The 109,598-nt window shown below is 64.7% G+C and carries 120 protein-coding genes, 1 tRNA gene and 1 pseudogene (2 of these 122 only partly in view); 42 read left to right on the top strand and 80 right to left on the bottom strand.

Going from position 1 to position 109,598, the window contains the following annotated elements:
* On the bottom strand, positions 1-561 hold the beginning of the coding sequence (locus QFZ54_RS00890) for an AmpG family muropeptide MFS transporter (RefSeq protein ID WP_307083523.1). It extends 771 nt beyond the left edge of the window; 561 of the gene's 1,332 nt are visible here — the first part of the coding sequence; the start codon lies at positions 559-561; its stop codon lies beyond the left edge, outside the window.
* A gap of 85 nt (positions 562-646) precedes the next feature.
* The gene (locus QFZ54_RS00885; protein ID WP_307089201.1) at positions 647-1,078 is read right to left on the bottom strand and encodes a response regulator; all 432 of its coding nucleotides are present in this window, start codon (positions 1,076-1,078) and stop codon (positions 647-649) included.
* Between the two features lie 120 nt (positions 1,079-1,198).
* Here QFZ54_RS00885 and QFZ54_RS00880 point away from each other — a divergent pair, with 120 nt between their 5' ends.
* Both QFZ54_RS00880 and rsmD read left to right on the top strand, forming a co-directional pair.
* Entirely contained in the window at positions 1,199-2,779 is a 1,581-nt protein-coding gene (locus tag QFZ54_RS00880) for a pseudouridine synthase (protein ID WP_307083521.1), read from the top strand.
* Entirely contained in the window at positions 2,779-3,315 is a 537-nt protein-coding gene (gene rsmD, locus QFZ54_RS00875; RefSeq protein ID WP_307083518.1) for a 16S rRNA (guanine(966)-N(2))-methyltransferase RsmD, read from the top strand. Before QFZ54_RS00880 ends, rsmD begins: the two co-directional genes overlap by 1 nt.
* Before the next feature lie 30 nt (positions 3,316-3,345).
* Here rsmD and QFZ54_RS00870 read toward each other — a convergent pair whose 3' ends face one another.
* The 26 genes from QFZ54_RS00870 to rpsJ all read right to left on the bottom strand — a co-directional run bounded on the left by QFZ54_RS00870 (position 3,346) and on the right by rpsJ (position 19,993).
* Positions 3,346-4,611, bottom strand: a complete 1,266-nt coding sequence (locus tag QFZ54_RS00870) for an MFS transporter (protein WP_307083516.1) — start codon at positions 4,609-4,611, stop codon at positions 3,346-3,348.
* A gap of 73 nt (positions 4,612-4,684) precedes the next feature.
* Positions 4,685-6,034: a sensor histidine kinase gene (locus QFZ54_RS00865; RefSeq protein WP_307083513.1), complete on the bottom strand. Its 1,350-nt coding sequence runs from the start codon at positions 6,032-6,034 to the stop codon at positions 4,685-4,687.
* Positions 6,035-6,039: 5 nt separating this feature from the next.
* Positions 6,040-6,732 (bottom strand): winged helix-turn-helix domain-containing protein, encoded by a 693-nt coding sequence (locus QFZ54_RS00860; protein WP_128454363.1) that lies wholly within the window; start codon positions 6,730-6,732, stop codon positions 6,040-6,042.
* 546 nt (positions 6,733-7,278) lie between these two features.
* Positions 7,279-7,929, bottom strand: a complete 651-nt coding sequence (locus QFZ54_RS00855) for an adenylate kinase (protein WP_307083508.1) — start codon at positions 7,927-7,929, stop codon at positions 7,279-7,281.
* Between the two features lie 51 nt (positions 7,930-7,980).
* The gene (secY, locus tag QFZ54_RS00850; RefSeq protein ID WP_307083505.1) at positions 7,981-9,345 is read right to left on the bottom strand and encodes a preprotein translocase subunit SecY; all 1,365 of its coding nucleotides are present in this window, start codon (positions 9,343-9,345) and stop codon (positions 7,981-7,983) included.
* A gap of 303 nt (positions 9,346-9,648) precedes the next feature.
* Positions 9,649-10,191: a 50S ribosomal protein L15 gene (gene rplO / locus QFZ54_RS00845; RefSeq protein ID WP_056047631.1), complete on the bottom strand. Its 543-nt coding sequence runs from the start codon at positions 10,189-10,191 to the stop codon at positions 9,649-9,651.
* Positions 10,192-10,311: 120 nt separating this feature from the next.
* Positions 10,312-10,488, bottom strand: coding sequence for a 50S ribosomal protein L30 (gene rpmD, locus QFZ54_RS00840; protein WP_307083501.1), 177 nt, complete (start codon positions 10,486-10,488; stop codon positions 10,312-10,314).
* A gap of 6 nt (positions 10,489-10,494) precedes the next feature.
* Positions 10,495-11,286, bottom strand: coding sequence for a 30S ribosomal protein S5 (rpsE, locus tag QFZ54_RS00835; protein ID WP_307083499.1), 792 nt, complete (start codon positions 11,284-11,286; stop codon positions 10,495-10,497).
* 3 nt (positions 11,287-11,289) lie between these two features.
* On the bottom strand, positions 11,290-11,646 hold the full coding sequence (rplR, locus tag QFZ54_RS00830; protein ID WP_031393749.1) for a 50S ribosomal protein L18: 357 nt from the start codon (positions 11,644-11,646) through the stop codon (positions 11,290-11,292).
* Complete coding sequence (rplF, locus tag QFZ54_RS00825; RefSeq protein ID WP_056047628.1) at positions 11,646-12,179, bottom strand: 50S ribosomal protein L6; 534 nt, start codon at positions 12,177-12,179, stop codon at positions 11,646-11,648. The genes rplR and rplF overlap by 1 nt, the downstream gene beginning before the upstream one ends.
* Positions 12,179-12,574 carry a 30S ribosomal protein S8 gene (gene rpsH, locus QFZ54_RS00820; RefSeq protein WP_031393751.1) on the bottom strand — a complete coding sequence of 132 codons (396 nt, stop codon included), beginning with the start codon at positions 12,572-12,574 and terminating at the stop codon, positions 12,179-12,181. Before rpsH ends, rplF begins: the two co-directional genes overlap by 1 nt.
* A gap of 10 nt (positions 12,575-12,584) precedes the next feature.
* The gene (rpsN, locus tag QFZ54_RS00815; protein ID WP_056015537.1) at positions 12,585-12,890 is read right to left on the bottom strand and encodes a 30S ribosomal protein S14; all 306 of its coding nucleotides are present in this window, start codon (positions 12,888-12,890) and stop codon (positions 12,585-12,587) included.
* Between the two features lie 128 nt (positions 12,891-13,018).
* Positions 13,019-13,582: a 50S ribosomal protein L5 gene (rplE, locus tag QFZ54_RS00810; RefSeq protein WP_307089199.1), complete on the bottom strand. Its 564-nt coding sequence runs from the start codon at positions 13,580-13,582 to the stop codon at positions 13,019-13,021.
* Between the two features lie 64 nt (positions 13,583-13,646).
* On the bottom strand, positions 13,647-13,964 hold the full coding sequence (rplX, locus tag QFZ54_RS00805) for a 50S ribosomal protein L24 (RefSeq protein WP_056047623.1): 318 nt from the start codon (positions 13,962-13,964) through the stop codon (positions 13,647-13,649).
* The gene (gene rplN / locus QFZ54_RS00800; RefSeq protein WP_031393755.1) at positions 13,964-14,332 is read right to left on the bottom strand and encodes a 50S ribosomal protein L14; all 369 of its coding nucleotides are present in this window, start codon (positions 14,330-14,332) and stop codon (positions 13,964-13,966) included. The genes rplX and rplN overlap by 1 nt, the downstream gene beginning before the upstream one ends.
* A gap of 232 nt (positions 14,333-14,564) precedes the next feature.
* Positions 14,565-14,837, bottom strand: coding sequence for a 30S ribosomal protein S17 (rpsQ, locus tag QFZ54_RS00795; RefSeq protein ID WP_031393756.1), 273 nt, complete (start codon positions 14,835-14,837; stop codon positions 14,565-14,567).
* Positions 14,838-14,847: 10 nt separating this feature from the next.
* Positions 14,848-15,054, bottom strand: a complete 207-nt coding sequence (gene rpmC, locus QFZ54_RS00790; protein WP_307083488.1) for a 50S ribosomal protein L29 — start codon at positions 15,052-15,054, stop codon at positions 14,848-14,850.
* 4 nt (positions 15,055-15,058) lie between these two features.
* Positions 15,059-15,493: a 50S ribosomal protein L16 gene (gene rplP / locus QFZ54_RS00785; RefSeq protein ID WP_031393758.1), complete on the bottom strand. Its 435-nt coding sequence runs from the start codon at positions 15,491-15,493 to the stop codon at positions 15,059-15,061.
* Positions 15,494-15,508: 15 nt separating this feature from the next.
* Positions 15,509-16,216: a 30S ribosomal protein S3 gene (gene rpsC, locus QFZ54_RS00780; RefSeq protein WP_055872646.1), complete on the bottom strand. Its 708-nt coding sequence runs from the start codon at positions 16,214-16,216 to the stop codon at positions 15,509-15,511.
* Entirely contained in the window at positions 16,216-16,593 is a 378-nt protein-coding gene (gene rplV, locus QFZ54_RS00775) for a 50S ribosomal protein L22 (RefSeq protein WP_056047621.1), read from the bottom strand. Before rplV ends, rpsC begins: the two co-directional genes overlap by 1 nt.
* Positions 16,593-16,868, bottom strand: a complete 276-nt coding sequence (rpsS, locus tag QFZ54_RS00770) for a 30S ribosomal protein S19 (RefSeq protein ID WP_031393761.1) — start codon at positions 16,866-16,868, stop codon at positions 16,593-16,595. The genes rplV and rpsS overlap by 1 nt, the downstream gene beginning before the upstream one ends.
* A gap of 1 nt (position 16,869) precedes the next feature.
* The gene (gene rplB / locus QFZ54_RS00765; RefSeq protein WP_055872649.1) at positions 16,870-17,709 is read right to left on the bottom strand and encodes a 50S ribosomal protein L2; all 840 of its coding nucleotides are present in this window, start codon (positions 17,707-17,709) and stop codon (positions 16,870-16,872) included.
* 4 nt (positions 17,710-17,713) lie between these two features.
* A complete protein-coding gene (locus tag QFZ54_RS00760; protein WP_056047618.1) occupies positions 17,714-18,028 on the bottom strand; it encodes a 50S ribosomal protein L23 in 315 nt (104 codons plus the stop codon).
* Positions 18,021-18,647 (bottom strand): 50S ribosomal protein L4, encoded by a 627-nt coding sequence (gene rplD, locus QFZ54_RS00755; protein WP_056047616.1) that lies wholly within the window; start codon positions 18,645-18,647, stop codon positions 18,021-18,023. The genes QFZ54_RS00760 and rplD overlap by 8 nt, the downstream gene beginning before the upstream one ends.
* Positions 18,648-18,649: 2 nt before the next feature.
* Positions 18,650-19,396 carry a 50S ribosomal protein L3 gene (gene rplC, locus QFZ54_RS00750; RefSeq protein WP_056060507.1) on the bottom strand — a complete coding sequence of 249 codons (747 nt, stop codon included), beginning with the start codon at positions 19,394-19,396 and terminating at the stop codon, positions 18,650-18,652.
* 288 nt (positions 19,397-19,684) lie between these two features.
* Positions 19,685-19,993, bottom strand: a complete 309-nt coding sequence (rpsJ, locus tag QFZ54_RS00745) for a 30S ribosomal protein S10 (RefSeq protein ID WP_007406109.1) — start codon at positions 19,991-19,993, stop codon at positions 19,685-19,687.
* Between the two features lie 269 nt (positions 19,994-20,262).
* Between rpsJ and QFZ54_RS00740 the strand changes: the two genes are divergently transcribed.
* Positions 20,263-20,460 (top strand): endonuclease domain-containing protein, encoded by a 198-nt coding sequence (locus QFZ54_RS00740; protein WP_307083476.1) that lies wholly within the window; start codon positions 20,263-20,265, stop codon positions 20,458-20,460.
* Between the two features lie 857 nt (positions 20,461-21,317).
* On the opposite strand, the gene tuf is transcribed toward QFZ54_RS00740, so the two are convergent.
* The 5 genes from tuf to QFZ54_RS00715 form a co-directional block, all read right to left on the bottom strand.
* The gene (gene tuf, locus QFZ54_RS00735) at positions 21,318-22,511 is read right to left on the bottom strand and encodes an elongation factor Tu (protein WP_031393767.1); all 1,194 of its coding nucleotides are present in this window, start codon (positions 22,509-22,511) and stop codon (positions 21,318-21,320) included.
* 213 nt (positions 22,512-22,724) lie between these two features.
* The gene (gene fusA / locus QFZ54_RS00730; RefSeq protein ID WP_307083473.1) at positions 22,725-24,821 is read right to left on the bottom strand and encodes an elongation factor G; all 2,097 of its coding nucleotides are present in this window, start codon (positions 24,819-24,821) and stop codon (positions 22,725-22,727) included.
* Between the two features lie 123 nt (positions 24,822-24,944).
* The gene (gene rpsG / locus QFZ54_RS00725) at positions 24,945-25,415 is read right to left on the bottom strand and encodes a 30S ribosomal protein S7 (protein ID WP_055872660.1); all 471 of its coding nucleotides are present in this window, start codon (positions 25,413-25,415) and stop codon (positions 24,945-24,947) included.
* A 49-nt stretch (positions 25,416-25,464) separates the two neighbouring features.
* Positions 25,465-25,836 carry a 30S ribosomal protein S12 gene (gene rpsL, locus QFZ54_RS00720; protein WP_010164594.1) on the bottom strand — a complete coding sequence of 124 codons (372 nt, stop codon included), beginning with the start codon at positions 25,834-25,836 and terminating at the stop codon, positions 25,465-25,467.
* A 413-nt stretch (positions 25,837-26,249) separates the two neighbouring features.
* Entirely contained in the window at positions 26,250-27,263 is a 1,014-nt protein-coding gene (locus QFZ54_RS00715; RefSeq protein ID WP_307083469.1) for an alpha/beta fold hydrolase, read from the bottom strand.
* A 157-nt stretch (positions 27,264-27,420) separates the two neighbouring features.
* Between QFZ54_RS00715 and QFZ54_RS00710 the strand changes: the two genes are divergently transcribed.
* The 3 genes from QFZ54_RS00710 to nusG all read left to right on the top strand — a co-directional run bounded on the left by QFZ54_RS00710 (position 27,421) and on the right by nusG (position 28,803).
* Positions 27,421-27,497: transfer RNA gene (locus QFZ54_RS00710), tRNA-Trp, on the top strand.
* A 558-nt stretch (positions 27,498-28,055) separates the two neighbouring features.
* Entirely contained in the window at positions 28,056-28,253 is a 198-nt protein-coding gene (gene secE, locus QFZ54_RS00705) for a preprotein translocase subunit SecE (protein ID WP_056047594.1), read from the top strand.
* A 13-nt stretch (positions 28,254-28,266) separates the two neighbouring features.
* Positions 28,267-28,803 (top strand): transcription termination/antitermination protein NusG, encoded by a 537-nt coding sequence (gene nusG / locus QFZ54_RS00700; protein ID WP_055872668.1) that lies wholly within the window; start codon positions 28,267-28,269, stop codon positions 28,801-28,803.
* Between the two features lie 290 nt (positions 28,804-29,093).
* Here nusG and QFZ54_RS00695 read toward each other — a convergent pair whose 3' ends face one another.
* From QFZ54_RS00695 to QFZ54_RS00685, 3 genes are read right to left on the bottom strand one after another with little or no spacing between them, the layout of a single operon-like run.
* The gene (locus QFZ54_RS00695) at positions 29,094-29,687 is read right to left on the bottom strand and encodes a hypothetical protein (protein ID WP_307083466.1); all 594 of its coding nucleotides are present in this window, start codon (positions 29,685-29,687) and stop codon (positions 29,094-29,096) included.
* 27 nt (positions 29,688-29,714) lie between these two features.
* Positions 29,715-30,872: a M48 family metallopeptidase gene (locus tag QFZ54_RS00690; protein WP_307083463.1), complete on the bottom strand. Its 1,158-nt coding sequence runs from the start codon at positions 30,870-30,872 to the stop codon at positions 29,715-29,717.
* Position 30,873: 1 nt separating this feature from the next.
* Positions 30,874-31,653, bottom strand: a complete 780-nt coding sequence (locus QFZ54_RS00685) for a hypothetical protein (protein WP_307083461.1) — start codon at positions 31,651-31,653, stop codon at positions 30,874-30,876.
* A gap of 554 nt (positions 31,654-32,207) precedes the next feature.
* Here QFZ54_RS00685 and QFZ54_RS00680 point away from each other — a divergent pair.
* From QFZ54_RS00680 to rplL, 6 genes are all read left to right on the top strand, one after another.
* Positions 32,208-33,449, top strand: coding sequence for an EAL domain-containing protein (locus tag QFZ54_RS00680; protein WP_307083459.1), 1,242 nt, complete (start codon positions 32,208-32,210; stop codon positions 33,447-33,449).
* Positions 33,439-33,723, top strand: coding sequence for a hypothetical protein (locus tag QFZ54_RS00675; protein WP_307083457.1), 285 nt, complete (start codon positions 33,439-33,441; stop codon positions 33,721-33,723). The genes QFZ54_RS00680 and QFZ54_RS00675 overlap by 11 nt, the downstream gene beginning before the upstream one ends.
* A 198-nt stretch (positions 33,724-33,921) precedes the next feature.
* Positions 33,922-34,353 carry a 50S ribosomal protein L11 gene (rplK, locus tag QFZ54_RS00670; RefSeq protein WP_031392847.1) on the top strand — a complete coding sequence of 144 codons (432 nt, stop codon included), beginning with the start codon at positions 33,922-33,924 and terminating at the stop codon, positions 34,351-34,353.
* A gap of 4 nt (positions 34,354-34,357) precedes the next feature.
* Complete coding sequence (gene rplA, locus QFZ54_RS00665; RefSeq protein WP_307083453.1) at positions 34,358-35,050, top strand: 50S ribosomal protein L1; 693 nt, start codon at positions 34,358-34,360, stop codon at positions 35,048-35,050.
* A gap of 674 nt (positions 35,051-35,724) precedes the next feature.
* Complete coding sequence (gene rplJ / locus QFZ54_RS00660; RefSeq protein ID WP_055879768.1) at positions 35,725-36,240, top strand: 50S ribosomal protein L10; 516 nt, start codon at positions 35,725-35,727, stop codon at positions 36,238-36,240.
* A gap of 64 nt (positions 36,241-36,304) precedes the next feature.
* Positions 36,305-36,679, top strand: a complete 375-nt coding sequence (gene rplL, locus QFZ54_RS00655) for a 50S ribosomal protein L7/L12 (protein WP_056047577.1) — start codon at positions 36,305-36,307, stop codon at positions 36,677-36,679.
* 343 nt (positions 36,680-37,022) lie between these two features.
* On the opposite strand, the gene QFZ54_RS00650 is transcribed toward rplL, so the two are convergent.
* Complete coding sequence (locus QFZ54_RS00650; protein ID WP_307083442.1) at positions 37,023-38,306, bottom strand: hypothetical protein; 1,284 nt, start codon at positions 38,304-38,306, stop codon at positions 37,023-37,025.
* A 188-nt stretch (positions 38,307-38,494) separates the two neighbouring features.
* Positions 38,495-39,769 carry a Xaa-Pro dipeptidase gene (locus QFZ54_RS00645; protein ID WP_307083440.1) on the bottom strand — a complete coding sequence of 425 codons (1,275 nt, stop codon included), beginning with the start codon at positions 39,767-39,769 and terminating at the stop codon, positions 38,495-38,497.
* Between the two features lie 172 nt (positions 39,770-39,941).
* On the opposite strand from QFZ54_RS00645, the gene QFZ54_RS00640 reads away from it, so the two are divergent.
* On the top strand, positions 39,942-42,326 hold the full coding sequence (locus QFZ54_RS00640; protein ID WP_307083438.1) for a hypothetical protein: 2,385 nt from the start codon (positions 39,942-39,944) through the stop codon (positions 42,324-42,326).
* A 153-nt stretch (positions 42,327-42,479) separates the two neighbouring features.
* Here QFZ54_RS00640 and QFZ54_RS00635 read toward each other — a convergent pair whose 3' ends face one another.
* Complete coding sequence (locus tag QFZ54_RS00635; protein ID WP_307083436.1) at positions 42,480-43,541, bottom strand: SDR family oxidoreductase; 1,062 nt, start codon at positions 43,539-43,541, stop codon at positions 42,480-42,482.
* Positions 43,542-43,662: 121 nt separating this feature from the next.
* Between QFZ54_RS00635 and QFZ54_RS00630 the strand changes: the two genes are divergently transcribed.
* Positions 43,663-43,893 carry a hypothetical protein gene (locus QFZ54_RS00630; RefSeq protein ID WP_056047557.1) on the top strand — a complete coding sequence of 77 codons (231 nt, stop codon included), beginning with the start codon at positions 43,663-43,665 and terminating at the stop codon, positions 43,891-43,893.
* A 27-nt stretch (positions 43,894-43,920) separates the two neighbouring features.
* Positions 43,921-44,208 (top strand): hypothetical protein, encoded by a 288-nt coding sequence (locus QFZ54_RS00625; RefSeq protein ID WP_056047554.1) that lies wholly within the window; start codon positions 43,921-43,923, stop codon positions 44,206-44,208.
* A 119-nt stretch (positions 44,209-44,327) separates the two neighbouring features.
* On the opposite strand, the gene zwf is transcribed toward QFZ54_RS00625, so the two are convergent.
* The 5 genes from zwf to QFZ54_RS00600 all read right to left on the bottom strand — a co-directional run bounded on the left by zwf (position 44,328) and on the right by QFZ54_RS00600 (position 50,573).
* Positions 44,328-45,827: a glucose-6-phosphate dehydrogenase gene (zwf, locus tag QFZ54_RS00620; protein WP_307083428.1), complete on the bottom strand. Its 1,500-nt coding sequence runs from the start codon at positions 45,825-45,827 to the stop codon at positions 44,328-44,330.
* An 83-nt stretch (positions 45,828-45,910) separates the two neighbouring features.
* On the bottom strand, positions 45,911-47,458 hold the full coding sequence (locus QFZ54_RS00615) for a cation:proton antiporter (RefSeq protein ID WP_307083426.1): 1,548 nt from the start codon (positions 47,456-47,458) through the stop codon (positions 45,911-45,913).
* Between the two features lie 246 nt (positions 47,459-47,704).
* The gene (locus QFZ54_RS00610; RefSeq protein ID WP_307083424.1) at positions 47,705-48,265 is read right to left on the bottom strand and encodes a cytochrome b; all 561 of its coding nucleotides are present in this window, start codon (positions 48,263-48,265) and stop codon (positions 47,705-47,707) included.
* A 32-nt stretch (positions 48,266-48,297) separates the two neighbouring features.
* Entirely contained in the window at positions 48,298-49,083 is a 786-nt protein-coding gene (locus QFZ54_RS00605) for a SapC family protein (protein ID WP_307083422.1), read from the bottom strand.
* A 62-nt stretch (positions 49,084-49,145) separates the two neighbouring features.
* Positions 49,146-50,573, bottom strand: a complete 1,428-nt coding sequence (locus QFZ54_RS00600) for an FAD-binding oxidoreductase (protein ID WP_307083420.1) — start codon at positions 50,571-50,573, stop codon at positions 49,146-49,148.
* A gap of 142 nt (positions 50,574-50,715) precedes the next feature.
* Between QFZ54_RS00600 and QFZ54_RS00595 the strand changes: the two genes are divergently transcribed.
* The 3 genes from QFZ54_RS00595 (at position 50,716) to QFZ54_RS00585 (ending at position 53,716) form a co-directional block, all read left to right on the top strand.
* Positions 50,716-51,228, top strand: coding sequence for a hypothetical protein (locus tag QFZ54_RS00595; protein WP_307083418.1), 513 nt, complete (start codon positions 50,716-50,718; stop codon positions 51,226-51,228).
* Positions 51,229-51,527: 299 nt separating this feature from the next.
* Positions 51,528-53,192: a DEAD/DEAH box helicase gene (locus QFZ54_RS00590; RefSeq protein WP_307083416.1), complete on the top strand. Its 1,665-nt coding sequence runs from the start codon at positions 51,528-51,530 to the stop codon at positions 53,190-53,192.
* 5 nt (positions 53,193-53,197) lie between these two features.
* Positions 53,198-53,716: a thioredoxin family protein gene (locus QFZ54_RS00585; RefSeq protein WP_307089197.1), complete on the top strand. Its 519-nt coding sequence runs from the start codon at positions 53,198-53,200 to the stop codon at positions 53,714-53,716.
* Positions 53,717-54,053: 337 nt separating this feature from the next.
* Here QFZ54_RS00585 and QFZ54_RS00580 read toward each other — a convergent pair whose 3' ends face one another.
* The 7 genes from QFZ54_RS00580 to QFZ54_RS00550 all read right to left on the bottom strand — a co-directional run bounded on the left by QFZ54_RS00580 (position 54,054) and on the right by QFZ54_RS00550 (position 61,283).
* A complete protein-coding gene (locus QFZ54_RS00580; protein ID WP_307083414.1) occupies positions 54,054-54,668 on the bottom strand; it encodes a glutathione S-transferase family protein in 615 nt (204 codons plus the stop codon).
* 183 nt (positions 54,669-54,851) lie between these two features.
* Positions 54,852-55,721: a dienelactone hydrolase family protein gene (locus tag QFZ54_RS00575; RefSeq protein ID WP_307083412.1), complete on the bottom strand. Its 870-nt coding sequence runs from the start codon at positions 55,719-55,721 to the stop codon at positions 54,852-54,854.
* A 34-nt stretch (positions 55,722-55,755) separates the two neighbouring features.
* Positions 55,756-56,820 carry an MBL fold metallo-hydrolase gene (locus QFZ54_RS00570; protein WP_307083410.1) on the bottom strand — a complete coding sequence of 355 codons (1,065 nt, stop codon included), beginning with the start codon at positions 56,818-56,820 and terminating at the stop codon, positions 55,756-55,758.
* Between the two features lie 271 nt (positions 56,821-57,091).
* The gene (locus tag QFZ54_RS00565) at positions 57,092-57,769 is read right to left on the bottom strand and encodes a DUF1013 domain-containing protein (protein ID WP_056484483.1); all 678 of its coding nucleotides are present in this window, start codon (positions 57,767-57,769) and stop codon (positions 57,092-57,094) included.
* A gap of 114 nt (positions 57,770-57,883) precedes the next feature.
* The gene (locus tag QFZ54_RS00560) at positions 57,884-58,906 is read right to left on the bottom strand and encodes a glycosyltransferase family 4 protein (RefSeq protein WP_307083407.1); all 1,023 of its coding nucleotides are present in this window, start codon (positions 58,904-58,906) and stop codon (positions 57,884-57,886) included.
* A gap of 160 nt (positions 58,907-59,066) precedes the next feature.
* Positions 59,067-59,951: a UDP-2,3-diacylglucosamine diphosphatase gene (locus tag QFZ54_RS00555; RefSeq protein WP_307083405.1), complete on the bottom strand. Its 885-nt coding sequence runs from the start codon at positions 59,949-59,951 to the stop codon at positions 59,067-59,069.
* Positions 59,952-60,275: 324 nt separating this feature from the next.
* Positions 60,276-61,283 carry an NAD(P)H-quinone oxidoreductase gene (locus QFZ54_RS00550; protein ID WP_307083403.1) on the bottom strand — a complete coding sequence of 336 codons (1,008 nt, stop codon included), beginning with the start codon at positions 61,281-61,283 and terminating at the stop codon, positions 60,276-60,278.
* Between the two features lie 72 nt (positions 61,284-61,355).
* On the opposite strand from QFZ54_RS00550, the gene QFZ54_RS00545 reads away from it, so the two are divergent.
* The 13 genes and pseudogenes from QFZ54_RS00545 (at position 61,356) to QFZ54_RS00485 (ending at position 75,155) form a co-directional block, all read left to right on the top strand.
* Positions 61,356-61,550 carry a DUF1192 domain-containing protein gene (locus QFZ54_RS00545; RefSeq protein ID WP_307083401.1) on the top strand — a complete coding sequence of 65 codons (195 nt, stop codon included), beginning with the start codon at positions 61,356-61,358 and terminating at the stop codon, positions 61,548-61,550.
* Between the two features lie 323 nt (positions 61,551-61,873).
* Positions 61,874-64,190: pseudogene (clpA, locus tag QFZ54_RS00540) on the top strand (ATP-dependent Clp protease ATP-binding subunit ClpA).
* 662 nt (positions 64,191-64,852) lie between these two features.
* Complete coding sequence (locus QFZ54_RS00535; protein WP_307083399.1) at positions 64,853-66,538, top strand: GGDEF domain-containing protein; 1,686 nt, start codon at positions 64,853-64,855, stop codon at positions 66,536-66,538.
* A 70-nt stretch (positions 66,539-66,608) separates the two neighbouring features.
* Positions 66,609-66,806: a hypothetical protein gene (locus QFZ54_RS00530; RefSeq protein ID WP_307083396.1), complete on the top strand. Its 198-nt coding sequence runs from the start codon at positions 66,609-66,611 to the stop codon at positions 66,804-66,806.
* 65 nt (positions 66,807-66,871) lie between these two features.
* Positions 66,872-67,111 (top strand): exodeoxyribonuclease VII small subunit, encoded by a 240-nt coding sequence (locus QFZ54_RS00525; RefSeq protein ID WP_056060585.1) that lies wholly within the window; start codon positions 66,872-66,874, stop codon positions 67,109-67,111.
* Between the two features lie 4 nt (positions 67,112-67,115).
* Positions 67,116-68,009, top strand: a complete 894-nt coding sequence (locus QFZ54_RS00520; protein ID WP_373458404.1) for a polyprenyl synthetase family protein — start codon at positions 67,116-67,118, stop codon at positions 68,007-68,009.
* Between the two features lie 9 nt (positions 68,010-68,018).
* Complete coding sequence (gene coaD, locus QFZ54_RS00515) at positions 68,019-68,525, top strand: pantetheine-phosphate adenylyltransferase (protein WP_307083389.1); 507 nt, start codon at positions 68,019-68,021, stop codon at positions 68,523-68,525.
* 220 nt (positions 68,526-68,745) lie between these two features.
* On the top strand, positions 68,746-69,471 hold the full coding sequence (locus tag QFZ54_RS00510) for a peptidylprolyl isomerase (protein ID WP_307083388.1): 726 nt from the start codon (positions 68,746-68,748) through the stop codon (positions 69,469-69,471).
* Positions 69,472-69,478: 7 nt separating this feature from the next.
* Positions 69,479-70,504, top strand: coding sequence for a tRNA preQ1(34) S-adenosylmethionine ribosyltransferase-isomerase QueA (gene queA / locus QFZ54_RS00505; RefSeq protein ID WP_307083386.1), 1,026 nt, complete (start codon positions 69,479-69,481; stop codon positions 70,502-70,504).
* An 8-nt stretch (positions 70,505-70,512) separates the two neighbouring features.
* Entirely contained in the window at positions 70,513-70,968 is a 456-nt protein-coding gene (locus QFZ54_RS00500) for an EF-hand domain-containing protein (protein ID WP_307083385.1), read from the top strand.
* A 1-nt stretch (position 70,969) separates the two neighbouring features.
* Positions 70,970-72,121, top strand: coding sequence for a tRNA guanosine(34) transglycosylase Tgt (gene tgt / locus QFZ54_RS00495; protein WP_307083383.1), 1,152 nt, complete (start codon positions 70,970-70,972; stop codon positions 72,119-72,121).
* On the top strand, positions 72,118-72,315 hold the full coding sequence (locus QFZ54_RS00490) for a hypothetical protein (protein ID WP_307083381.1): 198 nt from the start codon (positions 72,118-72,120) through the stop codon (positions 72,313-72,315). The genes tgt and QFZ54_RS00490 overlap by 4 nt, the downstream gene beginning before the upstream one ends.
* An 8-nt stretch (positions 72,316-72,323) precedes the next feature.
* The gene (locus tag QFZ54_RS00485; protein ID WP_307083379.1) at positions 72,324-75,155 is read left to right on the top strand and encodes a M16 family metallopeptidase; all 2,832 of its coding nucleotides are present in this window, start codon (positions 72,324-72,326) and stop codon (positions 75,153-75,155) included.
* 509 nt (positions 75,156-75,664) lie between these two features.
* Here QFZ54_RS00485 and QFZ54_RS00480 read toward each other — a convergent pair.
* The 7 genes from QFZ54_RS00480 to QFZ54_RS00450 form a co-directional block, all read right to left on the bottom strand.
* The gene (locus QFZ54_RS00480) at positions 75,665-75,895 is read right to left on the bottom strand and encodes a hypothetical protein (protein ID WP_307083377.1); all 231 of its coding nucleotides are present in this window, start codon (positions 75,893-75,895) and stop codon (positions 75,665-75,667) included.
* Between the two features lie 105 nt (positions 75,896-76,000).
* Positions 76,001-76,213, bottom strand: coding sequence for a cold-shock protein (locus QFZ54_RS00475; protein WP_031394996.1), 213 nt, complete (start codon positions 76,211-76,213; stop codon positions 76,001-76,003).
* Between the two features lie 277 nt (positions 76,214-76,490).
* Positions 76,491-76,904, bottom strand: a complete 414-nt coding sequence (locus tag QFZ54_RS00470; RefSeq protein ID WP_307083360.1) for a hypothetical protein — start codon at positions 76,902-76,904, stop codon at positions 76,491-76,493.
* Between the two features lie 75 nt (positions 76,905-76,979).
* Entirely contained in the window at positions 76,980-77,420 is a 441-nt protein-coding gene (locus QFZ54_RS00465) for a DUF3597 domain-containing protein (RefSeq protein ID WP_307083358.1), read from the bottom strand.
* Positions 77,380-78,849 (bottom strand): hypothetical protein, encoded by a 1,470-nt coding sequence (locus QFZ54_RS00460; protein ID WP_307083356.1) that lies wholly within the window; start codon positions 78,847-78,849, stop codon positions 77,380-77,382. The genes QFZ54_RS00465 and QFZ54_RS00460 overlap by 41 nt, the downstream gene beginning before the upstream one ends.
* A 20-nt stretch (positions 78,850-78,869) precedes the next feature.
* On the bottom strand, positions 78,870-79,109 hold the full coding sequence (locus QFZ54_RS00455) for a hypothetical protein (protein WP_307083354.1): 240 nt from the start codon (positions 79,107-79,109) through the stop codon (positions 78,870-78,872).
* A gap of 365 nt (positions 79,110-79,474) precedes the next feature.
* Positions 79,475-79,789: a hypothetical protein gene (locus QFZ54_RS00450; protein ID WP_307083353.1), complete on the bottom strand. Its 315-nt coding sequence runs from the start codon at positions 79,787-79,789 to the stop codon at positions 79,475-79,477.
* Between the two features lie 104 nt (positions 79,790-79,893).
* On the opposite strand from QFZ54_RS00450, the gene QFZ54_RS00445 reads away from it, so the two are divergent.
* Both QFZ54_RS00445 and QFZ54_RS00440 read left to right on the top strand, forming a co-directional pair.
* Complete coding sequence (locus tag QFZ54_RS00445) at positions 79,894-80,127, top strand: DUF433 domain-containing protein (protein ID WP_307083351.1); 234 nt, start codon at positions 79,894-79,896, stop codon at positions 80,125-80,127.
* Entirely contained in the window at positions 80,124-80,447 is a 324-nt protein-coding gene (locus QFZ54_RS00440) for a DUF5615 family PIN-like protein (RefSeq protein ID WP_307083349.1), read from the top strand. The genes QFZ54_RS00445 and QFZ54_RS00440 overlap by 4 nt, the downstream gene beginning before the upstream one ends.
* A gap of 62 nt (positions 80,448-80,509) precedes the next feature.
* Here QFZ54_RS00440 and relB read toward each other — a convergent pair whose 3' ends face one another.
* From relB to uvrA, 3 genes are all read right to left on the bottom strand, one after another.
* Positions 80,510-80,686 carry a type II toxin-antitoxin system RelB family antitoxin gene (relB, locus tag QFZ54_RS00435; RefSeq protein ID WP_307083348.1) on the bottom strand — a complete coding sequence of 59 codons (177 nt, stop codon included), beginning with the start codon at positions 80,684-80,686 and terminating at the stop codon, positions 80,510-80,512.
* A gap of 70 nt (positions 80,687-80,756) precedes the next feature.
* On the bottom strand, positions 80,757-81,929 hold the full coding sequence (locus tag QFZ54_RS00430) for a DUF3644 domain-containing protein (protein WP_307083347.1): 1,173 nt from the start codon (positions 81,927-81,929) through the stop codon (positions 80,757-80,759).
* A gap of 68 nt (positions 81,930-81,997) precedes the next feature.
* On the bottom strand, positions 81,998-84,895 hold the full coding sequence (gene uvrA / locus QFZ54_RS00425; protein ID WP_307083345.1) for an excinuclease ABC subunit UvrA: 2,898 nt from the start codon (positions 84,893-84,895) through the stop codon (positions 81,998-82,000).
* A 167-nt stretch (positions 84,896-85,062) separates the two neighbouring features.
* On the opposite strand from uvrA, the gene QFZ54_RS00420 reads away from it, so the two are divergent.
* Positions 85,063-85,572, top strand: coding sequence for a hypothetical protein (locus QFZ54_RS00420; RefSeq protein ID WP_307083343.1), 510 nt, complete (start codon positions 85,063-85,065; stop codon positions 85,570-85,572).
* A 1,143-nt stretch (positions 85,573-86,715) separates the two neighbouring features.
* On the opposite strand, the gene lpdA is transcribed toward QFZ54_RS00420, so the two are convergent.
* The 12 genes from lpdA to QFZ54_RS00360 all read right to left on the bottom strand — a co-directional run bounded on the left by lpdA (position 86,716) and on the right by QFZ54_RS00360 (position 98,981).
* A complete protein-coding gene (gene lpdA / locus QFZ54_RS00415; protein ID WP_307083341.1) occupies positions 86,716-88,110 on the bottom strand; it encodes a dihydrolipoyl dehydrogenase in 1,395 nt (464 codons plus the stop codon).
* Positions 88,103-88,465 carry a DUF5615 family PIN-like protein gene (locus QFZ54_RS00410; RefSeq protein WP_307083339.1) on the bottom strand — a complete coding sequence of 121 codons (363 nt, stop codon included), beginning with the start codon at positions 88,463-88,465 and terminating at the stop codon, positions 88,103-88,105. The genes lpdA and QFZ54_RS00410 overlap by 8 nt, the downstream gene beginning before the upstream one ends.
* 5 nt (positions 88,466-88,470) lie before the next feature.
* Positions 88,471-88,713 carry a DUF433 domain-containing protein gene (locus tag QFZ54_RS00405; protein WP_147079310.1) on the bottom strand — a complete coding sequence of 81 codons (243 nt, stop codon included), beginning with the start codon at positions 88,711-88,713 and terminating at the stop codon, positions 88,471-88,473.
* A gap of 7 nt (positions 88,714-88,720) precedes the next feature.
* A complete protein-coding gene (gene odhB / locus QFZ54_RS00400) occupies positions 88,721-89,968 on the bottom strand; it encodes a 2-oxoglutarate dehydrogenase complex dihydrolipoyllysine-residue succinyltransferase (RefSeq protein ID WP_307083336.1) in 1,248 nt (415 codons plus the stop codon).
* A 52-nt stretch (positions 89,969-90,020) separates the two neighbouring features.
* Positions 90,021-92,990, bottom strand: coding sequence for a 2-oxoglutarate dehydrogenase E1 component (locus tag QFZ54_RS00395; RefSeq protein ID WP_307089195.1), 2,970 nt, complete (start codon positions 92,988-92,990; stop codon positions 90,021-90,023).
* Between the two features lie 83 nt (positions 92,991-93,073).
* Entirely contained in the window at positions 93,074-93,958 is an 885-nt protein-coding gene (sucD, locus tag QFZ54_RS00390) for a succinate--CoA ligase subunit alpha (protein WP_132896083.1), read from the bottom strand.
* 56 nt (positions 93,959-94,014) lie between these two features.
* The gene (locus QFZ54_RS00385) at positions 94,015-94,311 is read right to left on the bottom strand and encodes a GIY-YIG nuclease family protein (RefSeq protein ID WP_307083331.1); all 297 of its coding nucleotides are present in this window, start codon (positions 94,309-94,311) and stop codon (positions 94,015-94,017) included.
* A gap of 72 nt (positions 94,312-94,383) precedes the next feature.
* Positions 94,384-95,346, bottom strand: coding sequence for a malate dehydrogenase (mdh, locus tag QFZ54_RS00380; protein WP_307083330.1), 963 nt, complete (start codon positions 95,344-95,346; stop codon positions 94,384-94,386).
* A 230-nt stretch (positions 95,347-95,576) separates the two neighbouring features.
* Positions 95,577-96,668, bottom strand: a complete 1,092-nt coding sequence (zapE, locus tag QFZ54_RS00375; protein WP_307083328.1) for a cell division protein ZapE — start codon at positions 96,666-96,668, stop codon at positions 95,577-95,579.
* Between the two features lie 133 nt (positions 96,669-96,801).
* Entirely contained in the window at positions 96,802-97,266 is a 465-nt protein-coding gene (locus QFZ54_RS00370; RefSeq protein ID WP_307083326.1) for a PaaI family thioesterase, read from the bottom strand.
* A 205-nt stretch (positions 97,267-97,471) separates the two neighbouring features.
* On the bottom strand, positions 97,472-98,266 hold the full coding sequence (locus QFZ54_RS00365) for a succinate dehydrogenase iron-sulfur subunit (protein ID WP_307083324.1): 795 nt from the start codon (positions 98,264-98,266) through the stop codon (positions 97,472-97,474).
* A 133-nt stretch (positions 98,267-98,399) separates the two neighbouring features.
* Complete coding sequence (locus QFZ54_RS00360; protein WP_307083322.1) at positions 98,400-98,981, bottom strand: ClpP family protease; 582 nt, start codon at positions 98,979-98,981, stop codon at positions 98,400-98,402.
* Positions 98,982-99,110: 129 nt separating this feature from the next.
* Here QFZ54_RS00360 and QFZ54_RS00355 point away from each other — a divergent pair, with 129 nt between their 5' ends.
* Both QFZ54_RS00355 and QFZ54_RS00350 read left to right on the top strand, forming a co-directional pair.
* Positions 99,111-99,362, top strand: coding sequence for an AbrB/MazE/SpoVT family DNA-binding domain-containing protein (locus QFZ54_RS00355; protein ID WP_307083320.1), 252 nt, complete (start codon positions 99,111-99,113; stop codon positions 99,360-99,362).
* A 7-nt stretch (positions 99,363-99,369) separates the two neighbouring features.
* On the top strand, positions 99,370-99,687 hold the full coding sequence (locus tag QFZ54_RS00350) for a type II toxin-antitoxin system PemK/MazF family toxin (RefSeq protein WP_307083318.1): 318 nt from the start codon (positions 99,370-99,372) through the stop codon (positions 99,685-99,687).
* Positions 99,688-99,851: 164 nt separating this feature from the next.
* On the opposite strand, the gene QFZ54_RS00345 is transcribed toward QFZ54_RS00350, so the two are convergent.
* The 4 genes from QFZ54_RS00345 to sdhC are packed head-to-tail and all read right to left on the bottom strand — an operon-like array spanning position 99,852 to position 102,739.
* Positions 99,852-100,124, bottom strand: coding sequence for a hypothetical protein (locus QFZ54_RS00345; RefSeq protein ID WP_307083316.1), 273 nt, complete (start codon positions 100,122-100,124; stop codon positions 99,852-99,854).
* 16 nt (positions 100,125-100,140) lie between these two features.
* The gene (sdhA, locus tag QFZ54_RS00340) at positions 100,141-101,943 is read right to left on the bottom strand and encodes a succinate dehydrogenase flavoprotein subunit (protein ID WP_307083314.1); all 1,803 of its coding nucleotides are present in this window, start codon (positions 101,941-101,943) and stop codon (positions 100,141-100,143) included.
* On the bottom strand, positions 101,943-102,329 hold the full coding sequence (gene sdhD / locus QFZ54_RS00335) for a succinate dehydrogenase, hydrophobic membrane anchor protein (RefSeq protein ID WP_307083313.1): 387 nt from the start codon (positions 102,327-102,329) through the stop codon (positions 101,943-101,945). Before sdhD ends, sdhA begins: the two co-directional genes overlap by 1 nt.
* The gene (gene sdhC, locus QFZ54_RS00330) at positions 102,329-102,739 is read right to left on the bottom strand and encodes a succinate dehydrogenase, cytochrome b556 subunit (protein WP_307083312.1); all 411 of its coding nucleotides are present in this window, start codon (positions 102,737-102,739) and stop codon (positions 102,329-102,331) included. The genes sdhD and sdhC overlap by 1 nt, the downstream gene beginning before the upstream one ends.
* A 123-nt stretch (positions 102,740-102,862) precedes the next feature.
* Here sdhC and QFZ54_RS00325 point away from each other — a divergent pair, with 123 nt between their 5' ends.
* The 3 genes from QFZ54_RS00325 (at position 102,863) to QFZ54_RS00315 (ending at position 104,691) form a co-directional block, all read left to right on the top strand.
* Positions 102,863-103,000: a hypothetical protein gene (locus QFZ54_RS00325; protein ID WP_307083311.1), complete on the top strand. Its 138-nt coding sequence runs from the start codon at positions 102,863-102,865 to the stop codon at positions 102,998-103,000.
* 64 nt (positions 103,001-103,064) lie between these two features.
* Positions 103,065-103,754, top strand: coding sequence for an SDR family NAD(P)-dependent oxidoreductase (locus tag QFZ54_RS00320; RefSeq protein WP_307083309.1), 690 nt, complete (start codon positions 103,065-103,067; stop codon positions 103,752-103,754).
* Positions 103,744-104,691, top strand: a complete 948-nt coding sequence (locus tag QFZ54_RS00315; protein ID WP_307083307.1) for a 50S ribosomal protein L11 methyltransferase — start codon at positions 103,744-103,746, stop codon at positions 104,689-104,691. The genes QFZ54_RS00320 and QFZ54_RS00315 overlap by 11 nt, the downstream gene beginning before the upstream one ends.
* 159 nt (positions 104,692-104,850) lie before the next feature.
* On the opposite strand, the gene phhA is transcribed toward QFZ54_RS00315, so the two are convergent.
* Positions 104,851-105,720: a phenylalanine 4-monooxygenase gene (phhA, locus tag QFZ54_RS00310; protein WP_307083305.1), complete on the bottom strand. Its 870-nt coding sequence runs from the start codon at positions 105,718-105,720 to the stop codon at positions 104,851-104,853.
* Positions 105,721-105,742: 22 nt separating this feature from the next.
* On the opposite strand from phhA, the gene QFZ54_RS00305 reads away from it, so the two are divergent.
* The gene (locus tag QFZ54_RS00305) at positions 105,743-106,408 is read left to right on the top strand and encodes a TIGR02117 family protein (RefSeq protein ID WP_307083303.1); all 666 of its coding nucleotides are present in this window, start codon (positions 105,743-105,745) and stop codon (positions 106,406-106,408) included.
* Between the two features lie 235 nt (positions 106,409-106,643).
* Here the strand turns inward: QFZ54_RS00305 and QFZ54_RS00300 are convergent, their stop codons facing one another.
* Both QFZ54_RS00300 and QFZ54_RS00295 read right to left on the bottom strand, forming a co-directional pair.
* Positions 106,644-106,922 carry a hypothetical protein gene (locus QFZ54_RS00300; protein WP_307083301.1) on the bottom strand — a complete coding sequence of 93 codons (279 nt, stop codon included), beginning with the start codon at positions 106,920-106,922 and terminating at the stop codon, positions 106,644-106,646.
* On the bottom strand, positions 106,923-107,939 hold the full coding sequence (locus QFZ54_RS00295) for a glycerophosphodiester phosphodiesterase (protein WP_307089193.1): 1,017 nt from the start codon (positions 107,937-107,939) through the stop codon (positions 106,923-106,925).
* Positions 107,940-108,079: 140 nt separating this feature from the next.
* Here QFZ54_RS00295 and QFZ54_RS00290 point away from each other — a divergent pair, with 140 nt between their 5' ends.
* Both QFZ54_RS00290 and QFZ54_RS00285 read left to right on the top strand, forming a co-directional pair.
* Entirely contained in the window at positions 108,080-108,643 is a 564-nt protein-coding gene (locus QFZ54_RS00290; protein ID WP_307083299.1) for a 2Fe-2S iron-sulfur cluster-binding protein, read from the top strand.
* Positions 108,640-109,598 carry the 5' portion of an FAD binding domain-containing protein gene (locus tag QFZ54_RS00285; protein WP_307083298.1) on the top strand. Its footprint extends 22 nt past the window's final position, so only the first 959 of its 981 coding nucleotides appear in the window; it begins with the start codon at positions 108,640-108,642; the stop codon falls past the right edge of the window. The genes QFZ54_RS00290 and QFZ54_RS00285 overlap by 4 nt, the downstream gene beginning before the upstream one ends.

Here is a 109,598-nt window from a genome sequence, read left to right as displayed (position 1 = left end):
CAGATAGGCGGCGCTCCAGCCCGCACGTTCGGCGACTACCAGCGCCAGTGCGCCAGCACCCGCCGATCCGATCCGCCAGCCATATTGGCTCATACCGGAGCCCACGCCCAACTGGCGCGGTTCGAGCGTCTCGATGCGGAACGCGTCGATCACGACGTCGAAGGTCGCACCCGCCGCACCGACCAGGATCGCCGCGGTCGCCGTCGCCGCAATGCTTGCCGCGGGATCGATCAAGGCGAGATGGATTACCGCCGCGGCGACGAGCGCGGCCGTCACGATCAGCCAGGACACGCGCTGGCCCAGTCTCCCGATGATCGGCAAGCGGACGCCATCGACTACCCATGCCCACAGGAATTTCAGGTTGTAGACGAGGAAGGCGAGGCTGAATGCCGTCACCGTCTTCTTGTCAATCCCGCTGGCCGCCAGCCGCGTCGTCAGCGTCGCGCCAATCATCGCATACGGAAAGCCGGACGATATCCCGAGCGCCAGCGCGGCCAGCGGCGCTTTCTCGACATAAGGTCGGAAGCCGTCGCTCCAGCGCTTGCCTTCGGTTCCGTCCATCGTACTTGCGCTCCCAATTGCTCGGGAGGACCCTAACGGCAAATCGGCGATGCGCTACCCGTCAGGCGATGGAATGGGGGCGGTGTCACGCAGCCTGCGGAAACAGCGTGAAGCCCGACGGGACGCGCTTCGGCTCGCTGCCGCCGAGCATCGCCTCGATCGCCTCGATCGCGGCGATCAGGTCGCGCGGCATGTACGGCTTGGCCATGCAGCCGGCGGCGAGCGTGGTCGCCTCGACGGGGCAACTGCCCGTCACGAACATCACCGGCACGCCGCGGGCATGCGCCGCGCGCGCGACGTCTATGCCCGAGCCGTCCGCAAGGTTGACGTCGACCAGCACCAGGTCGATTTCCGTCTCGCTCGCGAGGATCGACAGCCCGTCCGCAACCCGGTCGATCGTCGCGACGATCGTGAACTTCGCGTCGGTGAGAAAATATTCGGTGTCGAACGCGACGAGCGGTTCATCCTCGACCACGAGGAGCCGGACGATCTGCCGCTTTTTCTTCCCGAACAACATCGCCGAAAGGCCCCCGAGTGCGCTCACATCGTCGTTACGCTTGCGTGTCCTAACGCGCTTACCGGCGAACGGTCGCAAATATTTTCGCGCTGGACGCCGATCCATAGTATCAGCCGCGCCATGACGACTTCAAAAGACGATAACCCGACTGCCAGCCCGTCGAACGACGCGCCTGCAACCTCCCCCGAAGCCAGTGCTTCACCAATCAAGGGCGATCGTATCGCCAAGCTGCTCGCCCGCGCCGGGATCGCTTCGCGCCGCGATATTGAGCGGATGATCACCGAGGGGCGCGTTGCGCTCAACGGCACCATTCTCGATACACCCGCGACGATTCTACGCAATCTCAACGGCGTCACGGTCGATGGCGATCCGGTAGAGGCGCCGAGCGCTGCACGGCTGTTCCTGTACCACAAGCCGACCGGGCTGCTCGTCACAGAGCGCGATCCGGCCGGACGCACGACGATCTACGACCGCCTGCCGCGCGAACTGCCGCGGCTGGTCCCGGTCGGCCGCCTCGATCTCAACACCGAGGGGCTGTTGCTGATGACCACCGACGGTGGGCTCAAGCGCCAGCTAGAACTGCCCGCGACGGGTGTCGAGCGTGCCTATCGCGCGCGCGCCTACGGTAACATCACGCAGCCGCAGCTCGAGGAACTGATCGAGGGGATCGAGATCGAGGGCGTCCGCTACGGGTCGATCAACGCCAATATCGAGCGGCGTACCGGCGCGAACGTGTGGATCGAAATGATCCTGACCGAGGGCAAGAACCGCGAAGTCCGCCGCGTGCTGGAGCATCTCGGGTTGCAGGTCTCGCGACTGATCCGGACGCGCTATGGTCCGTTCGTGCTTGGCGATCTTGCACCGGGGCAGATCGGCGAGGTGCTGCAGCACGACGTCGTCGCGTTCCAGAAGGAGCTGGCGAAGGGCAAGCCGGAGGGTCCGGGCGCGCGTGCGAATATCGGTATCAGCGCAAGTGCGGGTGCCGGGGCCGGGATCGGCGCACGGTCGAGTCAGCGGGGCAGCAATGCGCCGCGACCTACTCCCACGTCGCGTCCGGCGCCGGGTGCGCGTCCGGTTTCAGGTGCGCGGCCTGCTGCCGGTGGTGCGCGCAGTCCGGTTCGCAGCCCGTATGCGGCACCGGCGAGCTCGGGCTTTTCGAATGGTGCGGTACCGACCGATCGGCCTTCGCGGCCGGCTCGCCCGGAACGGATCCGCCCGACGGCCGCCATGCAGCGCGGCGACGTGAACGATCCCTGGGCGCGGCCGGATGCACGCAATGCCGCTCGGCCGACGGGGACGCATCATGCCCGGCCCACGAGTGGCGAGACGTCCAAACCCTATGTGCGGCAGGAGCGTGCGGATCGCGGCGAGGAACTGAGCACGAGCCCGAAGATCAAGCACTTCCGCGCGGCCAAGCCGCCGCGGGAACGCGCTACGCCGTCTCGCGTCGGTGCGGGCGGTACCGTGCAACGCCAGGAACAGCCGCGAGGCTTCCGTCCGCAGGCGGATGATTCGCGGGGACGCGGTTCGCTCGACAAGCGTGCCGCTCGCAGTGCCGCCGGGCGTCCGGGCGCCGAGCCGCGGCCCGTGCGCGAGGCGCCTGCCCGCCCCGAGCGTGGCAGTCGTCCGACCGCACCGGGCAAGGGTCCGTCGGGAGGGCGCGGCCATCCGCCCCGTGCTCCACGTGGAGGGAAGCGCTGATGCGTATCATCGCAGGCCAATGGCGCGGACGCCCGATCGTCGCACCCAAGGGTGACTCCACCCGTCCCACGGCGGACCGGATGCGCGAGACATTGTTCTCGATGCTGACCAGCCGGGTCGGGAGTTTCGAGGGGTTGGCGGTCGCCGATCTGTTCGCAGGCTCCGGGGCGCTCGGGATCGAGGCGCTGTCGCGCGGGGCGGCGACGTGCATGTTCGTCGAATCAGACAAGCTGGCGGTCGATGCGCTGAAGGCCAACCTCGCCAAGCTGGAGATCCGCGGTGATGTCCGCGCGACATCGGTGATGGCGCTCGGACCCGCGCCGGCGCCGCTCGACGTGATCCTCATGGATCCGCCGTACAATACCGGTTCCGGGCTGGTCGCGCTCGACAAGCTGTCGCGGCTGGGTTGGTTCGGGCCGGCGACGTGGATCAGCCTGGAGACGGCGAAGGCCGAGGTCGTCGAGCTGGCGGGCTTCGAGGTCGACGCCACGCGGGTCCACGGCAAGGCGCGGCTGACGCTGCTTCGACCCGCCTAAAATGTTCTCCCGCGCAGGCGGGAGAACATACTATCGTTTGGCGGTGGCGGTGCGGCCTAGGATCAGCAGGCCACCCAAACTCAGCACCCCCGCCGCCATCAGATACCCGCCGACCAGCCACAACCCGCGCGGCGCCAGCGCCTCCGCCACGATCGGTGCCAGCGCACCGCCGAGCACCCCGCCAAGATTGAACGTCATCGATACGCCGGTGTAGCGCACTCCGGCCGGGAACAGGCTCGGCAGCCATCCGCCGAGCGGGCCGTAGGCGAACCCCATCACGAACAGCGCGCCCGACAGCCACAGCCACACCGTGAACAGCGATCCCGAGCCCAGCATCGGCCCCATCAGCGCGCCGACGCCGATGCACCCGGCAAACCCGATCGCGAGCATCCGCGCGGCGGAATGCCGGTCCGCCAGCACGCTGGCCACAATCACGCCGCCTGCAAGAAACCAGATCGCGACGAGTTCGACCGCCAGGAATGCCTCGCGAGAATAGCCTAGGGTCTTGGTGCCGTAGCCGAGCGCAAACGCGGTCGCGAGGTAGAACAGCGCGAAGCATGCGATGACGCCGAACGTGCCTGCCAACGTCGCGCGCAGATGCTTCGTAAGGAGCGTCGCGATCGGTACCTTGGGCAGCGCCTCGGTCGCTTCGGCTTCGAGGAAGGCGGGCGTCTCGGTCAGCTTAAGCCGTACCCATAGACCGAGCCCCACCAGGATCGCGCTCAGCAGGAACGGAATCCGCCAGCCCCAGGCAAGGAACTGCGCATCGTCGAGCACCAGCCCGATGATCAGGAACAGCCCGTTGGCGGCAAGGAAGCCCACTGGCGCCCCGAGCGGCGGGAACATTCCCCAGGTGTTCTTGCGGTGCGGCGGCGCGTTCTCGACCGCGAGCAATGCCGCCCCGCCCCATTCGCCGCCGAGGCCTAGCCCCTGCCCCAGCCGCATCAAGCACAGCAACGCCGGCGCGATCCAGCCGACTTGTGCGTAGGTCGGCAGGAACGCGATCCCGACGGTCGATCCTCCCATCAGCAACAGCGACGCAACCAAGGTGGACTTGCGCCCGACGCGGTCGCCGAAGTGTCCGAACACGACCGCGCCGACTGGCCGCGCGACGAAGGCGAGGCCGAACGTCGCGTAGCTGAGGAGTAATTGCGCCGAGTCGGATTGCCCGGCGAAGAACAGCGGGCCGAACACGAGCGCGGCGGCGGTCGCGTAGATGTAGAAATCGTAGAACTCGACCGCGGTGCCGACCAGACTGGCGGCGAGAATACGGCGGTTGGAGGCGAGTGTCGTCATGTGCACGGCATCGCCGCGGAGGCGGTTGGGGTCAACCGATTGCCTCAGACGATCCTCCCCGCAAGGGAGAGGATCAGAGGGGGAGGACGATGCGGGCGATCAGGCCGGGGGCGTTGTCCGCGAGTTCGAAACGACCGTCGTGAAGGCGCGCGACGGCTTCGATAAGCGCCATGCCAAGGCCTGCACCGGGCGTGGAGCGGGCACTGTCGAGGCGGCCGAAGCGTTTCAGCGCCTGTGCCCGATCGGCGGCGGCGATGCCGGGGCCGCGGTCTTCGACCTGGATCGCGACGCCGTCGGTCTGATGGACGATGCGCAACGTGACCTCGCCCCCGCCGGCACCGTGGCGGAGCGCGTTGTCGATCAAATTCGTGATCGCCTGACTGATGAGTTCGCGGTGAAGCTTCATGGGCGGCGGCCGGTCGTCGATCGCGATCGTGAAGACGAGCCCGGCGTCCTCCGCGACCGGCGCGTAAAGCTCGCCGATCTCTTCGAGGAGGTTCGCGGGCGATACCTCGATGAAGCGGTCGCGTGAGACCGAACCCGAGCGGCTGATCTCGATCACCATCGTCAGCATCCGCATGACGAGATCGGTTTCGACCAGCAAGCCTCCAAGCGCGGCCTCGCGCGCATCGGGGTCGGCGATCAATACCGCCTGTTCTGTCTTGGTGCGGAGACGGGCGAGCGGCGAGCGGAGATCGTGCGCGAGGCTGTCGGTAACGATCCGCAGCTCCGCCATCACACCTTCGAGCTTGCCGAGCATGACGTTGAGGCGGGCCGCCAACCGATCGAACGCATCGCCGCCGCCAGCGATCATGTCGACGCGGCGTGACAGATCGCCCTCTCCGGCTGCTTCGATCGCTTTCGCAATACCGTCGAGCCGGCGGCCGACATACCGCGTCAGGACGAGGCCGCCGAGCACGCCCAACGCCAGCGACAGGAATACCGCAACCGCGAGGGCTCGCTCGATCGCGCGTTCCTCGGCGGCAATCAGGTCGAGGTTGCGGCCGGTGAGAAGCCAGTAGGTGCCGAGCGGGTGCAGCGCGTACCCGGTCTCGCGCGCCGACCAGAGTTCGTCCGCACCGAGTCGTGCGATACGGAACTGCGTGACGCGGAGAGGCACCGCCAGGCGTTCGGGGGCGATGCCGACCACCGCCCTGCCCTTCGGATCGACTACCGCGAGAACGAGCGAGACGTCGCCGGGGACTACCGCGCTGCCGATCGCCTGGCGGATTGCGGGGAGGCCACCGCTGCGCCAGACCGCGCGCAAGGCTTCCGATTGCTCAGTCGTTTCGCGGCGGATCGCATCGATCGCATCGGCGCTGGTGGTCTTCCAGACGAAGCCGACCAGCGCAAGATTCGAGACCAGCGCCAATGCTATCGACAGAAGCGCGATCCGGGCGGTTACCGAAAGGCGGATCGCCACCCCAATCAGCCTTCGACGGCGAGCCGGTATCCTGCCCCCCGCACGGTGTGCAGAATCGGCGTGGGGAAGCCGTCCTCGAGCTTGCGGCGGAGGCGGCCGATGTGCACGTCGACCACGTTCGAGCCCGGGTCGAAATGATAGTTCCAGATCTTCTCGAGCATCATCGTGCGGGTCACGACCTGGCCGGCGTGGCGGGCGAGAAATTCGAGCAGGTTGAATTCGCGCGCGCCGAGCGGGATCGAGCGGCCGGCACGCGAGACGGCGCGGGCGAGAAGGTCAATCTCAAGGTCACCGACGGAAAGCTTGGTCTTTTGCGGTTCGGTGGCAGCGCGATCGGAGCGCCGAACCAGCGCCTCGATTCGCGCTGACAATTCGGCGAACGAGAAGGGTTTGCAGAGATAGTCGTCGGCGCCGGCCTTGAGGCCATCGACGCGGTCGTCGACCGCCGCAAGTGCCGACAGGATCAGCACCGGGGTGGCGATGCCGGCGGCACGGATCGCGCTGACCATCGACAAGCCGTCCAGTCCGGGCAGCATGCGATCGGCTATAATAAGGTCGAAAATGCCTTCGCTCGCCAGGAACAGGCCATCGCGGCCGTCCGCACAGGCTTCGATCGCATGGCCGGCTTCCGCGAGACCCTTGGCAAGATAGGCGGAGGTCGACGCATCGTCCTCGACGATCAAAATCTTGCGGCTCAACGCGGTATCACCTTCCCTGCCACCGAATTCGGTCACTATCGCCGACCCTCATAAACGGAAAGGCCGGCGGAAAGAAGTCTTCCCACCGGCCCCCACGGTACCCCCGGGAGTGACGGGCACCGATCTCTGGAAACTCGTCCGACCGTTGCTGGCCACGTGTTGGTTCTAGGATCGGGAGGGGGTCAGGGCGATGACCGACGGGTGACAATTTCGTCATGTTGGTGGATGTTCTTACGCGGGCAACGGCGAAAGCGAATGCGGTACCAGTGGGGCGTTAACCCATCAGTGCGGCAAGGCCCCCGACGATACGTCCATACCCCCCCGTCATGCCGGCGAACGCCGGGACCCATGGTTGCGGTTCGGTGATGGTTGCACGCTAACGGGTGGTCCGCCGTATCCATGAGTCCCGGCGTTCGCCGGGATGACGGAGTAGGGGGAAAAAGAGTCGCAACGTCGCAGTCCCAATCTTGTTCTCCCGCGAAGGCAGGAGCCCAGACTGTTCTCCCGCCTTCGCGGGAGAACATACTTACCTACGATTATCTAAGCTTACTTACCGTCGAGGATCGAAGCGATCGCCGAGCCCACGTGCGCGATGTCGGCCATGCCGTCGACGCGGTGGACCAGGCCTCGTGCGTCGTAGATCGGCAAGATCGGTGCGGTCTTCGCGCGGTATTCGGCCATGCGATTTTGGACGGTTTCGGCGTTGTCGTCGGGACGGCGCTTGAACTCGGTCGCGCCGCAGACGTCGCAGACGCCCGCAACGACCGGCTTCTTGTAGCGATCGTGATAGCCCGTGCCGCACTTGGCGCAGGTGTAGCGGCCAACGACACGGTCGATCAACGCGGCTTCGTCGACCCCGAGTTCGATGACATAGTCGAGCGTGCGGCCGCGATCCGCCAGCAAACCGTCGAGCGCTTCGGCCTGCGCGGCAGTCCGCGGGTAGCCGTCGAAGATGACGCCGTTCGCGGTATCCGGCTGGTCGAGACGCTCGCCGATGATGCCCGAGACGATCTCGTCCGAAACGAGACCGCCCGATGCCATCACGGACTTCGCCTGGAGGCCGACCGGCGTTCCGGCGGCGACCGCTGCACGCAGCATGTCGCCGGTCGAAAGCTGCACCATGCCGCGCTCGCTGACGAGCGTGGCGGCCTGGGTGCCCTTGCCCGCGCCCGGCGGTCCAAGAAGGATGATATTCACGAAACGCACTCCCCTCGTTCGTGCAGGATTTTACTGGGTTAGACCCGCAGCTTAACGAAGTCGATTGCCCTTGAGCTTCGCCTTCTTGATCAGGTCGCCATACTGGTGTGCCAGCAGATGCGACTGAATCTGCGTCACCGTGTCCATCGTCACGTTGACGACGATCAGCAGGCTGGTGCCACCGAGGTAGAACGGGATCTGCAACGCGGTCACCAGATATTCCGGCAACAGGCAGATGATCGTCAGATACGCGGCGCCGATCACGGTGATGCGGGTCAGCACGTAGTCGAAGTAATTCTCGGTGTTCTTGCCCGGGCGGATGCCGGGGATGAACCCGCCATTGCGCTTCAGATTGTCGGCGGTTTCCTCGGGGTTGAAGACGACCGCGGTGTAAAAGAACGAAAAGAAGATGATGCCGGCGCCGTACAGCAGCATGTACACAGGGCTGCCATGCTGCAGGTACTGGTTGAGGGTGATGATGAAATCGCCCCAGTTCGATTCGCCTGCGACGCGCTGGCCGGCGAACTGCGAGATCGTCAGCGGCATCAGCAGCAGCGACGACGCAAAGATCGGCGGGATCACACCGGCGGTGTTGATCTTCAGCGGCAGATGGCTGCGATCGGCCTGCATGCCGCGCTGCGTCTGGCGCTTGGGATACTGGATCAGGATGCGGCGCTGTGCGCGCTCCATAAAGCAGATGAAGAGGATCAGCACGACCACCGCGACGACGATGCCGATCAGCTTGATCGGATCGAGCGAGCCCGAGCGACCGCCTTCGAGCAGGTTGACGAGCGTGACGGGCAGATGCGCGACGATGCCGGCCATGATGATCAGCGAGACGCCGTTGCCGATGCCGCGGCTGGTGATCTGCTCGCCAAGCCACATCAGGAACATCGTACCGCCAATCAGCGAGATGACCGCGGCGACGCGGAACATCATGCCGGGCTCGATGACCGCCTGAATGCCTTGTGCGGCACCGAGCGTTTCAAGGCCGACGGCGATGAAATAGCCCTGCACCGCGGTCAGGCCGACGGTGCCGTAGCGGGTGTACTGGTTGAGGCGCTTGCGGCCCGATTCGCCGTCCTTCTTGATGGCGGCGAGCGTCGGCGACAGCGAGGTCGCGAGCTGCACCACGATCGAGGCGGTGATGTAGGGCATCACGCCGAGCGCGATCAGCGACATGCGGCTGAGCGAGCCACCCGAGAAGGTGTTGAAGAAGTCGAGCACGCCGCCCTGCGTCTGCTGCGAGAGCAAACCGAGCGCGGTGGGGTCGACACCCGGCAGCGGGACATAGCTGAGCAGGCGGAAAATGATCAGCGCACCGATCGTGAACCACAACCGCTTCTTGAGGTCGGTCGCCTTCGCGAATTTCGAAAGGCTGATGCTTTGCGCCATCTGGTCGGCTGCGGATGCCATGCGTGTGATCGTCCTGGAAACAAAGAAGGCGGGATGCGTTGTGACCGCCCCCGCCGCTCATATAGGCGCAGGAGCGCGCTTGTCTAATGCCAAGGCGAATTCCGGTCGCCCCCTGTCCCGTTCGTTCTGAGCGAAGTCGAAGGACATTGCCCCGAGTGACGTACCCTTCGACTTCGCTCAGGGCGAACGGAGGATGGGAAGTCCCTCAACGGGGGCAGATCAGAAGTGGGCGATCGGAAGATGCTCGGTCAGGCAAACAAAAAGGGGGCGAGCGCATCAGCACCCGCCCCCTTCCGGTTCGGCTTAAGCCTTGAACGACGCCTTGTGCGCCGCACGCTCCTTGTACTTCACGCCCTTCTTGGCGGCAGCCTTCTCGGCTGCGGGGACGAAGTGGATCACTTCGACCTTGCCGCCGATCTTCTCGACCGCTTCGATCGCGCCCTTCGACGCGCCGTCGACGGTGAACGAGAGGACCGTGGTCAGCTCGCCCTTGGCGAGGAGGCGGACGCCGTCCTTGCCGCCGCGTGCCAGGCCAGCGGCCTTCAGCGCGTCGTGGTCGAGCGTGGCGTTCGCCTCGATCTTGCCGGCGTCGACCGCGAGCTGGATCGCGCCGAGGTTGACCTCTGCGAAGTCCTTGCGGAAGATGTTGTTGAAGCCGCGCTTAGGCAGACGCATGTGGAGCGGCATCTGGCCGCCTTCGAAGCCGGCGATGGACACGCCCTCGCGGCTCTTCTGGCCCTTCTGGCCGCGGCCTGCGGTCTTGCCCTTGCCCGAGCCGATGCCGCGTCCGACGCGCATCTTGGACTTACGGGCACCTTCGTTATCGCGGAGTTCGTTGAGCTTCATGGTAATGCACTCGCTTTCGCTTGTTACGCGCTGGTTTGAAATCGCCGGGTTCGAATCCGGAAATAAGGAAGGGGGCCGTTAGCCCCCTTCCCGGTATTTGTCACTAGGTAGCGTGAAGGCTCAGCCTTCGACCGACACCATGTGCTGCACCTTGCGGATCATGCCGCGGACCTCTGGGCTGTCTTCCAGCTCGCGGGTCCTGTGCATCTTGTTCAGGCCGAGACCGATCAGCGTTGCGCGCTGGTCCTTCTCGCGGCGGATCGGCGAACCGGTCTGCGTGATCTTGATGGTTGCCATGATCGCTTACTCCGTGATCGCAGCTGCATCGGCCTCGGCGGTCTTCGAACCACCATGGCCGAGCAGGTCGGCGATCTTCTTGCCGCGACGCTGTGCGACGGCCTTGGGCGAGGTCTGCTCGCCAAGGGCCTCGAACGTGGCGCGGATCATGTTGTAGGGGTTAGACGTGCCGACCGACTTGGTCACAACGTCCGCAACGCCCAGCGATTCGAAGACTGCGCGCATCGGGCCACCGGCGATGATGCCCGTACCCTGAGGTGCCGAACGCAGCGTGACCTTGCCGGCACCGAAGTGACCGTTGCCGTCATGATGCAGCGTGCGACCGTCCTTCAAAGGAACGCGAACCATCTTCTTCTTGGCAGCAGCCGTCGCCTTCGAGATGGCTTCCGGCACTTCGCGTGCCTTGCCATGACCGAAGCCTGCACGACCCTTGCCGTCGCCGACGACGACGAGCGCTGCGAAGCCGAAGCGCTTACCGCCCTTGACGGTCTTCGAGACGCGGTTGATGTGCACCAGCTTCTCGATCAGCTCCTCGCCGCCATCATCCGCACCCGGACGACCGCCACGATTGTCGCGACCGCGACCGCCGTCACGACCACCGCGGTTGCCACCGGGGCCACCGCTGCGGTTGCCGCCGGGGCCACCACGACCACCACCGCCGCCACCGGGACCGCCGCGACCGCGACCGCCACCGGAGTTGCCGCCACCCTGGTAGCCAGTCGGCGCCGGGGTGAGGTTTGCATCCTGTGCCGTCATCTCAACCGGGATGACTGCTGGCGTGTTGTTTTCGTCAGCCATGTCTTAGAACTCCAATCCGGCTTCGCGCGCGGCATCGGCAAGAGCCTTCACGCGACCGTGGTAGAGGAAGCCGCCGCGATCGAACACGACCTGCGTCACGCCCGCTGCCTTGGCAGCCTCGGCGACGCGCTTGCCGACTGAAGTCGCCGCGTCGATGTTGGCGCCGGACGTGCCGCGCACGTCCTTCTCCAGCGTCGAGGCCGATGCGACCGTCGTGCCAGCGGCATCGTCGATCACCTGGGCATAGATGTGCTTGCCCGAGCGATGCACCGACAACCGCGGACGGGTGCCTGCACGTGCGCGGAGCGCGGTACGGTTGCGGCGACGCCGCTTGGCGAAAAGAGAAAGTCCCTTGGTCATTACTTCTTCTTCCCTTCCTTGCGGAAGATGAACTCGCCGTCGTACTTGATACCCTTGCCCTTGTAAGGCTCAGGCTTGCGCCACTGACGAATTTCCGCGGCCAGCTGACCGACCATCTGCTTGTCCGAACCCGAGATCTCGATCGTCGTGTTGTCGGGGGTCTTGACTTCGATCCCCTCCGGCACGTCGATGTTGACGTCGTGGCTGTAGCCGAGCTGCAGCTTGAGGTTGCGACCCTGCGCTGCGGCACGATAGCCGACGCCGGTGATCAGCAGCTTCTTGGTGAAGCCTTCCGACACGCCGGTGACCAGGTTCTGCACCATGGTCCGCTGCATGCCCCAGAACGCGCGCGCACGCTTGGTGTCGTTGGCCGGCTGCACCGAAATGCCGCCGTCTTCGATCGTGTAGCTGATCTCGTCGCGAAGCGGCATCTTGAGGGTACCTTTGGGGCCCTTCATCGTCAGCTGCTTGTTCTCGATGGTCGGCGTGATGCCGGCCGGTACGGTGACCGGCTTCTTACCAATGCGGCTCATCAGAACACCTCCGCGAGGACTTCGCCGCCGACGTTCTGCTCGCGTGCTTCGGAATCCGACAGCACGCCGCGGGGCGTCGAGACGATAGTGATGCCGAGGCCGTTACGGACGCGCGGGAGTTCCTGCGAGCCGGAATAGACGCGACGGCCGGGCTTCGAGACGCGCGCAACATGCTTGATCGCAGGCTGGCCCTCGAAATACTTCAGCTCGATGCGAAGGCCGGCCGCGGGGCCCATCTGCTCTTCGCTATAGCCACGGATGTAGCCTTCGCGCTGCAGAACGTCGAGCACGCGGACGCGCAGCTTCGACGCCGGCGTGAGGACGGAGTCCTTCTTCGCGCGCTGGCCATTACGGATACGGGTGAGCAAATCACCCAGGGGATCGGTCACTGCCATGATTTAGTCCTTACCAGCTCGACTTCGTGACGCCGGGGATGAGGCCCTTGTTGGCCAGATCGCGCAGCTGAATACGGCAGAGCCGGAACTTGCGGTAATAGGCGCGCGGGCGACCGGTCAGCTCGCACCGGTTACGGATGCGGGTCGGGTTCGCGTTGCGCGGCAGTGCCGCCATCTTGAGGCGAGCGATCAGACGCTCACCATCGTCGAGCGTCTTGTCCGCTGCGATCGCCTTCAGTGCCGCGTACTTCGGGGCATACTGCTTGACCATGCGCTTGCGGCGCTCGTTCTTGTTGACTGAACTCAGTTTCGCCATCGACTTAAGTTCTTTCTTTGCTAGCTCCCTTCCCGCTTGCGGGAGGGGTTGGGGGAGGGAAGGACCAGCGCCTGTCAGGCGCGAGGCCCCTCCCCTGACCCCTCCCGCAAGCGGGAGGGGGACTTAGATTAAGCTGCCTTCTTCTCGTCGGCAGCGTCGTCTTCGATCGGGAACGGGAAACCGAACAGACGCAGAAGCTCGCGAGCCTCATCGTCGGTCTTTGCGGTCGTCGTCACGATCACATCCATGCCGCGGATCTTGTCGACCCGGTCATAGCTGATTTCTGGGAACACGATCTGCTCCTTGATACCGCAGGCATAGTTGCCACGGCCATCGAAGCTCTTCGGGTTGAGCCCGCGGAAATCGCGGACGCGGGGAAGAGCGATCGTGATGAAACGGTCGAGGAACTCGTACATGCGCTCGCGGCGAAGGGTGACCTTCACGCCGATCGGCATGCCTTCACGCAGCTTGAACTGCGCGATCGACTTCTTGGCCTTCGTCACGACAGGCTTCTGGCCGGCGATCAGCTCCATTTCGGAAGCAGCCTGGTCGACCTTCTTCTTGTCCTGCGTGGCTTCGCCGACGCCCATGTTCAGCACGATCTTGTCGAGCCGGGGGATCTCCATGACGTTCTTGTAACCGAACTTCTCGGTCATCGCCTTGATGATCGTCTCGTCGTACAGCTTGCGCATGCGCGCGACGTAGACGGCCTCGGTGCCGGTGTTCTCGCCCTGGGTCTCTGCGCCAGTGTTCTGATCAACCATTGATCTTCTCCCCGGTCTTGACGGCGACGCGGACCTTCTTGCCGTCCTGCTCCTCGAAGCGGACGCGGGTCGGCTTGCCGTCGGCGGTCACGTGAGCGACCTTCGAAACGTGCATCGGTGCTTCCTTGCGGATCAGGCCACCCTGCGGGTCACCCTGAGTCGGCTTGGTGTGGCGCACGGCGATGTTGACGCCCGATACGACGACCTTGTCGGTCTTCGGCATAGATACGGTGACTTCACCGGTCTTGCCCTTGTCCTTGCCGGACAGGACGATGACCTTGTCGCCCTTCTTGATACGCTGCGACGCCATTACAGCACCTCCGGCGCGAGGCTGATGATCTTCATGTGCTTCTTGCCGCGCAGCTCGCGAACGACTGGGCCGAAGATACGGGTGCCGATCGGCTCCTCGTTCTTGTTGACCAGCACCGCGGCATTGCCGTCGAAGCGGATGACCGTACCGTCTGCACGGCGGATATCCTTGGCGGTACGCACGATCACCGCGCGGTGAACGTCGCCCTTCTTCACACGGCCACGTGGCTGCGCTTCCTTGATGCTGACGACGATGATGTCGCCAACACCTGCAACACGACGCTTGGAACCCCCAAGCACCTTGATGCACTGCACCCGCTTCGCGCCGCTGTTGTCAGCGACGTCGAGATTGGACTGCATTTGGATCATGGATCCGTATCCCTTCTCTGTCTCTGGGGTCGATACCGACCGAACCCCGCCTAAAAAATCACCCCGCCACGGACGAACCGCAACGGGGAGGAGCGGCCGCTTAGCCGTTCCGTCGATGGAACACAAGGTTCCAATGTAAACCGTCATCCCAGCGAAAGCCGGGATCCAGAGTTATGAAGCGTTACGCTCCTGGCTCTGGATCCTGACTTTCGTCAGGATGACGGGAACCGGTTCAGCCCTCGGCCGAAGCCCGCTCCGGCGTCGCGTGGGTGTTGACCCGCTCGATCACCTTCCAGGTCTTCAGCTTGGAGATCGGTGCGGTCTCTTCGATCCGCACGGTCTCGCCCTGCTTGAACTCGTTGCTCTCGTCATGAGCATGATACTTCTTCGAGCGACGGATGATCTTCCCGTAGAGCGGGTGCTTCACCTTACGCTCGACGTTCACGACCACCGTCTTGTCGCCCTTGTCGGACACGACCAGACCGGTCAGCACGCGCTTCGGCATGATATTTTCCTTACTTCACAGGCGCGGCGGTGGTGCGCTGCGCCTGGAGGGTCTTGATGCGAGCGATGTCGCGGCGGACCTCACGAACGCGGCTCGGCTTTTCGAGCTGGTTCGTGGCGGCCTGGAAGCGCAGGTTGAACTGCTCGCGCTTCAGTTCGCCGAGCGACTCCGACAGCTGGTCGTCGCTCTTGGTCTTCATGTCGTCGATACGAGCCATGATCTTACTCGCCTCCCAGATGCGAGGTGTCGCCCAGGCGGGCAACGACCTTTACCTTGATCGGCAGCTTCATGGCCGCCCGCTCGAACGCCTCGGCGGCGATCTTGCCGTCGACGCCGTCGAGCTCGAACAGGATCCGACCGGGCTTGACGCGAGCGGCCCAGTATTCCGGCGCGCCCTTGCCCTTACCCATGCGGACTTCGGCTGGCTTTCCCGAGACCGGAAGGTCTGGGAAGATGCGGATCCACAAACGCCCCTGGCGCTTCATGTGACGCGTGATCGCGCGGCGGGCCGCCTCGATCTGGCGTGCGGTGATCCGGTCGGGTTCCATCGCCTTGAGGCCGTAGGAGCCGAAATTGAGCGAGAAGCCACTCTTGGCGTCGCCCGAAATCTTGCCCTTGAAGGCCTTCCGGAACTTGGTCTTTTTTGGTTGCAGCATGTCTGTTCCTGCCCCTTAGCGACGATCGTCGCGCTGCGGCCGCACGCCGGAGGTCTGAGCCTCCATCATGATGCGGTCGTACGACGTCGGATCGTTGCCGAGAATCTCGCCCTTGAAGACCCAGACCTTCACGCCGCAAACGCCATAAGACGTGTGCGCCGTAGCCTCGGCATAATCGATGTTCGCGCGCAGCGTATGCAGCGGAACCCGACCCTCACGATAGCTCTCCGACCGTGCGATCTCGGCGCCGCCAAGACGGCCACCGCAGTTCACCCGGATGCCCTCGGCACCGAGACGCATCGCCGACTGAACCGCACGCTTCATGGCGCGACGGAAGGCGATACGACGCTCGAGCTGATCGGCGATGCCCTGCGCGACGAGACGCGCATCGACTTCCGGCTTGCGGATTTCGACGATGTTCAGCGACACGGTCGACGACGTCATCTTGCCGATCGTCGAACGCAGCTTCTCGATGTCCGCACCCTTCTTGCCGATGATCACGCCGGGGCGTGCAGCGAAGATGGAGATGCGGGCCAGCTTGGCCGGACGCTCGATGACCACCTTGGAGATCGCGGCCTGCGGCAGCGTCTTCATGATGAATGCGCGGATCTTGAGATCCTCAAGCAGGAGCCGACCATAGTCGGCGCCTTCGGCGTACCAGCGGCTATCCCAGGTACGGTTGATCTGCAGACGCAGACCGATGGGGTTGCTCTTCTGACCCATTATGCTTCTTCCTGCTCGCGCACGACGATGCGCAGACGGCTGAATGGCTTGAGAATGCGGGTCGACTTGCCGCGGCCGCGGGTGGCGAAGCGCTTCATCGTGATCGACTTGCCGACCGAAGCCTCGGCGACGACGAGTGCGTCGACGTCGAGGTTATGGTTGTTCTCGGCGTTGGCGATGGCCGAGGCCAGCACCTTGCGCGCTTCGATCGCCATGCCCTTGGTCGAGAAGGCGAGGATGTTCATCGCATCGCCGACCTTCTTGCCACGGATCAGCGCAGCCACGAGGCCGAGCTTCTGCGCGGAACCACGGATCTGCGTACCGACCGAAAGCGCCTCGTTGTCCGCGACCTTGCGCGGGCTGACTTGCTTAGACATCAGCGCTTGCCCTTCTTGTCGGCGGAGTGGCCGGGGAAGTAGCGCGTGGGCGCGAACTCACCGAGCTTCATGCCGACCATGTCCTCGTTGACCGAGACGGGCACGAACTTGCGGCCGTTATAGACGTTGAACGTGAGACCCACGAACGACGGCAGGATCGTCGAGCGACGCGACCAGGTCTTGATCGGCGAACGCGCGTTGGTGTCCTGGGCGGTTTCTGCCTTCTTGAGCAGATGAAGGTCCACGAAGGGGCCCTTCCAGACTGAACGAGCCATGTTAGCCCTTCCTCTTCGTCGAATGACGCGACCGGATGATCATCTTGTCGGTCGACTTGTTATGACGCGTGCGCGCACCCTTCGTCGGCTTGCCCCAAGGCGTAACCGGATGACGGCCCCCCGAGGTACGGCCTTCACCACCGCCGTGCGGATGGTCGACCGGGTTCTTGGCGACGCCGCGCGTCAGAGGACGGATACCCATCCAGCGCGAACGGCCTGCCTTGCCCAGGTTCTGGTTCTGGTTGTCGGGGTTCGAGACCGCGCCAACCGTCGCCATGCAATCGCTACGGATGTAGCGCTGCTCGCCCGAGTTCAGGCGGACCATCACCATGCCCTTGTCGCGACCGACGACCTGCACGTACGTGCCGGCCGAACGGGCGATCTGGCCACCCTTCATCGGCTTCATCTCCACGTTGTGGACGATGGTGCCGACCGGCATCTGACCGAGCTCCATGGCATTGCCTGGCTTCACGTCGGTCTTCTTGGCCGCGAGAACCTTGTCGCCGACGGCCAGACGCTGTGGCGCCAGGATATAGGCGAGCTCTTCGTCCGGGTACTTGACCAGGGCGATGAACGCGGTGCGGTTGGGATCATACTCGATCCGCTCGACGGTACCTTCGACGTCCCACTTGCGACGCTTGAAGTCGATGTAGCGGTACTTCTGCTTGTGACCGCCGGCGATGCCGCGCGAGGTCACATGGCCCTTGTTGTTACGACCGCCGGTCTTGTGCTTACCTTCGGTCAGCGCCTTGACGGGGCGGCCCTTCCAGAGCGACGACTTGTCGACCAGGATGAGACCGCGGCGTGCCGGCGATGTCGGATTATAATGCTTGAGTGCCATGGCCTCAGATCCCCGTCGTCACGTCGATGGACTGACCGTCCTTCAACGTCACGATTGCCTTTTTCATGTCCGAGCGCGAGTAGTTCGTGCCCTTCCACTTCTTGGTCTTGCCCTTCTGGACGAGCGTGTTCACGCCGACGACGTTCACGTCGAACAGCGCCTCAACGGCCGCCTTGATCTCGGGCTTCGTGGCGTCGTTGGACACCTTGAACACAACCGCATTGAACTCCGACAGGGTCGTCGTCTTCTCGGTGATGTGCGGGGCGAGGATAACGTCGTAATGACGATTATCGATGCCCGCCTTCTGCTTCTTAGCCATGGAAGCGCGCCTCCAGCTTTTCGACAGCGGCGCGCGTCAGCACCAGCGTGTCATGCTTCAGGATGTCGTAAACGTTCGCGCCGGCAGCCGGCATCACGTTCACTTCGTACAGGTTGCCCGCAGCGAATGCGAAGCTGGTGTCGACCATGTCGCCGTCGATGACGAGCGCACGCTTGCCGAAGCCGAGCTTTGCGAGATCGCCCTGCAGCGTCTTGGTCTTGCCACCCTCGACAGCAAGGCTGTCCATGATGACCAGCGAACCCGCCTTGGCGTGGCTGCTGAGAGCCATCCGCAGGCCGAGCGAGCGAACCTTCTTGTTCAGCGACGGGTTGAAGTCACGGACGCGTGCGCCGTGTGCCTTACCACCACCGATGAACACAGGTGCGCGACGATCGCCGTGACGAGCCGTACCGCCGCCCTTCTGGCGACCGAACTTCTTGCCGGTGCGTGCGACGTCTGCGCGCTCACGGGTACCACGAGCCGTCTCGCGACGCTTCTCGAGCTGCCAGGTGACGACACGGTGCAGGATGTCGGCGCGCGGATCGAGGCCGAAGACCTCGTCGTTGAGCTCGATGTCCGCTGCGTCAGTGCCGGCGAAAGATGAAACCTTGATCTTCACGCTCAGCCCTCCTGGCCGTCGGCTGCAGGTGCGTCGGTCGTTTCGGCCGGCGTGTCTGCTGCGGTGTTGCTGTTTGCGGTCTTGAGACCGGCGGGGAACGGTGCGTCGGCGTGGCGCGCGACCTTCACCGAGTCCTTGACGAAGAGCCAGCCGCCCTTGGAGCCAGGAACCGAACCCTTGACGAACAGGAGGCCACGCTCGACGTCCGTCGATACGATCTCGAGGTTCTGCTGGGTGCGATACTTGTCGCCCATGTGGCCGGCCATCTTCTTGTTCTTGAAGACCTTGCCCGGATCCTGGCGCTGACCGGTCGAACCGAGCGAACGGTGCGAGACCGACACGCCGTGGGTTGCCCGCAGACCGCCGAAGCCCCAACGCTTCATGCCGCCCTGGAAGCCCTTACCCTGGGTCTTGCCCTGGATATCGACGATCTGGCCTGCGACGTAGTGGTCGGCCGAAATCTCGGCGCCGACGTCGAGCAGGCCGTCTGCGTTCACGCGGAACTCATGGACGACAGCCTTGGGCTCCACTTCGGCCTTGCCGAAATGGCCGCGCTGCGGCTTTGCGACATTCTTCGACTTGGCGACACCTGCGCCAAGCTGGACGGCAGTGTAGCCGTCACGATCCATTTCGCGAACGGAAACGACCTGATTGCCTTCGAGTGCCAGAACGGTGACCGGCACGTGCCGACCATCTTCCTGGAACAGGCGGGTCATCCCCATCTTCTTCGCGATCACGCCAGTACGCATGATCTTGTCCCTTCCTAGACAGAGGCCCCGTCGGACTATTCCTCGGGGGCTTGCGGACCATGTCCGGAGCGAGCTCCATGATGCGTCCACCTGACCCCATCCCCGGCAAAAGCCCTGAATGGAGTCGGTTCAACCCGGTAAATACGAAACGTGCCCCCGTCCCGGGCTGGTGCTCCTGCGAATGCGGAAGCGTGACGGGGGACGCTGCCCCGTCGGTTTTCACCGACGGCGGTATCCCAATGTCGAACGGCGCGGGACCGTTACCGGTCGACCGCGCCGCGCCAGCCCTTAGGCGAGCTTGATCTCGACGTCAACGCCAGCGGCGAGGTCCAGCTTCATCAGCGCATCGACCGTCTGCGGCGTCGGCTGGACGATATCCAGCATACGCTTGTACGTGCGCACCTCGAACTGCTCGCGCGACTTCTTGTCGATGTGCGGGCCGCGGTTCACGGTGAATTTTTCGATGCGCGTCGGAAGGGGAATCGGACCGCGGATGAGCGCGCCGGTGCGGCGTGCGGTGTCGGCGATGTCGCCAGTGGCCTGATCGAGCACACGGTGATCGAACGCCTTCAGACGAATGCGGATATTGCTGTCCATAGTCCCTACCGATGCGAAAGAGCGGGCCCGTTTCCGGGCTCTTGCTGGTTGATGTTTAAACCGAAGGCGGGCCATTACGGGAGAGTCGGCGAAAACGCAACTGGGGGGCGAGGATTTTCCACTCAACTCGTCCGCCAGCCGAGAACCATGCTACCCATCCTCCCCCGCCCGGGGGGGGGGTGGCGCGAAGCGTGACGGGGGGGGGTGCAAGCGATGCGGCTCGAAGGATCCCTACAAGGTCACAACAACGCCAAGCGCCTGCGAAACAGATGACCCTGCCAGAGATAGCCCTCTGGCGTGCGCTGCGGACTAACGAAGAAGGCCTACGCTTCCGAAAACAACACGCAGCAGGCCCCTACGTCCTAGGCTTCTACTGCGCCCCAGCCCGACTCGCGATCGAAGTCGACGGCGAAGCTCACAATCAGGGCGACCGGCCGAACGAGACGCGACCCGCGACACCTAGCTAGTCGCCCGAAACATCCAAGTCCTCCGCTACCCAGCCTGCGAAATGCTAGCCAACCTCGACGATGTCGTCAGCCAGATCACGTCCATCGCACTCCAACGTCGAGCCGCCATCGAGAGCTAATCGCCCCCCGACGCTTCCGGCGCCACCTCTCCCTAGCTGGGGGATTTGCGGGCGTTCCACTATCCTCCAAAATTGCACGTCAAATACCGGTTTTACACAGCCAGCTGCCGTCAAGAATTCTGCAAGAGCTGTTCGGTATCCGTGATGGTCAAGCCGTTCAGTTGTACCAGGTATAGAATACCACCCAAATCTTTGTAGCTGAACTGGCCTGGCCAGCTAAGACGTACACTAGCTACTTCACCAGACCTCTCGACCGGGCCCGCGCTCCATGAATGCGGCTGAGATGTAAGTTGCTTCAGCACGTTGGATAACGTCGCCATTGGTCCGGACAACGTGAGCGCTTGCCTGGATTCGGGCAAGGCAGCTTCAGCTAATAGCGCTTCGGGCGGCCAAGACTCAGTCAATCCCACACCCGTTGGGGTCGGTAGAGCAGCTAGCATCGCGAGAGTTATGCTCTTCATTACGAAAGTCTGCACCTAGGTGCGGATGTTTGCAATTGGGCAAGGGCAGATGCCACGAGTAAGCACTTGGCAACCCGCGTTGCCTGATCGCGTACAACGCGACGCTCAAGCGAAGTTGTGGCTGCATCGCTTCGTGCGCCGCGGACTTGCCCCACGCGTTTATCTGCCTACCCACACCGCTCCCACATCCAGCACACTTAAACACGAAAAAGCCCGGCCTCTCTCGCGAGAAGCCGGGCTCTTCGATCATCTCCCGAAGGAGAAGATGCTTAGATGCTTACTTGTCGATCTGGCTAACAACGCCTGCACCGACGGTACGGCCGCCTTCGCGGATGGTGAAGCGCTGGCCCACGTCCATGGCGATCGGTGCGATCAGCTTGATGCCGAGCGACACGTTGTCGCCTGGCATGACCATCTCGGTGCCCTCAGGCAGCTCGACGGTGCCGGTCACGTCCGTCGTACGGAAGTAGAACTGCGGGCGGTAGTTGGCGAAGAACGGCGTGTGACGGCCACCCTCTTCCTTCGACAGCACGTACACTTCCGAGTTGAAGTCGGTGTGCGGCTTGATCGTGCCCGGCTTGCAGAGCACCTGGCCACGCTCAACTTCGTCGCGTGCGACGCCGCGGATCAGTGCGCCGACGTTATCGCCAGCCTGGCCCTGGTCGAGCAGCTTGCGGAACATCTCGACGCCCGTGACCGTGGTCTTGCGGACGGTCGGGTGAATGCCGACGATCTCGACTTCCTCGCCGACCTTGACGATGCCGGTCTCGACGCGGCCGGTGACGACCGTACCACGACCCGAGATCGAGAACACGTCCTCGATCGGCATCATGAACGGCTTGTCGAGCGGACGCTCTGGCTGCGGGATATAATCGTCGACGGCCTGCATCAGCTCGGTGACGGCGTCGGCGCCGAGCTTCTGGTTCGAACCCGACAGTGCGCAGGTAGCCGAACCCTTGATGACGGGGATGTCGTCGCCCGGGAAGTCGTACGAGCTGAGCAGCTCGCGGATTTCCATCTCGACCAGCTCGAGGATTTCCTCGTCGTCGACCAGATCGACCTTGTTCATGAACACGACCATTGCGGGCACGCCGACCTGGCGTGCGAGCAGGATGTGCTCACGGGTCTGTGGCATCGGTCCATCGGTCGCCGAAACGACGAGGATCGCGCCGTCCATCTGGGCTGCGCCGGTGATCATGTTCTTCACATAATCGGCGTGGCCCGGGCAATCGACGTGCGCGTAGTGACGGTTGGCCGTCTCGTACTCGACGTGTGCGGTCGAGATCGTGATGCCGCGCTCGCGCTCCTCGGGAGCTTTGTCGATGTTGGCGAAGTCGACGGCGGTACCGCCGGTCGTCTCTGCCAGAACCTTCGTGATCGCAGCGGTGAGCGACGTCTTGCCATGATCGACGTGACCGATGGTGCCGATGTTGAGATGCGGCTTGTTCCGCTCAAATTTTGCCTTGGCCATTGTTTCCTACCTTCTGATTCGTATTCCGGTGCCACCCCGGGAACCGCGCGAACGCGGCCCAATAGCGGCTGTTAAAGCGTTGCGCCAGCCCCTGCTTAGGGAGAGGCCGACGCGGAAGTGAATTCCGCGTCGTCGAACTTCGGTCGTCGACCGAAGCCGGCTGGCCTTTCGGCGTCTCGGAGCCAGGTTGTCCTGGCTCCGTGCGCCTCAGGCTCAGGCCAACTTTGCCTTCACCTCGTCCGCAACATTCTGCGGCACTTCGTCATAGTGCGAGAACTGCATCGAGTAGTTCGCGCGACCCTGCGTGAACGAGCGAAGCGAGTTCACGTAGCCAAACATGTTGGCCAGTGGCACCATCGCCTCGACCGTCTGTGCGTTGCCGCGGCTGTCGGTGCCCTGGATCTGGCCACGACGGCTGTTCATGTCACCGATGACGTCGCCCAGATAATCCTCCGGGGTAACGACCTCGACCTTCATGACCGGCTCGAGCAGCGTGATGCCCGACTTCTGTGCCACTTCGCGCATTGCGCCACGCGCACAGATTTCGAACGCCAATGCCGACGAGTCGACGTCGTGATACGCGCCGTCATACAGCACGATCTCGAAATCGATGATCGGGAAGCCGACCAGCGAACCCGACGCGGCGGTTTCGCGGAAGCCCTTCTCGATCGCCGGCAGATATTCCTTCGGAATGTTGCCGCCCTTGATCTCGTCCTTGAACGTGATGCCCGAACCGCGCTCGCCCGGCGTGACCTTGACCTTCACGCGACCGAACTGGCCGGTGCCACCCGACTGCTTCTTGTGCGTGTAGTCGACGTCGACCGGCTTCTTCAGATATTCACGATACGCGACCTGAGGAGCACCGACATTCGCCTCGACCTTGAACTCGCGCTTCATGCGATCGACCAGGATCTCGAGATGGAGCTCGCCCATGCCCTTGATGATGGTCTGGCCCGACTCGGGGTCCGACGACACGCGGAACGAAGGATCCTCGCGTGCGAGACGATTGAGCGCGACGCCCATCTTCTCCTGATCGGCCTTGGTCTTCGGCTCGACCGACAGCTCGATCACGGGCTCGGGGAATTCCATCCGCTCGAGGATGATCGGTGCGTTCATCGCGCAGAGCGTGTCACCGGTCGTGGTGTCCTTGAGACCTGCGAGAGCGACGATGTCGCCAGCGAAAGCCTCCTGGATGTCCTCACGGCTGTTCGCATGCATAAGCAGCATGCGACCAACCTTTTCCTTCTTGTCCTTGACCGAGTTGGTGACCTGCGACGCGGTCTCCAGCTTGCCCGAGTAGATGCGGGCGAAGGTCAGCGTACCGACGAACGGATCGTTCATGATCTTGAACGCCAGTGCCGAGAACGGAACCTCGTCCGACGAAGGACGCTCGTCCGGCGTCACGCCGTCGAGCTTCAGACCCTGGATCGCGGGAACGTCGAGCGGCGAAGGCAGATAGTCGACCACGGCGTCGAGCAAGGGCTGAACGCCCTTGTTCTTGAATGCCGAACCGCAAACGACCGGCACGAACGCCATGCTCAGCGTACCCTTGCGGATCAGCGCCTTGAGGTCGGCGACGCTAGGCTCGTTGCCTTCGAGATACGCCTCCATGAGGGCATCGTCCTGCTCGACGGCCATCTCGATCAGCTCGCTGCGATACTTCGCGGCCTTGTCGGCCAGATCCGCGGGGATCTCGGCATATTCGAACTTCGCGCCGAGCGACTCTTCGAGCCAGATGATCGCGCGGTTCTCGACGAGATCGACGAGGCCCTTGAAGCCGCCTTCCATGCCGATCGGAAGATACAGCACGGCCGGACGCGCGCCGAGCCGCTCGATGATCGAGTTGACGCAGAAGTAGAAATCGGCGCCGGTGCGGTCGAGCTTGTTGATGAAGCACATGCGCGGCACGCCGTACTTGTCAGCCTGACGCCACACGGTCTCGGACTGCGGCTCGACGCCGGCAACGCCGTCGAAGCATGCAACCGCACCGTCGAGCACGCGTAGCGAACGCTCGACTTCGATCGTGAAGTCAACGTGGCCGGGGGTGTCGATGATGTTGATAAGGTGCTCTTCGCCCTTACCTTCTTCGGCGCGCCACTTGCAGGTGGTCGCAGCCGACGTGATCGTGATCCCGCGCTCCTGCTCCTGCTCCATCCAATCCATCGTCGCGGTGCCTTCGTGCACTTCGCCGATCTTGTAGGACTTGCCGGTGTAATAGAGGATGCGCTCGGTCGTCGTCGTCTTGCCGGCGTCGATGTGCGCCATGATGCCGATGTTACGGTAACGGTCGAGCGGATGGCTGCGGGCCATGATCGTGCTTCCTTAAGGATATGGGGAGCCGAACGTGCCGGCTCCCCAATATATAGGTGTTTGCGTTACAGGCGAAAGACCGCCCGTGACGCGGTTACCAATGCTAGTCTTCGAAGCCCGCTTTTACCAGCGGTAGTGCGAGAATGCACGGTTGGCTTCCGCCATCCGGTGCGTATCTTCACGCTTCTTCACCGCGTTGCCACGGTTGTTGGCGGCGTCCATCAGCTCACCCGACAGCCGTGCAGCCATCGTGTTCTCGCTGCGCGAACGTGCCGCACCGATCAGCCAGCGGATCGCCAGCGCCTGTGCACGCTCGGGACGCACTTCGACGGGAACCTGGTAGGTTGCACCACCGACGCGGCGCGAACGGACTTCGATGCCCGGCTTCACGTTGTTCAGCGCATCGTGAAAAACGCCGATCGGATCGCGCTTGGCGCGCTGCTCGACGGTTTCGAACGCACCGTACACGATCAGCTCTGCGACGGACTTCTTGCCGTCCAGCATGACGCTGTTCATGAACTTCGACAGAACCTCATCCCCGAACTTGGGATCAGGCAGGATGACCCGCTTTTCGGGACGACGACGACGTGCCATTTTGTATTCCTTTTAAACTTCAGCCTTGATGATCAGATGACTGATCGGCTTACTTCGGACGCTTGGCGCCGTACTTGGAACGCGACTGACGCCGGTCCTTCACACCCTGTGTATCGAGCACGCCGCGCAGGACGTGATAGCGAACACCGGGAAGATCGCGGACACGACCGCCACGGATCAGGACAACCGAATGCTCCTGAAGATTGTGGCCCTCGCCCGGGATGTAGCTGATGACTTCGCGCTGATTGGTCAGGCGAACCTTGGCCACCTTGCGCAGAGCCGAGTTCGGCTTCTTCGGGGTCGTCGTGTAGACGCGCGTGCAAACGCCACGCTTCTGCGGATTTGCTTCCATCGCAGGGACCTTCGACTTGGCCTTCTGCGGATCGCGGCCCTTGCGGACCAGCTGGTTGATCGTCGGCATTGAAGCCTTCACCTTTCAAGTGGTTACTTTGCTGGAGCCATGAGGCGCCTGAGAATACAAAAAGGACCATCGGGAGCGCGAAACGCCCCTCAGGCCCTGGAATGCATCCAGCAATGTTCAAGCATGCCCGGCGGGAAAGACTCCCGAAGAACAGGGCGCGCCTATAGGTCAGGACGGGGTCAGGGTCAACGGGCGGAATCGGATGAGACGGCGGGTAGAGGATTGGTTCCAGGTGGATACGAATGCCCACACGAGGCAATCGACCACCCTCCCTAATCCTCTCTCGCGAAGGGGAGGTGGCGCCGAAGGTGACGGAGGCGGCGGAACACGCAACGACTGTCACCCTTTCCTCCCCCTCCGTCTGGCAAGGGCCAGCCACCTCCCCCTGGCGGGGGAGGATTGGCGCATTGCTTCTACCGCGACCGCGCTCCCAGTACCGCGAGCAACGTCTTCTCGAATCGTGCGGGGTCCTCGACCTGGGGCGAATGGCCCAGCCCTTCGAGCATCACCAGATTAGCATTCGGCATCTGCTTCACCGCGCGGGGCGCGACCGCAGGGATCGCTTCCAGGGACTTGCGTAAGTTCGCAGGCGCCTGCGCGCGACCGAACGCGGTCTTGTCGAGCGTACCAACGATCAGCGTCGTCGACGGCGTTATACGGTAGAGTTCGTGTGCGACCGGCTGCGTCCTGATCATCTCGCTGGTCTTGGCCTGCGCCAGCGCTACCGTATCGCGCCCTGCCCCCTGATACATGCCCGCCTGCATCCAGACCCAGCGATCGTAGGAGGGCTTCCACACGCCGTGATAATAGTTCTCGAGCTGATACGCCTTGATCGACGCGTAGCTCGTCTTCTTCTCGCCCGCCCACAGCGTGTCGACGTCTGTATAGGGCACGCCCTCCTCGCCGCGATCCTTAAGACCGAGCGGATTGACGAGCACCAGCTTCTCGACCAATGCCGGGTACAGAATCGCGTACCGCATCGCGAGCATGCCGCCCATCGAATGCCCGACGATCGTCGCCTGCGTGATCCCGCGCGATTCGAGCAGCCGCTTGGTGAACGTCGCCAGCATCTCGAAGCTGTATTGCGCCGCGCGGGGCTTGGACGATTTGCAGAAGCCGATCTGGTCGGGAACGATCACCCGGTAGCCGACCTCGCTCAGCGCCCGCACGGTGCTGCCCCAGGTCGCACCGCAGAAGTTCTTGCCGTGGAGCAGGACGACCGTGCGGCCATTGGGACGCTGCGGCGCGATATCCATGAAGGCCATCTGCGCAGGTGCGCCGACGATATCGACGTCCATTGTCTGGACGGGCCATGAATAGGTAAAGCGTTCGAGCTGAGGTCCAAGGTCCGGCGCCTGCGGTACCGGGCCCGCCCCCATGAGCAGCGCCGCGACCGGCAGCGCCAGCATCGTCAATCCCGCCTTCATATGATTACGCTTTCCTGCATCCAACGAGATGGCTTCGGGGTTAACGAGCAAATTACGGATCGTCCAACGCGTGATCGTCGCGATCATGGTTCCCGAACGAATTCCACGCGAGACGCTTGCCCTTCCCGAAAACGCTGGGTAAGGGGCCCGTCCGTGTAGGAGTGTAGCTCAGTTGGTTAGAGCGTCGGTCTCCAAAACCGAAGGCCCTCGGTTCGAATCCGAGCACTCCTGCCACCCCCTTTAAATTTTCGGCAAAAATTGCGGCGATCGCGCTCGCCGCTTTCCTGCGTCCATCACGATTGCAGGAATTGCATTCCTTGATGCATATTGCGCACTTGAGAAATCGTCTGCTGCGATGCACAACACTCAGGCCTTTCAGGCATCCTCTCCTAAAAACTTTTACGGCCGGTCTTGTACCGGCCTTTTTTTTCGTCCGCGTTCGGCGTAAAGGCTGTGTGCCGTCGTCAAGCCGAACGATAAATAGAAACCGTGGGAGCGGAGCCGCCGGTCAAACCGGCACCGGCAAGACGATCGTGCGGGGGATCGAGTGACCCAAGCGCTCTCCCCCGCCACTTCTTTGCCCATACGCTACTTCTCCGGCTCTCGCCCTGCCATCTACCGGCATGCTCCGCTCCCCCCTCCTGCCGTGCACTTGCTTTCACCTGTGACGGCAGCTATCTGCCGCGCTTCCGACAGCGAGGACGGACCTGCCGCCGCGGCCCTTCACAGGGAGCGGCTAGTGGGTCTATGCCTCGCATCTCAGTTTCTCAATCAGCGGGTTCGAAGAACATCGTGGCGAAGACGTCCCCCCTCGAATTCATCCAGCAGGTCCGCAACGAGACCGCGAAGGTCACGTGGCCGACGCGTCGCGAGACGGTCATGACCGGCGTGATGGTGGTGATCATGACGACGATCCTCGCGCTGTTCTTCCTGGGCGTCGACTCGATCCTGCAAGCGATCGTCTCCGCCCTCCTCAAACTCGCTCAGTAAGCAAGGTTCCGTCATGGCGCGCTGGTACATCATTCACGCCTATTCGGGCTTCGAGGGCAAGGTCCGCGACTCGATCATGGCCGAGGCGACCCGGATGGGTCTCGAGCAGCTCGTCGAGCAGATCGAAGTCCCGACCGAAACCACCACCGAAGCCCGTCGCGGCAAAAAGATCGCGGTCGAGCGCAAGTTCATGCCGGGCTACGTACTCGCCAAGCTGAACATGAACGACGACGTGTATCACCTCGTGAAGAACACGCCGAAGGTTACAGGCTTTCTCGGCAGCATGGGCAAGCCGCAGGCGATCAGCGAGGCGGAAGCCACGCGGATGCTGAACAGCAAGGAGGAAGCCGCCGCTGCGCCCAAGCAGAAGGTCAAGGTCGACTACGAGATCGGCGATCAGGTCAAGGTCCTCGACGGTCCGTTCGCGACCTTCAACGGGCTGGTCGAAGAACTCGACTTCGACCGCAGCCGCGTCAAGGTTTCGGTGTCGATCTTCGGGCGTGCAACGCCTGTCGAGCTGGAATTCGAACAGGTCGAACGCAGCAAGTAAGGCCAATTCGCACGGGATTAGCGCACGCTAATCCCGTGCCCACGCCAGCCCGGCCGGCGGGCCACCGGCACGGCCGACGACGCGGGATTTACCCCCGGGTCGCGCTTTGGGAATACAAGCCGCTCCTAACGTCCGCTCCGTCATCCTGACGAAAGTCAGGATCCAGGATTACGGAGCGCTGGTCTGCTTGGCTCTGGGTCCTGACTTTCGTCAGGATGACGGAGAAAGGCGAGTGCCCCGCCCCGAGGAGCGCACTTCGGCAAGGCGACGCCCAGCCAGATCCAAGCGCCTCAAAACCGCACGCTATCCGCCACCGCCTGAGCCACCGCAACGCTGCGGTCGTAATAATACAAGCTCGGCGCCTCGTACGTGACCAGATACAGCTTCCCGCCGACCACCGCACCGCGTGCTTCGCCGCGGCGCTGCAGCGTCTCGTTCTGTTTCGAAAACGTGTACGTGAAACGCACGCCCTTGTTACCGGCGAACTGGATGGGCGCGATCGTGTCGATCGCCATCGACGACGCGTCTCGCGCGATCCGGTAGCTGTTCTCCAGCAGTACCGGGATGTCAGTGATCAGCATCGTCGCCGAGACCTTCGGCAACGGCTTGTTCTTCCTGTCGATCTCGCGGAACAGCGGCCTGCCGGGCTCGATGCCGCCATAGAAACTCAGGTCGTTCAGGTCGTCGCCGTCCTGCGTCCAGGTTTCGGCGTTGCGTCCGGGCCGTTCGGACAGCTTATTCCACTCCGCGCTCGGCTGCACGGTCATCGTCGACTTGGCGACGGCAATGCGTTCGCCGGCGGGAATAAGTTTGTTGCCGGCCGCGACGGGGGCCGCGAACAAGAGCGTTGCGACCGCGGCAAGTGCGGCGAGGATCTTGGACATGGTCATCCTTCTTACGAGATCAGCGTGTTACGAGATCAGCTTGGCGATGAGTGCGGCGTCGGTCGCGGCCGGTTTGAGACGGAGATAGTTGGCGAGAGCAGCCTGACCCTTGGCAACGCGCTGGCTGCGGAGCAACGCTAGGCCCAGGCCGCGATATGCCTCGGGTGGCGCGTCGCCCTTGCCGACCGCCTCCTGGTAAAACTGCGCGGCGCTGACGAGATCGCGGGGATTGCCGCGCTCGCGGTACAGGTCGCCGCGGGCGCACAGCAGCGACGTCGTCCAACCGGTACCGTCCGCCAAAGTGGCGAGCAGATACTCGCTGCCGCCGAAGTCGTTGAGCTTGATCTGGTCGTTGAGGAATATCGGCAGCCACTTCGCCATCGCCGCCTGATGCGTGTCGACGGCCGCAGGCTTGACGTCATGCGCCTCGATCGAGGCCGCACGGAGATAGGTGGCGCGCGCCAGATCGGTCGGATGAGTGGCGAAGACACCGGCGACGTATTTGTGTTGCGCCCTGCCCCTGCGGCCGATCGCGGTCGCATCGGCCTCGCCCATGACGTGCTCCCAGACGTCCGCAGCGGCCGACGACGGATATTGCGAGCGCGCGAGATACTGGAAGCCCGTCATGTCAGCCTCGCGTTCCTGGTCGCGGCTGAAAGCATACATCTGGCCGACCATGGCATATCGGATGTCACCGCTGTTGCGAACGAGGATCGACGCCCACGCCATGAGGTCGGTGCCGGCGCGGTGGCTTTTGAAGTCCTTGAGCGAATGCCGGAGTTCGAAATGCCCGAACTCGTGGCCGAGGATCGCGCCGAGTTCCGCTTCGTTGCGGACACGAAGCAGCAGTCCGGTCCACACCACCATTGCGCCGTTGGGCGTCATGAACGCGTTGAACGCCGGCACCTCGTCGATGTAGAGCCGGACCGATCGGCACCGGTCCTCCCCGACGGTCCGGCACAGCACGCCGCGGACATAGGCGTTGAGCGCCGGATCCTTGACCAGCGACCGGGAGTCTCGCTGCGCCCGCTCGCGCTCGTCCGCCTCCATCCATATCCCGCGTTCATCGACCGTCGTCGGGGTATAGGCTTGCGTGTAGGTCGGAAGCGGCGGGCGCTTGTCGGCAGCGAGCGCAGACGTACCGATCGCGGTCGCGAGCAGAAGCCCGACCATCGGGATCCGCATGTCAGTGCGCCGAAGCGATGGGGGGAGCGGCTGCAACGGCAGTGACCGCCACCGGAGCTTCAACCGGCTTACCCGGGAAACCCTCCAGCAACTGCCGCACGCGCTTGTCGGCGCCCTCCGCGTCGCGGACATCGCCGCCCATCTGCATGTCCGCGTTCAGCCAGACCAGTTCTCCCATACGCAGATCGACCAGCCCGGCGAATCCCTTGTGGACGCCTGCGGTTACGCCGACGCGCGCCATCGCCGCAAAGACCTGCAGCACCTTCCGCCCGGTCGAACCGAAATGATCCTCCGTCGTGATGAACAGCGCGTAGTCGGCCGCCTCCAAACCGGGGAGTGTTCGAACGTCGGGGCCGAGCCCCCATTCGAACTGGTCCTTGCGCTTCTTGGTCGGCAGGCGGTTACCCTTGAAGAACTGATACTCGATCACCGACGACGCGACCGCCCCGAACAATTCCTGATACTCCGCGACCTTGGCCGAACTCGCGCCGACCGGCTCGACATACCCGACGACGCTGTTGCCGAGACCAGCCTGCGCCTTGGCAAGCGCCGCGCCGATGTTCTCCTTCGCCTGATCGGTCCAGTCGGCGTTCGGCTCGTACATGCCGCCGGTCGACTGCGCGCCGACACGGATCGAAGGTCGCATCAATACGATCCGCGCAGTTCCCGGCCGCAGTACGAAACCAGGCTTTACTCCCGTTTTCTCCTGCGCATGCGCCGGCGCAGTCGCCGCAATCACGGCCATCAGCGCGACAACAATCGCGCGGCAAAAAGCGATCATACCCACCCCTGTTCTCGGATGCCCCCATCCGGTTCCCGGCAATACTATAAGTCTCGCGCGCCGCCTGCCGAGAGTTATTCGGTTCAAAACGAGTGCTATCGCGCTTCGTCGCCGGCCGCGCGTTCAACGGACGCGTCTGAAACACCATACTTTAATAGCGTTTTCGCCAACGCCGTTATCAAGCGGAAAAACCAGGCCATATATCGGCAAGCAACGCATCAACACGTCTACTTCGATCTCGGACCCACCCGGAAGTAAAAATATATATTTCAAATCGGCCCTACTACGAGCCGGCGTTTCGCGGTCGTAGATCTGTTAATTATCATCGGGTTGTCACAGGCATCCCGATTTTCCCCAAACACCGTGGACTACTTTCACGTCAAATTAACCATCATCGGTCATACTACGCTAACATTTGTAGGACAGTCCGCGTACAAGACGTCGGGCAGCTACCAATACGCGCCCCGAATATGACGTCCCGCGTATCCGGCAAACTCTATCTAGCTTAACGCGCATGCAACCGTATTCAGCGATCCGCCTACAGGAAATGACTGATGCCCTTGACGAACATGGCCCTTAAAACATCGCACATCCACAGCGATCACTTGCGCTCGGGCAATGTAGGGGCTCGCCCTTCCCCGGATGCGATCGAAGTCGGGCATCGCATCTTGTTTCTTGATATCGAGAACGCGGCGGCTAATGGCATTCATCGTCAACTCGAAGAGATGGGCCACAAAACCGCATGGATCGGCCTGCCCAGCGAAGAACGTGCAGGGCTCGCGTTTCAGCCTGACCTGATCGTGATGAACCCGGACGCTTCGATCGGCAATCGTCACGCGTTTATTGCCTTGTTGGACAAAGAACAGTTTTCCGGGACGCTGACGCTGTTGCGCCCAAGCGTGCATTTTCGGGATGCCATCGCCTTGGCGGAACAGTCCGGCATCGATCATGTCGACTGGTTGGACGCGCCCTTTACCGCGCAGGACATTGCCGACCGGCTGCCGCACATTGCCCGGCAACCGCATGACGGCGACATCGGCGACCGCCACTTCCTGTCGTGGCTGATCCAGCAAGGCCGCCTGCTGCCCAATCTCACGCACGAATTCCATGAGAAACGCAGCCTGCACGACGACAGCATCGCGGGCTACGAAACGTTGACGCGGTTGCGCAATCGGCCGTCGCTCAACCCCGAGCACATCTTCGCGCCCTCGACGATCCTCTCCCTGGAGATCGCGGCGACGTTGCTTGCCGTAGAAGCCGCAGCGCGTCTACTTGCGGCGTTGCAAGCCGAAGGCAGACCGGTGCCGGTCGCGGTGAATTGCAGCGCCGCGGTGCTCGCGCATCCGGACTTCATCGCCGCGCTGCCGATCCTGCTACGTCGCCATAACGTCGCTCTCGGCATGCTGGGGATCGAACTTACCGAAATCAGCTATTCGGGGCTCGATGGCCGCTTGCTGGAAAACATGCACGAGCTTGGAACGATGGGCATACCCGTCTCGCTCGACGACTTTGGCAAGGGCGCGACCAACTTCGACCGCATCTCCGACCTGCCCGTTTCCGAGGTCAAGGTCGACAGGAAGATCTTCCAGAAGTGCCTGAAGGGCGAGTTTCCCGCATCGCTGCTGAAGGAGATCATCGATTACTGCCGAAGCCGGATGATCGGAACCGTGATCGAGGGCATCGAGACCGTGGACGATCTGGCCCTGGCAAAATCCCTCGGCGCAGACTGTGGGCAAGGTTTCTACTGGGGAAAGCCCGTGCCGCTTGAAAGGATCGTACCCCGTCATGGCGCCTGACAACAGGTTCGGCCGCTTTATCGGCCAGACGCTCGACGAGGCGGAGCCCGTCGCTGCGAGCCCGGTCGAAGACGAGCGGCCATCGATGCGGCTGGAAATCCGTGAGGTCGACGGGCTCGACCTTGCGCCACCGCTCGTCCTGACGGGTGCGTGGGCCTGGCTGCTGTTCCACGAGGCGGGCGAGCTGATCAGCTATTCCGACGGCTACGCCACGCGGTCCGCGTGTCACGCGGCGGCCAAGCAGATCGCCTGGCCTGTCGACGTCTTCGAATAACGCGGCACGCCGGACCAAATTACTGCCTCCAAGGCACCGCGAACGCTAGTTGCCGCCTCGCGCGTTTTGGGCTATGCGCGCCAGCTTCCACTGTAATTGCTGGAAATCTGCGGGAGGTCGTCGAGAGGTGGCCGTCATCACCGCTAGACTCACCGGGTGGCTCGCTTACGCGTTCGCCGCCCTCATAAAGAGAGTGACATGGCTAAAAAGATTACCGGATACATCAAGCTGCAGGTTCCTGCAGGCGAGGCAAAGCCTGCGCCGCCGATCGGGCCTGCGCTGGGTCAGCGCGGCGTCAACATCATGGAGTTCTGCAAGGCGTTCAACGCCGGCACGAGCGAACTGAAGAAGGGCATGCCGATCCCGACCGTCATCACGGTCTATGCGGATCGCTCGTTCTCGTTCGAGACCAAGACCCCGCCTGCCTCGTACCTGATCAAGGAGGCCGCCGGTCTCAAGTCGGGTTCGAAGGAGCCGGGCAAGGTCGTCGCCGGCAAGATCAAGCGCAGCCAGCTGAGCGAGATCGCCACGACGAAGATGAAGGACCTCAACGCCAACGATATCGACGCTGCGACGAAGATCATCGAAGGCAGCGCCCGCGCAATGGGCCTCGAAGTGGTGGAGGGCTGAGATCATGGCTAAGCTGAGCAAGAAGCAGAAGGCCGTCACGGTCGACCTCGTCAAGCTGCACGGCATCGACGAGGCCATCGGTCTCGCACGGTCGGGCGCCACGTCGAAGTTCGACGAGACGATCGAAGTCGCGCTGAACTTGGGCGTCGATCCGCGTCACGCAGACCAGATGGTCCGCGGCGTCGTCACGCTGCCCAAGGGCACCGGCAAGACCGTCCGCGTCGGCGTGTTCGCCCGCGGCGCGAAGGCTGAAGAGGCTCTCGCAGCCGGCGCGGACGTCGTCGGCGCCGAAGACCTGATGGAAATCATCCAGGGTGGCACGATCGATTTCGATCGCTGCATCGCGACCCCGGACATGATGGGCATCGTCGGTCGCCTCGGTAAGGTGCTGGGTCCCAAGGGCCTGATGCCGAACCCGAAGCTGGGCACGGTGACGATGAACGTCACGGCCGCCGTTCAGGCAGCCAAGGGCGGCCAGATCGAATACCGCGTCGAAAAGGCCGGCATAATCCATTCGGGCATCGGCAAGGCGTCGTTCCCGGCGGAAGACCTGCGCGCGAACTTCGACGCACTGGTCGACGCAGTGGTCAAGGCCAAGCCGACCGGCGCCAAGGGCAAGTACGTCCAGAAGGTCGCGATCTCGTCGACCATGGGTGCGGGCATCAAGGTCGATACAGCCGAGGTGGCTGGCGCCTGAGCCGCACGTGGCTAGCGCAAGCTAGCCACGAGACGGCGAGCGCCCGGCCGGCGCGGGCAACCGCGACCGACGAGGACGGGATTTACTCCCTTCCTGCCGCGAAGACAGAAAAGGGCCGGGAGCGATCCCGGCCCTTTTTGCGTGTGGAGCAGACCGGTCGTTCGACGAACACCCCCTTCCCCACTCCCGTCATCCTGACGAAAGTCAGGATCCAGGGTTACGGACGGTACCCCATGTGGCTCTGGGTCCTGACTTTCGTCAGGATGACGAGCAGTACGTGATCCGCGCGAACGGCACCGAGGCTTGTTTGCCCGCGAAGGCGGGGACCCAGACTGGGCCCCCTCTTCGCGGGAGAACAAGGAAGCGTGGCCCGCCCGCGATCACACGCGTCACCCCCGGCACCTTAACTTGACTCCCACGCCAATTCCGCTAAGGCGCACCTTCGTTCGGCGGGCTTGCTCGTCGAACTCCGTCCGAGACAGTGGGTGCACAGGGTTTGCCGGTGCTTAATCTCCCACCTAGACGGGGAATGAGATTTTGCGGAGCGTTTCGTACGCCTGCCCTCTCCCATGCCCCATCGACGAGACACCCCGGAAGCGCGGGTTTGTCTGCGCCTCCGGTTAGTAACCGGGTCCACTGCGTAAGCGGTGAACTCGTAAAACGTGGAGAATGGCATGGATCGTGATCAAAAGACCGCGGCCGTAGCCGAGCTGAACCGCACCTTTTCCGAGGTCGGCGTCGTCGTTGTCACGCGCAACCTCGGCCTGACCGTCGCACAGTCCACTGTGCTGCGGAACAAGATGCGCGACGCCGGCGCGACCTACAAGGTCTCGAAGAACAAGCTTGCCAAGATCGCAATGGACGGCACCGACTACAGCTCGCTGGGCGACATGCTCACGGGTCCGGTCGGTCTGGCCAGCTCCATCGATCCCGTCGCGGCTGCCAAGGTGGTCGTGGAATTCGCGAAGACGAACGACAAGTTCGAAATCGTGGGTGGGGCGATGGGCGCGACGACCCTCGACGTCGACGGTGTGAAGGCGCTCGCAACGCTGCCCTCGCTGGACGAACTGCGTGCCAAGATCGTTGGCCTCATCGTGGCACCCGCCACGAAGCTGGCAACGATCACGCAGGCTCCGGCAGCGCAGCTCGCGCGCGTGCTTTCCGCCTACGCGGAGAAGGAAGCCGCCTGATCTTGCAGGCCTTTCGTTACCTTTTTGAACTGATGGGGCACGAGCCCCGAGATGGAGATTTATCATGGCAGACCTGAACGCGCTCGTTGAGAGCCTGAGCGAACTGACCGTTCTCGAAGCAGCTGAGCTTTCGAAGCTGCTCGAAGAGAAGTGGGGCGTTTCGGCCGCAGCAGCGGTCGCAGCACCGGCAGCAGGCGGCGGCGCAGCCGCTCCTGCAGCAGAAGAGCAGACCGAATTCGACGTCATCCTGACCGGCGACGGTGGCAAGAAGATCAACGTCATCAAGGAAGTCCGTGCGATCACCGCGCTCGGCCTGACCGAAGCCAAGACGCTGGTCGAGTCGGCTCCCAAGGCCGTCAAGGAAGGCGTGTCGAAGGACGAGGCCGCCAAGATCAAGGCGCAGCTCGAAGCAGCCGGCGCTACGGTTGAAGTTAAGTAAGCCGCAGCGGGAAAGACGATCTAGCCACGGCTAAATCGCATTCCCGCAAGGCCGGCCGGCGGCATTCATGCCGACCGACGAAGCAGTGGGCTCTGCCCCTGCTGGCCGCAGCTAAAAAAAAGGGCGACCCCAGCAATGGGGTCGCCCTTTTTCTGTTTGGTGATGGCCTGTTCCATACCCACACCCACGTCTCTTGGTTCGTCGGTCCGAAGCAGCGCCCGCGCGGAAGACCAAGGCTTCAATACGAGCCTTCGATACGCTTCTACGAAGCTACTCGGTCTCTACTCAGCACGAACGGGGATGGGCACGAACGGGAATGCGTACTGCCCGCGGTGTCACCCCTCTAACGATCGAACGTCACGGCATGGGGACGCGCGGCGACAGTCGTGTACATCCGTGCAGGCGCATCGAGCCAGAACGGCGCCAGCTTGGCCGAGTCCACCCGCTCGATGCCGACCACCCATGCGCGGGCCGTCTGCGCGTCGTCGCCCGCCGTCGCGTACAGGATATTGGTCGCGACGACCGGCACGAACATCGGCCGGTTTGCAGCGGTCATGGTTCGGATCGCGTCGCGCGCAATCGCGGTGACGGTACGGATCGTACGCGTCTCGCCCGGCGCGAGCGCGAATGGAGCACTTGCTGGACGAACGACCGGCGCGGCATTGAAAGCCGCGAGATCGACGTCCTGGTCGGCATGCGCGGTCAGCAACGCGATGCCCGCCCGGATACCCTCAGCGGGCGCAGTCCCGGTGTTGGTGACGACCATCTCGCACTCGACGGTCGCGCTCAGCAGGTTGAGGCCGGCACGCAAGGGACGGAGTTCGCAGGTCAGTCGCGCGCGCGGGGCGGCGGGCGGCGTGGGCGCCGCCTTTGCTCTTGGCTCAAGGAATTTCGGCCCCGCCACCGGCATGGCAGCAGCGGCCGTGGGTGCGACGACAGGCGCAGCGGGAGCGACCGCCGTCGGGGCTAGGACAGGTTCAAGGACGACGGGCTCGGGAGCCGGCTCGACATAAGCCTCTGGTTCGCGACTGCTGCGCGGCTTGCGACGGAGCGCCCATAGCGCGCCGAGAACCACGATTATAGCGGTAAGCGATAGCCATAAAGGCATCGCCCTGCTCGCTTCCGGTGCAGAAAGGGTGGATTCCGGCACGGCTGTTGGCGTCGTAGTCGTCGGCGCGATCGGTGTCGGTGTCGTCTCGGTGACCGCGGTCGGAGCCGACTGGGGAGCGGGCTCGGGCGTCGGCCTCGTGACGGGAGCCTGCTCGACAGGTGTCGGCGCGCGACTCGACTCGGCTTCGGGAACGCGCGATCGGGTTGTCGGCTCCTCGGTTTGGCGCGTGGTTGCCCGCTCGCTCGTCGACCGTTCGGTCGTTGCCCGGCCGGTGGCTGCCCGACCGGCGGTCGCGCGTTCCGTGGCAGGGGTAGTGGTCGGCAGGACGATCGTCGGCGCAGCGGGAACCGGTATCGACGTCGCGTCGGGGGTCTGCTGCGAACCGGGGGCCTGCAGGCGTTCCAAGCCGCGAACGGGGGCCGCTGGCTCGGTTTGCGCAGCCGCCGAAGTCGCGGCGGCACCCACGACGGTCATGGTGGCGAGCAGGGCGGCCAGCGCCCCGCGATCGGTCGTCATCGTCGAAATCCCCTGCGCGCGGGTCGTCGCGGCGTTGTGGGCGGGGGAGGCTGAACGGAGTCCGACGGCAACCCGCGATGCGACGAGTTGCGACTTGGGAGCGGTGAACCGTGGCGAGGCCGTAAGTGACCGACCGCGGCCAAATCGTGATCCTCCCCCTGGCCGGGGGGGGGATCAGCGGATGCGGATTACTTTGGTGCGATGACCATTGCCCCACCCTTCATGACGAAGCTGGGATGTTCGAGCTGGCGAACGTCCGTCAGCGGATCTCCGTCGACCGCGATCAGATCACCGAACCGGCCACGGTCGATCGCACCGACGTCCGCGGTTCTGCCTAGTGCGACCGCGGCGCTGGAGGTGGCGGCCTGGATGGCCTCGATCGGCGTCATGCCCCATTCGACCATCTTGGCAAACTGGAGCGCGTTGTTGCCGTTGGGATAGACGCCACCGTCGGTGCCGAACAACATCCTCACCCCGGCGGCATGCGCGGCGCGGAAGGTCTGGCGCTGCTTGAGGCCGACCTGGCGTTCCTTCTCCAAGCTCTCGGGGAAAACGCCGTTCTTGGCGCCCTCGGCAAGGATATAGTCGTCGTCGTAGATATCCATGTCGAACCACGCGCCACTCGCCTTGGCGAGCTTGAACGATTCGGCGTCGGCAAGGCTCGCGTGTTCGATCGTATCGACACCGGCGCGAAGAGCGTCGTTGATGCCCTCGACACCGTGTGCGTGGACTGCAACCTTCATGCCGAGCATGTGCGCCTCCTGGACGATCGCCTTGATCTCGGCGAGGCTGATTTGCTGCGCACCAACGCTGTCCGTCTTGGAGAGGACGCCGCCGGTCATGCAGACCTTGACCACCTCGGCGCCGTATTTGCGGATCGTCCTAACGGCACCGCGGAACTCGTCGGGCGTGTTGGCGATCTGTGGGTGCGGGACTTGGATTGAGGGCGGATATTCGGTCGCATCGCAGTGACCGCCGGTCGCGCCGAGCGCGTAGGTGGCGGGGACGATCCGCGGGCCGGGGACATAGCCGCGCTCGATCCCCTGATTCAGCGCGACATCGTCGTAGTTGGCCGAGCCGACGTTGCGTACGGTGGTGAAGCCTGCGTCAAGCGTCTTCCGCGCATTCGCCACGCCGACGACGGTCCAGAAATTGTCGGTGAATTCGAGCTGGCGGTAGCCGCTTAGCGTCGGGTCGCTGGTCAAATGAACGTGCATGTCGATCAGGCCCGGGAGCAGCGTCCGCTCACCCAGATCGACGCGGTCGGCACCGGCCGGCACCGCATCGCCCTTGCGACCGACCGTGGTGATGCGGCCATCGACGATCGTCACCTGCGGGTTGTCGACTCGCTTGCCCCCAAGGACGTCGATCATGTGCGCAGCGGTGACGACGACCGTCTTTGCGTCGGCGGCGGCGGCGGTCGTGGCGAGCAGCGTGGCGGCTAGAATTCTGGCGATCTTCATGGAGGTGTCCCCTTCCCCGAGTAGCGCTTCGTGTGCGTCACCGTTGACGATCGGGCAAGAGGCTCCAACTGCCTGTTGCCTCCTCGCTAGGGGGGATGGAAAGCTGCTCTTGCCCTATTCTCGACACCGGTACAGGCCATCGGGGATGCTTCCGACGATGAGATCGCCCGTGATGATGCTTCGATTTCTTCCGTTCTGCGCACTGGCAGCCGCCCTCATGCCCGTGGCTGCGCGGGCCGACCCCGCGCCGTTCGACCTGACCGGGCCGACCCTGCGCGTCGCCGTGACGCATGGGACGACGACGCTGCCGATCGCGCGGGTGCCCAAGCTCGCGACCGGCGACCGCGTGTCGATCGCGGCGGATCTGCCAACCGGCAAGAAGGACGATGGCGCGCGCTATCTGCTGGTCGCGGCGTTCCTGCGGGGTGCGACCGAGCCGCCGCCGAAATCGTGGTTCTTCAAGGCCGAGACGTGGAAAGAGAAGAAGAACGCGCTCGCGTTGAAGGTGCCGGAGGGGGCGCGGCAACTGGTCGTGTTCCTGGTGCCGGAGAGCGGCGGGTTCGATGCGGTCGTGTCCGCAGTGCGCAAGCAACCGGGCGCGTTCGTACGCGCGGTGCAGGATCTCGACCAGGCGTCGCTCGATCGCGCGCGGCTCGATGCGTTTCTCGACGGGATCCATGCGCTGGAGCGGACGCGGCCCGAGCGGATCGAGGCGGTGTCGCCGTTGCTGTCGCGCAGTCTGGCGATCAAGCTGAAGGCGGAATGCCTCGATCTGGCGGCGGACCTGCAAGCCTCCTGCCTCACGCAAAGCCGCGATTCGCTGGTGCTGGCGGATGGTCAGAGCTCGACGCTGGCGGATACGCTGGTCGGTGCGCCGACCGATCTGGCGTTGCAGTTGAGCGCGACGCCGGAGGGCGGGCTTGGGTATTACAGCCCGTATATCGGCGTGGTGCGCGATCTGGCGAAGATCTTCGGCGCGTTTCAGTCGACGCAGTTCCGGTACATTCCGGCGCTGGCGCGGGCGCATGACGATCGGCTGGCGCTGCTGCTGAATGCGGCGCCGTCGTTCGCGAGTCCGAAGTCGGTGATGGTGGTCGCGATGCCGGTGATCGAGACGGGTGCACCGCAGACTCCGACGATGCGGCGGGCGGAGGCGGATCGGCTCGTCTGTGCGGCCCGGCCCGATCTGGTGCTGCCGGTCGAGGGCGCGCCGCTGATCTATGCGACGAAGTTCGCGCACGACATGAGCTTGCGGGTCACGACGCCGCAGGGTGGCGTGGTCGAGCTGCCGGTACAGGCGGATGCCGAGCGTGGCGGCTATGTGCTCGACCAGGTCGGCATGCGGACCGCCGGGCTTGGCAGCGTGACCGATGCGACGTTGCATGGACGCTGGGGGTTCACGCCGTTCGACGGGCCGCGGTTTCGGTTGCAGGTGCCGCGCGCCGGTGGATGGACGATGGTCGATACCGATCCCGAGAGTCTGGTCGTGGGTCGCGACAATGCGGTGGCGTTGGCCGGGCCGACGCCGAGTTGCGTCGAGGCGGTGACGCTGGTGAGCGATGCGGGTCAGGTGCCGCTCGCCTGGACGACGACGGGGGATCGGATCGGGCTGACCCTGCCGCTGGCGAAGACCGCGCCGGGGAAACTGTCGCTGCTGGTGAAGCAATATGGCGTCGAGGCGCCGGACAAGATCGCGCTGACCGCGCTCGCCGAGGCGGGGCGGATCGATGGGCTTACGCTGTATGCCGGCGATGCTGCGGGGACGCTGGCGGGGACCCGGCTGGATCTGGTGGCGTCGATGACCGTCGACGGCGTGGCGTTCAAGCCGGGCGAGGTCATTCGGGCCGACAAGGTGGATCGGCTGGGGTTGGTCGCGGATACGGCGCCGGCGTTTGCGGCGGGTCAGGCGAAGACGGCGCTCGTCACGTTGACGGATGGGCGAAAGCGCTCGGTGAAGTTCGTCGTCGCGGCGGCGCGGCCGAAGGCGACGCTGATCGCCAAGAGCGTAGTGGCGCCGCCCTCGCCCGGGCTTCCCATCGTGCTGGTGGGCGATACGGCGATTTCCCAGGGTGCCCGGCTGACGTTCTCGCTGCGCGCCGAGGGTACGCGGTTTTCCGCTGGCGATAGCGTCGAGATAGCGACGGCGGATGGCAAGATGAACACGAGTGTTTCGTCGGGGCGCGGGTTGACCGTGCAGGACGATCGGATCGCGGTGGCGACGGTCGAGCCGGGCAAGGCGCTTGGCGTTTCGGCGCATGGGCCGCTCAAGTGGCGACTGGTGCAGAATGGGGTCGCGGGCGACTGGGTGCCGTTGACGACCCTGGTGCGGGTGCCGGGTGTTACCGGGGTGACCTGTGCGGAGACTTGCATGCTGGCGGGGACGGATCTGTTCTTGATCGAGTCGGTGGCGGCAAATGCGGGGTTTGCGGAGGCGGCTCTGGTGTCGGAGGGGTTTACCGGGGGGGCGTTTGCGGTGCCGAAACCGGTTGGGGGGATGCTGTATCTGCGGTTGCGGGACGATCCGGGGGTTACGGCTACGGTGGCGGTGAAGGGCTAGCGTCCGACCCTACGATCCTCCCCGGCGAGGGGGAGGTGGCTGGCTCTTGCCAGACGAAGGGGGAGGTAAGCGAAACCGCCGCTCCGTGTCCTCCCCCCTCCGTCGCCTACGGCGCCACCCCCCCCTGGCGGGGGAGGATTTCTCCCCAAAGACTCAGGGGATCAGCCGGTCGGCGCGGAGTTGTTCGAACAGGTCGAAGAACGCGTCGTCCGTGGGCTGGTATTCCTTGAATCCGAGGCGGCGGCTCTTGCCCATGTCCGTCACCACCTCGATCGGGCGGCCGAGATCGGCGTCGGTGTGCCAGGGCGACGCGAGGCGGGACAGATCGGCCTCCGCGAGGCCTTCGCGGGCGGCGATCTCGCGCCAGATGCCGGCGTCGTCCTTCATCTGGTCTTCGAGCGTCAGAACGGTGCCGTCGAACGGTGCGGCCTCGATCCCGAACCATTCTGCGATGCGGCCCCACATCCAGCTCCAGCGGAAGACGTCGCCATTGACGACGTTGAACGCCTCGTTGCGCGCGGCTGGCGTGGTCGCGGCCCACAACAGGTGATCGGCGAGGAGGCTGGCGCTGGTCATGTCGGTGAGGCCGTTCCACTGCGCGGCCGAGCCGGGGAAGCGGAACGGGCGGTCGGTCTCGCGGCACAGCGTCGCATAGACCGCGAGCGTGGTGCCCATGTTCATCGCGTTGCCGACCGCCTTGCCGATGATCGTGTGCGGGCGGTGGACGCTCCAGCCGAAGCCGTCGCGCTCCGCCGCCTCGAACACCGCGTCTTCCTGCGCATAGTAGAAATTCTCGACGTCGAGGCGCCCTTGTTCCTCGCGGAACGGGGTCTGCGGGAGAACGCCCTTCCCGTACGCCTCGAACGGTCCGAGATAATGCTTGAGCCCGGTGACGAGCGCGACGTGGCGCACGCTGCCGCCGGGGCTGAGCGCGCCGAGCAGGTTGCGGACCATGCCGCCGTTGACGCGGATGTTCTCCGCCTCGCTGTCCTGGCGCGACCAGGTTGCGATGAATACCGCATCGGGCCTGATGCCGGTCAGGGCCGCCTCCAGGCTTGTCGGATCCTGCAAGTCGGCGGCGACCGGTTGCACGCCGTCCTGTTCGGTCGGCCGCCGCGCGAGGCCGTATACCGCCCAGCCCGCCCTCACCAACGCCGCCGCGGTCGCGCTGCCAACGATCCCGCTCGTACCCACTACCAATGCCGTTCCGGCCATGTGCAATTCCCGTATCTGGTGATGATCTCGTCGAAGTCCCAAACGCGCCGAATTTTGGAAGGGGTCCACGGCGTCCCGTTTGCGGTGGCGGCAGGCGGGCACTTGTCGCTATGGGGCGCGGATGACCGCATCGGATCTCCAGAGCCTGTTCGTCACCAACCTCGTCCGGTACAATAGCGGCGATCGGCGTCGGTGGCGGCTGATCGTCGGCGACGTGAAGGTCTATAGCCTCGCGACGCACGCGCATTGCAACTGGGCGGTGACGCCGTCGGGCAGCGCGAGCGAGGTCGACGCAGTCGAGCGGCTGGCGGACCGGCTGCGCGAGGATCATCCCATCATCACCGCCGGCTGACGGCTTTCTTTTACGCAGGAGTAGACCATGGCGAAGCAATATTGGGCGCAGATCATCGAACTCGACGAGGAGATGACGGCGGCGACGATCCCGGGTGCGACGGATCACGAGGATGCGGCGGATTCGCTGGTGGCGGATTTCGTCGGCGCAATGGGCGGCGAGATCACCTCGGGCGCGGTCCGCGTCTGGGTGCAGGGCGGCGTCGAGAAGGTCTATGACTGGAAGGCCGACTTCACGATGCCCGACATGGACGAGATGGGCGACGAGGACGAGATGGAGGTCGAGGGTGAGATTGAGCTGACCGAGCGGGTTTGATCGACCTGCGCCCCTCCCTGAAAGGGAGGGGTTGGGGGTGGGTCGGCCGATTGGCGGACGTCTTGCTTCCCAAGCGGCCTACCCACCCCCGGCCCCTCCCTTCCAGGGAGGGGTGAAAGTCAGGGGACGGTTTGACCCGCCGGCGCGAGTTCGTGCCATTCGTGGCCGTCGTGCGAGAGCAGCGCGTCCGCCGCGGCCGGGCCGAGCGTGCCGGCCTCGTACGGCTCCGGAATGCTCTGGTCGGTCGCCCATAGATCGAGGAACGGCTGCACCGCGGCCCAGCCGGCCTCGATCGCATCGGCGCGCTGGAACAGCGTCTGGTCGCCGGCGAACAGGTCGTAGATCAGCGACTCGTAACCGGTCAGGTGGCCGATATTGAACGCGTCGGCATAGCGGAAATCGAGCGCGATCGGCGCGGTCGCGACTTCGAGACCGGGGCGCTTGATGTTGATGTCCATGCTCAGCCCCTCGTCCGGCTGGATCTGGATGATCAGGCGGTTGGGTGGAAGCATGTCCGCCGCGGCACCCGGGAACGAGGCGAACGGCACGGGCTTGAAGGTGATCACGATCTCGGTGTCGCGACAGGTCATCGCCTTGCCGGTGCGCAGGTAGAACGGCACCCCCGCCCAGCGCCAGGTGTCGACCATCAGCTTCAGCGCGACATAGGTCTCGGTATGGCTGTCCGGCGCGACGTCGGCGGTGGCGGTGTAGTCGGGGACGTCGTGGCCCTGCACCTTGCCCGCCGTGTAGGCGCCGCGGACGCCGTTGCGCTTGGCCTGCGCCGGCGAATAGACGCGGACCGCCTTGAGCACCTTGCCCTTTTCGTTGCGGATCGCCTCCGCATCGAAGTTCGCCGGTGGCTCCATCGCGACCATCGCGAGCAGCTGGAACAGATGGTTCGGCACCATGTCGCGCAATGCGCCGGTCGTATCGTAGAATTTGCCGCGGGTGCCGACATCGACGGTTTCTGCCGCGGTGATCTGGACGTGCGAGATGCAGTCAGAATTCCAGACCCGCTCGATCATCATGTTCGCGAAACGCGCGGTCATGATGTTCTGAACGGTTTCCTTGCCGAGGAAATGATCGATCCGGTAGACCTGCGCCTCCGAGACCTTGTCGAGGATTCGGGCGTTGAGATCGCGTGCGGAGGCGAGATCGTGGCCGAACGGCTTCTCGATCGCGATCCGACGGAAGGCGTGCGGGGTTTCGGTCATTAGGTTGTGGTCGGTGAGTTTAACGACAATTTCGCCGAAGAACTTGGCCGGCACCGCGAAGTAGAATGCGACGTTGCCGCTTACCCGCGTCTTGAGCCTTTCGTAGACTTCGTCGTGCGTGAAATCGCCTTTGAGATAGGCCACGCGATCCTTGAGCCTTGCCCAGGCGTCACCCTTCTCGCTGGCCCCCTCGCCGCCCTTCGCGTCGAAATTGCCGAGTGCCTCGCGCAGCGACTGATCGTCTCCTTCGTCGATGCCGACGCCGAGCACGTGGAAATCGTCGCCGACCAGCCCGAGCCGAGTCATGTTGATCAGCGCGGGCATCAGCAGGCGGCGGGTCAGGTCACCGAATGCGCCGAAGATCACGAGCGTCGTCGGCGGGGCGGGCTTGACGGAGTTGCTCACGAAGACGCCTCGGACATGGATCGACCCTTTCTACGGTGGTTCCTTCAAACTGCGTAGCGCGTGCCGATGTTCCCCGCACGCCTTCAGGTCGCGGTGAGGATATTGTCTCCGAACGCGCGCGCGTCGACCTCCGCCCAGTCGAGCTCCTCCTGAAGGCGGCGATAGACGTCCTCGGCCACCTCACCCTTGTCGCGCATTTCGTGGAGCACGACACGCTGGCAGGCGATCATCTCGAGGTGGAGTTCGTCGAATTCGGAGGTAGCCTGCGGATCGTCGGCCTCGGCAGTGACCTTGCCCGCCGCGCCGTAACGGAAGCGCAGGGCGTCCGCCGCCTTGCCTTCTCGCGCCGGCAGGACCGCGAGACCTACGTCGATCAGCCGCTTGCGAGCGGGCGCGATCTCGTCGGCCAGCCCGGTATCCGCGCCGAGATTGAGGCGGCGGATCAGCGGGCCGAGCGTGAGCCCTTGCAGCACGAGCGTACCGATCACGACGCCGAACGCGGCAAGCACGATCAGGTCGCGGCCCGGCACCGAACGCGGCAGCGCGAACGCGGTCGCCAGCGTCAGCAGGCCGCGCATGCCCGACCAGGAGAGGATCATCGACGCGTTCCACGGCGGCGGCTTGGGCAACCAGGACGGCGCGTAGCGATCGGCGATCACGCCCTCCACGAACCGCACGAAGAACACCCACGCGACGCGCGTCACCAGCACGGTTGCAAGGACCGCGCCGGCGAACCCGATCGCCGGCCAGCGCTGTGCGGCGGGCAGGCCGACCAGCACGTCGCGCGATTGCAGCCCCATCAACGCAAACGCGATGATGTTGAGGACAAGCACCGCCGCAGACCAGACTGCCGCGCTCTGCAATCGGTCACGCGCGGGTTGGCCTATCGGGCGACGCTGCGACACGATCATCCCGAACGTGACGACCGCAAGCACCGGCGAGATATGCAGCCGCTCGGCCAGCAGCCAGATCCCGAACGTCACCGCGAAATCGGCCAGACTTGCGCCCAGCGTGCCTGCGAACAGCGGCACAACGCGCAGGTAGAGCCACGACGCCAAGGCTCCGAACACGATCCCGCCGGGCACCGCAGCCGCTAACGCAAGGGGTGTCACCGGCGTGTCGGAATGCGTCGCGAACGCGACCGCAAGCCCGAACAACAAAAGTGCAGTGGCGTCGTTGAGGAGGCTCTCACCCTGAAGCAGCAACAGGCCGCGACGCGGAATGCCGACCTCGCCGAGCACCGCTTCCGATGCGGCGGCGTCTGGGGGCGCGACGATCGCTCCAAGCGCGAACGCAGCGGCGAGCGGTAGTCCGCCCAGCGTCACGCCGACAAACGCAACCGTGCCAGCGGTGACGAGTACGGCGAACACGGCGAGGGACAGTAGCGGGAACCAATGGCGTCGGAGTGCGCGCGGACTGGTGTGATACGCGGCATGCAGCAGTGCCGGGGCGATGAACAGCGCCAGCGCGAGATGCGGCTCCACCGTGATCTTGGGCGCGAACGGCAGGATCGCAAAACCGAGACCGGCCGCCGCCAGCAAGGTCGGATACGGTACGTTCAACTTGCGCGCGAGGACCAGCAGGACCAGCGCGGCGAGCAGGATCGCGTCGAGGCTTTCGAATAATTCCACGGGCACGCAACGGGTGGGAGACGTGGACGGGCCCGCCCCACCGCGCAGGTCAAAAAAAACCACCCCGTGCGTGTCGCACGGAGTGGCCTAGGTTCAGGGAGGAGGTACGCTAGAAGCGTACCGTACGGCGCCGCGAAAGGGGGGGGCACGATGCCGTACAGGATCTAAATGGGTGAGCGCCGTTTTGGTTCAACCCTTGCTGCATCGCACACCAAATATTTTTGCGGGCATGCGGGGTCGATCGTATCACCGACGGTGAAGCACCGGCGCAATCCGGGTCAGAACGGTATCGCGAAGCAGCAGGTGATGGCGCAGCGCGGCGGCGATGTGCAGCACGACCAGTGCAAGCATTACCCAGCCGAGCACGCCGTGCGCGCTGTGACCGAGATGCCCGGTCGCCTTCGACACCGGCAGATACGGAACGTCGAACAGGCCGAAGATGCTCACAGCGCCGGGCTTGCCGCCCGATACCATCATCCAGCCCGTCAACGGCATGGCGAGCATCAGGACGTACAGCATTGTGTGCGAGCCATGCGCGAGCGCGCGCTCCCATACCGGGGTACGCGCGGGAAGCGGCGGCGGCCGGTGTGCCAGCCGCCACGCTATCCGTGCCAGGGTCAGCGCCAGTATCGCGAGGCCTAGCGCCTTGTGCGCGCCCATCCAGCTGCGCAGCGCCGGCACCGAATCGTGCAGCAACCCGACCGCGAGGTTGAGGATGACCAGCAGCGCGATCGTCCAGTGAAACCAGATCGCTACCCTCGAATAGCGATCCGACGAGTAGCGATCCGGACGATCGTGCGCTGCCATGCTTACTTCCTCACATTACAGGCGGACGATGATCAGACGTTGAACTGCGCCGGGGCCGGCATCTGCTGCTGCGGGGTCATGCCGAGCTGCGCCTGACGCGCGAAGATGTCGCGCATCAGCGACAGCGAGAACAGGTGAGCGTAGAGCAGAGGCAGCATGCCCGACTTGCTCATCTTGCGGAGCGCATCGCCGCGCAGATCGATCAGCTTCTCTTCGTTGATCATCTGGAAGCCGCGATAGACGAACGGCTGGTCGGCGCCGTCGGGCTGGATCGTGACTTCGCCGTCCATCAGCAGCTCGAGTTCGCGCAGCTCGTTCATGAAGTTCTGCGTGCGCGCGCCGGCCTGTTCGAACGATTCGTTGAAGCCGAGGATGTTCTTGGTCAGCTCGGTCGGCTGGCCGTTCTCGAACAGCGCATCGCCCTCCTCGAATTCGCCGAGCGCCTGCGACGTGGGGTCGAAGCAAAGCGACAGCTCCTGTGCGTCGGGGTGAAGGCGCGCGAGCATGTACGGGTAACGGCGAACGTAGGCCGGGACGTAGAAGGTGTTCTCGGTCAACCTGCCGTCCTCGCCGACGAACACGTTGACGCCCTCGTTCAGGCCCATCAGCGCGAGCGGGATGGCGTCGTCACCGACCGAGAAAACGATCGGCATGTGGCGCTGGACCAGCGGAAATTCGTCGACGGTGATCGGGATCGCATGCTGGCCGACCAGGAACGGCGCGCTGTCCTGCGGGCGGACCTTGTAGTTCGCGTGCGTGTCGCTCGAAAGCGGCTCGAGGCCATTATAGAAAAGCGGAAGCTGGGCGGTGCTGGCCATTTTACTCTCCGGATCGGTCGGTCGAAATGCCGGTGGCTCATGCCACCGATTGGGGCGAGGCTCTATGGTGCGCCGGGCGGGCGTGCAAGTGTGACGAGCTTTCCGGGGTTGAGGATGCCGAGCGGATCGAGCGCGGACTTGATCGCCCGGAGCGCAGTCATGCGGGCGGGAGACGACAGGCGTTCGAGTTCGTCGCGCTTCATCTGGCCGATGCCGTGCTCCGCCGAGATCGAACCACCGGCCGCCGTGACGAGATCGCCGACGAAGCGGGTGACGACCGGCGCGTCCTCGGCATACCAGCGGGCGGGATCGGTGCCGGGCGCAGCGCGGACGTGGAAATGGACGTTGCCGTCGCCGAGATGGCCAAAACCGCTCGCGTGCGTCCCGGGGAAACGCGCGTCACACGCCGCCGCCGCCTCGATCATGAAGCGCGGCATCGTCTCGACCGGGATCGAGATGTCGTGCTGCGTTGCGGGGCCGAGTGCGCGTTCGGCGGCGGAGAGCGAGTCTCGGAGGAGCCAGAACGCGGTGGACTGGGCTTCGCTGGTGGCGATCGTTGCGTCTTCAATCGCGCCGTCTTCAAGGGCTTTGCCGAGCAGGCGTTCGAGGAGCGCGCTGGGGGATTCACCTTCGGTGGTGGCCGAGGTCGCTTCGATCAGGAGGTGCCAGGGGTGGCGGCCGGCAAGCGGCGCGCGGGCGTTCGGGAGATGCGCGATGGCGGCATCGAGCGATTCGGCGGGGAGTATCTCGAAGCTTTCGATCGCGTCGGTTCGGGCCTGCATCGTGCGCAGGAGTTGCAGCGCGGCCTGGGGAGACACGACCCCGACCCAGGCGGTGCCTCGTGCGGCAATTGCGGGCGCTAGGCGAAGCGTGGCGGCGGTGACGATCGCCAGCGTGCCCTCCGCGCCGATGAAGAGCTGATCGATGTCGTAGCCGCGGTTGTCTTTCTTGAGCGCGGACAGGCCGTCGTGGATGGTGCCGTCTGCGAGCACCGCCTCGACGCCTGCGACGAGGCCGCGCATCGTGCCGAACTTGAGCACCTGCGTGCCGCCGGCGTTGGTCGAGACGAGCCCGCCGATCGTCGCTGTGCCGCGCGCGCCTAGCGTCAGGGGGAAGCGCCACCCCTGCCCTTGCGCGGTGCCGTCGAGGTCGGCGAGGATCACGCCTGCCTCGGCGATCGCGAGCCCGGCTTCGGTGTCGAGGCTGCGGATAGTGTTCATGCGGCGGAGCGACAGGATCAGCGCGCTACCGTCCGCGGGGGCGGTCGCGCCGCCGACCATCGAGGTGTTGCCGCCTTGCGCCACCAGCGGCACGCGGTGCTCGGCGGCGGCCTTGACGATCAGCGCGACTTCCGCGGTCGAGGTCGGCGCGAGCAGCGCGGGCGCGGCGCCGTGGAACCGGCCGCGCCAGTCGTGCAGCCAGGGATCGATATCGGCGAGGTCGGTCACGATCGCCTTGGCATCGAGATGCGGTGCGAGCGCGGCCAACATTAAAGCTTGCGAAGGCGTCAGGGCGACTTGCGAAGGCGTCAGGGTTGCTGTCTGAATTTCGGGCACGAACGAAGCGCTAGACAAAATTCATCGCGCGTTCAACGATTGGCCCTAACGGTTACGTCAGCATGATCCAGCCAGCATGATTCACCCCGCGATCCCCGCCACCCTGCTCGCGCTCGCGGGCCCGTTCGCTGCGGGCGCCTTTGCTGCAGGCCCCTTCGCTGCAGACGCCTTCGCTGCAGGGGGGCGCAACGTGCCGTCGCCGGGGTTCAAGCTCGACGGTCTGCAAGTCGCGCAGGTCTCCATCCACGAACGCATCATCATCCGCGTACCCCGGATGAGCCGGGCTCCCGTCCGCACCTACGCGCCGCCACGCGAATGGAAGGAGCACAAGGGCCCCAAATGCATCGCGGTCGACGAGATCGCCGGCGCGATGCTCAACAAGGACGGCGCGGTCGACCTGGTGATGGACGACACCACGCGACTGCGCGCGCGGCTGGACGGCGATTGCAAGCCGCTCGATTATTATTCGGGTTTCTATCTGCGGCCGGGCGCGGACGGGATGATCTGCAAGGACCGCGATGCGATCCGGATGCGATCGGGTGCGCGCTGCGAGATCGATGGGTTCAAGAGCTTGCGCGTGAAGAAGTAGCGGTTGGAATGCAGGGTGCTGCACGACAACACACCGCACCTATCGTCATCCCCGCGCAGGCGGGGACCCATATCCTCTGAGCTTGGCGATCATGCTGCAACGCCAGCCAATATGGGTTCCCGCGTTCGCGGGAATGACGTGTGATCGTGGTGGCGTGAGCGATCATGGTGGGTGGATTGGCTGAAACACCCCCTTCCCGCACTCGATTCACCGCGTTTCCTTGACATTTGTCGCTAAATCGGCGAGCGCCGGAACGCTTGAGGGCAGTGCATTTCACCCTCTATTTACCGGACATTTGCATGAGTTTTGCCGATCTCGGCCTCTCCGACGAACTGCTCAAGGCAGTCACCGACTCCGGCTATACCGAGCCGACCCCGATCCAGGCCGGCGCGATCCCGTCGGTGCTGATGATGCGCGACATCATCGGTATCGCCCAGACGGGCACCGGCAAGACCGCGTCGTTCGTGCTGCCGATGATCGACATTCTCGCGCATGGCCGTAGCCGCGCGCGGATGCCGCGCTCGCTGATCCTCGAGCCGACGCGCGAACTCGCCGCGCAGGTGGCGGAGAATTTCGAGAAATACGGCGTCAATTCGAACCTCTCGATGGCGCTGCTGATCGGTGGCGTGTCGATGGGCGACCAGCTCGCGGCGCTCGAGAAGGGCGTCGACGTCCTGATCGCAACGCCGGGCCGGCTGATGGACCTGTTCGGGCGCGGCAAGATCATGCTCAACGGCTGTTCGCTGCTGGTGATCGACGAGGCGGACCGGATGCTCGACATGGGCTTCATCCCCGACATCGAGGAAATCTGCACCAAGCTGCCGAAGCAGCGCCAGACGCTGCTGTTCTCGGCGACGATGCCGCCGCCGATCAAGAAGCTGGCGGACAAGTTCCTGACCAATCCCAAGACGATCGAGGTGTCGCGCCCGGCGTCGACCAACCTCAACATCAAGCAGTATCTGGTGCCGGTGCCGAGCCAGACCGCCAAGCGCGACACGCTGCGTCGGATTCTTGCGCAGGACGAGGTGACCAACGCGATCATCTTCTGCAACCGCAAGACGACGGTGCGCGACCTCAACAAGGTGCTGAAGCAGGCGGGCTACAAGTCGGGCGAGATCCACGGCGACATGGAGCAGCCGCAGCGACTGGCCGAGCTGGAACTGTTCAAGACGGGCGCTGTGACGATCCTCGTTGCCTCCGACGTCGCGGCGCGCGGGCTCGACATCAAGGGCGTGTCGACGGTGTTCAACTACGACGCGCCGTGGCATCCGGACGACTATGTTCACCGGATCGGGCGTACGGGTCGCGCCGGGGCGACGGGGACGGCGTACACGTTCGTCGCGCCGGACGATGCCGAGAATATCGTTAATATCGAGAAGCTTACCGGGCAGACGATCGAGCGCTTGAAGGGCGCCGAGCCCAAGGCTGCCGCGGTTCCTGCCGTGACCGAAGACGAAGGCACGGCGCGGCGCGCCCGGCCGCGTCGTGGGGCGCGGTCCGAGACGTTTACGCCGGTGCCGGTTGCGGCGGCGGTTGCCGAGGAGTCGGATCGGCCACGTACGCGGCGGGTGCCGCGGGCGGATACGGTGGCCCCGGCGATCGTCGCCGAAGTGCTGGCTGCGGCGGAGCCCGTTGCGGCGGCCAAGCGTCCGCGCTGGGAGCGTACGCCGATCGACGAGCCCGTGCCCGCGGTGAAACCGCGCGTTGCGGAGCAGGCGCGGGTCGAGCCGGTGCAAGTTGAACCCGCGCATGTGGAACCGGTTCGTGCGGTGCCTGCGGGGTTGGAACCGGTTCGCTCGCAAGCTGTTCGTTCGGAAGCGGCAAAGGTCGAGCCGCCACGGACGGAGCGCATTCCTGCGGATCCAACCGGGGGTCGCCGCCAACCGGTCGCCGATACGCCGGCGGATGGCTGGAACGGACCATTCCCGAGCTTCCTGAATGCCGTGATCGGAGGATATGAATGATGTCGATGCGCCGTATCGCCGCGCTTGCCCTGCTCGCCACCGCGGTGGCGGCCCCTGCCGCTCCCCGTGCGAAGGTGGTGGCGCCGCATGTGAATACGACGAGCTTCGACAAGCTGCCCCAGCCTTTGCCGCTGCCGTATAATGAGTTGGCCAACGCCAACGCGCAGGTTGCCGCCGCGCGGGCACGTGCGCTGAAGACGCACAAGCGGTTGCTGATCGATCTCGGCGGCAACTGGTGCCTCGATTGCCGCCTGCTCGCGGGGACGATCGACTTGCCGGAGATGAAGCGCTTCGTCGACAGCAAGTTCGTAGTGGTGACGGTCGACATCGGCCGGTTCGACAAGAACGGGCAGATCGCGGCGGGTTACGGTATCAAGGGGCGGCTCAAGGGCGTGCCGGCGGTGCTGGTTGTCGATCCACGGAGCAATCGGTTGCTAAACGCTGGGCATGAGACCGAGCTGGCGGATGCTCGGTCGATGGGGCCTCAGGTGTTGGCGAACTGGTTGGCGAAGTGGGCGGCCTGATCCGGGATTTTGAGACACGGTTAGCGCTTTTTTGTTGCTGACTGAGGCGAGTGATGGGGTTCGCCTGCTCCATTACGTCGCCCTGTTTGGCTTGCCCTCACCTATCGCCGCCTTCGGCGTCTCTCCCTCTCCCCGATGGGAGAGGGAATGGGTCCGAGGCATCTGTCGTGCGGCATGAACCGGCTCTCTAGGAAACCGATCCATGCCGCTCGGTTCGTTCCAACCTACGCCGTCATCCTTACGAAAGTCAGGACCCAGAGCCATTGAGGCTAACTTCTGGTATCCTGGGTCCTGACTTTCGTCAGGATGACGGGTTTGGTTGGCGGGTCGCTCGCTCTTACGCAGCGACCGGGATCAGCGCATCGTCCAGTGCGCCGGCGCGCGCATAGGCTGGGCGTGCCTTCAACCTATCGGCATAGTCGGCGAACGCCGGGCGGTCGGGGAGCGAGCCGAATTGCAGGCCCCAGATGACCTGCGATCCAACATAGACGTCGGCGGCGGTGAAGCGATTTCCGGCGATGTGGTCATGCGCGGCGACCGCTTTCTCCAGCACGTCGACGGCGGTGTCGTAGCTGCCATAGCCGATCATGCGCTGCTGGCTGTCGGTGGGCACGACGCCGAGCGAGCGGTTGGTGATTGCGGCCTCGAGCGGGCCGGCGGCGTAGAACAGCCAGCGGTAATAGGCGGCGCGTTCGTCGGAGTTCGGTGCGAGATCGGCGTCGGGGAACGCCTCGGCCAGATAGGCGCAGATCGCGGCGCATTCGGTGACGGTCTGGCCGTTCTGGACGATCGTCGGGACCTTGCCCATCGGGTTGATCGACAGGAACGGCTCGGCCTTCATCGTCGAGGCGTAGTCGAGGAGGATGGTGTCATACTCGGCGTCGACCTCTTCGAGCATCCACCGCGCGATACGGCCTCGCGACATCGGGTTGGTGTATAGCGTCAGCGTCATGCGGGCCCCCTGAGAACGGATCGTGAACGATGGTCTCATGGAGTAGGGTCGCGGTCAAGCGGCTGCTGGCGAAGTAAGCTTGTTCTCCCGCGAAGGCGGGAGCCCAGCCTGGGCTCCCGCCTTCGCGGGAGAACAAGGACGTGGAGGGCTGGGCTCGGTTACGGGCCCCTCACCCTTCCCCCGTTACACGAGCGCCTTGTCGAACAGCGCAAGCATGCGGGCCCAGGCCTTGTCCGCCTGGGCTGCGTTGTAGACCTTCGAGTCGGGCGGGCACCAGCCATGCATCGTGCCGGCATAGACCTCGATCTCGGCGGGCAGTTTGGCCGCGGCGAAGGCGGTGCGGAGCGTGTCCTTTTCGGTGGGCGAGCGAGCATCGTCGTTGGCGGCGATCGCGATCAGGTATCGGCCCTTCATCTGCGGGATCAGGAGATGCGGGCTGTCGGGCTTGTCGGTAACGAAGCCGCCGCCGTGGAAGGTCGCGCCGGCGCGGATCCGGTTGGGGACGGCTGCGGCGGTGCGCAGGACCATCGGGCCGCCCATGCAATAGCCGGTGCTGGCCAGCCCACGCTTGCGGTCGGTCTGCGGCTGCGCGTCGATGAAGGTGGTGAAGGCCTTCGCATCACGCACCGTGCCTTCGGACGTGAGCGCTTCGCGGAAGGGTGCGATGCGGGCGCGGACGGCGGGCTGGTCGTAGGATTCGCCGGGCTTCAGGAACGGCGCCTTGGTCGAGCGGTAGAACTGGTTGACGACGAGCACCGCATAGCCCGATTGCGCGAGGCGGTCGGCCATCTGGCGGAAGGCGGGACGGAGGCCCATGATGTCGGGCCAGATCAGCACGCCGGGATGCTTGCCGGTGGCGGGCGCGACGAAATAGGCGTCGGCCTTGCCGTCGGGCGTGGTGATCGCGACGTCGCGGCCCTTGATGACGGCGGCGTTCGCGGGGGCGGGCAGCAGCATCGTCAGGCCCATCGCGCCGGTCATCACGCCGAACTGGCGGCGCGAAACGCCGGCCAGATACGCTTCGTTATCGTCTGCGGTATGCTCGTCGCACATGGGCCTATCCTCTTGAATTTGGCCGCATGCTAACTCAGGCTCCGCGCCACCACCATACGCCATCGTGCGTTTCGCGGGTCGCTCGGCCTTCGACTTCGAGGCGGCGGAGGTGGGCGAGCGCTTCGCCGGTTGCCATGCCGAGCACGTCGGGGCCGATCGCGCGGCGGAACAGGCGACCGAAACAGTCGATCGCGCGACGGGGTTCGGCGAGGAAGATGGCGAGTTCGTCGAGTCGCTCGCGGTGTTCGCGGTCCATCGCGTCTACTCGCGTGTGGAGGCCGGTGAACGGGTCGCCGTGGCCGGGGAGGACGAGCAGGTCGGCGGGCAGCGTCTTGAGCTTGGCGATCGAGGCGAACCATTCGCCCAGCGGGTCGGCGTTCGGTTCGGTGACGCCTAGCGAGACGTTGGGGCTGATGCGGGGCAAGACCTGATCGCCGGCGATGAGGATGCCGCCGGCTTCGTCGTACAGGCACGCGTGTTCGGGGCAGTGGCCGGAGCCGGTGACGACACGCCAGTCGCGCGCGCCGATGGTGAGGGTGTCGCCGTCTTCGATGCGGGTGTAGCTGAGCGGGAGCGGCGTGATGATCTTGCGGAACCCCGCCCAGCCCTTGGCGGTGGCGTGGTCGATCTGTTCCAGGCTCCAGCCTGCGCCGCGCCAGAAGGCGAGCATTTCGTGCGGGACGGAGTCGCGGGCGTCGGCGGCGAGCATGCGTGCGGTCAGCCACTCGGCTCGGGTCATGATCAGGGGGGCGGCATGGTGGTCGCACATCCAGCCGGCGAGGCCGATATGGTCGGGGTGGAAGTGAGTGCCGATCATCTTGGTGATGCGGGTGTTGGCTTTGGGACCGGTGAAGATGGCTTTCCAGGCGTCGCGGGCCTCCACGGTGTTCATGCCGGTGTCGACCAGCGCGTCGCCGTCGGTGTCGGCGAGTAGCCAGCAGTTTACGTGGCGGAGGGGGCCGGGGATTTTCAGGCGGACCCAGTCTATCCCGGGGGCGACCTCGTAGACGTCACCAGGTTGGGGCTCTGCGCCGCCGAAAGGGTAGGTCAGGCCCTTGTGGCTGGTCGGCGTGAAGTCTGTGTCGGGTGCGGTTGCCATCCGTTGCGGTTAGCAACTGGATGTGGCGGGAGATAGTGCCGGCGGGCGTTGCGTGGTCCCCGTCATCCTGACGAAAGTCAGGATCCAGGATAACGTAGGGCGGCATTTTTGGCTCTGGATCCTGACTTTCGTCAGGATGACGGACGAGGGGTTTGCGCTTCTTCGTCTGCGCGGCGCGTGGGCCTTACCGCGCTCACTCGGCGTATCGTGGGAGGGGAGCGCGTGCCCACCCCCTGCCCCCTCCCGCTTGCGGGAGGGGGATAAGTTCAGGTCAGCGCTTGAAGGGGTCGTCGAAGAGTGGCTTGACGGGGAGGACGCCGCCGTCTGCCACGAACTGCGCGTCCGCGGCCGCCTGGGTGCGCTCGGCGCGGAGCTGCTGGAGGAGCACTTCGCGGTCGCCTTCGAGGCGGGTGTCGGTGGGGGCTTCCATGCCGGCTGCCTTGGCAGCCTTCGCCACTGCTGCGTCCAACTCGCGCTGCGAGGTGAGACCCAGCGTGACCGGGTCCTTCGGGGTGATGTTGGCGATGTTCCAGTGGCTGCGGTCGCGGATTGCGGCGATCGTGGTGCGGGTGGTGCCGATCAGCAGTGAGATCGCACCATCGGTGATCTCGGGGTGATTGCGGATGATCCACGAGATGCCGTCGGGCTTGTCCTGGCGCTTCGAGACCGGCGTGTAGCGCGGGCCCTTGGTGCGGCGGACCTGCTCGGGACCCTTGATCATCTTCAGCTGGTAATCGGGATCGGCGGCGCCCTTGTCGATCTCTTCCTGCGTGACTTCGTGCGCGCGGACGGGATCGCGACCGGTGAGCTTGGTCGAGGTGGTGTCGTCGGCGATCGCCTGGATCTCAAGGATGTGCAGGCCGCAGAAGTCCGCGATCTGCTCGAAACTGAGCGCGGTATTATCGACCATCCAGGCGGCGGTCGCGTGGGGCATGAGCGGCTGGGCCACGGCGGAAACTCCGTAAAAATAGAAAGGGCCGCCCCTTTCGGAGCGGCCTGACATGAGAGAGACTTAGTGCGCGCGGGGCTAACAGGCAAGCAAACAAGATTCGGGCACGCAAGCTCAGGCGGCCAGGAGCTTTCCTTCGAGGGGGACGAGCGCGTGGAGGAACTGGCGCGCGCTGGCCGGCCAGCTGTAGCGGGCGGCGTAGGCGGCGCAGGTGACGCTGTCGCGGGTTAGCGCGGTGGCGATCGCGGTGTCGAGGTCATCGTGCATCGCGCCGACGCGGTCGTCGAGGACGTCGATCGGGCCGGTTACCGGGTAGGCCGCGACGGGGGTTCCGCAGGCTAAGGCTTCGATCATGACGAGGCCGAAGGTGTCCGTGCGGCTGGGGAAGACGAGGACGTCGGCGGTGCGGTACGCTGCGGCGAGGTCTAGGCCGGAGCGCTGGCCGAGGAAGACCGCGTCCGGGAACCGGCGGGCGAGCGCGGCGCGGGCGGGGCCTTCGCCGACCACGACCTTGGTACCGGGATGCGTGGAGGAGAGGAACGCCTCGATATTCTTCTCGACCGCAACACGGCCGACATAGAGCTGGATCGGACCGGGGAGCGCCGCCATCTCGGGGTCGCGGGCGCCGTCGAGGCCGAACTGGGCGAAGTCGACGCCCCTGCCCCATTCGCGGACCTGGTGCAGACCTTGTGCTGCAAGCGTTGCCGCGACTGAGGGCGTGGAGACGAGGATCGACTGGGCGGGGCGGTGGAACCAGCGGATGTAGCGCCAGATCCAGTCGGGGTTCGCACCGGTGCGGGCGGCGATATAGTCGGGGAACTGCGTGTGATAGGCGCTGGTGAACGGGAGCGCGCGGGCGAGGCACCACGAGCGGGCGGCGAGGCAGACCGGCCCTTCGGTGGCGAGGTGGATCGCATCGGCGCCGAAGCTCGCCAGCATGCGGCCGACTGCACCGGAGCGCGCGAAGGCGAGGCGGATCTCGGGATAGGTCGGGCATGGCATCGAGGCGAAGCGTTCGGGGGAGACGACCAGGACCTCGTGGCCGATCGATTTGAGTTCGCGCTGGACCGACTGGAGGGTGCGGACGACGCCGTTGACTTGCGGGCTCCAGGCGTCCGTGACGATCGCGATACGCATCGGTTTCTCTCCGTTTTACCCTCTCCCCGAGGGGAGAGGGAGGGGCCCGCCGCGCTTGCGGTGGGAGGGTGAGGGCACGCTGTTCACAGGCGTTGTGGACTTGCCCTCACCCGCGCCGCTTCGCGTCTTTCCCTCTCCCCGAGGGGGAGAGGGTTTTGGGTCAGGCGGCTAGGGTGACGACTTTATCGCGCTCGCGGGCGGCGATTTCGTCGGCCCAGTGGAGCAACTCCATCCGTCCATCGAAATGCTCGACCAGCGCGGTGCAGCCCTCGACCCAGTCGCCGTCATTGTAATAGGCGATCCCGGCGATCTCGCGCATTTCTGCGGTGTGGATGTGGCCGCAGACGACGCCCTCGACGCCGCGGACGCCGGCGGCGTGGGCGACGACTTCCTCGAAGTGCGAGATGAAGGCGACCGCGTTCTTGACCTTCGCCTTGGCGTGCTTCGACAGCGACCAATAGGGCATGCCCATCCGGCGGCGTGCGCCGTTGACCCAGCGGTTCAGCCCCATCAACATCGTGTACGCGGCGTCACCGATATGCGCGACCCAGCGGTGTGCTAGCGTAATCGCATCGAATTCGTCGCCGTGGAGGACGAGGAGGCGCCGGCCGTCGGCGGTTTCGTGGATCGCCTTGCGCCGGATCGAGATGCCACCGAAGTCGAGCCCGGAATATTGGCGGAATACTTCGTCGTGATTGCCGGGGATGTAGACGACGCGCGTGCCGCGCTTGGCGCGCTTGAGCAGCCGCCACAGAACGTCGTTGTGCGCGGCGGGCCAGTAGAATTTCTTCTTCAGCCGCCAGCCGTCGATCATGTCGCCGACGAGGTACATCGTCTCGCTGTCGACGTGGTCGAGGAAGTCGTTGAGCATCCCGGCGTTGCAGCCGCGCGTGCCGAGATGGACGTCGGAGATCCAGATCGTGCGATATTGGCGGCGCTCGACGATCGGCTCGGGCGCGGCGGGCCGGGAATGGATGAAGTCGGCGATATCGGTGATGTCGGCGCCCAAGACGCTAGATGGCGGAAACGTCGTAACGGCGTTCATGAGCCTGTCCCCCGGCAAGGTATCCCTTACCGCGAGTATTAGCCGAGTATTGTGACAGGGTAGTCGCAGTCCAATGACTGTTAGAAGTCATCACCGAGTATAGCGTGTTTCCCCGCAAAGGCGGGGATCCGGACTGGGCTCCCGCCTTCGCGGGAGAACAAGCTTGGTTCTGGGTTTACCCACATATCCCACCACCCCGGCGGAGGCCGGGGCCCAATTGGAAAGGTTATGGTAACAGAGGGCTGTGGATCTTTACTCGACGTTCCCAATTGGGCCCCGGCCTTCGCCGGGGTGGTGGTGGTGTGTTGTGGGGCGGGCGCCCCCTCACCCCATCGTCAGGACGATCTTGCCGACGTGGTCGCCGGCTTCCATGCGGGTATGGGCGGCCGGGGCGTCGGCGAACGCGAAGACGCGGTCGATGACCGGTTTCAGCTTGCCGGCCTCGACGTGCGGCCAGACGGTGCGCGCCAGTTCGTCCGCCACTAGCGACTTGAACGCGGTGTCGCGGGGGCGGAGCGTCGAGCCGGTCAGCGTCAGGCGGCGGCGCATGATCTCGAACAGCGGGACCGTCGCCGTGATACCGCCCTGGACCGCGATCGAGACGTGACGACCGTCTTCGGCGAGGCATTGCAGGTTGCGGGGGACGTAGTCGCCGCCGACCATGTCGAGCACCGCGGCGACGCCCTTGCCGCCGGTGATCTGCTTCACGCGCTCGACGAAATCCTCGGTCTTGTAGTCGATCGCGTGGGTGGCGCCGAGGCTTAGCGCCGCTTCGCACTTGGCCTTCGAGCCGGCCGTCACGATGATGTCGATGCCGAAGACGTTGCACAGGCCGATCGCCATCGTGCCGATGCCGCTGGTGCCGCCGTGAACCAGGACGGTGTCGCCCTCCATCGCGTAAGCGCGTTCGAAGAGGTTGGTCCAGACGGTGAAGAGCGTCTCGGGCATCGCCGCCGCTTCGGTCATCGTGAGGGCATCGGGCACGGGCAGGCACTGGCCGAACGGCGCGACTGCGTACTCGGCATACGCGCCGCCGGAGATCAGCGCGCAGACGGACTGGCCGATCTGTTCGTCGCCGACGTCGTCGCCGACCGCGACGATCGTGCCGGAAATCTCCATGCCAAGGATCGACGGCGCACCCGGCGGGGGCGGGTATTTGCCTTGGCGCTGCATCACCTCGGGACGATTGACGCCCGCCGCCGCGACCTTGACGAGAACCTCCCCCTGCCCCGGTTTTGGTACGGGGCGCTCGACGAGCACCAGCACCTCGGGTCCCCCCGGCTGTTCGGGGTCGATCGCCTTCATGACGTCGGGTATGGTATCGGTTGTCATCAGCGCGGACGCCCCATTTGATTTCAGCGCCTTATTGACATCACTCTGGTGCGGGTCAACGTTGCAGGCACGATGGACCTGGAAGACGCCCCCTCCCGTCCCGACGATCTGCTTGACGCACTGGTGCGGCAGGACCTCGATCCTTTGTCGGTCGATGAGCTCGATGCGCGGATCACCGTGCTGCAGGGCGAGATCGCGCGCTGCCAGCTGAAGAAGGACCGCGCGGTCAGTCACCGCGCCATCGCCGACGACCTGTTCAGGCGGTGACCGTCGCGGCGGTGCCTGTGTTCGCTGCCACGGCATCGACCTGTACCTTCGTCTCGCCCAATGCCAAACCGCACTACCCGGCCGTCATCCCAGCGAACGCTGGGATCCAGGGTTACAGCGGGCAGCCCTCATGGCTCTGGATCCTGGGTCGAGCCCAGGATGACGGAGCAGATAAGGCATCTTCGTCGGGTTTAGCGGATCATTCGATTTTCGGACAGCGCAGGAACGGATGGGGCCGGGTTCAAGTGCTTGATGCGACCGATATCAGTTCCGACATAGTGGCAAAGGGCTCGCGTTCTCGCGGCCCGACAGGAGTATTGTAAATGCCATCATTTGCACCCGCCCTCGAGACCACGCTGCACAAGGCGCTCGAGGCGGCATCGTCCCGGCGCCACGAATATGCGACGCTGGAGCATCTGCTGCTCGCACTGATCGACGACGAACATGCGTCGAAGGTCATGACCGCATGCAACGTCGAGATCGGCGAACTGAAGAACACCGTCGCGCATTACCTCGACAGCGAACTCGATGCGCTGAAGGTCGATGCGGCGACCGATCCGTCCCCGACCAGCGGGTTCCAGCGTGTCGTCCAGCGCGCGATCCTGCACGTCCAGTCCTCGGGCCGCGACGAAGTAACGGGCGCCAATGTGCTTGTCGCCCTGTTCAGCGAGCGCGAGAGCTATGCCGTCTATTTCCTGCAACAGCAGGACATGAGCCGCCTCGATGCGGTCAGCTTCATCAGTCACGGTGTCGGCAAGGGTGGCCAGCAGGCGACCGAAGCCTCGACGCCCAAGGGTGCCGACGACGAGAAGCCGACTAAGGGACAGGAGAAGAAGACGGAAAGCGCACTCAAGCAATTCACCGTCGACCTCAACGAGAAGGCGAAGGCCGGCAAGGTCGATCCGCTGATCGGGCGCGGCCCGGAGGTGGATCGCACGATCCAGATCCTGTGCCGCCGGTCGAAGAACAACCCGCTCTATGTCGGTGATCCCGGCGTCGGCAAGACCGCGATCGCAGAAGGCCTTGCGCGGAAAATCGTCGAGGGCGACGTACCCGACGTGCTGTTGCCGGCGGTGATCTACTCGCTCGACATGGGCGCGCTGCTGGCGGGAACGCGGTATCGTGGCGACTTCGAGGAGCGCTTGAAGGCGGTCGTCAACGAACTCGAGAAGCTGCCGGATGCAGTGCTGTTCATCGACGAGATCCACACCGTGATCGGTGCGGGCGCGACGAGTGGCGGCGCTATGGATGCGTCGAACCTGCTCAAGCCTGCTTTGTCGGGTGGCACCATTCGTTGCATCGGCTCGACGACGTACAAGGAGTTCCGTAACCACTTCGAAAAGGACCGCGCGTTGCTGCGGCGCTTCCAGAAGATCGACGTGAACGAGCCGACCATCGAGGATACGATCAAGATCCTCGCTGGCTTGCGTTCGGCGTTCGAGGATCACCACAACGTCAAGTACACGCCGGATGCGATCAAGTCGGCGGTTGAGCTGTCGGCGCGGTACATCAACGACCGCAAGCTGCCGGACAAGGCGATCGACGTGATCGACGAGGTAGGCGCGATGCAGATGCTGGTGCCGCCGAACAAGCGCAAGAAAACGATCACCCCCAAGGAGATCGAGCAGGTCATCGCGACGATGGCACGCATCCCGCCGAAGTCGGTCTCGACCGACGATAAGCTGGCACTGGCCACGCTCGAGACGGATCTGAAGCGGGGTGGTGTTCGGGCAGAATGCGGCGATCGAGAAGCTCAGCTCGGCGATCAAGCTGGCTCGGGCGGGTCTGCGCGAGCCGGAGAAGCCGATCGGCAACTATCTGTTCACCGGCCCTACGGGTGTCGGCAAGACCGAAGTCGCCAAGCAGCTTTCGACGATTCTGGGCATTCCGCTCCAGCGGTTCGACATGTCCGAATATATGGAGCGGCATTCGGTCAGTCGTTTGATCGGTGCGCCTCCCGGCTATGTTGGGTTCGACCAGGGTGGTCTGCTGACCGATGCGATCGACCAGAACCCGCATTGCGTCCTGTTGCTCGACGAGATCGAGAAGGCGCATCCGGACCTGTTCAACATCCTGTTGCAGGTGATGGATAACGGGCGGCTGACCGACCAGCACGGCAAGTCGGTCGATTTCCGCAACGTCATCCTGATCATGACGACCAATGCGGGCGCCAGCGACATGGCGCGCGAGACGGTCGGCTTCGGCAACCTGACGCGCGAGGGCGAGGATGAGGTGGCCGTGACGAAGATGTTCACGCCGGAATTCCGCAACCGTCTCGATGCGGTGGTGCCGTTCGGGTATCTGCCGACCGAGGTCGTCGCGCGGGTGGTGGACAAGTTCATCCTTCAGCTCGAACTCCAGCTGGCCGACCGCGGCGTGCATATCGTCCTCGACGACGAGTCGAAGGCGTGGCTCACGACTAAGGGCTATGACAAGCTGTACGGCGCACGGCCGATGGGTCGCCTGATCCAGGAGAAGATCAAGCAGCCGCTCGCCGAGGAACTGCTGTTCGGCAAGCTCGTCCATGGCGGCGAGGTGACGGTGAAGATGAAGGACGGCGCTCTGTCGTTCGCGATCGAGCCTGCAGCACCAAAGAAGCCGAAAAAGAAGGGCAAGACCGAGACGGTCGACGCCGAGTAAGCGACCTTAGACCCGGCCGGGATGGTCCAGGCCGGGTCTTTTGCATGTGGCACCTTCGATGGCGGTGTGGGCCCACTGGCCCGCTGCCGTTCGTGCCGAGTATACGTCGACCATGTTGCGGCGCCGTATAGAAGGGCTGGCCTGCCTTTGCCTTGTACCTCGATACGAGGCCTCGACTGCGCTCGACCTCTACTCGGCACGAACGGGATGGGGGAGGATCGCGCGGGTTGGGTCGCCGGAGCCTCAGCGACCGGTAAAAAGGAGGAGGCGCATCCGGCCCCCTTCCCCATAGAGGTGAAGCCTTGGGCGCCGCACGATCCTTGTACTTTAGGCCTTGTCGGTTGGGAAGGTGAAGTCCCATGCGAGCTTGGCGATCGGTCGTCGTAGACTGTCCTGCGCGCGTGATCGCGACAGTGGCGGCCCTGCACGGACGGCGACGGAGGGCCAAAGATAGCACAGGCATACACCCATTTCGATTATACCCTGATCGTCCGCCATCAATTTAATCGTGACCAGCTGATCGTCATTTGCTCCATAGTTCCGTAGTTTACGGGTCGATGAAACGCGTAGATCGAGCCGATTTGAACTGAATTGCAATGAACGCCGCGCGACGGGCTCAGTCTTTACCTTTAATTGGTGAAGGGGTCTTAACGGTGTTCTGCATGAGGTTCGGGTTTCGTATCATTTGGCTCATCGGCATTATTGCGATGACGCTGACGATGTTCTGGGAGGCGCCCGCCGAAGCCATGACCGGTCGGCCGCTGGCCGTGTGCATCACGCCGTCGACCCCCGGCCTTACCGCTCCCGCGCTGTTCAGGACCCCGTCGCGGTTCGACTGCGCGACACCACAGTGGCATTTCGGATCCGGAGATTACTGGGTACTGTCGCAGATCTTGCCGACGGACCTGACAGGCGCTCCCGAACTGCATGCGAGGACTGCCAGCGTCTGGCAGTATCGCGTGACGTTGTACGTGCTGTATGCGGACGGTGCGATTCGCCGCACCGGCTTCACCAGTCGTACCGCGGGCCGTCATCTGAGGATCGGCGCGTCCTTGTCGTTGACGCTGCCGCCGCACGCCGCGCGTCCGGTAAGATTGCTCTGGCATGTCGAGGGGGCGGCCAACCTGCGCGGCGTCGTGCTCGGGGCGTCGCTCGCGACACCGCTGGAGGCTGCGGAAAGCGAGAAATGGCTGTCGGCGCTCTATGCAAGCTTTGCCGGGATGGCGATCGCTCTGATCGTCTACAATCTGGCGTTGTGGGGTGCGCTGCGGCAGTCGTTCCAGCCGGTCTATTGCCTGCTCGTGCTGTGCCTGCTCGGCTATGCGTTCTCGTCTTCGGCGGCGCTTGGCCAACTGTTCCCGTGGCTCGACAACAATATACGCCTGCGCGTCAACGTCTTCTTGCTCGCCGTCTCTGCGAGCATGGTGATGATCTTCGCGCGCGCGTTCTTCGAGCGCGGCGTGTTCGAGGGGTGGACGCGCCGCGCAAGCAACGTGGCGCTTGCCACGCTTGCGACGACCAGCGTTGCCTTCATGATACTGGCGCCGTGGCAAATCTATTGGCTCGATCGCCTGCTGACGCTCAGCTATCTTCCGTTGATCGCGATGGTGCCGCCGATCCTGTATCGAGCCTGGCGGGTCCGCAGCAATTACCTGTGGATGTTCGCGCTGGCATGGGGCGTCCCGATCGTGTTCGCGGGCCTGCGGATCGCCGGTGCGCTTGGCCTGCTGGCCTGGAGCTTCTGGATCGACAATTCGACGATGATCTCGATGATGCTGGAGGCGCTGCTCTCCAGTCTCGCGATCGCGTACCGGATCCGTTTGCTGAGCGTCGAGCGCGACGAGGCGCGCGAACAGGAGATCGCCGCGCGGTTGCTCGCGGATACCGAGCCGCTGACCGGGCTGCTCAATCGCCGCGCGTTCCTGGACCGGGCGATCGGACGGCCGGGCGACCAGATGCTGCTGATCGCGGACGTCGATCATTTCAAGCACGTCAACGAGACGATCGGACATGACGGCGGCGACGAGGTGCTGAGGGTCGTCGCGCGGGTCCTGCGCAATGCGGTCCCGCTCGATGCGCTGGTGGCACGGATCGGTGGCGAGGAGTTTGCGATCCTGGTGGATGCGGCGACGCCGGTCCTGGCCGAGACGATCCTCGAACGGTTGCGGAGCCAGCGGATGCCGTTCGACATGGCGATAACCGCGAGCATCGGCAGTTGTACCGGGCCATTGTTACGCGAGGCGGACTGGAAGGCGCTGTATCGCAGCGCCGACCGGGCGTTGTTCGCGGCGAAGGGCGCCGGACGCGATCGGTCGCGCGATGCCGGGATGCTGCCGATCGCGGCTTGAGGTCGGCGGGCCGGTCGGCTTGCGATACGCGGGCGACTGCGGCATGATGGAAGCTTGCAGGAGATGGACGATGCGCGATCGTAGAGTTGTGCTGGCGGTTGCGGGGCTCGCGCTGGTTGCGCTCGCCGCGCGCCATCCGACGGCAGACTTCCGGCTGATCACGCATGAGGCGAGCGATCCGGCACCACACAGGATGCAGGCTGCGGTGGATTTCGGGCTGGTCGGTGTGTCGGTGCTCTATACCTGGACGGTGAACCGGCTTCGCTGAAACGGACTACGATCCTCAGCGCACATCCTTGACCCCTGTCGCGTGCCTGCGCCATAGCGGCGGGCATGGACACGCCGATCGAAGACCTCGCGTTCGAGGATGCACTGAAGGAACTCGAGCTTATCGTCGGGAAGTTGGAAAGTGGCGATACGCCGCTCCAGCAGGCGATCGAGCTGTACGAGCGCGGCAACAAGCTGCGCCAGCGCTGCGCCGACCGGCTCGATGCGGCGCAGGCGCGGATCGAGGCCATCCGGCTCGATGGCGACGGCAAGCCTGCCGGCGTCCGCCCGTTTGCGGCGGGCTGACGCGGTGAGTTCCGTCACGCTCGAGACAGCACTCGCCGAGGTCTCGGTCGAGATCGACCGGCAGTTCGACCAGCTGCTGGCGATCCCCGACGATCCGCGTGGCGACCTTTACCGGGCGATGCGGCATGCGGCGATCGGCGGGGGCAAGCGGCTGCGGCCGTTGCTGGTGTTCGCCACCGCCAACCTGTTCGACGTCGCGCGGGAATGCTCGGCACGGGCGGCGACAGCGTTGGAGGCGATCCATGTCTATTCGCTGATCCATGACGACCTGCCGTCGATGGACAATGACGACATGCGCCGCGGCAAGCCGACCGTGCACAAGGTCTTTGACGAGGCGACTGCGATCCTGGCGGGCGATTGCCTGCATGCGCTGGCGTTCGAGATTTTGGCTGATCCGGCGACGCATGCCGACCCGTTCGTGCGGATCGAACTGGTCATGGACCTGGCGCGGGCTGCTGGCCCTAACGGCATGGCCGGTGGGCAGAAAATGGATATCGAGGCTGAGGCGACGCGGTTCGACCTCAACACCGTTACGCGGTTGCAGCAGATGAAGACGGGTGCGTTGATTTCGGCTTCGGTCGAGGCTGGCGCGATTCTGGGGCGGTTGCCGCCGGAAGGTCGCGTAGGGCTGCGTGGCTATGCGCATGACCTGGGGCTCGCGTTCCAGATCGCCGACGATTTGCTCGATGCCGAGGGCGACGAGGCGGTGGTCGGTAAGTCGCTGCGCAAGGACGAGGTTGCGGGCAAGGAAACGTTCCTGTCGCTGCTCGGGCCCGAGCGTGCGCGCGAACAGGCGCGGATGCTGGTCGACCAGGCGATCGCGCATTTGCATAGCTACGGCAAGGAAGCCGATCTGCTGCGGGATATCGCCCGCTTCGTGCTCGAACGCGACCGCTAGGAGATCAGCATGACCGCACGGATTGGCGTTTACCCGGGGACCTTCGATCCCGTCACCCTGGGTCATATGGACATCATCCGGCGCGGCGCGAAGCTGGTCGACCGGCTGGTGATCGGGGTGACGACCAACCCGTCCAAGTCGCCGATGTTCACGATCGAAGAGCGGATGGCGACGGTGCGCCGCGAGGTAGCGGACGTCGATGGCGACATCGACGTGGTCGCGTTCGATTCGCTGCTGATGGACTTTGCCGAGCGGCAGGGCGCGAAGGTGATCGTCCGCGGGCTGCGTGCGGTCGCCGATTTCGAATACGAGTATCAGATGGCGGGGATGAACCAGCAGATCAATCCGCGCGTCGAGACGGTGTTCCTGATGGCCGACGTCGCGTTGCAGCCGATCGCGAGCCGGCTGGTCAAGGAGATCGCGCTGTACGGCGGTGATATCGCCAAATTCGTGCCGGAAGCGGTGCGCGAAGAGGTCGTCGCGCGGGTCGAGAAGATCGGGCGCAAGGGGAGCTGATCTCCTTCCCCCCTCTCTGGAAGGGAGGGGGGGGGTGGGTTGGGTTCTGCGTGCGGCACGGTTTATGGCTCAAGCTGGCCTACCCACCCCCGGCCCCTCCCTTTCAGGGAGGGGAGCAGTAGTAGCTCATCGTCCCCTCACGTTCAGATTGGCGCAAGCGGGGATTTGCTCTAAGTGGCGGCAGCCTGGTTGCGCCGGGCGTATTGCGAGTGGGAATTTGATGCGCTTTTTCGTCGGAATGTTCGCGTTGCTCGGGTGCCTTGTCACGGTGCCGGCGAGTGCGCAGAAGAATGAGGCCGCGGCACCTGCCGTTCGCGCGACCCCGCCCTTGACCACGGATACGCAGAACCTGCTGCTGCTAGACCTGTCGACCGGTGGGCGCGTGACGATCTGGCTGCGTCCCGACGTCGCGCCGTTGATGGTCGAGCGGATCAAGACGCTGACCCGCCAGCATTTCTATGACGGCTTGGCATTCCACCGCGTGATCGATGGCTTCATGGCGCAGGGCGGCGATCCCAAGGGCGACGGCACCGGCGGCTCGACGCTCCCCGACGTGAAGGCCGAGTTCAATTACCTGCCGCACGTCCGCGGCGCGGTGTCGGCTGCCCGGTCGGACAAGGAAGACAGCGCGAACAGCCAGTTCTTCATCGTCTTCCAGCCGCGGCTCAGCCTCGACAAGAAATATACCGTATTCGGTCGCGTGATCGACGGGATGCAGTACGTGGATGCGATCGAGCGCGGCGAGCCGCCGGCGAACCCGTCGCGGATCGTCCATGCGTATATCGCCGCAGACAATCCTCCGGCGTATATCGCTGGTCCTCCGGCCCCTGCACTCGGTGCACCGGTGACGTTGCCTGGTACGGCTACGGGCTCGAACGCGGCCAAGCCAAAGCTCGCGCCGGCTGCTCGCAAGGCGCCGGTAAAGAAGGCTCCTGCAAAGAAGTGATCTCGCGTTGAACGTCGACCTTTTCGACTTCGACCTGCCGACCGACAACATCGCGCTCCGCCCTGCGGCGCCGCGCGATGCTGCGCGGATGCTGGTGCTCGAAGGTGATCGCACCACGGATGCGGGCGTGTCGGACCTGCCTTCGCTCCTGCGGCGTGGCGACATGCTCGTGTTCAACGATACGCGGGTGATCCCGGCGCAGCTCGATGGACGGCGCGGCGATGCCAAGATCGGCGCGACGTTGCACAAGCGCGAGGGGCCGCGGCGGTGGCGGGCGTTCATCCGCAACGCGCGGCGGCTGCGCGACGGCGATGTGATCGACTTCGGCAACGGAGTCAGCGCGGCGGCGGTCGATCGCGAGGATGACGGCAGCTACGCGCTGGTATTCGCGGGCGACGAGCCGGTCGAACTGCTGCTAGAACGCGCGGGGCACATGCCCCTGCCCCCGTATATCGCTGGTAAGCGCCCGACCGACGAACGCGATGCAGACGATTACCAGACGATGTTCGCGTCCGAGCCGGGTGCGGTGGCGGCTCCTACGGCGGCGCTGCACTTTACGCCGAAGCTGATGGCGGCGCTCGATGCGGCGGGCATCGGGCATGCCACGCTGACGCTGCATGTCGGCGCGGGGACGTTCCTTCCCGTGAAGGCGACCGACACGACCGAGCACAAGATGCACGCGGAATGGGGTCGGATCGATGCCGCCACCGCCGATCGGCTCAACGCGGTCCGCGCGAACGGTGGTCGTGTGATCGCGGTCGGGACGACGTCTCTGCGGCTGATCGAGAGCGCGACCGGCGAGGACGACGTGATCCGCCCGTTCGACGGCGACACCGCCATCTTCATCACGCCGGGATATCGCTTTCGCGGCATCGACGGACTGATGACCAACTTCCACCTGCCGCGCTCGACGTTGTTCATGCTGGTCTCGGCGCTGATAGGGCGCGAGCGGATGCAGGCGGCGTATGCGCATGCGATCGCTCAAAAGTATCGCTTCTACAGCTATGGCGACGCCTCGCTTCTGCTGCCATGACGGGCGGCATGCTGCTCACTTTCGCTCTGCTCCAGGCCATTACCGCCGCGCCGCCGCCCGCGGGGACGCCACAGCCGCCTGCAACGATTTTCGCCGAACCAGCCGCCATGTTCATCGCCGCCTGCGATGCGAATGGCGATGGCCGCGTGACGCAGGCCGAACTGACCGCGGGGGTCGCGCGGAGCTACGCCACCGCCGAGGGCGCCGCGACCGGATCGATCGGATACATCGCCTATGCCGATTGGGAGCAGGCGTGGCTGGGGGATCGCAATGCGCTGCCGAGCCCGTTCGAGGTCGATCGCGACGGCGACAACCGGATCACGCTCGCCGAACTCCAGACGCGGTTCGCGCAGTTCTTCGCGCGGTTCGACCGCGACAAGGACGGCGTGCTGACCCGCGCCGAACTCATCACCATCCGCGGCGCGCCGGTCGGCGATCGCTACGGCATCCGCAAGAAAAAGTAATATGACCACCCGTCCCCGCTTCGACTTCACCATATCCGCCACCGACGGCAAGGCGCGCACCGGCGTCATCGCGATGCAGCGCGGCGATATCCGCACGCCCGCCTTCATGCCGGTCGGTACCGCGGCGACCGTCAAGGGGATGAAGCCCGCAGATGTCGTCGATGCGGGCGCCGACATCATCCTCGGCAACACCTATCATCTGATGCTGCGACCGGGCGCGGAGCGGGTCGCGCGGCTCGGCGGGCTTCACGCGTTTTCGGGCTGGTCGAAGCCGATCCTGACCGATTCCGGCGGCTATCAGGTGATGAGCCTCGCCGACCTGACCAAGCGCTCCGAGGAGGGCGTGTCGTTCAAATCGCACCTGGACGGGACGCGGCATCTGCTCAGCCCGGAGCGGTCGATCGAGATCCAGCGGTTGCTCGGCTCGAACATCGTCATGGCGTTCGACGAACTGGTGCCGACGACGTCCACGCGGGAAGTCCAAGCCGCGGCGATGGAGCGATCGATGCGCTGGGCGAAGCGGTCGCGCGCGGCGTTCGATTCCGGAGAGGCTCACGCCGAGAATAACGCGATTTTCGGGATCCAGCAGGGCGCGCTGAACGAGGATTTCCGGAAGTCTTCGGCGGATGCGCTGATCGATATCGGCTTCGACGGCTATGCGGTCGGCGGGCTGGCCGTCGGCGAAGGGCAAGAGGCTATGTTCGGCTGCCTCGACTTCGCGCCGGGGCAGTTGCCGATCGACAAACCGCGCTATCTGATGGGGGTCGGCAAGCCGGACGACATCGTCGGTGCCGTCGAGCGCGGGATCGACATGTTCGACTGCGTGATGCCCACGCGGTCGGGTCGCACCGGCCAGGCGTTCACGCGGACCGGGCCGATCAACATCCGCAACGCGAAGTTCGCCGAGGATATGGGGCCGCTCGACCCCGCCTGCCCCTGCCCGGTCTGCGCAACCTGGGGCCGGGCGTATCTGCATCACCTCGTCCGGTCGGGCGAAATGCTTGGCGCAATGCTCATGACGGAGCATAACATCTGGTTCTACGAAACGCTGATGGCGGATCTGCGGGCGGCGATCGCCTCGGGCACGCTGACGCAGTTCGCGAATGATTTCCGCGCGATGTATGTCCGGAAGAGTGAAGGAGAGCCCAAGTGACCATCAAGATCGACAGCGATACCCCGAACGAGATCCTCGCCGCCGCGAAGGAGGCGAAGCTGCAGGCCGAAGCCGCCGCGCACAACGCCGCGCAGAAGGCGAAGAGCTGGCCGCTCGCGAAGATCGGCCTTGGCGTCGGCATCGGCTCCGCGGCGATCGCGGGCGCGGTGCTGTTCGCGAACCGCAACAAGTAAGGATCTCAATGCGCCTCCTCCGCTCCGCGTTGCTGCTGACCGCAGCATGTCTTCCCGTAGCGGTGGTGGCGCAAACCGCACCGGGCCCGACGCAGGTATCGGTCAAGCCGATCGCCTATACCGAGCGTACGCTGCCCAATGGCCTGCGCGTCTACGCGATCCGCGATACCGGCACGCCGAACGTGTCGGTGCAGGTCTGGTACGACGTCGGCTCCAAGGACGACCCGAAGGGCAAGTCCGGGTTCGCGCACATGTTCGAACATCTCATGTTCAAGTCGACGCGCAACCTCGTGTCGGAGCAGATGGACCGGCTGACCGAGGATGTCGGCGGCTACAACAACGCGTCGACCAACGACGACTACACCAATTATTACGAGGTGATCCCCGCCAACCACCTCCAGCGGCTGCTGTTCGCGGAGGCCGACCGGATGGCGAGCCTCGTCGTCGAGCCCAAGAGCTTCGGGTCCGAGCGCGACGTGGTGAAGGAGGAACTCCGCCAGAGCACGCTCGCAAGGCCGTACGGCAAGCTGTTCTCGCTGTATTATCCGGCGCTCGCCTATGCGGCGCACCCTTATGCGCGCGGGACGATCGGCAACCTGGAGAATCTCGAGGCGGCCGGGATCGACGACGTTCGTGCGTTTCACGCGACCTATTATCGGCCGGACAATGCCATCCTGGTGGTGTCGGGCAATTTCGATCCCGCGCAGTTGAACGGCTGGGTCGATCAGTATTTCGCCAGGATCAAGAAGCCCGCGGCGGCGATCCCGCGCGTTACGGTGGCGGAGCCGGCACGGACCAAGGCGGTGGCGCGCACCGTGTACGAGCCGAACACGCCATTGCCTGCGGTGCTGGTCAGCTATCACGTGCCTGCCGACCGCGATGCGGATAGCGCGGCGCTGACCGTATTGAACGCCGTGCTGGCGACGGGTGAGAGCTCGCGGCTGTACGAGAACGTCGTGTACCGCGATCAGCTCGCGCAATCGGCCGAGGCCTTCCTCGATACCAAGCAGTCGACTGGCAATCTAGTGGTCTATGCGATCATGGCGGGCGGCAAGACGGCCGAGGCGGGCGAGGCCGCATTGAAGCGCGAGATCGCGCGGTTCCGCGATGCGCCGGTGACGGCCGCCGAACTGGCCGAGGCGAAAAACGAGATCCTTACCCAGTCGATCCAGTCGCGCGAGACCGCCGAGGGCAAGGCGAGCACGCTGGCTGCCGCGGTGTTGATCGACGGCGATCCGCAGGCGGCGGACAAGCAGCTCGCGGCGATCGCGCGGGTGACTGCGGCGGATATCCAGCGGGTAGCGCGGAAATATCTGGGCGAGAACCAGTCGGCGACGATCCGGTACATGCCGATCGCCGACAAGCCCGCGACCGGCGTTGCCGATACGATCGCGGTGGCGCCGACCGTCCAGGTTGCCGACCTGAAGGCGCCTGCGGATATCGAGATCGTGACGCCTGCGCCGGACGGCCAGCGCGTGCAGCCGCCGGCACCGAGCGCACCGGTATCGCCGACGATCCCGCAGCCGGTCGAGGTTCGTCTCGCCAACGGCATGCAGCTGGTCACGGTGGAGCGGCACGACCTGCCGATCGTCACCGCCTATCTGGTGACCGCCGGCGGTGCGGCGACCGATCCGGCGAACCGCGCCGGCGTGAGCAGCTTGGCCGCAGAACTGCTAACCAAGGGAACCAGGACGCGCTCGGCAACGGAGATCGCGCGGGCGATCGAGGGGCTCGGCGGCGCGATCGGCAGCGCGGCGGGCAGCGATGGCGCGTCGGTCGACGTAACGGTAAAGTCGGACCAACTCGCGCCCGCAATGGCGATCCTGGCGGACCTTGCGGTGAACCCGACCTTCGCCCCCGAGGAGATCGAGCGGGCGCGGACGCAGCAGATCGATGCGGTTACGCTGGCGCTCAAGAACCCTGCGCAGGTCGCCGGGCTCGTCGCGGACCGTGCGGTGCTCGGCGGATCGCCTTATGGTGCACCGATCGGGGGGACGCCCTTGTCGTTGAAGGCCATCACCCGGCCGGACATCGCCGCGGCGTATGCACGGAGTTTCCAGCCAGGCCAGGCAACGCTGATCATGGTCGGCGACGTCACCGCCGCGCGGGCGAAGGCGTTGGCGGAGGCGCAGTTCGGACGCTGGCAATCGGCTGGCCCGACGCCGGCGAAGACGCCCGAGGTCGTGTATCCCAAGCCTCGCGTGATCGTCGTCGACATGCCGGAGGCGGGTCAGGCGGGCGTGGTCGTCGCGCGGCCCGCGATCGCGCGGAACGATGCGCGCTATTACCCGCTGGCCGTCGGCAATACCGTGCTCGGCGGCGGTTTCTCGTCGCGGCTGAACCAGGAAATCCGGATCAAGCGCGGGCTTGCGTACGGCGCGGGTAGCGGACTCGATGCGGGGAAGACGCAGGGCACGGTCGCGGCGCGGACGCAGACCAAGAACCCGACCGCAGCGGAGGTCGTGACGCTGATCGCAGCGGAGATGGCGCGGCTGGGGGCGGCGCCCGTGCCCGCCGCCGAACTCGACACGCGCAAGGCCGTGCTGGTCGGTAATTTCGGGCGCGGGATCGAGACGACGTCGGGGGTTGCCGGCATCCTCGGCGCGTATGTCCAGAACGGCGTGCCGCTGGGCGAGCTGCAGCGCTACACCGGCGCGGTTGGTGCGGTCGATCCGGCGGCGGTGCAGGCGGCGGCGGTCGCGCTGCTCGATCCGAAGGCGGCGAGCATCGTCGTGGTCGGCGACGCCAAGCAATTCATCGAACCACTGCGCAAAGCCTATCCGAACGTCGAGGTCATTCCCGAGGCCGCGCTTAAGCTCGACACCGCAACTTTACGGTAAGCCCATGTTGCCAGGGTGAGGCTTCGTCCTGTGGTGGGACGGCCGAAATCCGCTGCGTGGTCGGTTCGGCCTGATCAGCTCCGGCGCGCGTTGGTGGCGCTCGTTATGGGCAGGCGGAGTAAGCGATTGCGCGTTCGGGTGCAGACGGTTCGGTTGATGAAGCGTGTCTGGCTGACGTCGGTTGCCACGGTGTTGATCATCGGCGCCGGGATTTCGGCGCACGCTGCACTTCGGGCGTTGTCGGCGCGCAACGTGGCGAACGACTGAGCTGTGGCCGCGTCATCGGGACGCGTCCCCGGCACGACGGAGCTGTCGTCCTCGGAACGAGAGACCGGCGCTCTTGCGACGGGCGTTACCGGCACTATCGAGGATTCGGGTAAGCCGTTGAAATAAATCGCTGCCGGCGATCGCGCGGCACCGAGTCGCTGGCCGTCCCATTACGCCAAGAAACCCAAGCACATCGCTGCACCCGGGCCTCCTTCAAATCACTCAAACCTCGACGGGCAGGCCTATTCGGCGGGGGCCATCGAGGGGGTGCCGATCATCATGCGTTCGCCGCCGGGAGGGGCGGCTTCGCGGGCGGCGCGGAGGATTTGCGTGCGTTCGGCGCGCGATGCCATGTCGTCCCAGGCCTTTTCGGCGCGGCGGCAGCGGTCGCGGACGTTGTCGAGGAGGGCGGCATCACCGTTGCGACGCTCTTCATCAGCGCGGGCCCGGTAAAATTCTGGATTATCGGCCATGCTGGTGCGCTCCTGCGGAAAATTTCAAAGGGGTGATGCGGCGACCATCATGGCCGCCGCATCGCAACCGAGATCAGGTTGGCGGACCGAAATCCGCCAGCGAGATCAATCGGCTGGCTGGAGGTTCACGGCCGACTGCTTGCCACGCTTGTCGGGCTCGAGCTCGTAGGTGACGCGCTGGTTCTGGTTCAGCGTCGGCATGCCGGCGCGCTCAACCGCGGTGATGTGCACGAATGCATCGTTGCCGCCGCCGTCCGGCGCGATGAAGCCATAGCCCTTGTCGGCGTTGAAAAACTTTACGGTTCCGGTGATAGCCATGAGATGGCTCCTTCTTAAGATAGACCGCCCGAGAGCCGGGCGACCGCGTGCCGCGGAGCAGGGAAAGAAGGAGAAAGGTGCCGCAAAGCGCCAAGAACCGTCGATGTGCGACTGTAGCAGATTCTAGATAGGCCAAGACGGCTGGAATTGCAAATCTTGCGACCACATCGGGTCGAGAATTACACCGATTTGCGCCGATAATATTTTGGTCCGCGCCGCCCGGACCAGGGATTATCTAAAACGACCGGCGCCGATATTTCGACGCCGGTCGAGGTATTTAACGGCAGCGGGCATCGTTGCTCGAGCGATCGACGGCACGCCCTGCGAGCGCACCGCCGGCCGCACCGAGGAGGGAGCCGAGCAGACCCGAACCGCCCGGGGCGATGACGTTGCCGAGCACGCCGCCCGCAACTCCGCCGACGATCAGCCCCGTGGTGCCGTCGTTGCGGCGGCAGTAATAGCGACCGTCATTGCCGCGGTAGACGCGGTCGTTACGCGACAGGCGGCGCTCACGGTAGCGGCGGTCGTCGCGGTAATAGCGGCCGGCGTCGTAGCTGCCATAGGCAGGGTCCGGCCGGTTGTAATCGTAGGAGCGATAGCGCGGGTCGACGCCGTAGCGGTTGCCTCCGCCGCCGACGCAGCCGGCGACAAGGGTGGAGGCGGCCATCAGGCCCAGCATCGCAACGCGCATTTCGTGTCCTTTCAGTCGGTTGATACTGAAACGTAATGATCGGCGCCGGTGTTTGGTTGCCGACGCCGGGTCACGTCAGTCCTTGAGACCGGCCGGTACGGTGCCGCCGTTCTTCGCCAGCTCGCGCATCACGGCCTTGTGCAGCCAGATGTTCATCTCCGCACTGCCGTCCTTCGCGCCGGTGTAACCGAGCTCGGTGGCGAGTTCCTTGCGGTTGTCGAGGCTCGAATCGAGGTCGAGCAGCTTCATCAGGTCGACGATCGACGACCGCCAGTTGAGATCGGAATTCTTGCGCGAGGCGATGCCCGACAGGACGGCCTCGACGTCGACCGACTGCGGTGCGGGCGCGGTCACCGGCGTGGCGGCCGGCGCGGCTTGCGGAGTCGGTGTAGCCTGGGGCTGAGCAGCAGTCGTCTGGGGCGCGGGTGCGGCGGGCTTGGGCGTGCCGAAATGGCCGCTGCCCAGCGGGCCCTTCTCACCAAAGATAGCGGACTTGATCTTGCTGAAGATGCTCATGCGGGTTCCCGTCGATTAAAAGTCTGACGGCGGGAGAACGCCCGATGCTGGATTTGGGTGCAGGACACGCGAGCGTCGACGACGGAACGTCCGTGGGCTGCGACTGGACGGGGCCGATCGGGGGTTGGACACACAGGCCGGTTGCGGGCGGACGAGGCGCAGGCCCGGACGTGGATGCGGTTGCCGGCTTGGGTCCGAGCGTGGGCGGACGATGCGGATCGAACCTCCAGGCGAGTGCGACGAGGCGGGCCTTGTCCGTGGCGCCCGCGGCCTCGGCACCGGCCTCGTCGACCAGGCCGCCGTCGACCGCATAGCCGACGAACCACGTGTCGCGGTCCGCGCCTTCGACAGCCGCGCGTTCGGCGATCTCTCGGTCATGGGGCACGTCGAGGATGATCGCCTCGTCGTCCGAGCATTCGCGGTGATACTCCTCATCGCCGAAGTCGCCATATTCGGTACCGAAAAAGGGCTGTGACGGCGGGAAACTGGTGCGCCAGCCTTCGGCGATCGGATCGTACCAGACCGGGCTGTCCCCGACGCGACCGTCGTGGCGAACCGAGTGAAGTATAGGAAGTATAGACGCTGGCGTGGTTTCGGCGGGAGCGGGTTTGGCAGAGGGCGCGGGTGCGCGCACGGGTTCGGGGGCGAGGCGGAGGAGGCCGGCGGCTTCGGCGCGGGACCATTGATCGGCGGTCCAGTCGGCGCGGGCGGCGGGATCGAGATCGGCGACCATGATCCCCGACGCGACGCCCGCGGCGCTGCGCAACCAGCGGTCCGCGCGGGCGAGCGTGAGGATCGGCGCCATCGCCGCCTCCCCTGCCGTGTCTGCTTCGAGACGCTCGCCGAGGAACAGGCCGGCGCGGGCGGGACCGGCGTCCAGCGCGATGATGTCGAGAAAGGCGTCGAATTCGGCGGCGACCATGCGGGTGGCGGCGTTGGCCGTCTCGGAGGCGTCGGCATGGCGATCGAGCCGGTTGAGCAAGGACATGGCGAGGCGGTTGTCGTAGCGGTGGCGCTCGATCACTTCGCCGTCGGGACGCGTGACGCGCTCGGTCTGGCCGGCGATCGCGCGGAGAAACAGGGTTTCGGCGACGATCGGCCGCGCGACCAGCTTGGCGGCGTCCCAGCCGAGCGCGAATGCCGCCCCCGACGCGCGGCGGCGTAGGGAGTAGGCGGCGGCGGGCGAGAGGCCGACGCTGGCGCTTGCCTCGTCGACGGTGGCGCCCTCCGCGATGCGTTCGAGGAAGGCGCGCTGGCGATCCGGGGTCCAGCCGTCGCTGCGCTGCGTGTAGCGGGCGGGGGTTGCGGGGGCGTAGGGCGCGTTTTCGGTGTGGGGCTGGTTGGTGGGATCGGCGGGCTGGGGCGAGACGTGGTCGGTCGTGGCCTCCGGCGCGGATTCCAGCGTGTGCTGGGGTTGGGGGTCGATCATCGATTCCGGCGGGAGGGCGGTCACTTGCGCATGCTCCGGGCGAGCGCGGTCCAGCGGTCGCGGTTGGCGGCGATCTCGGGCGAGACGGGGATGCGGGTGCCGATCCGGCCGGCGTCGACATGCGCTTGCCAGGCCATGACGTGGCGGACCGCGTTGGGGAGATGATCGGGGATCGGGGGTTCGTAGCGCGGCCGGGGCATGGGCGCGGCACGCGTTGCGACGCATGGGTGCGGGGCGGCCGGGGTGGATGCGTTCGCCATGATCGATCCTCGTTACGGAGAGGACCGATCAGGTATGCCGGATCGGGGTGTGTAGGACAGCGGTTTCGGGGGGTGCCCTCGTCCTGACGCCCCACCCTCGTCATCCTGACGCACGTCAGGACCCAGGGTTACGGGGTATGGCGCTTTTGGCTCTGGGTCCTGACTTTCGTCAGGATGACGGAAGGGGAAGGCGTGCGTGGGTGACCCGGGTGTGCCGGGCTCTTCTTGTCCTCGCCCGCCAGGGGGAGGTGGCACCGTGGGCGACGGAGGAGGAGGACACGCAAACAGGGGTGATCGCCCCCTCCCCCTCCGTCTGGCGAGGGCCAGCCACCTCCCCCTTGCGGGGGGAGGATCAGGAAGGCGCCTCAGCGGAGCGTCGAACCGCGATCCGCGGCGAACGACGGGGCCGGGCCGGTGGCGGGGCGGAGCGACTCGCGCTCGGCCTTGGTGGGGACGGCGGTGGGATCGGGGCGGAAGGCCTCCGGCGCGCGATCGTCCGCACCTGGGCGACGCTTGTCGAGCGCGAGATCGGGCGCGGCATGCTCGGCGGGGTTGCTCTTCGAGCGCAGGAACACCGCGAGCAACGCCCCGCCCAGCCCTATCGCCGCGGCGCCGATCGAGAGCGCGTTGCGGCCGAACGTCTTGGGCTTGGCGGGCTTGTGCGGTTGGGGCTTGGTCATGGGGTTTCGTCCGATTGTTGGTTCACCGGGTTCAACGAGCAGCGGCGTTTGCGTGTTCCGCCGGTGGGCTTGACGATGACACCGGTCCGCCGCACCTTCCCGCCATGACGCTAGCTGGCTTTCCCCGCATCTCGATAGACCCCGGCGTTTGTGGTGGTCGCCCGGTTGTCACGGGCACGCGTGTCCGGGTTACCGACGTTCTCGAAATGTTGGCGGGCGGCGCGAGTATTGCGGAGATCGTTGCCGACTTTCCGTATTTAAGCGAAGCCGACGTACAGGCAGCCTTGGGCTATGCGGCCGCGACGACCGATCATCCGGTGGTACTGGCGGCCGAATGAAATTCCTCGTCGATGCGCAGTTACCGCCAGCATTATGCAGGTGGTTGCGCGATCGGGGCGAGGACGCGACGCACGTTGCGGAGATCGAGATGCTCGCCGCGAGTGATCGGGCCATTGCCGCTCGCGCGGAGGCTGATGGGTCGGTGCTGATCAGCAAGGACGATGATTTTGTCTATCTTCGATATCCGGATCGGTTCGCTCTGGTGTGGCTCCGCTGCGGCAACGCGAGCAACCGGGTACTGATCGTTTGGATCGAGGCGAGATGGGATCAGGTCGCGATGCTACTTCGGAACGGCGAACGGCTCGTGGAGGTTCGCTGAAAGGAAAGCTCCACGACAAGGAATTCGCCGTGTCCCTTTATCCGTCCAGACGAGCGGCAGCGTCAACGTGGTTTGTGTTTGTCGATGATAGCCTGCATCATTGCCATCACTTGATCGTGCGGGATGCTGGGTTTGTCCGACGCCATCGCGCGCTCGACCTTGGCGCGGAACCAGGTGTCATACGGCGCGGCGTCCTCGCTAGTCGCGAACTCCGACGCGATGGGGGTCAGGTTTGCCATGCACCAAAATATAACTGATTACGGTCGATGTTCAAAGTGAGCATCACGAAAGCCAATGAAACCGAATACTTTAGAGTTTGAAGGCCTTTAATTTTCCGAACTCAATGTCATCCGTCACTATACCACACAACTTGTCGACCCATTCATCCGAATAGGTGTAGTCATTGTGCGCAACATGATACGTGCAAAATTTCGGTGTCGTAGCGCTTGGAGTTAACGATCCAGGTTTAGGACGGACACCTAATTTCCGCCACGCCTGGGTATGGTTATGTGAGCTAAATTTTTTGCCCGTCTTCTCCATTACCTTCTTGACTACCAAACTTGCCCTGAGCGGCCAATTTTCATCCGCTGCAACCTTCTGAACTAGTACGTTGTGAGGATTTCCGTCTCCCAGCTTATTGGAAAACGTGAAATGAGCATCGCCCTTCGACGCCTTCTCCAATGAGTAGCTAACCTTGAATTTGAAATCTGGGTCAGACATTTCATCATCGGTAAACATTTTACTTAATTGCGCATCAATCGATTGAATTGGTCCTGCAACCTCAGCCTTTTGAAGCATCGCCGCCTGATCTATCGACATTTTAGAAATCTGGATTGCATAGGATAAATCTTTACCCAGCGAAACACGCTCCCCGAACAGTTCGCATAATGACTTTTCGAAATTCAGGCAGTTGGCCTGAAATATTGCGTAAAATGTCTCGCCGATCGCTGAGAGGGTTTTATGCTCAACCGCGTCCCTAATTACCTTCATTGCTTGAAGGTTTTTAACCGATCCAGCGGTGATCGGAACATCCTGCCTTTTTATCATCTGGCCAAGAAGGAATGAGCTTCCATCTTTATGGGTAATGACACGGCCTTGGCGAATATAAAATTCGTGAAGCAAATACGTCCAAGCTATGTTTGATAGGACCGCAAATACCTCAACCTTGAAACGAAGAAGCGGCATATTGAATATCTGAATAGCCAGCATCATCGCTTCCCGAGCCCGAACTAAACGTTCATTCTCGAATGGTGATAAGCCCGTCTGCAGATCGATAAGCGATTTCTCCAATCTGAACCGCTCAATCTGCTCGTCAGTCGCCGGCAATATCTCCAGTTTTTTTACATCGCTAATTCGACCAAAATTTACGGTCGGATCGCGGCCAGTATTGATCAAAGCATGAATGTCTTGGTTGCGCTGCCCCTTCCCCAAAAGCGCCTTAACAATCTGCTTCTCAAGAGCGGTCATTGAAGGCGTAAGCATATCGTCTCCATGCAATTAAGCATGAAGCTGACATACCACCCTGCGACCTTACAAGGAGATTCTTTGAGCTACTCGGCCGTCACAACCCGCTTCTCCAGCAACGGCGCCAGATACTTCCCCGTAAAGCTACCCTTGGCCTTCGCGACCTTCTCCGGCGTGCCTTCGGCGACGATCTCGCCGCCCTTGACGCCGCCTTCCGGGCCTAGATCCAGCACCCAGTCGGCAGTCTTGATGACGTCGAGATTGTGTTCGATCACGACGACCGTGTTGCCTTGCTCGACGAGCGCGTGGAGGACTTCCAACAATTTCCGCACGTCCTCGAAATGGAGGCCGGTGGTGGGTTCGTCGAGGATGTAGAGCGTGTTGCCGGTGGCGCGGCGCGAGAGTTCCTTGGCGAGCTTGACGCGTTGCGCTTCGCCGCCCGAGAGCGTCGTCGCCTGCTGGCCGACCTTGACGTAGCCGAGGCCGACCTCGACCAGCATCGCCATCTTGTCGCGGATCGGGGGGACCGCCTTGAAGAATTCGGCGGCGTCTTCGACCGTCATGTCGAGCACGTCGGCGATCGAATGGCCCTTGAACTTCACCTCGAGCGTCTCGCGATTGTAGCGCGCGCCGTGGCAGACGTCGCAGGTGACGTAGACGTCGGGGAGGAAGTGCATCTCGATCTTGAGCACGCCGTCGCCCTGGCACGCCTCGCAGCGGCCGCCCTTGACGTTGAAGCTGAAGCGGCCGGGCTTGTAGCCGCGCGCCTGCGATTCCGGCAGGCCGGCGAACCAGTCGCGGATCTGCGTGAAGCTGCCTGTGTAGGTGGCGGGGTTGCTGCGCGGGGTGCGGCCGATCGGCGACTGGTCAATGTCGATGACCTTGTCGAGATACTGGAGGCCGGTGATCTTGTCGTGCTTGCCCTGGACGATGCGCGCGCCGTTCAGCTCGCGCGCGGCGGCGGCGTAGAGCGTGTCGATCGTGAAGCTCGACTTGCCCGAGCCGGAGACGCCGGTGATGCAGGTGAAGGTGCCGAGCGGGAGGCTGGCGGTGACGCCGCGCAGATTGTTGGCGACGGCGTTGTGGACGGTGAGCTTCTTGCCGTTGCCCTTGCGCCGCGTGGTCGGGACGGGGACTTCGCGGGTGCCGTTGAGATAGTCGGCGGTGATGCTGCCCTTAGACTTGAGGATCTGCTTCAGCGTGCCCTGCGCGACGACCTGGCCGCCGCGGACGCCGGCGCCGGGGCCCATGTCGATGATGTAGTCGGCGGTGCGGATCGCGTCCTCGTCATGCTCGACGACGAGCACGGTGTTGCCGAGATCGCGCAGACGGCGGAGCGTCTTGAGGAGCATGTCGTTGTCGCGCTGGTGCAGGCCGATCGAGGGCTCGTCGAGGACGTAGAGCACGCCGGACAGGCCGCTGCCGATCTGGCTCGCGAGGCGGATGCGCTGGGACTCGCCGCCGCTGAGCGTGCCGGAGGTGCGGTCGAGGTTGAGGTAATCTAGGCCGACGTTGTTGAGGAAGCCCAGGCGCTCGACGATCTCCTTGAGGATGCGTTCGGCGATCGCGTTCTGCTGGTCGCCGAGATGCTGTGGCATGTCGGTGAAGAACTGGAGCGCGTCGACAACCGAGAGATGCGTGGCATAGGAGATGTCCTTCATCGCGATCTTGACCGCGAGCGCTTCGGGTTTCAGGCGCGCGCCGCCACAGACTTCGCAGGCGGCGGCGGACTGGTACTTGCTCAGCTCCTCGCGCATCCAGGCGGAGTCGGTCTGGAGCATGCGGCGGTTGAGGTTGCCGATGACGCCTTCGAACGGCTTGGAGACGTCGTATTTCTTCTTGCCGTCGATGAAGGTGAGCGTGACGGGCTTGCCCTTGGAGCCGTGCAGGATGGTGCTCTGGACCTCCGGCGGGAGGTCGCCCCACGGGGTTTCGATGTCGAACTTGAACTCGCGCGCGAGGCTGCCGAGGACCTGCATGTAATAGGGCGACGGCGGGTTCGATTTCGCCCAGGGGACGACCGCGCCCTTCTTGATGCTGAGCATGTGGTTGGGGACGACGAGGTCTTCGTCGAACAGCAGCTTCTCGCCGAGGCCGTCGCACGCCGGGCATGCGCCCTGCGGGGCGTTGAACGAGAACAGGCGCGGCTCGATCTCGGAGATGGTGAAGCCGCTGACCGGGCAGGCGAATTTTTCGCTGAAGACGATGCGGCCGTCGGGGGCGTTGTTGCCGAGGATTTCGGATTTCGGCGTGTGCGGCTCGACCGGATCGGCGGGGTCGACATAGGCGAGGCCGTCGGCGAGTTTGAGCGCGGTTTCGAAGCTCTCGGCGAGGCGCGTGGCGATTTCGCCACCGACGACCAGGCGGTCGACGACGACTTCGATGTCGTGCTTGTACTTCTTGTCGAGCGCGGGGGCTTCGTCGATGTCGTGGATCTCGCCGTCGATGCGGACGCGCGCGAAGCCGGCCTTTTGCCACTCGGCGAGTTCCTTGCGGTACTCGCCCTTGCGGCCGCGGACGACGGGGGCGAGCAGATAGAGGCGCGTGCCTTCGGGGAGCGCCATGACGCGGTCGACCATCTGGCTGACAGTCTGCGCGGCAATGGGTTCGCCGGTGGCGGGGGAATACGGGATGCCGACGCGCGCCCATAATAGGCGCATGTAATCGTAGATCTCGGTGACGGTGGCGACGGTCGAGCGCGGGTTGCGGCTGGTGGTCTTTTGTTCGATCGAGATGGCTGGCGAGAGGCCCTCGATGTGGTCGACGTCGGGCTTCTGCATCAGTTCTAGGAACTGGCGAGCGTAGGCGGAAAGGCTCTCGACGTAGCGGCGCTGGCCCTCGGCGTAGATCGTGTCGAACGCGAGGCTCGACTTGCCGGAACCGGACAGGCCGGTGATCACCGTCAGCGTGTCGCGGGGGATGTCGATGTCGACGTCCTTGAGGTTGTGCTCGCGCGCGCCGCGTACGGAAATCTTGGTCAGCATGAGGCGGTGTGTTCCATATTTGTTCGGGTGCGGCAAGCCTTGTGCGGCGCCGTCAGGTCGGTTGCAGAGATGGGTAACGCGGGTGCCGAACGAAAGGGGGCATTGTGGCGCGGGTCGGCGATACTTACATGGTGTATTGGATAGACAATACAGTTCTGGAGCGTGACATGGGCAAGAAGAAGGACGAGCGGAAGCGCCGCGAGCGCGAGGCTGAGCGGGCCGCCAGCGGTGGGTGTGGGCATGAGCATGACGCCAAGCATGATGGCGGCAAGCATGGCCGGAAGCATGATGGCGCGACGCCTTTTGCCGGGATCGCTGCGGCGGTCACCCGGCAGTTGGGGACGCCGGCCGGGCGGCAGGTGGTCGCGGCTGGATTGATGATGGCTGCGGCTGCGATCACGAAGCAGGATGCGAAGACCGCCGGGCGTGCTGGGCACCCTGCCCCGCCTGAACCGCCGGTGACGCCGGAAACGTCGGCAGCTCCTGAGACTGGCGCGAAGCCTTCGTCGGACGAGCCTGCGGCCAATCCCTATGCGGGGGCTGCGCCGAAACCGCCGTTTGGGGAGGCGCCACCCTTGCCGCCTGAAATGGCCAAGGTGATCGGCACGGTCACCGCAGGGCTGGAGACGTTGTTCGCCGGGTTCGGCAAGCCGCGGAATGGTCCGCCTAAGGTTTGATTGTTGGTGTGTCGGGGGCGGGCAGTTTCGCTGGAGCGATGACTGTAGTGCAATGCGCCGTTCGTCGCACGACCTAGACCGATATCCTCCCGGCGATACACATCGTGAGGGCACCACCCCGGCGGAAGCCGGGGCCCAATTGGGAAACGGCGATGATGTAGGGCTACGCGTCGTTACTGCGGCCTCTCCAATTGGGCCCCGGCCTTCGCCGGGGTGGTGCTTTTGGTTCTGGTTGGATGAGTGGCCTTTGAAGATGACGCGAACGAGGGCCTGAACGGTGGTCTTTCTTGGCCTCCCCCCGAGGATCGCTTGGGCTTGGCATGCTGTAGCCGTACGCGGGGCTGGTAAGTCCGCTCTTGCGCAATGGGGTTAAACAGAACGGAAAGCACGAGGCGCGAGGTCGCCCTACACCTTTGACCGCGCGCCCTCATATCGTCCTTCCCCCCGTCATCCCGGCGGACGCCCGGGACCCATGGTTGCGGACCGGGTAATGGTGGCGCGTGATCGCCGGGTCCGCCGTAACCGTGGGTCCCGGCGTTCGCCGGGATGACGGATGGGGGGCGTGGCGGGTGGGGTTTTAGAATGGCGCGAGGCTTGAAGCTGACTGTGGTTACATCTGCTTCCTACCTTCGCCCCGCCCCCCTCACGCCGCACCTCTCACCCCGCACCCCGCACTCCGCACCCTTCACCCTTCACCCTTCACCCTTCACCCTTCACCCTTCACCCTTCACCCTTCACCCTTCACCCTTCACCCTTCACCCTTCACCCTTCACCCCTCGCTCCGCACCCGCGCCGTTCGCCGTTCGCCGTTCGCCGTTCGCCGTTCGCCGTTCGCCGTTCGCCGTGCAAACGCAGAGAGGGCGCCGGTGGATTACCACCGACGCCCTCCAGAAATTCAGCTTAGCGTGGCTTGGCCGGACAGGGGCAAAGCCCCTGTCGTCGGACGCGGCTTTTGGCCGCGCCGGCCGGTCCAACCGCTGGTTGCTCGGCCGTAGCTTGCGCTACGGCTTTTGCGCGGTCGGACCGTGGCTTGGCCGGACAGGGGCAAAGCCCCTGTCGTCGGACGCGGCTTTTGGCCGCGCCGGCCGGTCCGACCGCTGGGTGCTCGGCCGTAGCTTGCGCTACGGCCTTTGCGCGGTCGTACTAGATATGAATCGGCTTGCCCTGTACCGCCATAGCCGCTTCCTTGATCGCCTCGGCATGCGTGGGATGCGCATGACAGGTGTAGGCGATGTCCTCGCTGGTCGCGCCGAATTCCATCGCGATGGCGGCTTCGGCGATCAGCGTGCCCGCGAGGCTCGAGACGATCCAGACGCCGAGGACGCGATCGGTCTTCGCGTCGGCGATGATCTTCACGAAGCCGTCGGTGTCGCGGTTGGTCTTGGCGCGGCTGTTGGCGGCGAATGGGAACTTGCCGACCTTGATCTCGGTCTTTTCCTTGGCGGCCTCTTCGGTGAGGCCGACGCCGGCGATCTCGGGCATCGTGTAGACGACGCTCGGGATGATGTCCTCGTTGACGATGCCGGTCTGGCCGGCGATGTTTTCCGCCACCGCGACGCCCTCGTCCTCGGCCTTGTGCGCGAGCATCAGGCCGGGGATGCAGTCGCCGATCGCCCAGACGCCGTCGACCTTCGTGCGGAACGAGTGGTCGGTTTCGATCTGGCCGCGCTTGTTCAGCTCGAGGCCGATGGCTTCGAGGTTGAGGCCGTCGACGTTCGCTTTCCGCCCGATCGAGACGAGCACCGCGTCGGCGGTCAGCGTCTCGGACGCGCCACCGGCGGCGGGCTCGACGCTGACGGTCGCGACGCCGTCGGCGACGGTCACGCCGGTGACCTTGGTCGAGAGCTTCAGCTTCATGCCCTGCTTCTTGAAGAGCTTGGCAGTCTCGCGGCGGACCTCGCCGTCGAAGCCGGGGAGGATCTGGTCGACGAACTCGACGACCGTGACCTTGGCGCCGAGACGACGCCAGACCGACCCGAGTTCGAGACCGATCACGCCGCCGCCGATGACGACCATGTGCTCGGGGACCTTCGGGATCTCGAGCGCGCCGGTGCTGTCGACGACGGTCTTCTGGTCGACCTCGACGCCGGGGAGCGGCATCACGCTCGAGCCGGTGGCGATGACGATGTTCTTGGCTGTGACCTTCTGGCCGGCGATGTCCACCGTGTGCGCGTCCTGGAAGGCGGCCTTACCCTTAAGCCAGGTTACCTTGTTCTTCTTGAACAGGAATTCGACGCCGCCGGTGAGTTCCTTGACGGCCTTGGCCTTCTCGGCGTGCATCTGGTCGAGGTTGAGAGTGACGCCCTGGAAATCGATGCCGAACTTGGTGAGGTGGCCGCCCTTGGCCTCCTCGTAGATCTCGGACGCGTGGAGCAGTGCCTTGGACGGAATGCAGCCGACGTTGAGGCAGGTGCCGCCGAGCGTGTCGCGGGACTCGGCGCAGGCGGTGCGCAGGCCGAGCTGCGCGGCGCGGATCGCCGCGACGTAACCGCCGGGGCCCGCACCGATCACGAGGACGTCATAGTCGTAGTCAGCCATTGTCTTTGCTCTTCGCTGGGAGGGGAACAGCGCGGTCACGCTTCGTCCCGATGACAGTCATATGGCCATTGCACGCCTCGAATTCGAGGAGCGGCAACAACCGCGGAAGGATGTGTTCGACGTGGTCCGGCTCGAACCGGACATAGATGATGCCGGGTGGCGGGGTCGCTTGCTTCAGGAAAACCAGTTCACCGAAATCACGATCACACGAGATCAGGAAGCGATCGTCGGCGACCGCATACGCGAGAATGATTTCGTCTTTCTCGTCGGGCAAAACAACGGATGCGCGGACGACATCGTGACCAGCTGTACTCAGAACGCGAGCGATGCGGCTACCGATGTTCGCATCGCACATCAACCTCAAGCCGCGCGTGCCCGGCCGATCGCGACATAGCTTTCGTCGTGCATGAGATCTGCGGCAAACAGGGCGGCGGCGCGGAGGTGCTCGGAAAGCACCCCCGGATATTCTTCCGCGATCTGGTCATAAGACCAACCCGCGCCGACCAGCTTTAGGACGCGTTCCACGGTATAGCGCGTACCCCGAAAAACAGGCTTGCCGCCCATGATGCCGGGGTCCGAGTGAATGTGGTCGCGCCAGTCCATTGCTACCTCACAGGTCGATAAGAATCCGCGTCGGATCCTCGATAGCATTTTTCAGCGCCACCAGGAACGTCACGGCTTCGCGGCCGTCAATCAGGCGGTGGTCGTAGCTGAGCGCGAGGTACATCATCGGGCGGATGACGATCTGGCCGTTCACGACGACCGGGCGTTCCTCGATGCGGTGGAGACCGAGGACCGCCGACTGCGGCGGATTGATGATCGGGGTCGACATCAGCGAGCCGAACACGCCGCCGTTCGAGATCGTGAAGGTGCCACCCTTCATCTCGTCCATCTTGAGCGCGCCTTCCTTGGCGCGCTTGCCGAAGTCGCCGATCGTCTTCTCGATCGTCGCGACCGACATCTGGTCGGCATCGCGGATCACCGGGACGACGAGGCCGCCCGGCGACGAGACCGCGACCGAGATGTCGGCATAGTCGTGATAGACGATGTCGTCGCCGTCGATCGACGCGTTGACCGACGGGATGTCGCGCAGCGCCATCGTCGCGGCCTTCACGAAGAAGCCCATGAAGCCGAGGCGGACGCCGTGCTTCTTCTCGAACAGGTCCTTGTACTTGGCGCGTGCCTCGATCACCGCGGTCATGTCGACGTCGTTGAACGTCGTCAGCATGGCGGCGGTGTTCTGCGCTTCCTTGAGGCGCTTGGCGATCGTCTGGCGGAGGCGCGTCATGCGGACGCGCTCTTCGCCGCGGCCGGATGCGGTGGGCGCTGCTGCCGGTGCGGGGGCTGCCGCAGGAGCAGGGGCGGGCTTGCTCGATGCGGCGGCGGTCACGTCTTCCTTCGTGATACGACCGTCGCGGCCGGTGCCCTTGACGGTGCCGGGATCGACGCCGTGCTCGAGCACCGCGCGGCGGACTGACGGCGAGAGCGCGGCGGGCGAGTCGCTGGTGCCGGCACCGGGCTGGTCGCCATAGCCTGCGCCGGACTCGTCCTTGGCAGGAGCAGCGGCTGGCGTAGCTGTCGCGGCGGGTGCGGGCGCAGGGGCCGACGCGGCGGCGCCGTCGCCTGCGTCGATCGTGGCGAGCATCGCGCCGACCTGCACGGTGTCGCCGACGGCGACCGCGTGCTGGCCCATGACGCCGGCGACCGGCGACGGGACCTCGACCGAGACCTTGTCGGTCTCGAGGCTGGCGATGGGCTCGTCGACGGCGACGGGGTCGCCGGGCTGCTTCAGCCACTCGCCGAGGGTGGCTTCGGTGATCGATTCACCCAGGACGGGGACGGTGACTTCGGTTGCCATGTTTGCTTCTACCTCTTCAATCCCCGCACGGGCGGAGATGCAGGAATTGGAGTTATGCGCCAGCCTTGCCGGCAGAGCGTTCGTCTTCGGTCTTGCGCGCGCGGCGGATTTCGTCGCGGACGTTGTGGCCGAGCGCGTCGGCGACGAGCGCGCCCTGCTCGGCCTGGTGACGCTTCATCAGGCCGGTCGCGGGCGACGCCGAGGCGTTGCGCCCGGCGTAGCGCGCGCGCTTCACGGGTGAGTTCACCGTCGCCAGCGCCTCCTCGATCAGCGGCTCGACGAAGAACCAATAGCCGTTGTTCTTCGGCTCTTCCTGCGCCCAGACGATCTCTTCGAGGTTCGGCATCCGCGCGACGCGCTCGGCGATCGGCTCGCCCGGGAAGGGATAGAGCTGCTCGACGCGGACGATCTGCGTGTCCGTGTCGCCGTGGGCATCGCGTGCCTCGATCAGGTCGTAGGCGACCTTGCCGGTGCAGAGCACGAGCCGCTTCGTATCGACGTCCGCCGCACCATTGGTGTCGGACAGGAGACGGCGGAAGTGGCTGTCACCTTGGAAATCCTCGGCGTTCGAGACCGCCAGCTTGTGACGGAGCAACGACTTCGGCGTCATCACGATCAGCGGCTTGCGGAAGTTGCGATGCATCTGTCGGCGAAGCAGGTGGAAATAGTTCGCCGGGCTGGTGCAGTTCGCGACCTGGATATTGTCGTCCGCGCACGATTGCAGGAAGCGCTCGGGACGTGCCGAGCTGTGCTCCGGTCCCTGCCCTTCGTAACCGTGCGGCAGCAGCATCACGAGGCCGTTCGCGCGGAGCCACTTCGACTCGCCGGACGTGATGAACTGATCGATCATGATCTGCGCGCCGTTGACGAAATCGCCGAACTGCGCCTCCCAGAGGACGAGCGTCTTCGGGTCGGCGAGCGCGTAGCCGTATTCGAACCCGAGCACGCCGTATTCGCTGAGCGGGCTGTCGAGCACTTCGAAGCGGCCGTGTTCGATCTCCTGCAACGGCACGTACTTGTGCTCGTCGGTCTGGTCGACCCACACCGCGTGGCGCTGCGAGAAGGTGCCGCGACCCGAATCCTGGCCGGACAGGCGGACGCCATAGCCTTCCGAGAGCAGGCCACCGAATGCGAGTGCTTCGCCGGTTGCCCAGTCGAAGCCCTTGCCCGACTTGAACATCTCACGCTTGGCATCGATCACGCGGTTCAGCGTCTTGTGGATCTTCACGCTATCCGGGATCGTGGTCAGCGTGCGGCCGAGCGAGTCGAACAGCTTCTGGCTGAGGCCGGTCTCGACGTTGCGCCGCGCGGAACCGCCGTCGGTCGGCGCGCTGAGGCCGGTCCAGCGACCGCCGAACCAGTCAGCCTTGTTCGGCTTGTACGACGCACCAGCTTCGAACTCGCCCTCGAGACGGAGCGTGAACTGCTTCACATTCTCGTCGATCCAGGCCTGGTCGATCACGCCTTCCTTGATCAGGCGATCGCCGTACACCGACGAGACGCCGGGATGCTTACGGATGATGTCGTACATCAGCGGCTGCGTGAAGGACGGCTCGTCGCCCTCGTTGTGGCCGAAGCGGCGATAGCACCACATGTCGATGACGATGTCGCGGTGGAACTTCTGGCGGAATTCCATCGCCATCTTGGTCGCGAAGGTGACCGCCTCGGGATCGTCGCCGTTGACGTGGAAGACCGGCGCCTGGACGCCCTTGGCGACGTCCGACGGGTAGGGCGACGAGCGCGCGAACTGCGGCGAGGTCGTGAAGCCGACCTGGTTGTTGATGATGAAGTGGACGCAGCCGCCGGTGTTGTAACCGCGGATACCCGAGAAGCCGAGGCACTCCCAGACGATCCCCTGCCCCGCGAACGCCGCGTCGCCGTGGATCAGCACCGGCAGCGACGCCACGTGGTCCTTGAGATCGTTGTTAAGCGTCTGGATCGCGCGCGTCTTGCCAAGCACGACCGGATCGGCGGCTTCGAGATGCGACGGGTTGGCGACCAGGCTCATGTGAACCTTGTGGCCGTCGAACTCGCGATCGGTGCTGGTGCCGAGGTGATACTTCACGTCGCCCGAACCACCGATGTCGTCCGGGTTGGCCGAGCCGCCGGCGAATTCGTGGAAGATCACACGCAACGGCTTGGCCATCACGTTGGCGAGCACGTTGAGGCGACCGCGATGCGCCATGCCGATGACGAGCTCGCGCACGCCCATCTGGCCGCCGTACTTGATGACGGACTCGAGCGCGGGGATCATCGATTCACCGCCGTCGAGCCCGAAGCGCTTCGTGCCGACGTATTTCTTGCCTAGGAACTTCTCCCACTGCTCGGCTTCGATGACCTTGGTGAGGATCGCCTTCTTGCCGTCGGTGGAGAATTCGATCGCCTTGTCCTGGCCCTCCATGCGCTCCTGGAGGAAGCGGCGCTCCTCGACGTCGGAGATGTGCATGTATTCGAGGCCGACATTGCCGCAGTAGTTCTTGCGCAACGTGTCGACGAGCTCGCGGATCGAGACCCATTCGAAGCCCATCGTGCCGCCGAGATAGACCTTCCGGTCGATGTCGGCATCGGAGAAGCCGTGATATTCGGTCTTCAAATCCTCGGGCATCTCGCGCTTCGACAGGCCGAGCGGATCGAGGTTGGCGGCGAGATGGCCACGGACGCGGTAAGTGCGGACGAGCAGCTGCGCGCGGATCGCGTCGGCAGCGGCCTTGGCGATCTCTTCCTTCGAGACGGGGGCGGGTGCCGCTGCGGCGGGGGCTGGCTTGCCACCCTTCGAAGGCTTGGCCGCGGGCTCCATCTGGGTCGGATCGAGCGCTGCGGTCAGGTCATCCGTGGTGGTGAGCGGCCAGCGGGCACTCTCCCAGCTCGGGCCCTGCGCGGAGCCTTCGAGACCCTCGAAGAACGCGCGCCAACCGGATTCGACCGAGGCCGGGTCCGCGTTGAACTTGGCGTAGAGCGTCTCCACGAACGCCGGGCTGACGCCGGCTGCGATATCGCTGAAATCCTGGCCTTCGTAGCCCATCACAACCGTCCTCTTTGTGTCCCCGCGAAGGCGGGGACCCAGACTGGGCCCCCGCCTTCGCGGGGGAACAATCTTCTTTTAACTTAGCCCTTCAGCACGCTCAGCAGCGTCTCGCCGAGCAGGCTGGGGCTTTCCGAAACGCGGATCCCGGCAGCTTCCATTGCCGCGATCTTGCTCTCCGCGTCGCCCTTGCCGCCCGACACGATCGCGCCGGCGTGGCCCATGCGGCGGCCCGGAGGCGCCGTACGACCAGCGATGAAGCCTGCCATCGGCTTCGACCGACCGCGCTTGGCTTCGTCGCGGAGGAACTGTGCCGCCTGCTCCTCGGCGTCGCCGCCGATTTCACCGATCATGATGATCGACTGAGTTTCGTCGTCGGCGAGGAACAGCTCGAGTACGTCGATGAAGTTCGTGCCGTTGACCGGATCGCCACCGATGCCGACCGCGGTCGTCTGACCAAGGCCTGCGTTCGACGTCTGGAAGACCGCCTCATAGGTGAGCGTGCCTGAACGGCTGACAACGCCGACCGAGCCCTTCTTGAAGATCGAGCCGGGCATGATGCCGATCTTGCACTCGCCGGGGGTCAGCACGCCGGGGCAGTTCGGACCGATCAGGCGCGACTTGGAACCCGACAGCGCGCGCTTGACCTTGACCATGTCGAGGACGGGAATGCCCTCGGTGATCGCGACGATCAGCTCGATCTCGGCGTCGATCGCCTCGAGGATCGAATCGGCGGCGAAGGGGGGCGGCACGTAGATGACCGACGCGGTCGCGCCTGTCATCGCCTTTGCTTCGGCGACAGTGTTGTAGACCGGGAGGTCGAGATGCGTCGTGCCGCCCTTGCCGGGCGTGACGCCGCCAACCATCTGCGTGCCGTATTCCAGCGCCATCTTGGTGTGGAAGCTGCCGGTTTCGCCGGTCATGCCCTGGGTGATGACCTTGGTGTTCTTGTCGACGAGGATGCTCATCTAATTTTCTCTCTCTTGTTCCCCGGCGGAGGCCGGGGCCCAGTTGGGAAGGCGGATCAGTTTGGCGTCAGCGTATCGAACAGATCATCCCAGTTCGGGTTCATCCCTTCGATCTCTTTCACCTTCCAGTCCCGTTTCCATTCCTTCATCCGCAGCTCGCGCTGCCGGGCGGCGTCCAGATCGTCATAAACTTCGTACCAGACGAGCAGATGACAACCGTATTTCTTCGTGAACCCTGCGACAACACCGTTGCGATGCTCCCAAACACGCTTGGGAAGATTGCTCGTGACGCCGAGGTAGATCGTACCGTTCCGCATGCTGGCCATGATGTAGACGCAGAAGGCGGTATCCATCTCGGGAGTTCTCCCAACTGGACCCCGGCCTTCGCCGGGGAACAGCAGATCGGTTTAGCTCACGTCTTCAAATCAGTTTAGCGAACCATCGATACCCTTGCAGGCCACGATCAGTTCCTTGACCGCGTCGACCGAGACCTGGAGGTTGCCCTTGGCTTCGTCGTCGAGCTTGATCTCGACGATCTTCTCGACGCCGCCAGCCCCGATCACCACCGGCACGCCGACGTACAGATCGTCCAGGCCGTACTCGCCCGACACATACGCCGCCGCCGGCAGCACGCGCTTCTGGTCGTACAGATACGCCTCGGCCATCGCGATGCCGCTGGTCGCCGGCGCATAATATGCCGAACCGGTCTTCAGCAGCGCGACGATCTCGCCGCCGCCGCCGCGCGTGCGCTTGACGATCGCGTCGATCTTTTCCTGACTCGACATGCCCATCGCGATGAGATCGGGAACCGGGATGCCCGACACGGTCGAGTAACTGATGACCGGGACCATCGTGTCGCCGTGGCCGCCGAGCACGAAGCTGGTGACGTCCTTGACCGAGACCTTGAACTCGTCGGCGAGGAAGTGGCTGAAGCGCGACGAGTCGAGCACGCCGGCCATGCCGACCACCATGTGATGCGGCAGGCCCGAGAATTCGCGGAGTGCCCATACCATCGCGTCGAGCGGGTTGGTGATGCAGATGACGAACGCGTTCGGGGCGTTGGCCTTGATGCCCTCGCCGACGGCCTTCATGACCTTCAAATTGATGCCGAGCAGGTCGTCGCGGCTCATGCCGGGCTTCCGTGCGACACCGGCGGTGACGATGATGACGTCCGCGCCGGCGATGTCGGCGTAATCGTTCGAGCCGGTGATCTGCGAGTCGAAGCCTTCGACCGGGCCGCACTGCGACAGGTCGAGCGCCTTGCCCTGGGGGATACCCTCGGCCACGTCGAACAGGACGATATCGCCAAGGCCCTTGAGTGCTGCGAGGTGCGCGAGCGTACCGCCGATGTTACCGGCGCCGATCAGCGCGATCTTCTTGCGAGCCATTCCAATCCGTCTCCGTCTGATGTGCGGGGTGATTGGTGACGCCGGTTACGCGCATTATGGCGCTACGGCAACCGTTAAAGCGGAAAAGTGATGGCGTTATTGCGAGTTGTTCGCATGTGCAATAAGCTCTGCCGGCTTCGTCATCCTGACGAAAGTCAGGACCCAGGATACCAAACGCAGCATTCGTGGCTCTGGGTCCTGACTTTCGTCAGGATGACGGGAGAGGTTGGTCAGAGGTGGCCTTCCGCCAGATAGTCCTCCGACCGCATCTCTTCCAAACGGCTGATCGTGCGGTCGAACTCGAACCTGCCGTCGCCCTTCTCGTAGAGGTCCCCCGGCTGCGCATCGGCTGCCGCGAGCAGCTTCACCTTATGCTCGTACAGCGCGTCGATCAGCGCCACGAAGCGCGCGGCTTCGTTGCGGTTCTCGGGGCCGAGCTTGGGAATGCCGACGAGGATGACGGTGTGGAATTTCCGCGCAATGGCGAGGTAGTCGGCCACCCCCCTCGCCTCGCCGCACAGCTTCTTGAAGCTGAACACCGCGACGCCCTTGAGCGACTTCGGCACGCGGAGCGTGCGGCCCTGGACGATCAGGTCCTCGGCGGGGACGTGCTCGCTGTCGTCGGTCGAGAAATCGGTGAGCCGGAAGAACGCGGCGGAGAGTTGCGCGGTGGATTCGGGGCCGTTGGGGACGAGCCAGGTGTCCTGGCTGCCGAGCCGGTCGCGGCGATAATCGACTGGGCCGTTGAGCGGGAGCACGTCGAGGCGCTGCTCGATCGTCGCGATGAAGGGCAGGAAATGCTCTCGGTTGAGGCCGTTCTTGTAGAGATCGGCGGGCGGGCGGTTCGAGGTGGTGACGATCGTCACGCCGGAATCGAGCAGCGACGTGACCAGCCGCGACAGGATCATCGCGTCGGGGCTGTTGGTAACCATCATCTCGTCGAATGCGAGCAGCCGCGTCTCGTCGGCGATCGCGGTGGCGACGGGGACGATCGGGTCGCCGACTTCCTTGCGGCGCTCGGCGGCGATGCGCGCGTGGACCTCGAGCATGAACTCGCCGAAATGCACGCGGCGTTTCTTGTCGACTGGGGCGTTGGCGAAGAAGAGGTCCATCAGCATGGATTTGCCGCGACCGACACCGCCCCAGAGGTAGACGCCGCGGGGGTCTGGTTTCTTCGAGAAGCGGGCGAAGAAGCCGGTGGATTTGGGGGCGGCGAGTTCGGTGGCGAGGGTGTTTAGGCGGGCGGCGGCGGCGGCTTGTTCGGGGTCTGGGCGGAGTTCGCCTGACGCTACGAGTGCCTCATAGGCTTTGAGGACGGTCATTGTTCTACCTCCCGTTCCCCGGCGAAGGCCGGGGCCCAGGTGGAAAGGTGGAAGTGACGATGCGCGACGCTAGACAATGATCGGTTCCCAACTGGGCCCCGGCCTTCGCCGGGGAACGTATAATACGCGGAGGCTAGCCCTTGGACGGCTTGCGGATCGTGGCCGAGAAGGCGGCGATCTTGGTTTCGTCGTCCCCTTGCACCACGAGGCCCCGGAGGAACAAGAGGCGGCCGGTTTCCTTGAGGACTTCGACCTGCGCCTCGATCGGTGCGCCAACGCGACCGCCGCCGATGAATTGGGTGTTGAGGTCGAGCGTGACCGCGGTGCCGGCGGTGATCAGGCCGAAGCCTCTTGCGGCTGCGAACAGGGCTACGTCGATGAAGGCGAGGAGCGCGCCGCCGTGGACGTTGTTCTGGATGTTGGAGTGGCGATGCTCGGGGGTGATGCGGACGCGGACGATGGCGCCGTCGACGCGGTAGAGCATGGGGCCGAGGAGGGTGTTGAAGCGGGTCGGGTCGGAGAGCGACCAGCTCCGCCAGCCGGGGTTGGCGGGGTCGTCGGCTTCGGCGAAATGGGGCTGGGAAGCAGCGGTGGTCAAGAACCTGTCCTTCGATCCCCACACCGTTCGCCCTGAGCGAAGTCGAAGGGCATTGGGGAATTCCATCCCCCGCCCCGAGCGTGTGCTTCGACTTCGCTCAGCACGAACGGGAGGGGGGAGCGGGACGGGATAGCGGGACCGGATGGGAAATCGGATTGGGACTGGGAACAGGGGGTGAAACACGCCCCCTCCCCGATCAATCGGATCAGACGACCCGTTCGGCTTCCATCTTCTTGATCTCGGCGATCGCCTTGGCGGGGTTGAGGCCCTTGGGGCAGGCGTTCGCGCAGTTCATGATGGTGTGGCAGCGGTACAGGCGGAACGGATCCTCGAGTTCGTCGAGGCGCTCGCCGGTCATCTCGTCGCGGCTGTCGGCGAGCCAGCGATAGGCCTGCAACAGGATCGCGGGGCCGAGGAATTTGTCGGCGTTCCACCAATAGCTCGGGCACGAGGTCGAGCAGCAGGCGCACAGGATGCACTCGTACAGGCCGTCGAGCTTCGAGCGGTCTTCCGGCGACTGGAGGCGTTCCTTGCCCGAGGGCGGCGGGGTGACGGTCTGCAGCCACGGCTTGATCGACGAATATTGCGCGTAAAAGTGCGTGAAATCGGGGACCAGGTCCTTGATCACGTCCATGTGCGGCAGCGGCGTGATCTGGACCTCGCCCTTGCAATCCTCGATCGCGGTCGTGCAGGCGAGGCCGTTCTTGCCGTTGATGTTCATCGAGCAAGAGCCGCAAATGCCCTCGCGGCACGAGCGGCGGAAGGTAAGCGAGGAGTCATGCTCGCTCTTCATCTTGATCAGCGCGTCGAGCACCATCGGGCCCGTATCGTCGAGATCGAGCGCGAACGTGTCGTAGCGCGGGTTTTCGCCCGAATCCGGATCGTAGCGATAGACCTTGAACGATTTCAGACGCTTGCTGTCCCCCGAACCCTGGCTCGTAGAGGCGTGCTTGACGCCCTTCTTGACGACGCTGTTTTTCGGGAGCGAGAATTCGGCCATTGCGAGCGGTCCGTCCGTGGTGTGATTATAGGTTATGGGAGCCGATACATGACACGGGGCCCGCCCGCAAACGCTTAGCTTCGCGGGTGCAACATGGGTCACCCGCCGCGCCGTGCCGCCATTCGTGGTTCGCTCAGATGATATCGAGGATGAGACCGAGGTCGCGCGCCTCTTCGGCCTCGATGTACCAGTTGGAGGGGGCCTTCTTCTTCAGCTCCTCCAGCGATACCTTCGAGCCCTCGACGATCGCGCGGAAGCCTTCCTCCTGGATGTTGATCGAGTCCTCGATCTCGTGGAGCTTGGCCTTGAGCGCGTAGGACAGCGTGTTGAGCGGGCCGTTGAGCTCGATCGTGCTCTGCATCTGGCGCTCGTGGATCATGATACGGCTGCCGCGCGTCAGGAAACGGCTGTCGACCGGGAAGGCGGACATGAACGTCGCGCCAGCGGAATAGACCGCGACCTTGCCGAGGAAGAGCGTCTCGCGGTCGGTGTATTCGCGGAGCAGGCGGATGTTGTCGCCCATCGCGCGCGCGACTTCGGGGTCGCCGCCGAGGGTGGTGATCGAGACGACGAGCGGACCTTCGGTGGGGGCGGCGACGAGTTGCGACTTGAAAGTGTCGTACATTGCGTCGTCGACGGGGCCGTGGAGGTGGACGTGGGGGGCGGCCAGCAGCGGGTAGTTGCGGGCGTTCGAGGCGGGGGATGTGTCGGTCATGCCGCGGCTAACTTTTGCGGGGGGAGTGGGTTCCGGTTGGGTTGCGGCATATCAGCATATTCGGGATATCGTTATAACTTTGTAAGCACGCGCTGCTGATGGTATCGGTGCGAGCGAAGGGAATTTACGATGCGAACGTCATTGCGGAAGATGGGTAATTCAACCGGGATGATCGTGCCGCGGTCGATCCTGGGGGCGATCGGCGTCACTACCGGCGCGGCGATGGATTTGCGCGTCGAGGACGGCAAGCTGATCGCGACACCGGCCGAGCGGGTCGCGCGGGACGGTTGGGCCGACGCTGCCGCCGGACTTGCTGCAACCGGCGAAGAGCAGGAATGGCTCGGCGTCGGCGTTGCCGACGACGCGACACTGACGTGGTGAGCGGCACGTGAAGCGGGGTGATATCTGGCTGGCGGCGCTCGATCCGACGGTCGGGAGCGAGATTCAGAAGACGCGGCCGTGCCTTGTCGTTTCGCCCGACGAGATGAACGATCATCTGCGGACGGCGATCGTCGCGCCGTTGACGACGGGGAGCCACCCGGCGCCGTTTCGGGTGGCGGTGACGTTCAAGGGGACGAGCGGGTTGGTGCTACCGGATCAGATGCGGACGATCGATCGCGGGCGGTTGATCAAGCGGTTGGGGCGGATCGACGCGCAGACTCTCCGCGCGGTGCTGGATGTGCTTGGGGAGATGTTCGCGGTTTAGGCGCTGCGGTCGGGGATCGCGGAACCCTCTTCGCCCCTCCCTGGAAGGGAGGGGTTGGGGGTGGGTCGGGTTCCTCTTGACGCTGTCGGGGTGACTCGAGCTGGCCGACCCACCCCCGGCCCCTCCCTTTCAGGGAGGGGGGACCCGTGGGTTGGGGGGGGGCTTTACGCTTCCCGGTTCGTACGTTTGTGCTGGAGGATCCAGCCTATGAGGCCGCCGGGGACTCCGCCTACGAGCGAGAAGAGCGCGTAAAAGGTTATTGCTATCTTTTGGGGTTCTTCGCCCATGCCTCGGGTTTCTATGCCGTAGACGTAGATCGCGGTCAGGATGGCGACGACTGCCGGCCATAGGAAGCCGGCGATCATCGGTTGGAAGCGTGTCAGGAGCCCCACCGCGACGGGCACGAGGAACCCGATCGCGATGATGGCCCAGATCATCAGTTTACCCGCTTCATCAATATACCCGCTTCTTGGGCTTGATGTAGTCGATGTCGTCGGTGAGCGTGTAGTCGTGGACCGGGCGGAAATCGATCTTGGTCTCGCCGCCCTTGCCGCCCCAGCCGTCGAAGGTGGTGATGGTGTGCTTCATCCAGTTGGCGTCGTCGCGCTCGGGGAAATCCTCGTGCATGTGCGCGCCGCGCGACTCGGTGCGGTTGGCGGCCGAGTTCATCGTCACGACCGCCTGGCCGATCAGATTGTCGAGCTCCATCGTCTCGACCAGATCGGTGTTCCAGATCATGCTGCGATCCTTCACGCCGACGTCGGTCATCCGGGTGTAGATCCCGGCCATCTTCTCGACGCCCTGGTTCAGCAACTCGGTGTCGCGGAACACGGCGCAATGCTTCTGCATGGTCTGCTGCATGTCGAGACGGATCTGCGCGGTGGGCGAACCGCCCGACGCATTGCGGAACGTATCGAGACGCGTCAGCGCCAGTTCCTCGGAACCCTTGGGCAGCGGGGCATGGCTCGTGCCTGGCTTGAGCGTGTCCTTGATGCGCAGGCCGGTCGCGCGACCGAACACCACGAGATCGATCAGGCTGTTCGAGCCGAGGCGGTTGGCGCCGTGGACGGAGACGCAGGCCGCTTCACCGACCGCGAACAGGCCGGGGACGACCGCGTCGGGGTTGCCGTCGACAAGGTTGACGACCTCGCCGTGGAAGTTGGTCGGGATGCCGCCCATGTTGTAATGCACCGTCGGCGTGACCGGCAGCGGCTGGCGCGTGAGGTCGACGCCGGCGAAGACCTTGCCGGTCTCCGTGATGCCGGGCAGGCGCTCGGCGAGCACCTTGGGATCGATGTGATCGAGGTGCAGGAAGATGTGGTCGCCGTTCTTGCCGACGCCGCGGCCTTCACGCATTTCTAGCGCCATCGAGCGGCTGACGACGTCGCGCGAAGCGAGGTCCTTGGCCGACGGGGCATAGCGCTCCATGAAGCGCTCACCCTCGGAGTTGGTCAGGTAACCGCCCTCACCGCGTGCGCCCTCGGTGATGAGCACGCCCGCGCCGTAGATACCGGTCGGGTGGAACTGGACGAACTCCATGTCCTGGAGCGGCAAGCCGGCGCGGAGCACCATCGCGTTGCCGTCACCGGTGCAGGTGTGCGCCGAGGTCGCCGAGAAATAAACGCGGCCGTAACCGCCGGTCGCGAGCACGGTCTGGTGGCTGCGGAAGCGGTGGATCGAGCCGTCTTCCATGCACAGCGCGATAACTCCGCGGCAGACGCCGTTCTCCATGATCAGGTCGAGCGCGAAATACTCGACGAAGAAGTCCGTATTGTACTTCAGGCTCTGCTGATACAGCGCGTGGAGCATCGCGTGGCCGGTGCGGTCGGCGGCGGCGGCGGTGCGCTGGACCGGCGGCCCCTCGCCCATGTTCTGCATGTGACCGCCGAACGGACGCTGATAGATCGTGCCGTTCTCGTTACGGCTGAACGGCATGCCGGCGTGTTCGAGCTCGTAGACCGCCTGAGGCGCCTCGCGGCAGAGATACTCGATCGCGTCCTGGTCGCCGAGCCAGTCCGAACCCTTGACGGTGTCGAACATGTGCCAGGTCCAGTGATCCGGCGAGTTGTTGCCGAGCGAGGCGGCGATACCACCCTGCGCTGCAACGGTGTGCGAACGGGTCGGGAAGACCTTGGTGATGCATGCGGTCTTCAGGCCGCTCTCGGCGATACCCATCGTGGCGCGCAGGCCGGAACCGCCGGCACCGACGACGACCGCATCATAGGTATGATCGATGATCTTGTAGGCAGCAGACATCAGGCGGGGGCTCCGGAGAAGGCGACCTTCAGGATCGCGAACAGGGCGATGCCGCCCAGCGTGAAGGTGAACAGGTTGAGGAGGATCATCGCCACGACGCGGCTTTCACCATGCTGGTAATCCTCGATCACGACCTGGAGACCGAGACGGAAATGATAGAACACGGACGCGATCAACAGCGCCATCGGCACAGCGGCCCAGGCGGATTGCAGCCACATATGGACCGCTGCGTAGTCGTAACCCGGCATCCGCGCGACCGAGATCATCAGCCAGAGCATCAGGAACAGGTTCGAGCCCGCGGTCAGCCGCTGCCGCCACCAGTGAAGCGTGCCGTGTTTAGCGCTGCCGAGGCCGCGGACGCGACCGATTGCCGTACCCGAACCCATTACTTGATCCCCATGTAGAGCCAGAACACGATCGTCAGCGCTACCGATGCGACCATCGTCGCGAGCGCGCCCATCTTGTTCCGCTTCAGTTCGTAGCCGGCACCGATATCGAGCACCATGTGACGGATGCCGCTCATCATGTGCTGGAACAGCGACAGCGTCAGGCCGACTCCGATGACGTAGCCGAGGATGTTGAGGCCACCGGTGTCGGTGGTGAACACGTCGACGAAGGTCGCATAGGCCTGATCACCCGCGGCGATCGCGGCGAGCCACCAGACGAGCAGCAGGCTGCCGACGGTCGCCATCCCGCTGCCGGTCGCGCGGTGCAGGATCGAGACCAGCATGTGCGGGCCCCATTTATAGACCTGCAGATGGGGAGAGAGCGGGCGTGCCGGGTTGCGCGATGCCAAGGGCGGAGTCCTCGAACCAGAAGATGACGAACCAAAATTATCTTGGTCCACAATATATAGATCGGGCGACCTATTAGCCACCGCGTGCTGCGATGCAACCCATTGGGCGCGGTCCGATAACCCATGACAATCTCGGAGAAGGGCGATGAGACGGTCGCGACCGGGATCGACGGGGTGGGTCGCGGGTTCGACGTGCTCGATGGGCGGCTCAGCAACTTGAAGAACAACGCGGGCGATGTCGTCGCAAAGGTTGCGGCCTAGTTGCGGGTTGTCTTCCGCGGGTTCGGGGTGACGGGACTGTTCGGCGCGCGCTAAAGGCTTCGGCATGACCATTCTTCTTACAGGCTCGAGCCGGGGCATCGGCGCGGCCATTCATGTGGCGCTGACCGACGCCGGCGCCTCCGTCATCGGGCATGGGACCGCTAGCGGTATCCCGGCCGACTTCGCCGATCCTGCGGCGCCGACTGCGTTGTGGAACGCGGCGTTGGAGCAGGCTGGCGGCGCGATCGACGTGCTGATCAACAATGCGGGGGTGTTCGAGGCATCACCCCTCGCGGACGACGACTGGACCGCGCAGTGGGAGCGGACGATGCGGATCAACCTGACCGCGTCCGCCGAGCTTTGCCGGTTGGCGGTGCTGCATTGGCAGGCGCGCGGTGTCGGTGGGCGGATCGTCAACATCGCGAGTCGGGCGGCGTATCGCGGGGATTCGCCGGCGCATTGGCATTATGCCGCGTCGAAGGCGGGCATGGTAGCGATGACCAAGACGATCGCTCGGGGCTATGCTCGGGAGGGTATCCTCGCATTCGCGGTGTGTCCCGGGTTCACGATGACCGGGATGGCGGAGGATTATCTTTCGAGCCGTGGGGGCGATGCTTTGCTGGCGGATATTCCGCTCGGCAAGGTTGCCGATCCGGCGGAGGTCGCGTCGGTCGCACGCTATTGCGCGCTGGAGGCACCGGCTTCGATGACGGGCTCGGTGATCGACGTGAATGGGGCGAGCTATGTCCGATAGCTGGAAGCTTACCCTCCCCTGCACGCGGGCGGAAGCCGAGGCGATCGATGCGAGCGACGACCTGGGTGACGCGATTCCGGGCGACGCCGTGCTGATGACGACCGAGGAGATCGAGGACGACGTCGAGTCGTGGCGGCTCGATGCGTATTTCGAGCATGAGCCGGCGGCGGAGACGATCGCGGCGGTGCGCGCGCTGGTGCCGAGCGCGGCGGGGGCGGCGATCGCGGTCGAGCGGTTGGGCGATGCGGACTGGGTGACGATGAGCCAGGCTGGGCTCGAGCCTTTGTCGGTCGGGCGGTTCTTCGTGCATACCGGGGCGCATGCGGGCGCGGTGCCCGCGGACAAGCGGGCGTTCCTGATCGAGGCTAGCCGGGCGTTCGGGACGGGGCATCACGAGACGACCAGCGGGTGTCTGGCTATGCTCGACGGGTTGGCGGATGCGGACTTTGCCAACGTGATCGATATCGGGACCGGGACGGGGTTGCTCGCGTTTGCGGCGGCGCATCTTTGGCCTGGGGCCAAGGTGATGGGGACGGATATCGATCCGGTCTCGATCGACGTTACGCACGAGAATGCTGGGTTGAACGGGGTCGAGGGGATCGACCTGGTGGTTGCCGACGGTACGCTGGACGATGCGATCGTTGCTCGGGCGCCGTATGATCTGGTGATTGCGAATATTCTGGCGGGGCCGCTGGTTTCGATGGCGCCGGAGATTGCTTCGATTTCGGATGTGGGGGCGACTGTCGTTCTTGCCGGGTTGCTGGAGACTCAGCGGGCTGGGGTTGTCGCGGCGTATGAGGCTTGCGGGTGTTCGCTCGAGGCGGTCGACCGGCGGGGGGATTGGAGTGTGCTTCGGTTGCGCGCGGGGGCGGTGCGGTTCGTGGCGGAGGGGCCGTTCGATCCTAAGGGGCGTGATGGGTGGGCTTTGGATATTTGACGAGCCCCCTCCACTATTAGGATGTTGCCGCCCTCACCTCACTTCTGGCTCCACCCCGGCGGAGGCCGGGGCCCAATTGGGATAGCGGTGCGGTTCTATCTCGGAAGTTCACCCAATTGGGCCCCGGCCTTCGCCGGGGTGGTGCTTCTTTATTATTTGTTACGCGCCGAGTTTCGCCTTCGCGTACGCCTGCGTACCTTCGGTCAGCACCACGTCACCCGGCTCGATGCGCGCGACCGGGATATCCGGGAGCGCCTTCAGCTCCTCGTACAGCGGCGCGAAGTCCGTCTCTACCGTTAGCCGCAGCAATTCGTCGAAGCTCGGGATGACGAAGTAGTTCTGCTGGAAATCGTCGATCCGGTATTCGGTCCGCATCACGCGGGCGAGGTCTAGCGCGATTCGGTTGGGGCTTGGATCGTCGAGCGCGAAGCGGGTTTCGGCGAAGCTGGAGACGATGCCGGAGCCGTAGATGCGCAGGCCTTCGGGTTCGGCGATCAGGCCGAACTCGACCGTGTACCAGTAGAGCCTTCCCAGGTATTTCAGCGCGTCCAAACCCAAAGCGCGCTGGCCGCCGCGGCCATAGGCGGCGAGGTAGTCGGCGAACACCGGGTCGGCGAGCATCGGGACGTGGCCGAACACGTCGTGGAAGACGTCGGGCTCCTGCAGATAATCGAGCTGATCGGGGCGGCGGATGAAGTTGCCGGCGACGAAGCGGCGGTTTGCCATGTGGTCGAAGAACACGTCGTCGGGGACGAGGCCGGGCACCGCGACGACCGACCAGCCGGTGAGCTTCGTCAGGCGTTCCGACAGTTCCTCGAAATCGGGGATGCCGGGTTTGGACAGCTTCAGCACGTCGAGGCCGCGCAGCCACGCGTTCGAGGCGCGGCCGGGGAGCAGCTTCGACTGGCGGGCGAACAGCGTGTCCCAGGTCGCGTGGTCCTCCGCGGTATAGGCGGACCAGTTCTGCGGAATCGTCCAGTCGGGGGCGCCTTCGGGCGGGGTGCTCAGTACGTGCGTGTCATTGGCCATGCGGCTGGTCTAGCATGACGGAATGAAGACGGAAACGCGCTGGGTTAAGACGATTTTATGGGTGGTCGGAACGGTTCTCGGGCTGGTTGCGAGCTATGCGGTGGCGGGGCTGATCGGTGGGTCAATCCCGAGCAATCGTGATTGGCGGGCGCCTGCCGAGGGCGTGCATATCTTCGTCGAGAGCAACGGCGTGCATACCGGGATCATCGTGCCGAAGGTGGCGGCCGGGGTGGACTGGCGCGGGGTGGCCCGGGCGGAGGATTTGCGTGACCCTCGCTATGGGGCGTTCGATCATGTGTCGTTCGGGTGGGGGGAAAAGGCGTTCTACCTGGAGACGCCGACCTGGGCCGACGTGAAGCTGCGGACGGTGGTTGCTTCGGCGGTCGGGAGTGATCGGACGTTGATGCACGTCGATCATTTGCCGAGGCCGCGTCCAGGGGATGGGGCTCGGGAGATCGTTTTGACGCCGGCGCAGTATCGACGGTTGGCGGCGTATATCCGGGCGAGTTTTCGCGACGGGGGTGCGCGGTATCGGGGGTATGCCGGGTATGATGCGTTTTACGAGGCTAACGGGCGGTATGACGCGGTTCGGACGTGTAATGCGTGGACGGGGGATGCGCTGCGGTTTGCGGGGGTGAAGGTTGGGTGGTGGACGCCGTTTCCGGTTACTGTGATGGGGTGGTTTTAGGGGGTTTCGAGCGCGACAGATTGTTCTCCCGCGAAGGCGGGAGTCCAGGCTGGGCTCCCGCCTTCGCGGGAGAACAAGGAGGGGGGCGATATCCTAAGTCCCGAGGCCACCTCCCCGGCGGAGGCCGGGGTCTAGTTGGGGAACGTTGCTGACCGAGGGCAGCGCGACGTTACCTCCGTTCGCCCAACTGGGCCCCGGCCTTCGCCGGGGTGGTGTTTGGGGGATAGGGTCCGGGTCAGTTTCCTGCGCGGTAGCCTTGGTATTGGCCGCATTCGGGGCGCTGGGGGTCCTTCTTGCAGCGTTTCGCCAGTTCCTTGCGCTGCTTGCCCTCTTCGGCTTCCTGCTTGCGCATCTTCTTGCCGTAGTTGCGGTCCGATTCTTCCTGGCTTGTCGTGGTCCAGTCGACCGCCTTGCCGGCGACCTGGAACGGGGCCTTCACGATCGAGGTTGCGGTGCTGATGCAACCACTTACGAGGAACGGCAGTACCGCAAGTACGGGAAGGATCTTACGCATTTACTTCACTCCTGCGCGTGCGGTTCCCTGATCTCGGTCGCGCGCTTGGGAACCGTATAGCGGAAAATCGGTGAAGAAACCGTCGATACCTTGGGCAAGTCCTGCGTCGATCTCGGCGGCGATGTCGCCGTGCGCTGCGGGGTCGCTGCCGCGGCGGAAGCGGGTCGGTTCGAAGTAGTTTTCCGTGCGGTAGGTCCAGGGGTGGACGCGCAGGCCTGCCGCGTGCGCGTCGGCGACCAGCGTCGTTGGGGTCGCGTCGGTCCAGAGCATCGCCTTGTCGGGGCCGATCCCGTACGCATAGGCCGCGACCGCCTTGAGCCCGGCCGGCGTGATCATCGCCGCGTAGCTCGGCTGCGCGCCATCGGCAGGGGCGCCCTCCCCGGCCATCAGCTGGATCAGGCGGACCTTCGTCATCTTATGGAGGCGCTGGAGGTTGGCGACCTCGAACGACTGGATGAAGACCGGCGCCTTCGCCGAATCCCAGCCGGCCTCGCGCAATTCGGCGACCAGTTTCGCGTCGGTCGGGTGGCCGATCTTGGCGAAGTAGGTCGGATGCTTGGTCTCGGGATAGATGCCGATCGTCCGGCCCGTCTCGACCGTGCGGCGCTTGGCGAGCGCGATGATCTCGGCGAGCGTCGGGATCTGGAACTGGCCGTCATAAGCGGTGTTCGTGGGGCGGAGCTTCGGCAAGCGTTCCTTCGCGCGCAGCGTCTTCAGTTCGGCGAGCGTGAAGTCCTCGACGAACCAGCCGGTCATCGTCTGGCCGTCGATCGTCTTCGTGGTTTTTCGCGACGCGAACTCGGGGTGGTCGGCGACGTTGGTCGTGTCGGCGATATTGTTCTCGTGCCGCGCGACGAGCACGTCGTCCCTGGTCGGCACTAGATCGGGCTCGATAAAGTCCGCGCCCTGGTCGATCGCGAGCGAATAGGCCGCGAGGGTATGTTCGGGCCGGAGACCGCTCGCGCCGCGGTGCGCGATCACGATGAGGGGCGATAATCGGGGAGATGCCGGCGTCATCGCGGCAGCTTGCCCGCTCGCCGCGACAAGCGCCAGCGCACCAATGTGTGAGAGCCAATCGCAATAGGAAACCATCGGGCGCATCGGCGTTCAGTCCTCGTATCCGTAAAATCCCAGCGCATTCAACGAGGGGCGACCTCATGCATTTCACGATCAATGGTCAATCATATGACGCCGAGCCCGATATTCGTACGTCGGTGCTCGACCTGTGCCGCGAGCATCTTGGGCTGACGGGGTCGAAGAAGGGCTGCGACCATGGTCAGTGCGGGGCGTGCACGGTGCTGATCAACGGCCGACGGGTCAATTCCTGCCTCACGCTCGCCGTGATGCATCAGGACGACGAGATCCTGACGATCGAGGGCCTCGGCCAGCCAGGCAACCTGCACCCGTTGCAGGACGCGTTCGTGCGGCATGACGGGTATCAGTGCGGCTATTGCACGCCGGGGCAGATCTGTTCAGCGGTCGGTATGCTCGACGAGGTCAAGAAGGGCTGGGCCAGCCATGCATCGGGCGACCTGACCGATCCGAAGTTCGACGATGCCGAAATCTCCGAGCGGATGAGCGGCAATATCTGCCGGTGTGCGGCGTATCCGAACATCGTCGATGCGATCCGCGAAGTCGCAGGCGCCGAGCCCGAGGGCCGGACCGCGGACGAGAAGGACGCGGCGATGGAAGCCAATCGTCGCGGGGAGCTGGTGGCATGAAGACCTTCACCTATGAGAAGGCCGCGACCCCCGAGGCCGCGGTAAAAGATATCGACACGATCGGTGCGAAGTTCATTGCTGGCGGCACCAACCTGCTCGACCTGATGAAGTTGCAGGTCGAGACACCGGACAAGCTCGTCGACATCTCGCGGCTCGATCTGGCGAAAATCGAGGAGCGCGAGGATGGTGGGCTGACGATCGGTGCTCTGGTGCCGAACAGCGATCTCGCCGCGGACGCGAGAGTCGTCGAGAAGTACGAGGTGCTGAGCCGCGCTTTGCTCGCCGGTGCGTCGGGGCAGTTACGGAACAAGGCGTCGACGGGGGGCAATCTGCTCCAGCGGACGCGCTGCTATTATTTCTACGACACCGCTGCTGCGTGCAACAAGCGCGAGCCGGGTAGCGGGTGCTCGGCGATCGGCGGCTTTAACCGCATTCTGGCCGTGCTGGGGACGAGCGAGCACTGCATCGCGACGCATCCGAGCGACATGGCGGTGGCGATGCGTGCGCTGGACGCGACGATCGTGACGCTGAAGGCGGACGGCGATCGTCGGCGCATTTCGATCCACGATTTCTATCGGCTGCCGGGCGATACCCCGCAGATCGAGACGGTGCTCGAAGCGGGTGAGTTGATCACCCATATCGAACTGCCGGCACCGCCCAAGGGCAAGCAGGCCTATCGGAAGGTGCGCGATCGTGCGTCCTACGCCTTCGCGCTCGTGTCGGTCGCGGCGATCGTCGACGTGCAAGACGGCGTGATCGCGTCCGCCTCGCTTGCGTTCGGCGGGCTCGGGCCGATGCCGTGGCGCAATCCCGCGGTCGAGGCCGCTTTGGTCGGCAAGGCCCCTACCGACGAGGCGTTCGAGGCCGCGGCAACCGCGTTGCTGGCCGATGCCAAGGGTTATGGCTCGAACGACTTCAAGATCCCCCTCGCCCGTCGCACGCTGATCGCGACGCT

Source organism: Sphingomonas faeni (assembly GCF_030817315.1).
Classification (GTDB): domain Bacteria; phylum Pseudomonadota; class Alphaproteobacteria; order Sphingomonadales; family Sphingomonadaceae; genus Sphingomonas; species Sphingomonas faeni_C.
This window is presented reverse-complemented; position numbering and strand designations above follow the sequence as displayed.

Excerpts from the sequence above, each read along its gene's own strand:
- QFZ54_RS00885 (WP_307089201.1), bottom strand. The coding sequence starts at position 1,078 with ATGTTGTTCGGGAAGAAAAAGCGGCAGATCGTCCGGCTCCTCGTGGTC.
- QFZ54_RS00880 (WP_307083521.1), top strand. The coding sequence starts at position 1,199 with ATGACGACTTCAAAAGACGATAACCCGACTGCCAGCCCGTCGAACGAC.
- rsmD (WP_307083518.1), top strand. The coding sequence starts at position 2,779 with ATGCGTATCATCGCAGGCCAATGGCGCGGACGCCCGATCGTCGCACCC.
- QFZ54_RS00870 (WP_307083516.1), bottom strand. The coding sequence starts at position 4,611 with ATGACGACACTCGCCTCCAACCGCCGTATTCTCGCCGCCAGTCTGGTC.
- secY (WP_307083505.1), bottom strand. The coding sequence starts at position 9,345 with ATGGCATCCGCAGCCGACCAGATGGCGCAAAGCATCAGCCTTTCGAAA.
- rplO (WP_056047631.1), bottom strand. The coding sequence starts at position 10,191 with ATGAAGCTCAACGAACTCCGCGATAACGAAGGTGCCCGTAAGTCCAAG.
- rpmD (WP_307083501.1), bottom strand. The coding sequence starts at position 10,488 with ATGGCAACCATCAAGATCACGCAGACCGGTTCGCCGATCCGCCGCGAG.
- rpsE (WP_307083499.1), bottom strand. The coding sequence starts at position 11,286 with ATGGCTGACGAAAACAACACGCCAGCAGTCATCCCGGTTGAGATGACG.
- rplR (WP_031393749.1), bottom strand. The coding sequence starts at position 11,646 with ATGACCAAGGGACTTTCTCTTTTCGCCAAGCGGCGTCGCCGCAACCGT.
- rplF (WP_056047628.1), bottom strand. The coding sequence starts at position 12,179 with ATGAGCCGCATTGGTAAGAAGCCGGTCACCGTACCGGCCGGCATCACG.
- rpsH (WP_031393751.1), bottom strand. The coding sequence starts at position 12,574 with ATGGCAGTGACCGATCCCCTGGGTGATTTGCTCACCCGTATCCGTAAT.
- rpsN (WP_056015537.1), bottom strand. The coding sequence starts at position 12,890 with ATGGCGAAACTGAGTTCAGTCAACAAGAACGAGCGCCGCAAGCGCATG.
- rplE (WP_307089199.1), bottom strand. The coding sequence starts at position 13,582 with ATGCGCAAGCTGTACGACGAGACGATCATCAAGGCGATGACCGAGAAG.
- rplX (WP_056047623.1), bottom strand. The coding sequence starts at position 13,964 with ATGGCGTCGCAGCGTATCAAGAAGGGCGACAAGGTCATCGTCCTGTCC.
- rplN (WP_031393755.1), bottom strand. The coding sequence starts at position 14,332 with ATGATCCAAATGCAGTCCAATCTCGACGTCGCTGACAACAGCGGCGCG.
- rpsQ (WP_031393756.1), bottom strand. The coding sequence starts at position 14,837 with ATGCCGAAGCGCGTGCTGACCGGTCTGGTCGTGTCCGACAAGGGCGAC.
- rpmC (WP_307083488.1), bottom strand. The coding sequence starts at position 15,054 with ATGGCTCGTATCGACGACATGAAGACCAAGAGCGACGACCAGCTGTCG.
- rplP (WP_031393758.1), bottom strand. The coding sequence starts at position 15,493 with ATGCTGCAACCAAAAAAGACCAAGTTCCGGAAGGCCTTCAAGGGCAAG.
- rpsC (WP_055872646.1), bottom strand. The coding sequence starts at position 16,216 with ATGGGTCAGAAGAGCAACCCCATCGGTCTGCGTCTGCAGATCAACCGT.
- rplV (WP_056047621.1), bottom strand. The coding sequence starts at position 16,593 with ATGTCTAAGCAAGTCAGCCCGCGCAAGGTCGCGGACAACGAGGCGCTT.
- rpsS (WP_031393761.1), bottom strand. The coding sequence starts at position 16,868 with ATGGCTCGTTCAGTCTGGAAGGGCCCCTTCGTGGACCTTCATCTGCTC.
- rplB (WP_055872649.1), bottom strand. The coding sequence starts at position 17,709 with ATGGCACTCAAGCATTATAATCCGACATCGCCGGCACGCCGCGGTCTC.
- QFZ54_RS00760 (WP_056047618.1), bottom strand. The coding sequence starts at position 18,028 with ATGGCTAAGAAGCAGAAGGCGGGCATCGATAATCGTCATTACGACGTT.
- rplC (WP_056060507.1), bottom strand. The coding sequence starts at position 19,396 with ATGCGTACTGGCGTGATCGCGAAGAAGATGGGGATGACCCGCCTGTTC.
- rpsJ (WP_007406109.1), bottom strand. The coding sequence starts at position 19,993 with ATGGACAGCAATATCCGCATTCGTCTGAAGGCGTTCGATCACCGTGTG.
- QFZ54_RS00740 (WP_307083476.1), top strand. The coding sequence starts at position 20,263 with ATGACCCTGCCAGAGATAGCCCTCTGGCGTGCGCTGCGGACTAACGAA.
- tuf (WP_031393767.1), bottom strand. The coding sequence starts at position 22,511 with ATGGCCAAGGCAAAATTTGAGCGGAACAAGCCGCATCTCAACATCGGC.
- fusA (WP_307083473.1), bottom strand. The coding sequence starts at position 24,821 with ATGGCCCGCAGCCATCCGCTCGACCGTTACCGTAACATCGGCATCATG.
- rpsG (WP_055872660.1), bottom strand. The coding sequence starts at position 25,415 with ATGGCACGTCGTCGTCGTCCCGAAAAGCGGGTCATCCTGCCTGATCCC.
- rpsL (WP_010164594.1), bottom strand. The coding sequence starts at position 25,836 with ATGCCGACGATCAACCAGCTGGTCCGCAAGGGCCGCGATCCGCAGAAG.
- QFZ54_RS00715 (WP_307083469.1), bottom strand. The coding sequence starts at position 27,263 with ATGAAGGCGGGATTGACGATGCTGGCGCTGCCGGTCGCGGCGCTGCTC.
- nusG (WP_055872668.1), top strand. The coding sequence starts at position 28,267 with ATGGCGCGCTGGTACATCATTCACGCCTATTCGGGCTTCGAGGGCAAG.
- QFZ54_RS00695 (WP_307083466.1), bottom strand. The coding sequence starts at position 29,687 with ATGTCCAAGATCCTCGCCGCACTTGCCGCGGTCGCAACGCTCTTGTTC.
- QFZ54_RS00690 (WP_307083463.1), bottom strand. The coding sequence starts at position 30,872 with ATGCGGATCCCGATGGTCGGGCTTCTGCTCGCGACCGCGATCGGTACG.
- QFZ54_RS00685 (WP_307083461.1), bottom strand. The coding sequence starts at position 31,653 with ATGATCGCTTTTTGCCGCGCGATTGTTGTCGCGCTGATGGCCGTGATT.
- QFZ54_RS00680 (WP_307083459.1), top strand. The coding sequence starts at position 32,208 with ATGCCCTTGACGAACATGGCCCTTAAAACATCGCACATCCACAGCGAT.
- QFZ54_RS00675 (WP_307083457.1), top strand. The coding sequence starts at position 33,439 with ATGGCGCCTGACAACAGGTTCGGCCGCTTTATCGGCCAGACGCTCGAC.
- rplK (WP_031392847.1), top strand. The coding sequence starts at position 33,922 with ATGGCTAAAAAGATTACCGGATACATCAAGCTGCAGGTTCCTGCAGGC.
- rplA (WP_307083453.1), top strand. The coding sequence starts at position 34,358 with ATGGCTAAGCTGAGCAAGAAGCAGAAGGCCGTCACGGTCGACCTCGTC.
- rplJ (WP_055879768.1), top strand. The coding sequence starts at position 35,725 with ATGGATCGTGATCAAAAGACCGCGGCCGTAGCCGAGCTGAACCGCACC.
- rplL (WP_056047577.1), top strand. The coding sequence starts at position 36,305 with ATGGCAGACCTGAACGCGCTCGTTGAGAGCCTGAGCGAACTGACCGTT.
- QFZ54_RS00650 (WP_307083442.1), bottom strand. The coding sequence starts at position 38,306 with ATGACGACCGATCGCGGGGCGCTGGCCGCCCTGCTCGCCACCATGACC.
- QFZ54_RS00645 (WP_307083440.1), bottom strand. The coding sequence starts at position 39,769 with ATGAAGATCGCCAGAATTCTAGCCGCCACGCTGCTCGCCACGACCGCC.
- QFZ54_RS00640 (WP_307083438.1), top strand. The coding sequence starts at position 39,942 with ATGATGCTTCGATTTCTTCCGTTCTGCGCACTGGCAGCCGCCCTCATG.
- QFZ54_RS00635 (WP_307083436.1), bottom strand. The coding sequence starts at position 43,541 with ATGGCCGGAACGGCATTGGTAGTGGGTACGAGCGGGATCGTTGGCAGC.
- QFZ54_RS00630 (WP_056047557.1), top strand. The coding sequence starts at position 43,663 with ATGACCGCATCGGATCTCCAGAGCCTGTTCGTCACCAACCTCGTCCGG.
- QFZ54_RS00625 (WP_056047554.1), top strand. The coding sequence starts at position 43,921 with ATGGCGAAGCAATATTGGGCGCAGATCATCGAACTCGACGAGGAGATG.
- QFZ54_RS00610 (WP_307083424.1), bottom strand. The coding sequence starts at position 48,265 with ATGGCAGCGCACGATCGTCCGGATCGCTACTCGTCGGATCGCTATTCG.
- QFZ54_RS00605 (WP_307083422.1), bottom strand. The coding sequence starts at position 49,083 with ATGGCCAGCACCGCCCAGCTTCCGCTTTTCTATAATGGCCTCGAGCCG.
- QFZ54_RS00600 (WP_307083420.1), bottom strand. The coding sequence starts at position 50,573 with ATGTTGGCCGCGCTCGCACCGCATCTCGATGCCAAGGCGATCGTGACC.
- QFZ54_RS00595 (WP_307083418.1), top strand. The coding sequence starts at position 50,716 with ATGATTCACCCCGCGATCCCCGCCACCCTGCTCGCGCTCGCGGGCCCG.
- QFZ54_RS00590 (WP_307083416.1), top strand. The coding sequence starts at position 51,528 with ATGAGTTTTGCCGATCTCGGCCTCTCCGACGAACTGCTCAAGGCAGTC.
- QFZ54_RS00585 (WP_307089197.1), top strand. The coding sequence starts at position 53,198 with ATGCGCCGTATCGCCGCGCTTGCCCTGCTCGCCACCGCGGTGGCGGCC.
- QFZ54_RS00580 (WP_307083414.1), bottom strand. The coding sequence starts at position 54,668 with ATGACGCTGACGCTATACACCAACCCGATGTCGCGAGGCCGTATCGCG.
- QFZ54_RS00575 (WP_307083412.1), bottom strand. The coding sequence starts at position 55,721 with ATGTGCGACGAGCATACCGCAGACGATAACGAAGCGTATCTGGCCGGC.
- QFZ54_RS00570 (WP_307083410.1), bottom strand. The coding sequence starts at position 56,820 with ATGGCAACCGCACCCGACACAGACTTCACGCCGACCAGCCACAAGGGC.
- QFZ54_RS00560 (WP_307083407.1), bottom strand. The coding sequence starts at position 58,906 with ATGCGTATCGCGATCGTCACGGACGCCTGGAGCCCGCAAGTCAACGGC.
- QFZ54_RS00555 (WP_307083405.1), bottom strand. The coding sequence starts at position 59,951 with ATGAACGCCGTTACGACGTTTCCGCCATCTAGCGTCTTGGGCGCCGAC.
- QFZ54_RS00550 (WP_307083403.1), bottom strand. The coding sequence starts at position 61,283 with ATGACAACCGATACCATACCCGACGTCATGAAGGCGATCGACCCCGAA.
- QFZ54_RS00545 (WP_307083401.1), top strand. The coding sequence starts at position 61,356 with ATGGACCTGGAAGACGCCCCCTCCCGTCCCGACGATCTGCTTGACGCA.
- QFZ54_RS00535 (WP_307083399.1), top strand. The coding sequence starts at position 64,853 with ATGAGGTTCGGGTTTCGTATCATTTGGCTCATCGGCATTATTGCGATG.
- QFZ54_RS00530 (WP_307083396.1), top strand. The coding sequence starts at position 66,609 with ATGCGCGATCGTAGAGTTGTGCTGGCGGTTGCGGGGCTCGCGCTGGTT.
- QFZ54_RS00525 (WP_056060585.1), top strand. The coding sequence starts at position 66,872 with ATGGACACGCCGATCGAAGACCTCGCGTTCGAGGATGCACTGAAGGAA.
- coaD (WP_307083389.1), top strand. The coding sequence starts at position 68,019 with ATGACCGCACGGATTGGCGTTTACCCGGGGACCTTCGATCCCGTCACC.
- QFZ54_RS00510 (WP_307083388.1), top strand. The coding sequence starts at position 68,746 with ATGCGCTTTTTCGTCGGAATGTTCGCGTTGCTCGGGTGCCTTGTCACG.
- QFZ54_RS00500 (WP_307083385.1), top strand. The coding sequence starts at position 70,513 with ATGCTGCTCACTTTCGCTCTGCTCCAGGCCATTACCGCCGCGCCGCCG.
- tgt (WP_307083383.1), top strand. The coding sequence starts at position 70,970 with ATGACCACCCGTCCCCGCTTCGACTTCACCATATCCGCCACCGACGGC.
- QFZ54_RS00485 (WP_307083379.1), top strand. The coding sequence starts at position 72,324 with ATGCGCCTCCTCCGCTCCGCGTTGCTGCTGACCGCAGCATGTCTTCCC.
- QFZ54_RS00480 (WP_307083377.1), bottom strand. The coding sequence starts at position 75,895 with ATGGCCGATAATCCAGAATTTTACCGGGCCCGCGCTGATGAAGAGCGT.
- QFZ54_RS00475 (WP_031394996.1), bottom strand. The coding sequence starts at position 76,213 with ATGGCTATCACCGGAACCGTAAAGTTTTTCAACGCCGACAAGGGCTAT.
- QFZ54_RS00470 (WP_307083360.1), bottom strand. The coding sequence starts at position 76,904 with ATGCGCGTTGCGATGCTGGGCCTGATGGCCGCCTCCACCCTTGTCGCC.
- QFZ54_RS00465 (WP_307083358.1), bottom strand. The coding sequence starts at position 77,420 with ATGAGCATCTTCAGCAAGATCAAGTCCGCTATCTTTGGTGAGAAGGGC.
- QFZ54_RS00460 (WP_307083356.1), bottom strand. The coding sequence starts at position 78,849 with ATGATCGACCCCCAACCCCAGCACACGCTGGAATCCGCGCCGGAGGCC.
- QFZ54_RS00455 (WP_307083354.1), bottom strand. The coding sequence starts at position 79,109 with ATGGCGAACGCATCCACCCCGGCCGCCCCGCACCCATGCGTCGCAACG.
- QFZ54_RS00450 (WP_307083353.1), bottom strand. The coding sequence starts at position 79,789 with ATGACCAAGCCCCAACCGCACAAGCCCGCCAAGCCCAAGACGTTCGGC.
- QFZ54_RS00445 (WP_307083351.1), top strand. The coding sequence starts at position 79,894 with ATGACGCTAGCTGGCTTTCCCCGCATCTCGATAGACCCCGGCGTTTGT.
- QFZ54_RS00440 (WP_307083349.1), top strand. The coding sequence starts at position 80,124 with ATGAAATTCCTCGTCGATGCGCAGTTACCGCCAGCATTATGCAGGTGG.
- relB (WP_307083348.1), bottom strand. The coding sequence starts at position 80,686 with ATGGCAAACCTGACCCCCATCGCGTCGGAGTTCGCGACTAGCGAGGAC.
- QFZ54_RS00430 (WP_307083347.1), bottom strand. The coding sequence starts at position 81,929 with ATGCTTACGCCTTCAATGACCGCTCTTGAGAAGCAGATTGTTAAGGCG.
- uvrA (WP_307083345.1), bottom strand. The coding sequence starts at position 84,895 with ATGCTGACCAAGATTTCCGTACGCGGCGCGCGCGAGCACAACCTCAAG.
- QFZ54_RS00420 (WP_307083343.1), top strand. The coding sequence starts at position 85,063 with ATGGGCAAGAAGAAGGACGAGCGGAAGCGCCGCGAGCGCGAGGCTGAG.
- lpdA (WP_307083341.1), bottom strand. The coding sequence starts at position 88,110 with ATGGCTGACTACGACTATGACGTCCTCGTGATCGGTGCGGGCCCCGGC.
- QFZ54_RS00410 (WP_307083339.1), bottom strand. The coding sequence starts at position 88,465 with ATGTGCGATGCGAACATCGGTAGCCGCATCGCTCGCGTTCTGAGTACA.
- QFZ54_RS00405 (WP_147079310.1), bottom strand. The coding sequence starts at position 88,713 with ATGGACTGGCGCGACCACATTCACTCGGACCCCGGCATCATGGGCGGC.
- odhB (WP_307083336.1), bottom strand. The coding sequence starts at position 89,968 with ATGGCAACCGAAGTCACCGTCCCCGTCCTGGGTGAATCGATCACCGAA.
- QFZ54_RS00395 (WP_307089195.1), bottom strand. The coding sequence starts at position 92,990 with ATGGGCTACGAAGGCCAGGATTTCAGCGATATCGCAGCCGGCGTCAGC.
- sucD (WP_132896083.1), bottom strand. The coding sequence starts at position 93,958 with ATGAGCATCCTCGTCGACAAGAACACCAAGGTCATCACCCAGGGCATG.
- QFZ54_RS00385 (WP_307083331.1), bottom strand. The coding sequence starts at position 94,311 with ATGGATACCGCCTTCTGCGTCTACATCATGGCCAGCATGCGGAACGGT.
- mdh (WP_307083330.1), bottom strand. The coding sequence starts at position 95,346 with ATGGCTCGCAAGAAGATCGCGCTGATCGGCGCCGGTAACATCGGCGGT.
- zapE (WP_307083328.1), bottom strand. The coding sequence starts at position 96,668 with ATGACCGTCCTCAAAGCCTATGAGGCACTCGTAGCGTCAGGCGAACTC.
- QFZ54_RS00365 (WP_307083324.1), bottom strand. The coding sequence starts at position 98,266 with ATGGCCGAATTCTCGCTCCCGAAAAACAGCGTCGTCAAGAAGGGCGTC.
- QFZ54_RS00360 (WP_307083322.1), bottom strand. The coding sequence starts at position 98,981 with ATGACCGACACATCCCCCGCCTCGAACGCCCGCAACTACCCGCTGCTG.
- QFZ54_RS00355 (WP_307083320.1), top strand. The coding sequence starts at position 99,111 with ATGCGAACGTCATTGCGGAAGATGGGTAATTCAACCGGGATGATCGTG.
- QFZ54_RS00345 (WP_307083316.1), bottom strand. The coding sequence starts at position 100,124 with ATGATCTGGGCCATCATCGCGATCGGGTTCCTCGTGCCCGTCGCGGTG.
- sdhA (WP_307083314.1), bottom strand. The coding sequence starts at position 101,943 with ATGTCTGCTGCCTACAAGATCATCGATCATACCTATGATGCGGTCGTC.
- sdhD (WP_307083313.1), bottom strand. The coding sequence starts at position 102,329 with ATGGGTTCGGGTACGGCAATCGGTCGCGTCCGCGGCCTCGGCAGCGCT.
- QFZ54_RS00325 (WP_307083311.1), top strand. The coding sequence starts at position 102,863 with ATGACAATCTCGGAGAAGGGCGATGAGACGGTCGCGACCGGGATCGAC.
- QFZ54_RS00320 (WP_307083309.1), top strand. The coding sequence starts at position 103,065 with ATGACCATTCTTCTTACAGGCTCGAGCCGGGGCATCGGCGCGGCCATT.
- QFZ54_RS00315 (WP_307083307.1), top strand. The coding sequence starts at position 103,744 with ATGTCCGATAGCTGGAAGCTTACCCTCCCCTGCACGCGGGCGGAAGCC.
- phhA (WP_307083305.1), bottom strand. The coding sequence starts at position 105,720 with ATGGCCAATGACACGCACGTACTGAGCACCCCGCCCGAAGGCGCCCCC.
- QFZ54_RS00305 (WP_307083303.1), top strand. The coding sequence starts at position 105,743 with ATGAAGACGGAAACGCGCTGGGTTAAGACGATTTTATGGGTGGTCGGA.
- QFZ54_RS00300 (WP_307083301.1), bottom strand. The coding sequence starts at position 106,922 with ATGCGTAAGATCCTTCCCGTACTTGCGGTACTGCCGTTCCTCGTAAGT.
- QFZ54_RS00295 (WP_307089193.1), bottom strand. The coding sequence starts at position 107,939 with ATGACGCCGGCATCTCCCCGATTATCGCCCCTCATCGTGATCGCGCAC.
- QFZ54_RS00290 (WP_307083299.1), top strand. The coding sequence starts at position 108,080 with ATGCATTTCACGATCAATGGTCAATCATATGACGCCGAGCCCGATATT.